The organism is Vibrio sp. THAF190c (assembly GCF_009363355.1).
GTDB classification, from domain to species: Bacteria; Pseudomonadota; Gammaproteobacteria; order Enterobacterales; family Vibrionaceae; genus Vibrio; species Vibrio fortis_A.
On sequence record NZ_CP045338.1, the window covers coordinates 2075102 to 2190444 of the forward strand.

107 protein-coding genes, 1 riboswitch and 1 other annotated feature (2 of these 109 running past the window's edge) are annotated in these 115343 nt (G+C 44.6%); of the genes, 37 read left to right on the forward strand and 70 right to left on the reverse strand.

The window, feature by feature from the left end; translation table 11 throughout:
* Nucleotides 1–376 carry the 3' portion of an HAD-IIB family hydrolase gene (locus FIV04_RS09205; protein WP_152468967.1) on the forward strand. It extends 356 nt beyond the left edge of the window, so only the last 376 of its 732 coding nucleotides appear in the window; the start codon falls outside the window, past its left edge; its stop codon occupies nucleotides 374–376.
* Between the two features lie 35 nt (nucleotides 377–411).
* Here the strand turns inward: FIV04_RS09205 and FIV04_RS09210 are convergent, their stop codons facing one another.
* From FIV04_RS09210 to FIV04_RS09230, 5 genes are all read right to left on the reverse strand, one after another.
* Nucleotides 412–624: a TIGR02450 family Trp-rich protein gene (locus tag FIV04_RS09210; protein WP_152468968.1), complete on the reverse strand. Its 213-nt coding sequence runs from the start codon at nucleotides 622–624 to the stop codon at nucleotides 412–414.
* Nucleotides 625–749: 125 nt separating this feature from the next.
* The gene (locus FIV04_RS09215; RefSeq protein ID WP_152468969.1) at nucleotides 750–2960 is read right to left on the reverse strand and encodes a TonB-dependent siderophore receptor; all 2211 of its coding nucleotides are present in this window, start codon (nucleotides 2958–2960) and stop codon (nucleotides 750–752) included.
* A 313-nt stretch (nucleotides 2961–3273) separates the two neighbouring features.
* Nucleotides 3274–3738 carry a DUF2846 domain-containing protein gene (locus FIV04_RS09220; RefSeq protein WP_150868889.1) on the reverse strand — a complete coding sequence of 155 codons (465 nt, stop codon included), beginning with the start codon at nucleotides 3736–3738 and terminating at the stop codon, nucleotides 3274–3276.
* A gap of 240 nt (nucleotides 3739–3978) precedes the next feature.
* The gene (locus FIV04_RS09225) at nucleotides 3979–6426 is read right to left on the reverse strand and encodes a molybdopterin guanine dinucleotide-containing S/N-oxide reductase (RefSeq protein WP_152468970.1); all 2448 of its coding nucleotides are present in this window, start codon (nucleotides 6424–6426) and stop codon (nucleotides 3979–3981) included.
* 24 nt (nucleotides 6427–6450) lie between these two features.
* Nucleotides 6451–7545, reverse strand: coding sequence for a NapC/NirT family cytochrome c (locus FIV04_RS09230; protein WP_152468971.1), 1095 nt, complete (start codon nucleotides 7543–7545; stop codon nucleotides 6451–6453).
* 317 nt (nucleotides 7546–7862) lie between these two features.
* Here FIV04_RS09230 and FIV04_RS09235 point away from each other — a divergent pair, with 317 nt between their 5' ends.
* The gene (locus FIV04_RS09235; RefSeq protein WP_032552156.1) at nucleotides 7863–8138 is read left to right on the forward strand and encodes a nitrogenase-stabilizing/protective protein NifW; all 276 of its coding nucleotides are present in this window, start codon (nucleotides 7863–7865) and stop codon (nucleotides 8136–8138) included.
* Between the two features lie 73 nt (nucleotides 8139–8211).
* On the forward strand, nucleotides 8212–9336 hold the full coding sequence (locus tag FIV04_RS09240; RefSeq protein WP_152468972.1) for a M14-type cytosolic carboxypeptidase: 1125 nt from the start codon (nucleotides 8212–8214) through the stop codon (nucleotides 9334–9336).
* A 118-nt stretch (nucleotides 9337–9454) separates the two neighbouring features.
* Here the strand turns inward: FIV04_RS09240 and FIV04_RS09245 are convergent, their stop codons facing one another.
* The gene (locus FIV04_RS09245; RefSeq protein WP_032552154.1) at nucleotides 9455–9811 is read right to left on the reverse strand and encodes a hypothetical protein; all 357 of its coding nucleotides are present in this window, start codon (nucleotides 9809–9811) and stop codon (nucleotides 9455–9457) included.
* 276 nt (nucleotides 9812–10087) lie between these two features.
* Between FIV04_RS09245 and FIV04_RS09250 the strand changes: the two genes are divergently transcribed.
* The gene (locus FIV04_RS09250) at nucleotides 10088–11320 is read left to right on the forward strand and encodes a DEAD/DEAH box helicase (RefSeq protein WP_152468973.1); all 1233 of its coding nucleotides are present in this window, start codon (nucleotides 10088–10090) and stop codon (nucleotides 11318–11320) included.
* Nucleotides 11321–11626: 306 nt separating this feature from the next.
* A complete protein-coding gene (locus tag FIV04_RS09255; RefSeq protein WP_032552151.1) occupies nucleotides 11627–11848 on the forward strand; it encodes a hypothetical protein in 222 nt (73 codons plus the stop codon).
* Nucleotides 11849–11954: 106 nt separating this feature from the next.
* Here FIV04_RS09255 and FIV04_RS26915 read toward each other — a convergent pair whose 3' ends face one another.
* Both FIV04_RS26915 and FIV04_RS09260 read right to left on the reverse strand, forming a co-directional pair.
* Entirely contained in the window at nucleotides 11955–12122 is a 168-nt protein-coding gene (locus FIV04_RS26915; protein ID WP_167332348.1) for a hypothetical protein, read from the reverse strand.
* Between the two features lie 95 nt (nucleotides 12123–12217).
* Nucleotides 12218–12481: a DUF1289 domain-containing protein gene (locus tag FIV04_RS09260; protein ID WP_152468974.1), complete on the reverse strand. Its 264-nt coding sequence runs from the start codon at nucleotides 12479–12481 to the stop codon at nucleotides 12218–12220.
* Between the two features lie 177 nt (nucleotides 12482–12658).
* Here FIV04_RS09260 and FIV04_RS09265 point away from each other — a divergent pair, with 177 nt between their 5' ends.
* The 5 genes from FIV04_RS09265 to FIV04_RS09285 all read left to right on the forward strand — a co-directional run bounded on the left by FIV04_RS09265 (nucleotide 12659) and on the right by FIV04_RS09285 (nucleotide 17467).
* Nucleotides 12659–13105: an META domain-containing protein gene (locus FIV04_RS09265; RefSeq protein WP_032552150.1), complete on the forward strand. Its 447-nt coding sequence runs from the start codon at nucleotides 12659–12661 to the stop codon at nucleotides 13103–13105.
* A gap of 269 nt (nucleotides 13106–13374) precedes the next feature.
* A complete protein-coding gene (locus FIV04_RS09270; protein ID WP_152468975.1) occupies nucleotides 13375–14538 on the forward strand; it encodes an ABC transporter substrate-binding protein in 1164 nt (387 codons plus the stop codon).
* Nucleotides 14539–14543: 5 nt separating this feature from the next.
* Nucleotides 14544–16244: an ABC transporter permease gene (locus FIV04_RS09275; protein ID WP_152469558.1), complete on the forward strand. Its 1701-nt coding sequence runs from the start codon at nucleotides 14544–14546 to the stop codon at nucleotides 16242–16244.
* Nucleotides 16210–16860, forward strand: a complete 651-nt coding sequence (locus tag FIV04_RS09280; RefSeq protein WP_152468976.1) for an ATP-binding cassette domain-containing protein — start codon at nucleotides 16210–16212, stop codon at nucleotides 16858–16860. The genes FIV04_RS09275 and FIV04_RS09280 overlap by 35 nt, the downstream gene beginning before the upstream one ends.
* A complete protein-coding gene (locus FIV04_RS09285; RefSeq protein ID WP_152468977.1) occupies nucleotides 16850–17467 on the forward strand; it encodes a CDP-alcohol phosphatidyltransferase family protein in 618 nt (205 codons plus the stop codon). The genes FIV04_RS09280 and FIV04_RS09285 overlap by 11 nt, the downstream gene beginning before the upstream one ends.
* A 95-nt stretch (nucleotides 17468–17562) precedes the next feature.
* Here the strand turns inward: FIV04_RS09285 and FIV04_RS09290 are convergent, their stop codons facing one another.
* The 4 genes from FIV04_RS09290 to FIV04_RS09305 form a co-directional block, all read right to left on the reverse strand.
* A complete protein-coding gene (locus FIV04_RS09290; RefSeq protein ID WP_152468978.1) occupies nucleotides 17563–18510 on the reverse strand; it encodes a class I SAM-dependent methyltransferase in 948 nt (315 codons plus the stop codon).
* Nucleotides 18511–18518: 8 nt separating this feature from the next.
* Nucleotides 18519–19217: a TIGR01621 family pseudouridine synthase gene (locus FIV04_RS09295; RefSeq protein WP_152468979.1), complete on the reverse strand. Its 699-nt coding sequence runs from the start codon at nucleotides 19215–19217 to the stop codon at nucleotides 18519–18521.
* A 131-nt stretch (nucleotides 19218–19348) separates the two neighbouring features.
* Nucleotides 19349–20965: a methyl-accepting chemotaxis protein gene (locus FIV04_RS09300; RefSeq protein ID WP_152468980.1), complete on the reverse strand. Its 1617-nt coding sequence runs from the start codon at nucleotides 20963–20965 to the stop codon at nucleotides 19349–19351.
* A gap of 196 nt (nucleotides 20966–21161) precedes the next feature.
* Nucleotides 21162–22595, reverse strand: a complete 1434-nt coding sequence (locus FIV04_RS09305) for a sodium-dependent transporter (protein ID WP_032552142.1) — start codon at nucleotides 22593–22595, stop codon at nucleotides 21162–21164.
* 366 nt (nucleotides 22596–22961) lie between these two features.
* Between FIV04_RS09305 and cls the strand changes: the two genes are divergently transcribed.
* Together cls and FIV04_RS09315 are read left to right on the forward strand one after the other, a co-directional pair.
* Nucleotides 22962–24416: a cardiolipin synthase gene (gene cls / locus FIV04_RS09310; RefSeq protein WP_152468981.1), complete on the forward strand. Its 1455-nt coding sequence runs from the start codon at nucleotides 22962–22964 to the stop codon at nucleotides 24414–24416.
* Between the two features lie 148 nt (nucleotides 24417–24564).
* The gene (locus tag FIV04_RS09315) at nucleotides 24565–25749 is read left to right on the forward strand and encodes a cystathionine beta-lyase (RefSeq protein WP_152468982.1); all 1185 of its coding nucleotides are present in this window, start codon (nucleotides 24565–24567) and stop codon (nucleotides 25747–25749) included.
* A gap of 87 nt (nucleotides 25750–25836) precedes the next feature.
* Here FIV04_RS09315 and FIV04_RS09320 read toward each other — a convergent pair whose 3' ends face one another.
* From FIV04_RS09320 to pspA, 9 genes are all read right to left on the reverse strand, one after another.
* A complete protein-coding gene (locus FIV04_RS09320) occupies nucleotides 25837–26307 on the reverse strand; it encodes a hypothetical protein (protein WP_050487443.1) in 471 nt (156 codons plus the stop codon).
* Nucleotides 26298–27182, reverse strand: a complete 885-nt coding sequence (locus FIV04_RS09325; protein ID WP_152468983.1) for a winged helix-turn-helix domain-containing protein — start codon at nucleotides 27180–27182, stop codon at nucleotides 26298–26300. Before FIV04_RS09325 ends, FIV04_RS09320 begins: the two co-directional genes overlap by 10 nt.
* Nucleotides 27183–27283: 101 nt before the next feature.
* Nucleotides 27284–27850, reverse strand: coding sequence for a DNA-3-methyladenine glycosylase I (locus tag FIV04_RS09330; RefSeq protein WP_150894159.1), 567 nt, complete (start codon nucleotides 27848–27850; stop codon nucleotides 27284–27286).
* Nucleotides 27851–27937: 87 nt separating this feature from the next.
* Nucleotides 27938–31033, reverse strand: coding sequence for an efflux RND transporter permease subunit (locus FIV04_RS09335; RefSeq protein WP_152468984.1), 3096 nt, complete (start codon nucleotides 31031–31033; stop codon nucleotides 27938–27940).
* Complete coding sequence (locus tag FIV04_RS09340; RefSeq protein WP_152468985.1) at nucleotides 31026–32111, reverse strand: efflux RND transporter periplasmic adaptor subunit; 1086 nt, start codon at nucleotides 32109–32111, stop codon at nucleotides 31026–31028. Before FIV04_RS09340 ends, FIV04_RS09335 begins: the two co-directional genes overlap by 8 nt.
* A gap of 1 nt (nucleotide 32112) precedes the next feature.
* Nucleotides 32113–33147: an efflux RND transporter periplasmic adaptor subunit gene (locus FIV04_RS09345; protein ID WP_152468986.1), complete on the reverse strand. Its 1035-nt coding sequence runs from the start codon at nucleotides 33145–33147 to the stop codon at nucleotides 32113–32115.
* Between the two features lie 158 nt (nucleotides 33148–33305).
* Entirely contained in the window at nucleotides 33306–33692 is a 387-nt protein-coding gene (pspC, locus tag FIV04_RS09350; protein WP_152468987.1) for an envelope stress response membrane protein PspC, read from the reverse strand.
* Nucleotides 33685–33918 carry an envelope stress response membrane protein PspB gene (gene pspB / locus FIV04_RS09355; protein WP_032552132.1) on the reverse strand — a complete coding sequence of 78 codons (234 nt, stop codon included), beginning with the start codon at nucleotides 33916–33918 and terminating at the stop codon, nucleotides 33685–33687. Before pspB ends, pspC begins: the two co-directional genes overlap by 8 nt.
* Nucleotides 33919–33932: 14 nt before the next feature.
* The gene (gene pspA, locus FIV04_RS09360; RefSeq protein WP_032552131.1) at nucleotides 33933–34604 is read right to left on the reverse strand and encodes a phage shock protein PspA; all 672 of its coding nucleotides are present in this window, start codon (nucleotides 34602–34604) and stop codon (nucleotides 33933–33935) included.
* Between the two features lie 241 nt (nucleotides 34605–34845).
* Between pspA and pspF the strand changes: the two genes are divergently transcribed.
* From pspF to FIV04_RS09395, 7 genes are all read left to right on the forward strand, one after another.
* Complete coding sequence (gene pspF / locus FIV04_RS09365) at nucleotides 34846–35859, forward strand: phage shock protein operon transcriptional activator (protein WP_152468988.1); 1014 nt, start codon at nucleotides 34846–34848, stop codon at nucleotides 35857–35859.
* Between the two features lie 102 nt (nucleotides 35860–35961).
* Nucleotides 35962–37587, forward strand: coding sequence for an ABC transporter substrate-binding protein SapA (gene sapA, locus FIV04_RS09370; protein WP_152468989.1), 1626 nt, complete (start codon nucleotides 35962–35964; stop codon nucleotides 37585–37587).
* The gene (locus FIV04_RS09375; protein ID WP_150894146.1) at nucleotides 37587–38549 is read left to right on the forward strand and encodes an ABC transporter permease subunit; all 963 of its coding nucleotides are present in this window, start codon (nucleotides 37587–37589) and stop codon (nucleotides 38547–38549) included. The genes sapA and FIV04_RS09375 overlap by 1 nt, the downstream gene beginning before the upstream one ends.
* Nucleotides 38536–39423, forward strand: a complete 888-nt coding sequence (sapC, locus tag FIV04_RS09380) for a putrescine export ABC transporter permease SapC (protein ID WP_032552127.1) — start codon at nucleotides 38536–38538, stop codon at nucleotides 39421–39423. The genes FIV04_RS09375 and sapC overlap by 14 nt, the downstream gene beginning before the upstream one ends.
* Nucleotides 39423–40424 (forward strand): oligopeptide/dipeptide ABC transporter ATP-binding protein, encoded by a 1002-nt coding sequence (locus FIV04_RS09385; RefSeq protein WP_032552126.1) that lies wholly within the window; start codon nucleotides 39423–39425, stop codon nucleotides 40422–40424. The genes sapC and FIV04_RS09385 overlap by 1 nt, the downstream gene beginning before the upstream one ends.
* Nucleotides 40421–41203 (forward strand): ATP-binding cassette domain-containing protein, encoded by a 783-nt coding sequence (locus tag FIV04_RS09390; protein WP_032552125.1) that lies wholly within the window; start codon nucleotides 40421–40423, stop codon nucleotides 41201–41203. The genes FIV04_RS09385 and FIV04_RS09390 overlap by 4 nt, the downstream gene beginning before the upstream one ends.
* Before the next feature lie 48 nt (nucleotides 41204–41251).
* Complete coding sequence (locus FIV04_RS09395; RefSeq protein ID WP_152468990.1) at nucleotides 41252–42031, forward strand: DUF2927 domain-containing protein; 780 nt, start codon at nucleotides 41252–41254, stop codon at nucleotides 42029–42031.
* 7 nt (nucleotides 42032–42038) lie between these two features.
* Here the strand turns inward: FIV04_RS09395 and FIV04_RS09400 are convergent, their stop codons facing one another.
* Nucleotides 42039–42428: a DUF2750 domain-containing protein gene (locus FIV04_RS09400; protein WP_152468991.1), complete on the reverse strand. Its 390-nt coding sequence runs from the start codon at nucleotides 42426–42428 to the stop codon at nucleotides 42039–42041.
* 163 nt (nucleotides 42429–42591) lie between these two features.
* On the reverse strand, nucleotides 42592–43497 hold the full coding sequence (locus tag FIV04_RS09405) for a manganese-dependent inorganic pyrophosphatase (protein ID WP_150894142.1): 906 nt from the start codon (nucleotides 43495–43497) through the stop codon (nucleotides 42592–42594).
* Between the two features lie 216 nt (nucleotides 43498–43713).
* Between FIV04_RS09405 and FIV04_RS09410 the strand changes: the two genes are divergently transcribed.
* The gene (locus FIV04_RS09410; RefSeq protein WP_172974237.1) at nucleotides 43714–44244 is read left to right on the forward strand and encodes a putative manganese transporter; all 531 of its coding nucleotides are present in this window, start codon (nucleotides 43714–43716) and stop codon (nucleotides 44242–44244) included.
* Nucleotides 44245–44490: 246 nt separating this feature from the next.
* Here the strand turns inward: FIV04_RS09410 and torA are convergent, their stop codons facing one another.
* The 3 genes from torA to torE are packed head-to-tail and all read right to left on the reverse strand — an operon-like array spanning nucleotide 44491 to nucleotide 48391.
* Complete coding sequence (gene torA, locus FIV04_RS09415) at nucleotides 44491–46953, reverse strand: trimethylamine-N-oxide reductase TorA (RefSeq protein ID WP_152468993.1); 2463 nt, start codon at nucleotides 46951–46953, stop codon at nucleotides 44491–44493.
* A 24-nt stretch (nucleotides 46954–46977) separates the two neighbouring features.
* Nucleotides 46978–48159, reverse strand: coding sequence for a pentaheme c-type cytochrome TorC (gene torC / locus FIV04_RS09420; protein ID WP_032552120.1), 1182 nt, complete (start codon nucleotides 48157–48159; stop codon nucleotides 46978–46980).
* Nucleotides 48160–48208: 49 nt separating this feature from the next.
* Nucleotides 48209–48391, reverse strand: a complete 183-nt coding sequence (gene torE, locus FIV04_RS09425; protein WP_032552119.1) for a trimethylamine N-oxide reductase system protein TorE — start codon at nucleotides 48389–48391, stop codon at nucleotides 48209–48211.
* A gap of 437 nt (nucleotides 48392–48828) precedes the next feature.
* On the opposite strand from torE, the gene FIV04_RS09430 reads away from it, so the two are divergent.
* The gene (locus tag FIV04_RS09430; protein WP_152468994.1) at nucleotides 48829–49623 is read left to right on the forward strand and encodes an ABC transporter permease; all 795 of its coding nucleotides are present in this window, start codon (nucleotides 48829–48831) and stop codon (nucleotides 49621–49623) included.
* Between the two features lie 283 nt (nucleotides 49624–49906).
* On the opposite strand, the gene focA is transcribed toward FIV04_RS09430, so the two are convergent.
* Nucleotides 49907–50749, reverse strand: coding sequence for a formate transporter FocA (gene focA, locus FIV04_RS09435; RefSeq protein ID WP_032552117.1), 843 nt, complete (start codon nucleotides 50747–50749; stop codon nucleotides 49907–49909).
* A gap of 362 nt (nucleotides 50750–51111) precedes the next feature.
* Nucleotides 51112–52419, reverse strand: a complete 1308-nt coding sequence (locus FIV04_RS09440; RefSeq protein ID WP_152468995.1) for an ATPase — start codon at nucleotides 52417–52419, stop codon at nucleotides 51112–51114.
* A gap of 263 nt (nucleotides 52420–52682) precedes the next feature.
* Here FIV04_RS09440 and FIV04_RS09445 point away from each other — a divergent pair, with 263 nt between their 5' ends.
* From FIV04_RS09445 to FIV04_RS09455, 3 genes are all read left to right on the forward strand, one after another.
* Nucleotides 52683–52913 (forward strand): TIGR02647 family protein, encoded by a 231-nt coding sequence (locus FIV04_RS09445; protein ID WP_032552115.1) that lies wholly within the window; start codon nucleotides 52683–52685, stop codon nucleotides 52911–52913.
* Nucleotides 52914–53089: 176 nt separating this feature from the next.
* The gene (locus FIV04_RS09450) at nucleotides 53090–53932 is read left to right on the forward strand and encodes an NAD-dependent epimerase/dehydratase family protein (protein WP_152468996.1); all 843 of its coding nucleotides are present in this window, start codon (nucleotides 53090–53092) and stop codon (nucleotides 53930–53932) included.
* Nucleotides 53925–54560 carry a YdcF family protein gene (locus tag FIV04_RS09455; protein ID WP_301339523.1) on the forward strand — a complete coding sequence of 212 codons (636 nt, stop codon included), beginning with the start codon at nucleotides 53925–53927 and terminating at the stop codon, nucleotides 54558–54560. Before FIV04_RS09450 ends, FIV04_RS09455 begins: the two co-directional genes overlap by 8 nt.
* A 113-nt stretch (nucleotides 54561–54673) precedes the next feature.
* Here the strand turns inward: FIV04_RS09455 and FIV04_RS09460 are convergent, their stop codons facing one another.
* Together FIV04_RS09460 and cysS are read right to left on the reverse strand one after the other, a co-directional pair.
* A complete protein-coding gene (locus FIV04_RS09460; RefSeq protein ID WP_032552112.1) occupies nucleotides 54674–55252 on the reverse strand; it encodes a thymidine kinase in 579 nt (192 codons plus the stop codon).
* A gap of 98 nt (nucleotides 55253–55350) precedes the next feature.
* Entirely contained in the window at nucleotides 55351–56733 is a 1383-nt protein-coding gene (gene cysS / locus FIV04_RS09465; RefSeq protein ID WP_152468998.1) for a cysteine--tRNA ligase, read from the reverse strand.
* A 191-nt stretch (nucleotides 56734–56924) separates the two neighbouring features.
* Between cysS and FIV04_RS09470 the strand changes: the two genes are divergently transcribed.
* The 4 genes from FIV04_RS09470 to FIV04_RS09485 all read left to right on the forward strand — a co-directional run bounded on the left by FIV04_RS09470 (nucleotide 56925) and on the right by FIV04_RS09485 (nucleotide 60187).
* Complete coding sequence (locus FIV04_RS09470) at nucleotides 56925–57419, forward strand: peptidylprolyl isomerase (protein ID WP_032552110.1); 495 nt, start codon at nucleotides 56925–56927, stop codon at nucleotides 57417–57419.
* Nucleotides 57420–57499: 80 nt separating this feature from the next.
* Nucleotides 57500–58243: a UDP-2,3-diacylglucosamine diphosphatase gene (lpxH, locus tag FIV04_RS09475; protein WP_152468999.1), complete on the forward strand. Its 744-nt coding sequence runs from the start codon at nucleotides 57500–57502 to the stop codon at nucleotides 58241–58243.
* A 116-nt stretch (nucleotides 58244–58359) separates the two neighbouring features.
* Nucleotides 58360–59577, forward strand: coding sequence for an EAL and HDOD domain-containing protein (locus FIV04_RS09480; protein ID WP_152469000.1), 1218 nt, complete (start codon nucleotides 58360–58362; stop codon nucleotides 59575–59577).
* A 100-nt stretch (nucleotides 59578–59677) separates the two neighbouring features.
* Entirely contained in the window at nucleotides 59678–60187 is a 510-nt protein-coding gene (locus FIV04_RS09485) for a YchJ family protein (RefSeq protein WP_152469001.1), read from the forward strand.
* A gap of 182 nt (nucleotides 60188–60369) precedes the next feature.
* Here FIV04_RS09485 and hisIE read toward each other — a convergent pair whose 3' ends face one another.
* The 9 genes from hisIE to FIV04_RS09530 form a co-directional block, all read right to left on the reverse strand.
* Nucleotides 60370–61005, reverse strand: a complete 636-nt coding sequence (gene hisIE / locus FIV04_RS09490) for a bifunctional phosphoribosyl-AMP cyclohydrolase/phosphoribosyl-ATP diphosphatase HisIE (protein ID WP_032552106.1) — start codon at nucleotides 61003–61005, stop codon at nucleotides 60370–60372.
* Nucleotides 61002–61775 (reverse strand): imidazole glycerol phosphate synthase subunit HisF, encoded by a 774-nt coding sequence (hisF, locus tag FIV04_RS09495; RefSeq protein ID WP_032552105.1) that lies wholly within the window; start codon nucleotides 61773–61775, stop codon nucleotides 61002–61004. The genes hisIE and hisF overlap by 4 nt, the downstream gene beginning before the upstream one ends.
* Nucleotides 61757–62494 (reverse strand): 1-(5-phosphoribosyl)-5-[(5-phosphoribosylamino)methylideneamino]imidazole-4-carboxamide isomerase, encoded by a 738-nt coding sequence (gene hisA / locus FIV04_RS09500; RefSeq protein WP_150894116.1) that lies wholly within the window; start codon nucleotides 62492–62494, stop codon nucleotides 61757–61759. Before hisA ends, hisF begins: the two co-directional genes overlap by 19 nt.
* A gap of 44 nt (nucleotides 62495–62538) precedes the next feature.
* Complete coding sequence (gene hisH, locus FIV04_RS09505; protein WP_152469002.1) at nucleotides 62539–63153, reverse strand: imidazole glycerol phosphate synthase subunit HisH; 615 nt, start codon at nucleotides 63151–63153, stop codon at nucleotides 62539–62541.
* A 9-nt stretch (nucleotides 63154–63162) separates the two neighbouring features.
* The gene (hisB, locus tag FIV04_RS09510) at nucleotides 63163–64251 is read right to left on the reverse strand and encodes a bifunctional histidinol-phosphatase/imidazoleglycerol-phosphate dehydratase HisB (protein ID WP_032552102.1); all 1089 of its coding nucleotides are present in this window, start codon (nucleotides 64249–64251) and stop codon (nucleotides 63163–63165) included.
* 91 nt (nucleotides 64252–64342) lie between these two features.
* Nucleotides 64343–65383 carry a histidinol-phosphate transaminase gene (hisC, locus tag FIV04_RS09515; RefSeq protein ID WP_150868930.1) on the reverse strand — a complete coding sequence of 347 codons (1041 nt, stop codon included), beginning with the start codon at nucleotides 65381–65383 and terminating at the stop codon, nucleotides 64343–64345.
* Between the two features lie 22 nt (nucleotides 65384–65405).
* Nucleotides 65406–66710 (reverse strand): histidinol dehydrogenase, encoded by a 1305-nt coding sequence (gene hisD, locus FIV04_RS09520; protein WP_150894109.1) that lies wholly within the window; start codon nucleotides 66708–66710, stop codon nucleotides 65406–65408.
* On the reverse strand, nucleotides 66710–67606 hold the full coding sequence (gene hisG, locus FIV04_RS09525) for an ATP phosphoribosyltransferase (RefSeq protein WP_032552099.1): 897 nt from the start codon (nucleotides 67604–67606) through the stop codon (nucleotides 66710–66712). Before hisG ends, hisD begins: the two co-directional genes overlap by 1 nt.
* 53 nt (nucleotides 67607–67659) lie before the next feature.
* Nucleotides 67660–67796: a sequence feature (His leader region), on the reverse strand.
* A gap of 187 nt (nucleotides 67797–67983) precedes the next feature.
* On the reverse strand, nucleotides 67984–69576 hold the full coding sequence (locus FIV04_RS09530) for a Na+/H+ antiporter NhaC family protein (RefSeq protein WP_032552098.1): 1593 nt from the start codon (nucleotides 69574–69576) through the stop codon (nucleotides 67984–67986).
* 115 nt (nucleotides 69577–69691) lie between these two features.
* A riboswitch (Lysine riboswitch) is annotated at nucleotides 69692–69869 on the reverse strand.
* Nucleotides 69870–70233: 364 nt separating this feature from the next.
* Between FIV04_RS09530 and FIV04_RS09535 the strand changes: the two genes are divergently transcribed.
* Entirely contained in the window at nucleotides 70234–70644 is a 411-nt protein-coding gene (locus FIV04_RS09535) for an H-NS family nucleoid-associated regulatory protein (RefSeq protein ID WP_032552097.1), read from the forward strand.
* 675 nt (nucleotides 70645–71319) lie between these two features.
* On the opposite strand, the gene FIV04_RS09540 is transcribed toward FIV04_RS09535, so the two are convergent.
* Both FIV04_RS09540 and FIV04_RS09545 read right to left on the reverse strand, forming a co-directional pair.
* On the reverse strand, nucleotides 71320–72624 hold the full coding sequence (locus tag FIV04_RS09540) for an inosine/guanosine kinase (RefSeq protein WP_032552096.1): 1305 nt from the start codon (nucleotides 72622–72624) through the stop codon (nucleotides 71320–71322).
* Between the two features lie 102 nt (nucleotides 72625–72726).
* Nucleotides 72727–72996, reverse strand: coding sequence for a hypothetical protein (locus FIV04_RS09545; protein ID WP_032552095.1), 270 nt, complete (start codon nucleotides 72994–72996; stop codon nucleotides 72727–72729).
* Nucleotides 72997–73200: 204 nt separating this feature from the next.
* On the opposite strand from FIV04_RS09545, the gene mnmA reads away from it, so the two are divergent.
* From mnmA to purB, 3 genes are all read left to right on the forward strand, one after another.
* A complete protein-coding gene (gene mnmA / locus FIV04_RS09550) occupies nucleotides 73201–74337 on the forward strand; it encodes a tRNA 2-thiouridine(34) synthase MnmA (RefSeq protein WP_152469003.1) in 1137 nt (378 codons plus the stop codon).
* Between the two features lie 43 nt (nucleotides 74338–74380).
* A complete protein-coding gene (gene hflD, locus FIV04_RS09555; RefSeq protein ID WP_032552093.1) occupies nucleotides 74381–74998 on the forward strand; it encodes a high frequency lysogenization protein HflD in 618 nt (205 codons plus the stop codon).
* 142 nt (nucleotides 74999–75140) lie between these two features.
* A complete protein-coding gene (gene purB / locus FIV04_RS09560; protein ID WP_150894097.1) occupies nucleotides 75141–76511 on the forward strand; it encodes an adenylosuccinate lyase in 1371 nt (456 codons plus the stop codon).
* 246 nt (nucleotides 76512–76757) lie between these two features.
* Here the strand turns inward: purB and htpX are convergent, their stop codons facing one another.
* The gene (gene htpX, locus FIV04_RS09565; protein ID WP_032552091.1) at nucleotides 76758–77621 is read right to left on the reverse strand and encodes a protease HtpX; all 864 of its coding nucleotides are present in this window, start codon (nucleotides 77619–77621) and stop codon (nucleotides 76758–76760) included.
* A 276-nt stretch (nucleotides 77622–77897) separates the two neighbouring features.
* Here htpX and FIV04_RS26920 point away from each other — a divergent pair, with 276 nt between their 5' ends.
* Nucleotides 77898–78065, forward strand: coding sequence for a hypothetical protein (locus FIV04_RS26920; RefSeq protein WP_167332347.1), 168 nt, complete (start codon nucleotides 77898–77900; stop codon nucleotides 78063–78065).
* 96 nt (nucleotides 78066–78161) lie between these two features.
* Here the strand turns inward: FIV04_RS26920 and bioD are convergent, their stop codons facing one another.
* Genes bioD through bioB form a run of 4 tightly spaced genes read right to left on the reverse strand, consistent with a single transcriptional unit; the run spans nucleotide 78162 to nucleotide 81848 of the window.
* Nucleotides 78162–78845 (reverse strand): dethiobiotin synthase, encoded by a 684-nt coding sequence (gene bioD, locus FIV04_RS09570; RefSeq protein ID WP_032552090.1) that lies wholly within the window; start codon nucleotides 78843–78845, stop codon nucleotides 78162–78164.
* Nucleotides 78842–79645: a malonyl-ACP O-methyltransferase BioC gene (bioC, locus tag FIV04_RS09575; RefSeq protein ID WP_150894092.1), complete on the reverse strand. Its 804-nt coding sequence runs from the start codon at nucleotides 79643–79645 to the stop codon at nucleotides 78842–78844. The genes bioD and bioC overlap by 4 nt, the downstream gene beginning before the upstream one ends.
* A complete protein-coding gene (bioF, locus tag FIV04_RS09580) occupies nucleotides 79646–80809 on the reverse strand; it encodes an 8-amino-7-oxononanoate synthase (RefSeq protein WP_152469559.1) in 1164 nt (387 codons plus the stop codon).
* A complete protein-coding gene (gene bioB / locus FIV04_RS09585; protein WP_152469004.1) occupies nucleotides 80796–81848 on the reverse strand; it encodes a biotin synthase BioB in 1053 nt (350 codons plus the stop codon). Before bioB ends, bioF begins: the two co-directional genes overlap by 14 nt.
* A 161-nt stretch (nucleotides 81849–82009) precedes the next feature.
* Here bioB and bioA point away from each other — a divergent pair, with 161 nt between their 5' ends.
* Nucleotides 82010–83287: an adenosylmethionine--8-amino-7-oxononanoate transaminase gene (bioA, locus tag FIV04_RS09590; protein WP_152469005.1), complete on the forward strand. Its 1278-nt coding sequence runs from the start codon at nucleotides 82010–82012 to the stop codon at nucleotides 83285–83287.
* A 107-nt stretch (nucleotides 83288–83394) separates the two neighbouring features.
* Here the strand turns inward: bioA and FIV04_RS09595 are convergent, their stop codons facing one another.
* The 6 genes from FIV04_RS09595 to lrp all read right to left on the reverse strand — a co-directional run bounded on the left by FIV04_RS09595 (nucleotide 83395) and on the right by lrp (nucleotide 91088).
* Nucleotides 83395–83661, reverse strand: a complete 267-nt coding sequence (locus FIV04_RS09595; RefSeq protein ID WP_152469006.1) for a DksA/TraR family C4-type zinc finger protein — start codon at nucleotides 83659–83661, stop codon at nucleotides 83395–83397.
* 188 nt (nucleotides 83662–83849) lie between these two features.
* Nucleotides 83850–85157, reverse strand: a complete 1308-nt coding sequence (gene serS, locus FIV04_RS09600) for a serine--tRNA ligase (RefSeq protein WP_032552084.1) — start codon at nucleotides 85155–85157, stop codon at nucleotides 83850–83852.
* 143 nt (nucleotides 85158–85300) lie between these two features.
* Nucleotides 85301–86650, reverse strand: coding sequence for a replication-associated recombination protein A (locus tag FIV04_RS09605; protein WP_152469007.1), 1350 nt, complete (start codon nucleotides 86648–86650; stop codon nucleotides 85301–85303).
* Between the two features lie 44 nt (nucleotides 86651–86694).
* Nucleotides 86695–87291 (reverse strand): outer membrane lipoprotein chaperone LolA, encoded by a 597-nt coding sequence (lolA, locus tag FIV04_RS09610; RefSeq protein ID WP_152469008.1) that lies wholly within the window; start codon nucleotides 87289–87291, stop codon nucleotides 86695–86697.
* 83 nt (nucleotides 87292–87374) lie between these two features.
* On the reverse strand, nucleotides 87375–90464 hold the full coding sequence (locus tag FIV04_RS09615) for a DNA translocase FtsK 4TM domain-containing protein (protein ID WP_152469009.1): 3090 nt from the start codon (nucleotides 90462–90464) through the stop codon (nucleotides 87375–87377).
* A gap of 129 nt (nucleotides 90465–90593) precedes the next feature.
* On the reverse strand, nucleotides 90594–91088 hold the full coding sequence (gene lrp, locus FIV04_RS09620; protein WP_004734558.1) for a leucine-responsive transcriptional regulator Lrp: 495 nt from the start codon (nucleotides 91086–91088) through the stop codon (nucleotides 90594–90596).
* Nucleotides 91089–91262: 174 nt separating this feature from the next.
* Here lrp and ald point away from each other — a divergent pair, with 174 nt between their 5' ends.
* On the forward strand, nucleotides 91263–92387 hold the full coding sequence (ald, locus tag FIV04_RS09625) for an alanine dehydrogenase (protein ID WP_032552080.1): 1125 nt from the start codon (nucleotides 91263–91265) through the stop codon (nucleotides 92385–92387).
* Nucleotides 92388–92495: 108 nt separating this feature from the next.
* Here ald and FIV04_RS09630 read toward each other — a convergent pair whose 3' ends face one another.
* Complete coding sequence (locus FIV04_RS09630) at nucleotides 92496–93698, reverse strand: methyltransferase (protein ID WP_152469010.1); 1203 nt, start codon at nucleotides 93696–93698, stop codon at nucleotides 92496–92498.
* A gap of 112 nt (nucleotides 93699–93810) precedes the next feature.
* A complete protein-coding gene (gene cysB / locus FIV04_RS09635) occupies nucleotides 93811–94785 on the reverse strand; it encodes an HTH-type transcriptional regulator CysB (RefSeq protein WP_032552078.1) in 975 nt (324 codons plus the stop codon).
* A gap of 342 nt (nucleotides 94786–95127) precedes the next feature.
* Between cysB and FIV04_RS09640 the strand changes: the two genes are divergently transcribed.
* Complete coding sequence (locus tag FIV04_RS09640; RefSeq protein WP_150868945.1) at nucleotides 95128–95892, forward strand: DNA repair protein; 765 nt, start codon at nucleotides 95128–95130, stop codon at nucleotides 95890–95892.
* Nucleotides 95893–96022: 130 nt separating this feature from the next.
* Complete coding sequence (locus tag FIV04_RS09645; RefSeq protein WP_152469011.1) at nucleotides 96023–96787, forward strand: tRNA-(ms[2]io[6]A)-hydroxylase; 765 nt, start codon at nucleotides 96023–96025, stop codon at nucleotides 96785–96787.
* A 60-nt stretch (nucleotides 96788–96847) separates the two neighbouring features.
* On the opposite strand, the gene FIV04_RS09650 is transcribed toward FIV04_RS09645, so the two are convergent.
* The 16 genes from FIV04_RS09650 to lpxK form a co-directional block, all read right to left on the reverse strand.
* Nucleotides 96848–100996: a M66 family metalloprotease gene (locus FIV04_RS09650; RefSeq protein WP_152469012.1), complete on the reverse strand. Its 4149-nt coding sequence runs from the start codon at nucleotides 100994–100996 to the stop codon at nucleotides 96848–96850.
* Nucleotides 100997–101024: 28 nt separating this feature from the next.
* Nucleotides 101025–101897, reverse strand: a complete 873-nt coding sequence (locus FIV04_RS09655; protein WP_152469013.1) for a hypothetical protein — start codon at nucleotides 101895–101897, stop codon at nucleotides 101025–101027.
* A 197-nt stretch (nucleotides 101898–102094) separates the two neighbouring features.
* Nucleotides 102095–102910: an ABC transporter ATP-binding protein gene (locus FIV04_RS09660; RefSeq protein WP_152469014.1), complete on the reverse strand. Its 816-nt coding sequence runs from the start codon at nucleotides 102908–102910 to the stop codon at nucleotides 102095–102097.
* Nucleotides 102911–102914: 4 nt separating this feature from the next.
* Nucleotides 102915–103799 carry an ABC transporter ATP-binding protein gene (locus FIV04_RS09665; protein WP_152469560.1) on the reverse strand — a complete coding sequence of 295 codons (885 nt, stop codon included), beginning with the start codon at nucleotides 103797–103799 and terminating at the stop codon, nucleotides 102915–102917.
* A 17-nt stretch (nucleotides 103800–103816) separates the two neighbouring features.
* A complete protein-coding gene (locus tag FIV04_RS09670; protein WP_152469015.1) occupies nucleotides 103817–105661 on the reverse strand; it encodes an extracellular solute-binding protein in 1845 nt (614 codons plus the stop codon).
* Between the two features lie 48 nt (nucleotides 105662–105709).
* The gene (locus FIV04_RS09675) at nucleotides 105710–106753 is read right to left on the reverse strand and encodes an ABC transporter permease (protein ID WP_152469016.1); all 1044 of its coding nucleotides are present in this window, start codon (nucleotides 106751–106753) and stop codon (nucleotides 105710–105712) included.
* The gene (locus FIV04_RS09680; protein WP_150868951.1) at nucleotides 106750–107772 is read right to left on the reverse strand and encodes an ABC transporter permease subunit; all 1023 of its coding nucleotides are present in this window, start codon (nucleotides 107770–107772) and stop codon (nucleotides 106750–106752) included. The genes FIV04_RS09675 and FIV04_RS09680 overlap by 4 nt, the downstream gene beginning before the upstream one ends.
* Before the next feature lie 398 nt (nucleotides 107773–108170).
* Nucleotides 108171–108881 (reverse strand): orotidine-5'-phosphate decarboxylase, encoded by a 711-nt coding sequence (gene pyrF, locus FIV04_RS09685; RefSeq protein ID WP_152469017.1) that lies wholly within the window; start codon nucleotides 108879–108881, stop codon nucleotides 108171–108173.
* Between the two features lie 96 nt (nucleotides 108882–108977).
* Nucleotides 108978–110153 (reverse strand): lipopolysaccharide assembly protein LapB, encoded by a 1176-nt coding sequence (lapB, locus tag FIV04_RS09690; protein ID WP_150894012.1) that lies wholly within the window; start codon nucleotides 110151–110153, stop codon nucleotides 108978–108980.
* Between the two features lie 23 nt (nucleotides 110154–110176).
* Nucleotides 110177–110449: a LapA family protein gene (locus FIV04_RS09695; RefSeq protein WP_032552068.1), complete on the reverse strand. Its 273-nt coding sequence runs from the start codon at nucleotides 110447–110449 to the stop codon at nucleotides 110177–110179.
* 128 nt (nucleotides 110450–110577) lie between these two features.
* Nucleotides 110578–110862 carry an integration host factor subunit beta gene (ihfB, locus tag FIV04_RS09700; protein ID WP_032552067.1) on the reverse strand — a complete coding sequence of 95 codons (285 nt, stop codon included), beginning with the start codon at nucleotides 110860–110862 and terminating at the stop codon, nucleotides 110578–110580.
* A gap of 100 nt (nucleotides 110863–110962) precedes the next feature.
* On the reverse strand, nucleotides 110963–112633 hold the full coding sequence (gene rpsA, locus FIV04_RS09705) for a 30S ribosomal protein S1 (RefSeq protein ID WP_032552066.1): 1671 nt from the start codon (nucleotides 112631–112633) through the stop codon (nucleotides 110963–110965).
* 107 nt (nucleotides 112634–112740) lie between these two features.
* Nucleotides 112741–113421 carry a (d)CMP kinase gene (cmk, locus tag FIV04_RS09710; protein WP_032552065.1) on the reverse strand — a complete coding sequence of 227 codons (681 nt, stop codon included), beginning with the start codon at nucleotides 113419–113421 and terminating at the stop codon, nucleotides 112741–112743.
* A 253-nt stretch (nucleotides 113422–113674) separates the two neighbouring features.
* On the reverse strand, nucleotides 113675–114421 hold the full coding sequence (gene kdsB / locus FIV04_RS09715; RefSeq protein ID WP_152469018.1) for a 3-deoxy-manno-octulosonate cytidylyltransferase: 747 nt from the start codon (nucleotides 114419–114421) through the stop codon (nucleotides 113675–113677).
* Nucleotides 114421–114600, reverse strand: a complete 180-nt coding sequence (locus FIV04_RS09720) for a Trm112 family protein (protein ID WP_032552063.1) — start codon at nucleotides 114598–114600, stop codon at nucleotides 114421–114423. The genes kdsB and FIV04_RS09720 overlap by 1 nt, the downstream gene beginning before the upstream one ends.
* Nucleotides 114581–115343, reverse strand: the 3' portion of a protein-coding gene (lpxK, locus tag FIV04_RS09725) for a tetraacyldisaccharide 4'-kinase (protein ID WP_152469561.1). It continues 245 nt past the right edge of the window; 763 of the gene's 1008 nt are visible here — the last part of the coding sequence; the start codon falls outside the window, past its right edge — the gene reads right to left on this strand; the stop codon is at nucleotides 114581–114583. Before lpxK ends, FIV04_RS09720 begins: the two co-directional genes overlap by 20 nt.

A 115343-nucleotide genomic window follows, 5' to 3' on the forward strand; every position in this document is an offset into this window, starting at 1 on the left:
CACATTTGAGGGATCATTAACTGACCACCAAAGACAGCTTATTTCGAGTGCGCTCATAGCTCATGATGCACAGGTAGATCTAACCTACTCTCACGATTGGTACTTGGACGTCACCCCGAAGAACGTCAACAAAGCCTCTGCTATTCACCACCTATTGAAACAGCACGACCTAACTATCGATGAAGTGTGTGTGGCGGGTGATTCCGCGAACGATACCTCAATGCTGACCATCGATGGCGTTAACTCAATTCTGGTGGCCAACCACTACCCAGAAGTCGCTCACCTCTCGCAAAGGGACAATGTTTATACCAGCAAAGCGACTCATGCAGCAGGGGTGTTGGAAGGGCTTCAATACTGGCAAAACCAACCTAGATAACGCTCAGATGCACTGAATCAAACGGAGCAAAAAGGTTACTTCCAGCCCATTTTCCACAAACTATTGTCTGTGAGGTCATGCCAGTCGATATCACGAGAACGCTTTGTCATCACCGCTTCAAGAATGCACCTTACAACCACATCTTCTTCAAATTCCATCTCAGTGATCATGAAGTGCTTTTCACGATTGACGGGGGTTACGGCTGTCCACTTACTGTGCAGTAGCTTCTTAGGGTTGATTCTGTTCATACAACTCTCCTTTCTTCTAGTTTTATCTATAAGCTTCAAAGAGTTATTCGGATCACTTAGAAATAAAAAAAGCATGGTGACCAATCATCACCATGCTTTATTACCTGCTAGATTTTAAGCCCAAATTACCAATCGTAAGTTAAGCTCGCGATAACGTTGCGACGGTCGCCGTAGTAACAGTAATAGTTACAGGTAGCGACGTACTCTTTATCAAACAGGTTTTTCGCCGCGACTTGCAGTTTGTAATCCGCGAATCGGTAGCTTACCGTTGCGTCGTAGAGGGTATAAGACGGAACCTTATTTTGCTCGAGGTTATCGCCATAAGTTTCGCCAATGTATCGAACACCACCACCGATACTCAACCCATCTAACGTACCATCAAAGAACTGATACTTCGCCCAAGCAGAACCAATCATGTCTGCCACTTGTGCTGGTGTTTTCCCGACTTGATTCTGATCTTGATCTTTGGTGATCTCAGAATCTAAGAACGCTAAGTTACCAATTAGAGTAAGTGACTCGGTTACATTAGCCACAGCACCCAATTCCACACCTCGGTTACGAATTTCACCAATCTGGTTGACTTGGTTACTACCAGTGATTACATCCACCACATCCTTCTTCGTCGCTTCATACACCGCAACATTGAACTGACCCTCAAAACTCTTAGGCAGGTATTTCACACCCGCTTCGTAGCTTTCACCACGTTCTGGCTTCGCCGCTTGATTAGCAACAGAGGTTTTAATGATAGGCTCAAAAGATTGTGCATAACTAAAGTAAGGTGTGAACCCTGCCGACGTCGCATACGCAACACCTAAATTGGTTGTCCATTCCTCGTAATCCGCTTTGTGATTACTACCTGTTGTATTATTGGACTGTTCATTAGAGGTATCGTCGTAGCGAAGCCCTGCTTGGACAATCAAATCATTGAATCGAATTTGGTCTTGAACATACAGTCCTAACTGACGGTTCTTAGTTGTATTGTTCTGCAAGTCAGCATCAGTCATTGGCTGGAATGTTGTAGGATTTAACAATACAACGTTGTTCGTATAAGTTGGGTTATAGATATCAAACAGAGGATTGTTAATACCCGGTGGTATGGTCGTGTTGCCATCTGCCACTAGTGGATCGAAGGCATAGTCTTGGCTATCAATATCAATCGCTTGATAGTCAACACCAGTGAGTAATGTATGTTCAACAGACCCAGTTCTGAATTCAAAGACCAACCTATTGTCGACATTAAACGCATCTGATTGCCCATCCTCTGTCGAGGCCTGACGCAAGATCGTTTTTCGCTCTCCAAGAGGATCAAGTCCAGCGTTTATATCTTGAGCATAACCTAAAGAATAAATCTGCTTTAAGTTGATATCCATACGGCTATAACGTACCGACTGGCCGAAGCTCAGTGCTGAATTAAACTCATGATTAAATTCATACCCTAACGAGAGTTGCTCACGTTCAAAGGTTTCCCAATCTGGATTACCTACCGCAGTACTATCTGAGATTTTGCCATTTGGGTTGTCTGTTAGCGTGCCTTCCATCGGTAAGAACTGCAAATAGGGGTCGGAATCATCTTCCTGGTAACTTGCTAAGAACGTGATGTCGGTTTTATCGCTCATCTTCCACATCAACGATGGCGCAACCATAAAGCGCTCAGCCTCAACGTCATCGACCTTGGTGCCATTCTTTCGACCAAGCGCCACTAAGCGGAAAGCCACATCATCACTCATCTCGGTGTTCACATCGAGTGTCACTTGGGTGCGGTCAAATGAACCAACGTCTATGCCTACTTGGCCTGAACCACCATCAAATTGTGGGCGCTTGCTAACAACATTAATCAGACCACCCGGTGGGTTTTGCCCATATAACACAGACGCAGGGCCACGGAGTACTTCTACACGCTCCAAACCAAATGGGTCAATTTGCCAACTGTAAAAGCCCGCGGAGTACAGTCGCGTACCATCTTGATACAAGCCTGTCCCTGCTTGTTGGAAGCCACGTACGACAAACCAGTCTTGTTTATTATCTTCACCGTAATAGTTAGTCTGAATACCCGGTGTATACTGAAGTGCATCAGAGATACTGATAGAGGCACGGTCATCCATCTGCTCACGTGTCACCACAGAAACTGCTCTAGGGGTTTCATGCAGGGCAAGCGGCGTTTTGGTTGCGGTTTGACTTTTCTCGCCAACATAACTGAAGTCCGGCCCTACGGCATTGTCATCGACCTGCAGACCTATCACGACAACCGTTTCATCCTCTTCTGCATGAACAGCTCCTCCACCAAGTAATGCAGTCACTGCAATTGAAAGTGGGGTGAGCTTAAACTGCCACTTCATCATTCTCTCCTTAACTAAATCCACACAAACAATAAGTAAATACAAATTATTATCATTAATATTTACATCGCGAATTGTAACAGGAGAAAAGTTAATGTGAATTTATAAATCAAGATGATATGAAACAAGTGATCAGCAGCACGTATAATGAGTTAACTATGCTGTTAAAAGTTACGCCTGGGGAGCAGAGGTAGTTGAGAAAGATCGATAAGGGTTAGAGGAGCAAGATATATACGACGAATTGAGCCATGATGACTCAATCCGTCCCAAAGTAACTGTAATTAAATAGAAATACCGTCACATCAAATGCCGGTTACATAGAAGTACACGTACCTTGGATAGCAAGATCGGTCTTAGTAACTTCAACTTTACCAGTTTGCTCTTCTACTTGCTCTAAAGCTGCACCGCCAACGAACACACCCATTTTGATGTATTGCTGAACGAAATAGTTACGACCTTCTTCTGTATACAAAGTTAGGTCGTTGGCTGAGAACTCGGATTCAGTACTGATCGTATGTTCTTGGTTGCCTGAAACTTGCTGGTAAAAGAATACACCAGGTGCAGTCTCACCAACGCAATCGCCATTAATGTAGACATCTTTTTTCAACGCAGCGCCGACTGTCGAGTTATCACGATATACATATACGCCCGCCATGCCCTCTGCAGGCTCAGCAAATTGCTTCAATTTAGTTGACTCAGCCTTATCTGCGGTCGGAACCGTTGCACAACCTGATAACACTGAAAGTGCTACTGCACTAAAAATTAGCTTAGTTTTCATTTGTTTACCTTTTGCCAAATAACAATTATTTATAATTCGACAAAATGATATATATACAAACTTATGAATCATTTTCATTTTATAAAAATCGCGACATGTCTAACACAATGCGACAATCTCTCGTTTGTAATTTATAAATCCGTCACATTGTTACGATTTAATACATACTTAACCTGCTGTTTTTAAAATAAAAAAGCCAGCATTAAACTGGCTTAGATTCAACAGATTGAGTTATTTCAACTAACCGTTTTTAGGTGGAACAAATGCTGTCAGCTCAAGAGCCGGACCTGTGTACTTCTCAATCTTCACGAGTGCAGAGTTCGCTGCACAGCCGTTTGCTAGACGCGAAGTTGGAATATCAAGCGTTAGTACGTTCGCACCGCCGTTCTTACACAAACCAGTCTCTTTATCTAAGTCTGGCCAACCACCTTCGTGGATACACACAGCACCTTGCTTAATACCATCAGTTACGAGGGCGCCAACAAGGACTTGGCCACGGTCGTTAAATGCACGAACTAGGTCACCCGTTTTAATACCACGCGCTTTTGCATCTTCAGTATTAATTGAGATTGGCTCACGGTTAGCAATTGCGTACTCGTCACGGATCTTCGCATAGTTGAACTGGCTGTGTAGACGATGTGCCGCGTGCGCAGTCATTAACTGCAACTCGTCACTCTTAGCTTTACCAAAGAACTCTGTCGGTTCCATCCACGTTGGGTGCGCCGGACAATCTTCTAGCTTGTAGCCCTCAATCGTTTTCGAATAGATCTCGATCTTACCTGATGGTGTACCCAGTGGGTTCATCACAGGATCTTTACGGAAATCTGCATGGCGTACGAACTGAGCCGCTTTCTTGTTGAACTTCATTTCGATCAGTTGGTTATCGTCCCAGAACTTGCCGAACTTCGGCATACGAACACGCGCTTTCTTACCCGCTTTCTGAGCGTCGTCGTAGAAGCCTTTCAGCCAAGCCATCTCATCTTTACCCTCGGTAAACACATCACGACCACCCGCTTTAATCATTTCTGCCATATCAGCAAATACATCAAAGTCATTACGCGCTTCACCTTGAGGCTCAACAACTTTCTTCATCGGCACTAGGTGCTGGTTAGAATAGTCACCAGTCATGGTCATGTCGTTACGCTCGAACGAAGTCGTGATCGGTAGAACAATATCACCGTGCTTCGCCGCAGCCGTCCAGTAAATCTCGGAGATAACCACCAGCTCAGGTTTTTGCCATGCATCAATCAAACGGTTGGTGTCTTGGTGGTGAGTAAAGTTACCGCCGCCTGCCCACCAAATCATCTTGATGTCTGGGAATGTTAGCTCGTGACCATTGTGCATAAATTTAGCACCAGGGTTTTCCAACGCTTCCACAATACGTGCAACAGGGAAAGCATTCACCGCCCCCGATACCGCCCAGTCGTTGCCCGCTGAAGAGCCACCACCAATAGATGCAGAGATTGCAGGAAGTACACCAGCGTCGCGCGTTGGGTTACCGCCGTTAGAGTAGTGGTAAGAAAGACCGAAACCACCACCTGGCAGACCAATCTGACCCAGCATTGCTGCAAGCGTTACGATCATCCAGTGGCGTTGCTCACCGAATTGTTGACGCTGGATACCCCAACCCGCCATTAGCATGGTGCGGTTTTGGCTGAAGATGTCGGCGAGCACTTCCATCTGTTTCGCTGGAACGCCCGTAATCTCTTCTGCCCATTGTGGTGTCTTTTCTACGCCGTCTTCTTTACCCATTAGGTAGGCTTCGAACTTATCGTAGCCAGTGGTGTAAGTGTTCAAGAACTCAACGTCGTGTTTGCCTTTCTTAACCAATGAGTGTGCAATACCCATCATCATCGCCACGTCGGTCATTGGACGTGGGGCAATCCACTGTACCGCATCGCCAAAGAATTCGATTGTCTCTGATTTCATTGGGTCGATAGCAATGATCGTCTTGCCAGATTTCTTCAGTTGGTTAAAGAATTCAAGGCCAGAGCAGTCCGTTGAACTCCATGCAATCTTCAATGTGTTCAATGGGTTCATACCCCAAAGAACCACAACATCAGAGTTCTCTAGCACAACTGGGTGTGTCGTTTGTTGTTCGTATACTTCGATAGAACCCATAACGTGTGGCATGATCACTTGTGCAGCACCCGTTGAGTAGTCACCTAAGTGGCCTGAATAACCACCTGCCATGCTCATATAACGTTGAAGCAGTGTTTGCGCTTTGTGTAGGACACCACTTGAACGCCAGCCGTAAGAACCAGCAAATATAGATTCTGCACCGCTCTCTTTACGAATACGCATGTGTTGCTCATGAATGAGCTTGTAAGCCTCATCCCAAGAAACGCGTACGAACTCATCATCACCACGCTTGCCTGTTGGAGCTGAAGGGTTTTCTAAGAATCCTTTACGAACCATTGGATACTTGATTCGAGCCTTAGTATGTACTTGATCTGGGCCTGTGGTCTGTAAGCTGTTTGGCACCGTTTGAGCGAGCGCGTTGGTCGTTGAAACCAGCTTGCCTTCTTTCACTTCACAGATCATCGGACCCATGCGACCAGCAGTAAGAACCCCTTTACCACGCTTATTAGCCGCTGCCGCTGTCATCGGTGTTAGCGACGTAAAAGCGAGAGCTCCGGCTGCCATACCTGTTCCTTTAAGGAATCCGCGACGAGTAATATCAGTCATTGTTGTTATCCTTTCGTTTCTTATTTAGTGGCCAGCCACATCTTTTGCGTGGTTCTGGAAGAATTTAGTAAGAAGTTCTAAGTCTTCAGATGAAATATCGGTACGATCGCCCATGCCTTTCGCTACAGGTCCCCAAGCATTGACAGTAAAGTGACCCGCTGGAATCTTCGCGTGACAAGTTGAGCAGTAGACGTTGTCGAGCTCTTCTGCGTAATCCCAGATAGGTTCAAGTGAATCCAATACATCTGCATCAATCTGCGCGGTGATCACAGCGGTACGCCACTCATTGCCGTACTCATCGGCATGAAACTCACCTGCATCAACCGCGTTTTGTCCCGCTTCGGTTAGCATTGCGACGATAGCGCGTTGACCTTCGCCGTAGTAAAGCACTTGCTCTGCACCTTTCATTTGGTAAGCATGAAGCTCAACTGTTCGCTCATTGCCTTCAACTGATACAACGTCTAGTTTTGCAGTTGGATTGATAGTACCTAGGTCACCCATCTCAATGGTTTCTACTGGGTAAACCACCTTCGCTGAAGGGTCGGTTTTCTCAGTGAACGCCATTAGGTTATCGAATGCTTCACTGTCCATTTCTGGTTCCGGTGCGAAGTGAGCAACACCTTTGTGGCAGTCGATACAGGTTTGATTGTTTTCTTGAGCGTATGCGTGCATTTTTGCTGCATCTTCCGATTGCTCATAACTATCCATCGCATCAAACGTGTGACAAGAGCGGCACGTTGCTGAATCATTTTCACGCAGTTGCGCCCATACCGTTTCGGCCATCGCCATACGGTGCTCTTCGTACTTTTCTTCCGTATCGATCTTTCCAGTGACAAATTCGTGATAAATGTCCTTAGACGCTCGAATTTTTGTGATTACGTAGTCAATAGGGTCCGACGGAATGTGGCAATCTGAGCATTCAGCACGGATACCTTTGGCGTTACTGAAGTGAATTGAACCTTCATACTCTTCATATGGGATCTGCATGGTGTGACAAGAAACGCAGAATTCTGTGCTCGATGTGTAGTGCATGACCGCAGCCGTGCCACCTAACGTCAACCACCCAATTCCTATGCCTATCGCGGCGATAACAGCGATATAACGTTTTTTAATAGACATATTTAGTAATCATCTTTAACAATTGGTTGCAATTGCGATCAGACTAATACTTTAGGGGTAACTCTTATTGATTTGCGTCATAAATTATCATTATTGATAATAAAGATGGCGTACAGTGAGAGCTAAGTTCAATATTCCCACCGTCATGAATTCGCACCCAACACATTTATCAATAGAAACCCTCATATCCTATAAAATTTCAAAATGACATTAGATTCATACCTCATAAAAAAGCGACGTACTCACGTAGTGATATCAAGTTAAAAAGCCGTTAAATGAGCTAGAGTTCACGGTCAGTAAAATAGTATGAGAAGACAATGAGCCACCCTGAACTTTTGCAGAAAATTGCTAGTTTTGACTGTATTGAGCAAGCGCTGGAGTATTTTGAGATCGGATTTGACAGTCGATTCATTGCTGAGAACCGAACAGAGTTAGTGAAACGCTTTAACGGCTATCTAATTTTGACCAAGCCGGATGATTGGTTTTCAGGACGAAGAGCACTCAAAAATGCGTATTGTAAGGTTCAACGCAGTAAACTAGACAAACATACACGCTCCGCTTGTCGCGGTTGTACATCTTGCCAGCGTCGCTGAACCTTTCTGAGTAGTTTGCTTGAAATGAAGTGTGCTAATCTTAGTGCAACTCAACCACGAGATAATAACTACAATGAAAATTTTCAGTAATTTCGAAAGCGGCAATATCAATGTCGTTAACGCAGATACTCCACAAAACATCCAACTGACTATCACAGCGGATAAGCACACTGACATTGCACAGTGGTTTCATTTCCGTTTAGAGAGTGAAGCGCAAGTTTCCCACCATTTTGAAATCCAAGGCTTAGCAAAGTCTGCTTACCCTGAGGGTTGGAAAGACTACGACGTTGTTGCTTCTTACGATCGCGAAGAATGGTTCCGTATTCCAGCAACGTTTGATGGCGATACACTTAAATTCGACATCATCCCAGAGCATGAATCCATGTTCTTTGCTTACTTTGCACCTTACTCTTATGACCGCCACCAAGATTTGCTGCACAGTGCTCAAACGCATCCTGCTTGTAAGCTTGAAACGCTAGGTGTGACTAATGACAACAACGACATTAGCCTACTGACTATTGGCGAACCAAGCCCAGAGAAGAAGAATATCTGGATCATTGGTCGTCAACACCCAGGTGAGACGATGGCAGAATGGTTCATTGAAGGCTTCTTGCAGCGCCTGCTTGATGAGACAGACACGGTTGGCCGTGCCCTACTCGACAAGGTTGTGATTCGCGCAGTGCCAAACATGAATCCAGACGGCAGTATCCGTGGTCACTTACGCACCAATGGCTTGGGCGTAAACCTAAACCGCGAATGGCAAACACCATCAATGGAACGCAGCCCAGAGGTTTACCTCGTTCGTGAACGCATGTTAGAAACGGGCGTTGATATGTTCTTGGATATTCACGGCGACGAAGCCATCCCTTACAATTTTGTCGCGGGTAGTGAAGGTATTCCTTCTTATGATGCTCGTTTACAAGGTTTGGAAGAGCACTTCAAACAAGCACTGTTCACTATCACACCAGAATTCCAAGACGAAGTTGGTTACGATAAAGATGAACCGGGTAAAGCAAACCTAACTGTGGGCTCAAATTGGGTTGGTGAGCAATTTAAGTGCCTTTCTTACACGGTTGAAATGCCTTTCAAAGATCATATTAGCCACGCAGATGAGCTGTACGGCTGGTCACCAGACCGCAGTGTGGCATTTGGTCACGATATGCTTGCTGCAGTATGGGCAACAGTGCCAAAACTGTAATCCGTTTAGTCTATTCGCGGATAACTCTATAAAGTTATTGCAGTTATAAAGACAAAAAGCCCGAGAGTTATTTCACTCTCGGGCTTTTTAATGTTCTCAACTACTTTAATCTACTCAACTATGCCGCTCTTAAACTTGCGAAAAATGCGGGATAGCGTTGGCGGATGTGTCTCTGCTCCGAGACCATGTCTTTAAAGCTCGGGCCACGAGACAACTGAATGATCACTTCATTACCATCAAAGCGTAAAACCGCACCCGATACATCAACGCGCTTTTCATCATGTAGATCGAGTGTGCCCGCCATAGAAAGCCCACGATAAAAGTGACTGACATTTCGTGTCATAACGCGCACGCCTTTCTCAGATACCTCACTCACTTGAAAGAGCTCATCTTTGATACGCATTATCGGCCTCGCCCCTTTTGGGTACTTCAAGCGATAGTACTGGCGCTTTTGGGTAAACGACCCGTCACTCATTTATCTGTCTCCCTACACGTGGTGCCAATCAAGCACTCAAATCAATATCCACTTAATAAATGAACATAGCACAAATCATCATTAGAATTAATTATCGGCAGCGCTCGTCAGACCTTTAGTTAAAACATCGACAAGTGTTGAGACAGAGTTCGCATTCCGTTCATCAACATCTATTTGCACGCAAAAGCAAACCCAAGTTGCTTTGATTCGCTAAAATGATTCACTCAGACAACGTCCACTGTTAGACTCCCCATCCACTTTTAACTGGTTCCCACTATGACGTTTAAATCATTAAACCTGTGCTCTGAGCTTATTGATGCTCTGCCTAAAACTCTTCAACAGCCAACAGAAATTCAGTCAAAAACGATCCCTGCGATCATACAGAAAAGAGATTTACTGGCGTTGGCTCAGACTGGCAGCGGCAAAACACTTGCATTTGGCTTAGGTGGGCTACACAACCTAGACAGTAACGTCGAAGCAGTTCAAAGCCTCATTGTGGTACCAACGCGTGAACTCGCCAGCCAAGTTACTTCTTCATTAGAGTCATTTGCGCGAGCAGTCTCCATTCGTATCTCAACTTTAATTGGTGGCATGAGTGAAGAGAGTATGAATGATACTCTAAATAGCAGACCACAGTTGATCGTGGCGACGCCTGGCCGTTTAGTGTCTCTGATTGAACAGGGTTCACTATCACTGTCGCAGTGCCAAACATTTGTGTTGGATGAAGCGGACCGCCTGTTAGACATGGGATTTTGGCCTGACGTTCAAACGATCAAGAAATCTTTGCCAGCAAAACATCAGACTCTACTTTTCTCGGCAACACTACCGACAGAACTTGAGCAACAAGCTAATACCCTGCTGTTCAAGCCATTGAAAGTGAGCGTGCACCAAAAAAACAGTGTCGCTGAGAACATCCAAGAGACACTGTACTTAGTCAACAAAGGCAGTAAGCCACAAGCGCTTATCAGCCTATTGCAACAGCACACAAACACCCAGGCTTTAGTTTTCATTGGAGCCAAGGACAACGCCGATGCTCTAACGAAGAAGCTCAAAAAAGCCAAACTCAACGTTGAAGCGCTGCACGGCAACAGGACTCAAGAAGAGCGTAGCCAGATCCTTGACGATTTCAAACACGGGAAAATTGAAACGCTTGTTGCGACCGATGTAATGGCGCGCGGCATTCATATTGACTCTCTGCCTCTAGTCATCAACTTTGAGCTACCGATGCATTCAGCAAGTTATGTCCATCGTGTTGGCCGTACCGCTCGTGCTGGAGCCAATGGCCATGCTATTTCGTTAGTAAGCCACAGCGAAACGGATGCTTTGAATGCAATTCGTCAGTTGACTGAGCGAACCTTACCAGTTCAATCATTAGAAGGCTTCCCAGTAACAGACAAGCCTGCAGCTGAAGGGACACAACGTAAACGCCCACCGAAAGACAAACAAGCCAACCGTCGCACTGCCAAGAAAAAGAGCATTAAGCAATTTAAAAGTAAGAACTCACGTTAAACAGATCAATCGTTACTGCCAGATTCGGTAAATCGTACTTTTAACAAAAACAGAACTTTCACCCAAAGCCTGGTTTCGAACTGGGCTTTTTTACATCTGAACCTCTAGAAATAGTCACCTCCACTCATATAAAACATCTTATTTTGACGCTTAACGAAGAGCTGTTTTAAATTACATTTTTATGAATAATGCACTCAACTGATTGATTCCTCGTTGGTCAAAAAAAATACTTAAAAATCGCGTTGACGGTCACAAAACCACCAACTAGATTTTTCTATTAGTGTCTATAACCAGGAGGTCATTGAAATGAAACGTGCTAGCTCTGCATACCGATTACAACTGATTAAAGAAGTAGCAACCCGACGCGATCGTCAACGTTCTAATGACCCGATGGCTAACTACATTCAAACGCTATTAGACAATAAAGATGAGAGTGATAGTTCTGTTGAACGTAATCACCGATTCAGTGGTAATCACTTTGATGAGCATATTGGTGGATGGGTCAGCGATCACTGGGGATCTAAGTAGATTTAACCCGAAAAGCGATAATCTCGAGCCTAAATGCATAAAAGCCACCGCTGGGTGGCTTTTTAGTACTTAATCATAATCTTTGCCTTTGGCTATCATATAAGGACTACTGGAAAGGCATATCCGATAGGTGAGATAACACTTCCATTTGCTCTTCTTCGGTCATACTGTGCCAATCACGCGCGACTCTTTCTGGGTCGTCTTTATCTTCTAGGCGTTCTTTGTCGAGCGATTTTATTGGCTTGCTCTTAATTTTGCTCTCTTTCTTACTCATACCAACATCATCCCTTCTGGCATCGTAGTCTCTTTAATATTACACCTGTCGGCCGATGTAAAGAGTTTGTTAAAAACAGACTGTATGAGTCGCAATTATCCAAAAAGATCTTGTTGCGGACTCACAGACTCTTCTGGTGATTGTTCTGGTTTAGATCCATTATTCAACTGTGCAAGGCGTTTTCTTCTATATCTCTGTCGACATAGTTTGATCACGTGTAACTGCTGAGCTGGTGTCATAGACATCCAATTAAACCGCTCTTCCCGCTTTCGCATACAGCCATTGCAATAGCCTTTTTCATCCGTTGAACATACTCCCACACAGGGGCTTGGAACTTGAAAAAACTCTAACTGCTCCACGACTCCTCCTGAGTACTCTATGTGCCTGATACTATGATTATTAAATCATCGAACCCAACGAAAACATACTAAACTATGACCGTATACTGACACATATAGCGTTTTGTTAACTATACTTTTCACCAATCAAGTTACGCATCTTTGGTAACTTCGTTTATTCCTTTGGAGCCATATTATATGAAGTTTAGTTCAAAAAAATTACTAGCAGTAACCGCTTTACCTATCATGCTTGCTGCATGTACAACAACGGGTGATGACGCAATGCAAGTAACAGCTACCGATCTACAGCACCATAATTGGGAACTGGCACAAATCGACGGCAAAGACATTGAGAAAAGCGAACATCAAGCAGCACCTCGCCTAGAGATTGGTGAGAAACTAACAGCTAACGGTATTGCTGGCTGTAATAATTTCTTTGGTCAGGGTGAACTGAAAGACGGTCAATTCCGCATCAAGCAGATGGGCATGACAATGAAGATGTGTCACGGTGCAGCAATGGACATTGAGCAGTCTGTATCTGCAACACTTGCTGAGTGGAGTGACGTAACTCTGACTAAAGATACGTTAGTACTGAAGAACGACGTACATACCCTAACTTACACATTAAGTGATTGGAAAAACTAATCCTAACAATGTGATGAACAAGTTTTCTAAAGGAGCCATTTGGCTCCTTTTTTCGTATCTGAGAGGTATTTCTAAATCATTTGAAAAATTCACGATTTATTCTGTAATTATTTACCCAAAAACACGGTCATAGATAAGGTCACATAATTCGATGAGTAATCCTTTGAATTTACTATTGAATTAGAAATTATTTCAGAAACAGATAGAATAACCTTAAGGAAGTAACAAATGCACTGCCCTCAGCCGTTCACAAAGATATGGAAAAGTTTATGAACAAATTAGTTAGTACGATTGGATTACTGGCCACAACAGCCTACAGCGCAACACTTTATGCAGACAACACAAACTCGCAAGAGTGGAGCCAAATTGAACGTGAAGCCGAAGGACAAACTGTCTATTTTCACGCTTGGGGTGGTAGCCAAGAGATCAATCGTTATATCCAATGGGCAGGCAAACAACTGCAACAAAACCATGGTGTGACACTCAAGCACGTTAAGGTAACCGACATCGCAGAGACGACCACCCGCCTAATCGCAGAAAAAGCCGCGGGTAAAAACAGCGGTGGTAGCGTCGATATGGTCTGGATCAACGGTGAAAACTTCCGTTCAATGAAAGACAACGCTCTATTGTTTGGCCCGTTCACTGAAACGCTGCCGAATTGGCAATATGTCGATAAATCTCTACCAATCGATGTTGATTTCTCAGAACCTACTGAGGGTTTAGAAGCACCTTGGGGGGTTGGACAACTGGTCTTTATTCACGACCAAGAAACACTCAACAACCCACCGCACTCTTTCTCTGAAATGTTGAGCTACGCACAAGCGTATCCAAACCGCTTAAGCTACCCTCGTCCACCAGAGTTTCATGGCACCAGCTTCGTGAAGTCGCTTCTTATTGAACTGACTAAAAACGACCCAGCACTGTCTAAACCTGTTGATGATAAAACCTTCCAGGTTATCACTCAGCCACTATGGGCGTACCTTGATGAATTCCATAAAGTCGCGTGGCGAGGTGGTAAACAGTTCCCTGCGGGTACTTCTGAGAGCATCCAGCTTCTTGATGATGGTCAGATTGACTTAGCGATCACCTTTAACCCGAATGCGGTTTTCTCGGCTCAAGCTAATGGAACACTGGCGGAAACCACCAAAGCATTTGCTTTTGAAAGTGGTGCGCTATCTAACATTCACTTCTTGGCCATCCCATGGAATGCCAATGCATCAGCGGGTGCTCAAGTCGCAATCAACTACCTACTGAGCCCAGAAGCACAATCACGCAAAGGCGACCTTAACATCTGGGGCGACCCATCTGTGTTAAGCAGCAAATACCTAACTGGAAGCGCGCGTAATACTCAGCAGTTCAAGTCGGTAGATGAGCCACACCCAAGCTGGCAAACCGCACTCGAGTCTGAGTGGTTAAAACGCTACGGTAACTAAGTTTGATTCTTCACGCTCTATATTTTGTTGTTATAGCGGTGTGCATCATCCCAACTATCCCTGGGGTAGTTGGGGTTATTGCTTCATCTCTCAGTTATATCCCTCCATTGGGTTTAGAACAGTTTTCAATCGTGGGTTTCCAGCAAGTTTTCTCGTGGGAAGGCGTTTACCACTCTATCGGGCTCACACTGAGCTCAGCAGTAATCAGTAGCTACCTTGCCTGCTTTCTTACCTTCTGTATTCTCCAAGCAACGTGGGACAAACCGTTCTGGCGTAAAATCGAACTCACATTGTCACCTATGCTAGCGATTCCTCATGTCGCTTTTGCTATCGGGTTCGCCTTTCTGTTTAGCCCAAGCGGCCTTGGCATACGCGCCCTGCAAGGCTTATTAGGAGAGCCATCAACGAATACTGAACTGGCATTACTGGTGAAAGACCCGTATGCACTTGGATTGATCGTGATGTTGGCGTTGAAGGAGATTCCATTCTTATTGTTAATGAGTATCTCTATTCTGCAGCAATTAGATATTCCTAAAATCACCAAAGTGAGTGCTTCGCTAGGCTACAGTCGTTCACAGATTTGGTGGAAATGTGTTTTCCCACAATGGTTCAACAAATTGCGCTTCCCTATGCTGGCAGTGCTTGCTTACAGCTTGTCAGTGGTTGATATCGCGCTCATTATCGGTCCAACAAACCCACCAACTTTTGCGGTATTAGTGTGGCAATGGTTTAACGACCCAGACCTCAACTTGCTACCAAGAGCGGCGGCTGGGGCGATTGTTCTCTTTGGTTTAGCAAGCCTACTTATTGCGTTTGCTCGATTAGTTGAATGGGCCGTTCTTAAGTATTTCCGAAGCTGGCAGGTATCAGGTCGTCGTGGTGTCGCTCTACCTGGACGTAGCCTGTTCTCTTTCTTGGCAGTGCTAACAGCCGTCATGTTCCCATTGATGTTGCTATGGAGTGTCGCTCAACGTTGGCGCTTTCCTGACCTTCTGCCAAGCCGCTACAGTATCCGCTTTTGGGAATACGAGTGGGATGCGATCACTGGAACCATTAGCACCAGCCTCTGGATTGCAGTTATTTCTGCAACTATCGCCTTAGTACTTGCCCTCATTGCTCATGAATATCGTATTAAGCATCGCTGGCAGGTTCCGGGATACATTATCGCGATTCCAATGCTTATCCCTCAGCTATCTGTATTGTTTGGATTACAGGTAACCACGCTCTACCTCAATAGCACCGCTTATGAGTTTTGGGTGATTTGGTCACATGTGTTTTTTGCTTTTCCATTCGTCTATCTGTCATTGGACGGTCCTTGGCGCAGTTTCGAACCTGGCTTGATCAAGGCGGCGCTTAGCCTTGGAAAATCGCCACTTCAGAGCTGGCTCACGGTTAAATTACCTATTCTGCTACCAGCGATGGTTTTTGCATGGGCTGTTGGCATTAGTGTTAGCCTTGCTCAGTATTTACCAACCTTGATGTTAGGTGCAGGTAGAATCAGTACCATCACCACAGAAGCGGTTGCACTAACCAGCGGATTTGACCGCAGGGTCACTGCGATTTACGCCATTTGGCAAGCCTTGTTGCCTCTATTCTTTTTCTCTTTTGCGATTCTTATCAGCCGCTTACAGGTCAAGTATCGCCGTCTTTCATTCAAAGGTTTATTACCTAATGAGTCTATCTCTCAACGACCTCGCCATCCATAAGCTCGATGGAAGCGAGTTATTCTCATCGCTCAGCCTTCATTTAGAATCTGGCGAAGTGCTGGCATTAATGGGGCCAAGTGGCTGTGGCAAGTCGACTCTACTCGACGTGATCGCAGGTCACCTTAGCAATGAGTTTGAATACACAGGACAAGTTCACGTCAACGACATGCGAATTGATCAAATCGCTCCGCACCAACGTGAGGTGGGAATCCTGTTTCAAGACGATCTGCTCTTCCCTCACCTAAAGGTTTGGGAAAATCTGGCCTTTGCACTACCAAACAGTATCAAAGGAAAAGAGCGCCAACAGAGAGCGCTAGATGCTCTAAAAGACATCGAACTCACACGACTTGCCGACTCTTTCCCAGACCAAATTTCTGGGGGACAGAGAGCCCGAGTAAGTCTGACGAGAATGTTACTCGCCAAACCGAAAGTTGCATTGTTGGACGAGCCCTTCAGTAAACTCGATCCTGAGCTACGTGTTCAATTTCGTGATTGGGTATTTGAGCAACTCAGCAAAGCGAACATTCCGACATTAATGGTGACCCATGATGAAGCGGATATTCCACCAGCAGCGCGAGTCCTGAATTGGCCATGGAGCACCGAGAATGCTAGATAAATATTCCATCAAGGTCATTCGCTGGCCGTTAACTCAATCGGCTAAAGTTCTAAACAGCGCAGGCGTCACTGCGAATCAAACTACGTTTTTCGGCTTTTTGATTGGCTGTTTAGCCTTTCCGTCGCTTGCTTTTCAACAGTATGATTTGGCACTGCTATTTGTGGTGTTAAATCGTATCTGCGATGGGCTTGATGGCGCACTTGCTCGTATCCAGGGTATTACCGATGCCGGTGGGTTTCTCGACATTAGCCTCGATTTCTTGTTCTACTCCTTAATACCGTTTGGCTTTGTGATTGCTAACCCAGACGCCAATGCCGTCGCAGGCGCCTTTCTCATTTTCTCTTTCATCGGTACAGGCAGCAGTTTCCTAGCCTTCGCAGTTATGGCGGGCAAGCAAGGGATCGAGAACCCTGTCTATAAGCATAAGTCTTTGTACTACATGTCTGGATTGACTGAGGGAACAGAAACCATCGCTTGTTTCATTGCGTTCTGTATTTGGCCACAACACTTTGCCGCCATTGCTTATGCGTTTGGCGCGGCGTGTTGGCTCACCACATTTATGCGAATCTACTTCGGCTTTCAAACTCTCAATAACGTCAAAGCCTAAGATACTTCGACTCGACTAATATTGAACCCACAAAAAAGCGCCGCGTTACTATGAAGTAATGCGGCGCTTTCATTTTCGTTGTTCGTTTTTGGAAACTACTCTGCAGATTCTAACTTGAAGCGAAGTACTTTCAGGCTTGAATCAGCGTCAACATCGACAAACTCTGGTGGGTTCGGTAAACGTTCTAGATACTTAACATTTGGCGCTTCTTCCGCCATGGTATCAATCAGGAAGTTCGGTGAAACCATTGGAGAGTTCACACAAGCAATCACTTCTCCGCCCTCTTTAAGAAGCTCAGGCAAACGACGCAGAATTCTCTTATAGTCTTTTGTTAGTGCAAAGCTGCCCTTTTGGAAAGATGGTGGATCAATAATCACTAATTCGTACGGGCCACCTTTCTTGATTTTTCCCCAGCATTTGAAGATGTCGTAACCAAGGAAGTTCACTGAGCGCATGTCATGTTCGTTAAGACGGTGGTTGTCACGACCTTTGCTCAACGAACCGCGTGACATATCTACGTTAAGGCATTGACGCGCACCACCCGCTAGAGCGGCTACAGAGAAGCCACAGGTGTAAGCAAACAGGTTTAATACGTTCTTGCCTTTCGAGTTCTCTTGAACCCACTGACGGCCGTTACGCATGTCTAAGAACAGACCGAAGTTCTGGTTGCGACCGATGTTCAGCTGATACTTAAGACCGTGCTCAACAACCACTGGCGATGAGTCTAGCTCTCCCCAAATCACTTCTGATGGGCTGCCTTCAGCATAGCGATGTTGAAGTACAACACTCGTGCCCTGCTTCTGTTGCCAAATTGACTGCTCCGTCAATTTAAGGAGCCCCTCTTTCAAGTTTGATAAGAACTCTTCATCAACCTGTTTGAAAATGTTCACTAAAAGCTGACCATCAACCCAATCACACGTTAATTGCTCTAGGCCTGGCCAAAATTTACCACGGCCATGAAAAATACGACGTAGCTCGTTAGGTACTTCGTTTAGCTGTTGTTCGATATGTTCAAAAAATACCGGTAAAGCAGATGCTTCCATTATATCTCTCACTTAATGTTTAGCTTTGGCCACGCCAGTGACCAAGGTTCAAGCCAAGTATCCAAACCTGTCGATACCGTCTCTTGTGACCATTTTTGACCAAGAGACTGCTGTGATCTCGGGTCACACACGTATTGATATACTTGAGATTGATAGGTAAATCGAATCGCAAACGCGTGCAGGTAGCCGCGATCAGATTGACTTGAAGAATTGTAAATTGGGTCGCCAACGATCGCCGAACCTATCGACTTCATCGCTACACGAATTTGATGAGTGCGCCCTGTATATGGCTTACAAAGCAGGAGTCTTTCACCCGGCTCAGCAGCTGCCGATAAAAACTGTGTCACTGCTGGGTTTTCTTTACTGTTAACCAGCTTCCAGCTTGAACGTCGAGAACGCTCCATATCACCCACAATCAGGCCTTGCTTCTTTTTGGGCTTTTTTGAACCAATTGCAAGGTAGTACTTTTCAACCTCTCGGTTAGCAAACAACTGAGACAACTCACTCGCCGCAGCCGCGTTTTTTGCTAACAACAGTATTCCAGAGGTCATTTTATCTAAGCGGTGCACCAGATAAAGCTTTTCAATGCCTAGCGATGTTGCGACTTCTTGAAGAAGCATGGTATCACCATCATCTTTATGGACGCTGACGCCTGGGTGTTTATTGATAAGTAAAAAATCTGAGTGGTTTACAAGAATGTCGAACATGAAAAGGCTTACTCCGTAATCGAGCTAGAAGTATACCTTGTCCATCACCAGATACCAGTAATGAAAAAGCCCACGACTGAATGTTCAGCAGTCGTGGGCTCAATAATGCCTTACCGCATCTTTACCATGGTTTAAGCGAGCTTAAACTGTCCAAGTAAGGTTTCCAGCTCTTTGACCTTAGCATTTAGGCTCATCGTACTCTCAGAGCTGCGTGTCGCAAGCTGTAGAGAAGACTCAGAGATATCGCTGATCGCTGTAATATCCGCTGCAATTTCTTTGGTCACTGCTGTTTGCTCTTCCGCCGCTGTCGCAATTGAGTTAACCATGCTTTGTACATTGGCTGCACCGTTCACAATCGCTTCCAGTGCTTGAACCGCACCAGAGCTTTGCTCAACGCCAATATCAACTAAACGACAGTTGTCTTGGGTGTATGTAACCGCTTCTTGTGTGCCTGATTGAATCGCTTGAATGATACCTGACACTTCTTGTGTCGCTTTAGTAGTACGTTCAGCAAGCGCTCGTACCTCGTCCGCAACGACCGCAAAGCCACGACCAAATTCGCCAGCACGCGCTGCTTCGATCGCTGCGTTCAATGCCAATAAATTAGTCTGTTCTGCGATGTCTTCAATCACTTTGATGACACTGCCAATCTGTTCACCATGAGAGCCAAGCGTGTTCATTTGTTCAGACATTTCGCCCATTTGAGCAGACACTTGTTGAATGCTTGCCACCATTTCCACAATCACAGAGCGACCGTCTTCTGCCGATGTCTCAGAGCGACGCGCTTCTTCATAAGTAGATGTACCCTGCTGGGCAACTTCTGAAATCGTCAGACTCAGCTCTTCCGCCGCGGTGGCAATCAAAGTCGCTTTGTCTGCTTGTGCTGACGCACCTGAAACAATGTCTTGGCTAATCGACGAAAGCTCACCACTTGCCGATTGCACTTGATTCGTTACAGACGAAATTGAGCCAATCAAGCCAACAAGTGACTTCTGCATCTGGTTAATAGACTGTCCAAGGTGTGCCAATTCGTCATCCGAATCGTCAACAATGTCTTCTGCTGTTAAATCGCCACTCGCAACTTTACGTGCCACCTGTTCCACTTTGGTTAGGCGGCTGGTAATCGAGTTCGACAATAGGTATGCAATCACTGCACCCGCTGCAATGGAAATAGCAGTTAGGATTAAAATCATACGTTCCATTGCTGTAAATGAGTCTGTCAAAGCAAGCAGCGCTTTGTCAGTTTGCACTTCTTCGGCCATCGAAGCTTCATCAAGCAGAGCTTCAATCGGCACTAAATATTGTTCATAGAGCGCACGCAAGTCACGAATATTATCCAAGAACGCAGCTTCCTGATTCACCTTAGGTGCAATTTGATTTTCAAACGCAGTATTGAACTCTTTCATCAGGTTCTCAACGCGTTCAATTCGACGGTAGTCAGGTGTACCTACGCTCTCTAGTGCCTTAACCTTACCAACCGCTTCGAAGAACTGCCCTTTGTTTGCGCGGTAGTCATTAAGCGCGTCATTAACATGCGTCACAGCACCCATTGCATCTCGGTAAACGTCTGCGGTCTCATCGACCAATACAAGATAGTTCACTAGCTCAGGCACGTCATCCATGCGGATCTCGTCAGCCACTCGATGGGAGCCCGTTACCTCGATCCAAACAAACGCTACCAATACAATCATTAGCGCCAATATAGAGCTAAAGCCTGCATACAATTTTTTTCTTACAGACAGTTTCACGTTTCACCTTCCTAAGTGAGTCAATATTCACTTCGCATATTGTTATGCTTGAATATATATCGACTGACATACGAATAACTTTAGAAAAAACCGTACGAAAAACCCTATAAATAAGAAAAAGTTAGAAATAATGCAAAAAAAAAGCGAGAGTCCTAAGACTCTCGCTTTCTATTGGTTTTGACTTTGAAGGTCGCGATTACAATTTCTTAGAAATTAACGCTGAGCCTGCAATGATACCGATACCTAGTAGCATGATTGCACCCTTACCGCTGTCGAAGCCAGAAGAGATACCCATGAATGCAACGATTGCGATTGCTACTGGGATTACAAACTTAACTAGTGTGTACCATAGACCGAATAGTGGGAAAGATACTTCACCGTCGTTAGTGATTTCTTTCTCTAGGTCTGCACGGTTTAGTCTCCAACCAGCGAAGATACATACCAACATACCGCCAACAGCTAGGAAGATCTTATCTGTTAGTAGGTCGAAGATATCAAATGCACCTGTATCGAACAGTGTTGGACCAACGCCACCTAGAGATAGAGAAGCGAAGATACATAGTGCAGCCATTACAACACTTGCAGAGATAACCGCTGTTACACGCTTCATGCCTTTCTCATCGATTAGGTAAGAAACCACAACCTCAAGTAGAGAAACAGAAGATGTTAGAGCCGCAACACTTAGACCGATAAAGAACATAAGTGCAAATAGAAGACCAATCACGCCGCCCATCTCAGCAAATAGCTGAGGAACAACTACGAATACTAGACCAGGACCTGCTGCTGGTTCCATGCCGAATGCAAACATTGCTGGGAACATTGCAACACCAGCTAGGATAGCAACACCTGTATCCATTGCTGTAACCATAGCAGTAGTTTGAACTAGGTTTTCTTTCTTCTTAAGGTAAGAACCGTAAGTCAACATACAACCCATACCTAGAGATAGTGAGAAGAATGCTTGACCAAGTGCAGCTAGGATTACGTTGCTGTCTACCTTAGAAAAATCAGGGCTGAATAGGAACTCAAGACCAGCCATAGAACCTGGAAGAGTCAGACCTTTGATCGATACCACGATAAGGATCAGGAATAGCAGAGGCATTAGAACCTTACCCGCTTTCTCGATACCGCCCGAGATACCTTTCATAACGATAACAACGTTAAGAAGAAGGTATAGACCCATCCACATTAGTGGTTGAACAGGGTTAGAGATGAAACCACCGAAGCTGTCACCGATTGCTTCAGGTGCGTCTAGAAGACCACCAGCAATCTTACCGATGTAAGCAATAGACCAGCCGCCTACTACAGGGTAGAAACCCATGATAAGTAGACCACTCACTACGCCGATAACACCAGCGAACGTCCAACGACGGTCTGTTGATTTAAATGCACCTACTGCTGATTTTTGCGTATGACGGCCAATAGCAAATTCAGTCAGCATCACACTGAAACCGATGAAAATTACGAAGAATAGGTAGATTGCAACGAAGGCACCGCCGCCGCTCTCACCTGCTGTGTATGGGAACTTCCAAATATTACCTAGACCAACAGCAGAACCTGCTGCAGCCATTACGAATCCTAATTTCGAACCCCAGGTATCACGAGGTGTTGTGGTTGTATTACTAGTAGCCACTTTAACTCCAAAATTTGTATGTTGTGTAATGTTGTGTTTGCTTTGGGTGGCGTCTTATAAAAAGAAGGTGTAAATCTTCGTTTACATCCTAAAAAATTTGATTGACGCTCGTTGTATAGCAAGTAAACCAGTTTAAGATTAAAATTGGAAGCCCGAACCGTACATATTTCGTTACCAATGTAAAATATTATGGTTAAATGCCGACTTTTCATACAAAACAATCGTTTTCGTCTTAAGTTAACTAAAACTTAACAACTTTACTCTATTTACAGCCTTTACTCTATTTTGTAAATAGTTGTTCTGTAAAATTCCCAAATTGTCAAAATAGCATTACTATCTAAGTGTCTCTTTTTTCGAGTATTAGATGTGGAAAAGCTCTATCATTTCTTAACTTTGGCCGCCGTTGTGCTCTACTGGGTGCTGGTTGCGGGTGTAACGCTTCGAGTGGTGCTGAAAAGGCGCTCGGTGAGCGTATCTTTGTCATGGCTACTCGTTATCTATATTGTCCCAATTGTGGGTGTTGCCTGCTATTTCCTTTTCGGCGAGTTGAATCTGGGAAGAAAAAGAGCAGAACGTGCCCAGCGTATGTTTACCCCTTTCGGTGATTGGTTCCGCCAATTGGACCACTGCCAAGTGCACCTGCCTGGCAAAGTGGGTTCGCCAATCCATAAAATCGATGAACTGTGCAACAACCGTATGGGTATTCCTGCATTAAGTGGCAATACGCTCTCTTTGCAATCGTCTCCCAACGATATCTTGCATTCAATCATTGAAGACATCGAAAACGCTCAAACCAGTATCAAAATGGTCTTCTATATCTGGCATCCGGGCGGCCTAACCGATTCCGTCGCTTCAGCGTTAATCCGCGCGGCAAAGCGCGGCGTCGATGTGAAGGTTCTACTCGATTCCGCAGGTTCTCCGCGATTCTTCAAAAGCCACTGGCTTTCTATGATGCGTGATGCTGGCGTGCAAGTCGTGCAAGCGCTTGAGGTAAGCCCTTGGCGTATGTTCCTACGACGTCTAGACCTTAGACAACATCGTAAAATCATCGTGATTGATGAAACTGTGGCCTACACCGGCTCAATGAACATGGTCGATCCTGCTCACTTCAAACAAGGTGCGGGTGTTGGACAGTGGATTGACGTCATGGTACGAGTTACAGGTCCAACAGTGAATGTGTTATCTGCTATCCACGGTTGGGATTGGGAGGTAGAGACAGGTGAACGCATTTTGCCTGCCTTACCTGAATGTAAGGTTGATGAATCTGAAGTCAGACATCCGGTTCAAGTTGTGCCGTCTGGTCCCGGTATGCCAGAGTATCTTATTCTGCAAGTGTTGAGCATTGCGATTAACCAAGCAAATCGCTCAGTTCGTATAACAACGCCTTACTTTGTACCAAGTGCAGATTTACTAGAAACCCTCAAAATGACGGCGCAACGAGGAGTCAATGTTGAGCTCGTGATACCGCATAGCAACGACTCACTCATGGTTAAATGGGCATCTCGCGCATTTTATACCGAACTGCTTGAAGCGGGCGTGAAGATCTACGAATTCTACGGTGGCTTGCTCCATACTAAATCCGTAGTGATTGATGAGGAGTTCTGCTTAATCGGTACCGTGAACATCGATATGCGCAGTTTCTGGCTTAACTTCGAAGTAACGCTTGCCGTCGATGATGTGAGCTTTACGCGTCAACTTGCCGACCTTCAAGAGTCATACATTGAGACTTCTCATCCAGTCAGCCTTGATAAATGGCAGGAACGAAGCCTTCAATCGCGCTTCTTTGAGCGTCTATTTTACCTCTTCAATCCATTACTCTAGATTTTGAATTCCACCCTCTTATCCATTTCCTAGACCCTTTTTCAACAAAGGGTCTAGTTAATTCCTAAAAACTCTTTAACTTCCCTTGCTTTCGTACCCAATGGCATGTTTTAAATAAAGGATAATAGATTGATAAGGAATTCAGAGTATGTCCGAAAGCAAAACAACAAAACTGATCACAGCGGGCCGCGATAAAAAGTGGACCAACGGTGTGGTTAACCCACCCGTTCAACGTGCATCAACTGTTGTATTTGATACGGTTGCAGAAAAACACAAAGCAACCGTAAACCGTGCCAACAAAACTCTATTCTATGGCCGTAGAGGCACTAATACCCACTTTGCTTTCCAAGACGCGATGGTCGAGCTTGAAGGCGGCGCTGGCTGTGCGCTTTATCCTTGTGGTACTGCGGCAATTTCTAATGCCATCCTCTCATTCGTAGAAACGGGCGACCATATTCTGATGGTCGATACTTGTTACGAGCCAACGCGTGACTTTTGTGACACCATCATGAAAAAGATGGGTGTAGAGACCACTTACTATGAACCAACCATCGGTGAAGGTATTAAAGATCTTATTCAACCCAACACTAAGATCCTATTTACCGAGTCTCCGGGTTCCATCACCATGGAAGTTCAAGATATTCCAACTCTGGCTCGTATTGCTCATCAACACGATATCATTGTTATGCTCGACAACACTTGGGCTGCAGGAGTTAACTTCTCGCCATTTGAGTACGGTGTCGACATCTCAATTCAAGCTGCGACCAAATACATTGTCGGTCACTCAGATGTGATGCTAGGCACTGCTGTCGCCAATGAAAAACATTGGGACCAACTGCGTGAGCAGAGCTATCTGATGGGACAATGCGTATCTCCGGATGATGCTTACCTAGGTTTGCGTGGTATCCGAACATTGGATGTGCGCCTGCGTCAGCACGCCGAGAACAGCTTAAAAGTCGCTCAGTGGCTACAAAGTCGTCCAGAAGTGGACCATGTACGTCACCCTGCACTAGAAAGTTGCCCAGGCCATGAGTTCTTCAAGCGTGATTTCACCGGTGGTAATGGCTTGTTTTCGTTTGTACTTAAAACAAGCTACCCACGCGCTACAACTGCGTTGTTAGATGGTATGAAACACTTCAGCATGGGTTACTCATGGGGTGGTTTTGAAAGCTTGATTCTAGCGAACGAGCCAAAGAGCTTTGATAGCCTGCGTACCGTTGCGAACCCGAAATTTGAAGGAACACTGGTTCGTCTGCACATTGGCCTCGAAGACGTCGATGACTTGATTGCAGACCTTGAAGCTGGCTTTGAGCGCTACAACGCGCTTCTTTAGACTACTGATACAAACTCAGCATTAACTAAAAGGCAGCCACCAGGCTGCCTTTTTCGTTTTCTATCTAATTACTTTTCAATCACTTGACTAATTCACTTGGTAGCAAATCGAATTGAAGATCTCTGAGCGGTTATCATTAAACAGATAAAGGTAATCATCCACCACTTGATAGTTGTAATCGATAGTGATGCCTTGATACTCACTGTATTCGGCGTTGATTACCGGATCAGGGTGCTTCGTCGCAGTGCGAACATCAGCAATGGTCATTGATAAGCGGTCGCCCTGTTGCTTGTAATATCCGTTATACAGATTCTCTACCACATGGCTTGAATCATCTTTTCCCGTTATGGTGACGAACTCTTTGATACTGAATGTCTCATCCGACTGGAACGTGAAGATCATCCGTTCATAGAGTGACTGATAAGGCTCAAAGGCTCTAGAAAGAAAATCGGTTTTCATGGTCTTACAGTGCCAGCGGCTGCCAGAAAGCGACTCTTTCTCTAACGTAAAGCTCATACCCGCGGCAAATATCAGTACTGCTAAAATTATTATCCGCATAGGTAATCTCTCGTTGCTACATACTTTTTGAACGAGTCAAACGATGTTTTAAGATCGAATACCGACACGATGTAATTGAATGATGGTCCGTTTCCTTTCTGTACGAACATACTCAAAGCATCATTTTCTGGCTCGTCTACCGAAGGGTAAATTCGGACAAAAACACTCAGTTGGCAGTGCTTAGGTAACATTGTTGTGAGAGCGAGCTCAAGTTCATCAATCGAGTAACGCTCCTTTCTCACGACATGAAGATAGTGTTGGTTGCTGTTATCAACATAACTGGACGAATACTCTGCTTGGTCGGCAAAGTAAGGTAGTGAAGAATCAAATACTCGATATATATTAAACGCGATAACAACAGCACAAAGCGCGGTAATGAAATAGAAGCCGACGTTGAAGGCTTGGCCACCTTGAATCAATGAAGGCTTGGCGTTAGAACTCAATTTGTCTTGCTGCGCTTTGAGCACTTGTTGAGCGTCTTCATCAGAAGACATCTCTGTCCCCTGCTCAGAATTACTTTCAACAATCATCTCAGATGCGTGTTGAGTTTCGATAGCAGTCAGTGAAGAGACGTCGAGTGAATAACCTGTTTTACTCACCGTTCGAATAGAGGCACAGTCACATGTCACTTTTGCGAGTGTTTTTCGCAGCTTTGATACTACGTTTGTCAGCGCTTGTTCAGAAACAATGACATCGCCCCAGCACTCTTTGAAGATCACACTGCGCTCAACGCAATCACCTACGTTTTGCAATAAGAAAACAAACACTTTGCCTTCAAGTGGAGAGAGCGTTTCGATGTCACCATCATTGAAGTGAAACTGCCTACGTAGTGGATCATAGGTTGCCTCACATATTTGATAATTCTGTCTTTTCACATTCTTTTATAAATCTATGTCACTGGCCGCATATAATATTGAAAAGTATAGAAAAGACTAGTCTATTTTCCACTAACGACTAAATTACCATCGCTTTATCGCTACTTTTTTGGGCAATCAACCAGGTGGTCGTTCACCATGCCGACCGCTTGCATAAATGCGTAGCAGATCGTCTCTCCAACAAACTTAAATCCACGCTTTTTAAGGAATTTACTCATGGCTTTTGATTGCTCAGTTGACGCAGGAACCTGAGACATTTCTTGCCAGTTGTTCATGACGACTTGGTGGTCAACGAACTGCCAAAGCGCATTAGAGATTGAACCAAATTCTTTCTGTAACTCTATTGCGGCACGCGCATTATTAAATACTGAAGCAATCTTGCCTTTGTGTTTGACCACATCATAAGTTTCAATGATCTCAGCGACATGTGATTCATCCATTGCTGCTAAAGCCTCTAAGTCATACTCTTTAAATGCCGCTCGATAGCCTTCTCGCTTCTTCAAAATTGTGATCCAACTTAAGCCAGCTTGCGCACCTTCAAGCGTAATAAACTCAAACAGAACCTGATCATCATGAACCGGGATACCCCATTCCTTATCGTGATACTCCCTTTCCAACTCGTGCTTCAATGCCCATGCACAGGTTTGTTCGACTTGTTGTGTCGTCATTTGTGATTCTCCCTAACGGTCAATACAGCGACCAAAAAATAGTGCCCCTTGATGGGGCACTATAGTCTTTAAATAATAATGAAAATGTTAGACAACTTTGATTTTGTGGAACATGCGGTACAACACCGGAACCACAATCAAGGTTAATACTGTCGCAAAGCCTAGACCGAACATGATAGTTACCGCCATCGGCTTAAAGAAGATGTCCGGTAGCAGCGGAATCATACCCAGAATGGTCGTAATCGCTGCCATACAAACAGGTCTAACACGACTCAGCGCAGCATCTACTACCGCGATGTATGGCTCCTTACCCGACTTCATCTCAATGTCGATTTGGTCGAGCAGTACAATACCGTTCTTGAGCAGCATTCCCGACAGACTCAAGAAGCCAAGCAGTGCCATGAAGCCAAACGGTGTGTTGAGCGCGAGCAACCCTGTGGTTACACCAATCAATGCCAGTGGCACGGTCAACCAAACAATCAGCGGCTCTTTCACTGAGTTAAACAAGAACACGGTGATCAAGAACATAAACAGGTAACCGAGAGGCATCGTGGTAAACAGCGACGCTTGCGCATCTGCTGAAGACTCATATTCACCACCCCACTCGAGTGAATAACCCGGTGGAAGCTCAATCGCTTCAATCTGTGGTTGTAGACGCTTTTGAAGCGTTGCAGCGGTCTCTTCACCCAGTAAGTCAGGGTCAGCAAACACCGTCAGCATACGCTTGCGGTTCTTACGAATGATGAGTGGGTCTTCCCATTGCATCTTGTAGCCTAAGGTCACTTGTTGCAACGGAATGAACTCACTCAATGCTGGACTCCAGATCTTCATCCCTTCGATGTTTCGGATGTCGATACGCTCATCTTCTGGCAGGCGTGCCACGATAGGCATCAGTGTCGTACCATCACGATATACACCGATCGCTTTACCAGAAAACGACATTGCCAAGAAATCATCCACATCAGACTTAGTGATACCGTAACGACGAGCCTGACTTTCGTTAAATTGAGGTTCAAGAACCTTAGTACGGTCGCGCCAGTCGTGACGAACGTTAAATGCACCTGGATCAGCATGCATAATATCAATCACTTGAGCAGCAATTGAACGCAGCACTGTTGGATCAGAACCTACGATACGCGCTTCAATTTTCGCACCACCGCCTGGACCCAATTCAATCTGCTTCAACTTGTAGTCAATTTCAGGGAAGCTAGCATCAACATAGTCTCTAAAGCGCTTCATAAGTGGAGCAAGGACTTCATAACTCTTCACTCGAGTTGTGATTTCGCCATAAGCACTGTAGCTCTTCTCTGGCGCATACGTCAGCATGAAACGTTGTAAACCCTTACCTGCGGTCGTCGTAATATGCTCAACTTCCTCTTGCTCAGATAACCAGCTTTCCAGCACTTTCAGCTTGGTATTTGTCGCACGGATGTCTGTTCCTTCTGGCATCCACACATCAACTTGGAACATTGGTGTCGTTGATGATGGGAAGAAGGCTTGTTTCACGAAACCGAAGCCGTAAACACTCGCACCTAAACCAATCACCAGAACGATCATGGTTAGCCATGCGCGCTTCATACAGAACTCAAGGAACTTTTTGTAGATGACAAAAACCATCCCGTTGTATGGATCTTTACCTTCGTTATCTGGATCCACCTTCTGACCTTTGAAGAACAAGTCAGCAAAGAACGGCGTGATTGAGATTGCAGTGAACCAACTCAACATCAACGAGATAAGCAGTACCGTAAACAAGGTGCCACAATATTCGCCCGTCGAGTCTTCTGAAAGCCCAATAGGCGCAAAGGCTGTTACCGCAATCACAGTCGCACCTAACAGAGGCCACTTGGTTTGAGTAACAATGTCGGTAGCGGCCTGCATACGCGTTCGGCCTTTTTGCGTGCCTATGAGTATGCCCTCGACCACCACAATGGCATTATCCACCAGCATCCCCAGCGCAATAACTAGAGCCCCCAGTGAGATACGTTGCAAATCGATCTTGAAGTACTGCATGAAGATGAAGGTGCCCAATACCGTCAGCAACAAAATCAAACCAATCAATAGACCTGATCGCAGCCCCATGAAGAACAGCAGCACCACGATAACGATAGCAACGGCTTGTCCTAAACTGACCACAAAGCCACTAACCGACTTGTCTACCTCTTTCGGTTGGTTATATACCTCAGAGATATCAATGCCTACAGGTTGTTGGTATTTCAGCTCGGCTAAGCGTCGGTCAAATGCTTCACCAACCGCCACTACGTTCACCCCTTGAGCAAATGAGATACCGAGGTTAAGTGCTAACTTACCGTTGTAGCCGATGATATTGGTCGGTACTTCAATGTAACCACGCTTAACGTCTGCCACATCTTTCAAGTAGATGAGGCCTTGCGCGCCACCTTCGGTAAGAATCAAGTCTCCGAGCTGTTCAACATTCTGGAATTCCCCCGTCGGGTGTATACGAATATATTCGTTACCGATTCGCACCGCACCAGCGTCTGAGACCACGTTTTGTGTCGAAAGGAGATTAAAGACTGTGTTTGGAGAAAGGCCTAAAGAGCTGATTTTCTTCATCGATATTTCAATGAACACTTGCTCTTGCTGCGCCCCCGAGACCGAGACTTTACTCACTCCATCCACCAGTTCTAATTCACGGCGGAGGTAGTCAATATAATCAAGTAGCTCTTTGTAGGAATAACCTTCACCAGTGACCGCAAGCAAAATCCCGTATACATCACCAAAGTCATCGATCACCTGCGGATCATTCACACCCGGAGGTAGCTGCCCTTTGAGATCGTTCACTTTACGACGCAATTCATCCCAAATCTGTGGAAGGTCATCAGGGCCGTAGTTATTCTTCATGGTCACAGTGACCTGAGACAGTCCTCGGCTCGAGATAGAATTGACTTCATCAACATAAGTAAGCTGTTGGATCGCTTTCTCAAGCGGGTATGTCACCTCTTCCTCAACTTGCTGAGGTGTCGCTCCCGGATAAGAAGTGACAACCATTGCGTCTTTAATAGTGAACGCGGGGTCTTCTAGTCGACCTAGTCCAAAGAACGCTGAGACACCACCAATCAAGAAGATAAGTGATAGCATCCAACTAATCACCTTATTACGAATGAAATATGCCGCAACTCCTGTTACTTCATCATCGCTTTGAGGCTTGTTATTCACTTCACTCATTATTCGTCTCCTGAGACAATACTTCCACTGTCATCCCATCTCTTAACTTCGACACACCCGCTGTCACAATGGTTTGGCCAATTTCTAACCCTTTAATCACTTGCAGGGTTGTTTGGTTGGCTTTGCCTAAAACGATCTGTTGTTTGGTCACGGTCTTATCATCATTCACAACCCAGACATAAGAGTCTTTGTTATCTAGAGGGTCACCGTCAGCATTGAATACCGACTCGATTGGGATCAGCACCCCCGCTTTGAGCTCTAAGCCGATATCGCGACCATATGAAGTCACCTCAACCGCCATACCATCAAGGATCAGGTCATCCTTTGGCATTGGTAGCGCAAGTGTCACAGTAAACGTGCCAGTACTCGGGTCTGGCTCTGTCGTAAATTCCTTGATTCGAGACTCATATTCATTGCCGCTTGGGACACGAACTAACGCACGAATGTCGGAGACCAGTGTCTCAGTAGGTTGATTCACATAAATACGATCTGGTAGTTGAATAACTACCTCAACGTCTTCAACGCTGTGAATATTGACGATCTGTTGGCCAACCTGAATGTTCTCGAATTGGTCCACGCTCACGCGAGAAATGATGCCATCTACAGGGGCACGCAATTTAGTAAATGAAAGACGCAGTTTCGCCAACTCCAACTCGGCATAAGCGATTTGACGCTGCGCTGCAATTTCATCAAATTGGGACTTGGCCAACAGGCCTTTTTTAACCAATGGACTCGAACGTTTGTACTGGCTGTTTACCACCGTATATCGAGCCTGAGCGTTATCGACTTCTAGTTGATAGTCGGTTGGATCGAGTTCAGCAATCACGTCACCTTCTTTGACACGCTCACCCTCTTTTACCGTCAGTCGGTTAATTTCTCCTGCAACTCGAAAGCTAAGGTGCGCTTTTTCTGCCGCATTAGCGACTGCTGGAAAGTAGAGCTTGTCATGAAAATCAAGAACCTGTACTTCCATAGCTCGAACCAAAGGCACATTGACTTCAGACGTCACCTCTGGTCGTTCACAACCAGCAAGTAACGCTAGACAGGAGAGCCCAATAGCTCTTTTAATATTCTTCATATTAGAGCCCTCTCTCTTTAATCCACTCGCGGACTTTTTCACCTGACTTCAACTCATTAACGCCAGATGTCACGATGCGGTCACCATCATTCAACCCAGATACGATATGACGCTTTTCATCCGTCACTATCGCGACTTTCTCAACAATGCCGTCGTTGTTCACACGCCATACATAGGTATCGTCGTTTTCTGTAATCATTGCTGCGGTTGGAATCTTGGTTGCAGCACCGCGATTTGAAGAGAGGAATACGTTACCAGACATTCCCGGTAAAATACCGATGTCCGTTGGACGCTCCATTACCATAGTCACTTTATAAGAGCCGGTTTTAGGGTCCGCTTCGGTATCGACCTCTTGGAATGTCAGCGGGTAGGAATAATCCGGGAAGGCATCAAACACCATATTCGCTTCTGTTTCAAAACCTGCTGAGTAGCGCGTGATTAACTGATCCGGAAGCAAGAACACAACCTTCATAATCTGGTTGGTCTGAATGTTCATAATCCCTTCTTTAGCTGCCACATATTCATGATTCTCAGCGGGAATAATCGAGATGGTCCCATCGTATGGAGCGACAAGGTTAGTGTATCGAAGGTTAGCTTTGGCTTGGTCTAATACCGCTCTTGCCGAGTTATGGTTTGCTTTGGCTTGATCGTAATCTTGCTCTGAAACCACACGGTCTTTGCGTAGCTTTTTAGCTCGCTCGAACTGGACATCCGCCAGCAGATAATTGGCTCGAGCTTGTTTTTCTAATAGTTGATACTCGTCGGGATTGAGAATGGCGAGTGTGTCGCCTTTTGTAACCACCTGCCCGGCAGTGACCTCAATACTTTGAAGGAGTCCAGGTACACGGAATGCTAGGACTGCTTTATCACCGGCTTCTGTTGTGGCTGGAAAGTCGCGTTTAAAAGTGTTGTTGCCGACAGAAACAGTGAAGAGTTTGGCAGGTCGTGATTCAGGTTCGGGGACAGGAGGCAGCTCCTTACCACACCCAGATAGCCCTACTAGTGCTGTCATAAGGACAAGGGAGGCTTTATACATTTGAGATCATCCATATCTATAAATATTTTATTAACATAGATTAATCACATCTAACTTACCAGTTAATGTCCGGAATTATTTTGAGAAAATATCCAAAAAAAATAACGGCTTGGACGATAATCATCCAAGCCGTTATAGGAAGTTAACAAGTTAACGTGCTACATATTTTTAAACTCACGATTCACTTTGAAAGTATCAGAAGTGACATAAGCTTCAATGTTGCGCACATCGCGCTCTATTTTCTCGAAATCACGCTCTAAAGTGTTGAGTAGGAATTCTGGTGTTTGACCTTGCTCCCATGGCTTTTGCTTTAAAGTGTGCTCCTGTTTTGACTTCAGTTCGTCGACATAGCGTCTTGGCTGCTTTTCAATCATGAACGTCATCGCCAGATAAGCGAGAATCACTAAGAAGCTACCACCCAGAAGCGCGGCAGAGATAACCATAATGCGTACTAACCATACTTCTAAGCCAAAGTAATTCGCTAGGCCGGCACAAACACCAGATAACTTGCCGTTAATAGGGTCGCGATACAGTTCTCTACTCATAGTTTCGTCTCCAATTAGGGGACTCCGCATCTAAGATCTTTTCTAAGGTTTTAACACGATCTTGCATCGACTCCGCTTGTTGCGAAAGGTGATGCAACCTTTGAAGATCCGTCTCAGACAAACCGTTGCTCGACTTCTTTTTACTGCGGTAGTGCAAAAATAACCATAGCGGAGCAACAAAAATCAGAAAGACAATCAGTGGACCAGCTATTAGAAATGATGACATAGATAACTCCTAGGTTATTTATCGCGGTTTTCGACTTGCTGCTTCAGTTTCGCCAGCTCTTTCTCAATTTCGTCTTGAGCTTGCAGTTCAGCAAATTCTTGATCAAGGGATTTAGCGTTACCTGTTTTAGCATACAGATCCGCTTCCGCCTCAAGTTCATCTACTTTACGTGACATTTGCTGAAATTTCGCCATCGCTTCATCTGTTTTACTTGAATGAAGATGTTTTTGAACATCACGACGGTTGCTTGCTGCGTTGTTACGAATCGCTAGCGCTTGTTGCTTTGCGCGCGTCTCAGCGATCTTAGTTTCAAGCTTACCGATTTCGCTGGTTAGCTTTTCAATTGTCTCTTCAACTAGAGTTTGTTCAGTGTGAAGACTCTTGATGATGTCTTCTAGCTTTTGCTTCTCAATCAGAGCAGCTCTCGCTAGATCTTCACGTTGCTTAGTCAGTGCAAGTGTCGCTTTTTGTTGCCAATCTGCAATTTGGTCTTCGATAGACTCAACCTTACGAGCCAGTTCTTTTTTGTCAGCGATAGCTTTCGCTGAATTGGTGCGAACTTCTACCAGTGTGTCTTCCATCTCTTGAATGATAAGACGAATCATTTTTTCAGGATCTTCAGCCTTATCGAGTAATGCGCTGATGTTTGAATTTACGATGTCTGCAAAGCGAGAAAAAATACCCATAAGGAACTCCTTAAATAATCAACTTAGCCAATGGTTAAACCATGGATACTGTGCGAATGGTGTTATCACTCGCGGATAAACTTATTCTTAGTAATCCAAATTGCATGCCAATTTTTTACTCATTAAAAATCAACAACTTAATATTAGGTGGTGATTATAACAACAGATGCTATGATGAAATTAACCAAGTGTTGGTATTTTTCACCACCAGCGTCACACAATCGCACCGATAAGGCCACCTATGCAGCAAAATTTAATTGGCGAATCCCCAAGTTTTCTCTCTGTTCTAGATAAAGTCTCTCAATTGGCACCTATTGAAAGACCAGTCCTCATCATTGGTGAACGCGGTACTGGTAAAGAGTTGATTGCGCAGCGTCTCCACTACTTATCAAGACGTTGGGATCAGCCACTCATCTCTCTTAACTGCTCAACGTTAAGCGAAGGCCTGATTGATTCAGAACTTTTTGGACATGAGTCCGGCTCCTTTACGGGTTCAAAGGGCCGTCATCAGGGTCGATTTGAGCGTGCAGAAGGCGGCACCTTGTTTCTCGATGAACTGGCAACTACTCCCCTTGCAGTTCAAGAAAAGCTACTTCGCGTAATCGAATATGGACAATACGAGCGTGTTGGAGGCCAAAAAGCCCTTAGTGCTAATGTAAGGCTGGTTTGTGCAACCAATGCCGACCTTCCCGATATGGCGAGCAAAGGTGAATTTAGAGCGGACCTACTCGACCGCTTGGCGTTTGACGTGATTACACTGCCACCTCTTCGAGAACGAAAAGAAGACATTACACTGCTTGCCGAATATTACGCGATTAAGATGTGCCGCGAACTTGAACTAGAGCTGTTTGTCGGCTTCTCACCTGAAGCAAAACAGTCATTGATCGATTACCCGTGGCCGGGCAACGTTCGTGAACTGAAAAACGTGATTGAACGAGCTATCTACCAACATGGCCGTAATCCAGAGCCGATTGAATCTCTTGTATTTAATCCGTTCGAGCCCGCATGGAGTGAAGCTCAGGCCGAAACTGACAATCCTGAACCAAGCGACCATACTTCTAATGAGCGCAGCTTTTCGCTTCCTCTCGATTACAAGGCGTGGCAAGAGGAGCAAGACATCGCACTCCTCAATCAGGCACTGAAAACAAGCAAATACAATCAAAAACAGGCGGCTGAACTGCTTGGTCTTACCTACAACCAATTAAGAGGCATGGTGAGGAAATATTCGATAGTTGGTCAAAACAGCGATAAATAGCTGCTAGCACAGGATTATTATTTGGAGCGCAATAAATAAAATGTTAAATTATCCGGATCTTGAGGCTCCTCTTCCGCCTCGTTTCGAAAAGTATTTCTTTTTATGAAAGCACTATTAAGACTGTCACTAGGTATCTTCACGCTAGGCTTTTTAGCTGGCTGTGGAGAGAGCGTCGATCACGACCAGATCCGAGAAAAAGGCTTTATTTATTGCGGCCAAGGAAACCCGAGTACCTTTAATCCACAATTGGTGGACAGCGGTATTACTGCGGAGTCGCTAAGCCCTCAGATCTTCGATACTCTACTCCAGCTCGACCCTGAGACATATCGCCCACAGCCTAACATCGCATCCGAATGGACGGTGAACAAGGCGGGTACCGAATATACCTTCAAATTGCGCCCAAATGTGCAGTTCCAAACGACCGATTGGTTCAAGCCAACACGTGCTCTAAACGCACAAGATATTGTTTTTAGCTTCGAGCGTATCACCAACAGCACTCACCCATTTCACTATGTGGGTGGCGGTCTTTACCCTTGGTTTGCGGGTATCGATTTCCCGAATCTAATTGACAGCATTGAAGCGATTGATGACCTAACGGTTAAGTTTACGCTCACTCGTCCAGACAACTCATTTTTGACCAACATTGCCACCAGTTATGCAGTGATCCACTCAAAAGAGTACGCAAATCAACTGATTCAGTTAGATGAGAAAAACCGCTTAGACTCACACCCAGTCGGTACAGGCCCATTCTACCTTGATGATTTTCAAATCAACGATTTGGTTCGATTGAAAAAGCACAAAAATTACTGGAAGAGCAAGGTGAAAATGAACCAAGTGGTGTTTGATACATCACAACGTGGTACTGGCACACTCGCAAAACTACTTCGTAACGAATGTGACGTGCTGAATTCGCCTATCTCGAGCCAGATTCCAATCATTCAGGCTCAAGAAGAGCTTGAGATTACCGCGACACCTGCCGTAAACGTGTCGTTCATTGCTCTAAATACAGAGCATCCCGCACTGCGTGACGCACGCGTACGTAAGGCGCTAAACCTAGCGATCAACCGCCAGAATATCTTGGATTCAGTGTATTACGGGACAGGCAGCAAAGCGTATACCCTATTACCACCAACCTCTTGGGCCTATCAAAAGGACCAAGTTCAGGTTCGCTACGACCGAAACTATGCTGTTGCACTTCTTAAAGATGCCGGCGTCGAACCCGGGTTGGAACTCTCTATGTGGGTACCACTTGAACCGAGGGCCTACAACCCAAGTCCGCGTAAGACGGCGGAGCTTATCCAAGCAAACCTTGCTGATATCGGTATAAACTTAAAGCTCTACACGGACGACCGATTCGATCGTACTCAACTCTCTTCCATCGCTTCGACGGATCTATTGCTTACAGGCTGGATTGGCCACACTGGAGACCCAGACAATTTCTTGCGTCCACTGCTCTCTTGTCAGTCAGAACGCGCAGGATTGAACGTATCGATGTGGTGTAATTCAGATTTCGATTTTCTTCTCGATCTCGCGCTAGAGATCAATCAACAGAGGCACCGAGTGAACTTGTATCACCAAGCCCAGAATATTCTTAACGAAGAGTTCCCTGTGATCCCACTGGCTCATGGCGTGCAATTCCGTGTACACGACCGCTCATTAACAGGCTTTAAGCAAAGCCCATTTAACGCGCAGCCTTTCGACCAAGTGACGAGAGAGGTGCAGCCGTAATGTTTTGGTATACGTTAAGACGCGTTAATTTATTTGTCATCACGCTCGCGATACTGACTATTGTTGGTTTCTCATTGCTGCGATTAGACCAAACATCACCGTGGGCTATCCAAGAGTTTTGGCCGGGCTGGTTGAGCTACATTGGCGAATTATCAACACTGAACTTCGGTATCAGTAAACATGGTGCGCCTATCTATGATGAATTGGCCGTTGTCTTCCCAGCGACGCTAGAGTTGTGTTTCTTCGCCTTCCTACTTGCTCTCCTTATCGGTATCCCGCTGGGTACTATTGCGGGTATGCGTCAGGGCAAGTTCATCGACACCACAATCTCGTTTACATCAATGTCAGGTTACTCTGCCCCTATCTTCTGGGTCGCCCTGCTGATGATCATGGTCTTCTCTTTGCATTTTGAGATGTTCCCGGTTGGTGGTCGCTACGATTTACTGTACGAGATTGAACATGTCACTGGCTTTGCAATCATTGATGCATTTTTTGCTGAAGGTCGCTACAAAGCACATGCTTTACAGAGTGTGATTGAGCATATGGCTCTACCTTGTTTGGTACTGGCTTTAGCGCCAACTACACAAGTTATCCGTCTTATGCGAGCATCAGTGGCTGAAGTGATGACGCAGAACTACATCCGTGCGGCACGTATTAAAGGTCTTTCAACTCACGAGATCGTCACTCAACACGTGCTACGTAATGCGATTCCACCTATCGTTCCTAAGGTCGGTGTACAGCTTTCAAGTATGTTGACGCTTGCCATCATTACCGAATCTATTTTTAACTGGCCAGGTATCGGTCGCTGGCTGCTTGATGCGCTATCGAACCAAGATTACGTATCAATCCAAGCTGGTGTGATCGTGGTGGCAACGCTAGTTCTGACAGCAAATATCCTATCGGATCTGATCGGCGCGATGATCAATCCTCTAGTAAGGAAAGAGTGGTATGCTAACAAGTAACGTTTATCAAGAAGAGCGCATCCCGACTCAATTTGAGCGTTTTTGGCGCAGTTTCCGCAATAACAACCTAGCGATGTTTGGTCTGTGGTGCTTAGTATTAATCATCTTCGTCACTATCACCGCACCTTGGCTAGCACCTCATGATGCTCAAGAGCAAACTGGCCACTTGTTGACGCCTCCATCGTGGGATCCAGCTGGTACAGTTGAATACTTTCTAGGAACCGACGATTTAGGTCGAGATATCCTTTCGCGCCTGATTATTGGCTCTCAGCTCACCTTTGGTGCAGCGGTGGTGATTACCTTCATTGCGGCTGTCATTGGTTGTTTGATTGGCGTATTAGCAGGTATGACTCGTGGCCTGCTATCGAGTACCCTAAACCACCTGCTTGATACGGTCATGTCTATCCCATCATTGCTGCTAGCAATTATCTTTGTTGCTTTCCTAGGCTTTGGGGAATTCAACATCTTGCTGGCGATCTGTCTTGCCTTGATTCCGCGCTTTATTCGTTCTGTCTATATCGCGGTTCACGCGGAGGTAGAGAAAGATTACATCATGGCATCACGTTTGGATGGTGCGAACGATTTTTACCTACTTTGGAACTCTATCGTTCCTAATATTCTTACGGTTATTGCCCTAGAGGTAACGCTAGCGCTGTCTGTTGCGATTCTCGACATTACCGCACTAGGCTTCTTAGGCTTGGGCGCTCAAGCACCAAGTACGGAGTGGGGATCCATTCTGGGTGACTCTGTAGAGCTGATCTACTTAGCGCCTTGGACAGTGACCCTACCTGGTCTCGCAATCATGTTTACTGTTATCGTCATCAACTTAGTCGGTGAAGGCGTACGCCAAGCACTTAACGCAGGAATCGAATAATGCCGTTACTTGATATTCGACATCTGACCATTGAAATCGAAACACCCCAAGGCTTGGTTAAAGCAGTAGACCGCATGAGTATTACCCTTAATGAAGGGGAAATTCGCGGCTTAGTGGGTGAATCAGGTTCAGGAAAAAGCTTGGTAGCCAAAGCGATCGTTGGTGTATGTAAGGAAAACTGGAAGGTTTCTGCAGACCGAATGCGTCTGGGTAACATCGATCTACTTCAACTGACACCTAAAGAGCGCCGTAGAGTCATCGCCCGCGATATCGCGATGATCTTTCAAGAGCCTTCGACCTGTCTCGACCCTTCGGAAAAAGTGGGACACCAACTGATCGAAGCCATTCCATCTCATGCCTTTGAAGGTAAATGGTGGCAGCGTTTTAAATGGAGAAAGAAACAAGCTATTGCCCTGCTTCATAAAGTCGGTATTAAAGACCACTCACGCCTTATGGACAGCTACTCTTATGAGCTGACTGATGGTGAGTGTCAAAAGGTAATGATTGCGATGGCGATCGCTGCCAAGCCAAAAGTACTGATTGCCGATGAGCCAACCAATGACTTGGACCCAATCACTCAGTCGCAGATTCTGCGTCTGTTGAGCCGCATGAATCAGCTGCATAACACCACCATTATTTTGATTGGGCATGACTTAACAACCATTACCCAATGGGCAACGCGAATTACGGTTATGTATTGCGGTCAGTCAGTTGAATCTGCAGACACACCTAAACTCTTGGATGCGCCTAAGCACCCTTATACCGTGGCGCTACTTAAAGCGATGCCAGACTTTAATGATTGGATACCACATAAAGAGAAATTGCAGTCGCTACCAGGCTCAATTCCTCCTCTGCAGCATTTGCCAATTGGTTGTCGTTTGGGTCCAAGATGCCCTTACGCACAAAGGCAATGTGTTGAGATACCTCATACCAGTCGCGTAAAGAATCATAAGTTTAACTGTCACTTCCCACTGAACATGGAGAAGAAAAAGAAATCATGAGTGCACTATTAGAAGTCAGTGATCTTTCCAAAGATTTTACGACACGCTCTGGGCTTTTTCGTAAGAAGATTCACCAGGCGGTGAAACCGGTGAGCTTCACTCTAGAAGCGGGACAAACCATTGGATTTATTGGACAAAATGGCTCTGGTAAATCAACACTTGCTCGCATGTTAGCTGGCATGGTTGAACCTACGTCTGGTGAGATTCGAGTTAATGGTGAAAGGCTTGAACACAAAGACTACTCGACGCGTTGTAAACTAATTCGCATGATCTTCCAAGATCCAAATACGTCGTTAAACCCTCGTATTCAGATCGGTCGCATTCTTGAAGGACCACTCAAACGAAACACCAACATGCCGCCTGAAGCGCGTATGAAGCGAGTGAAAGACACGCTACTTCGAGTAGGCTTGCTTCCTGAACACGCCTACTTCTACCCTCAAATGCTCGCAGCTGGACAAAAGCAGAGGGTTTGTCTGGCTCGTGCCTTGATACTTCAGCCATCCATCATTGTAGCCGACGAAGCGCTCAATGGTTTGGACATGGCGATGCGGTCTCAGATCATCAACCTGTTCTTGGAGCTTCAGGAAGAGATGGGCGTATCGTTTGTGTACGTTTCACAACACATTGGCATCGTTAAACACATCACCGATAAAATCATCGTAATGCATGAAGGCGATGTGGTCGAAGCAGGTGAAACGCATGAGGTGCTCTCTAACCCTTCTCACCAAATTACTCAGCGTTTAGTTGAAAGTCACTTCTTTAAAGCACCAAACTATTAGTCACTTAAACCATTAAAACTGCGTTAATGTCAGAAGATGAGGGAATAAATGAAACTGTATCTGTTCTACATTTATTCCCTTTTTATTGCTCTAGTTTCAGGCCCCACTCACGCTACTGGACTTACTTGGCTTGACCCTAGCTTCGTTGAGCGCGCTTTCTACAGCGTTGCTCTGGAGCATGAATACACAAGTGGCAATCACCCGCTGGCGAAATGGAACCAACCAATAAGAATTTGGTTAGATCACCGCGTCGGCGATGAAGAACTCCATCAAGAGCTTGCCGAATTACACGTTCAGCACTTGGCTCAAATCACCGGCCTATCTATCGAGTTTGTTAGTAAACAATCACAAGCCAACGTGCATTGGATTTATACACGTGAATCAAAGTGGACTAAAGAAGCCAAGTCAGCACTTAACCTAAGGTCAACTCAACATTTGAATACGGCAATATGCACCGCTGGTTATAAGACCAATGCCACTGGTCATATTGTCTCTGCTGCTATCGTAATACCTGTAGACTTAGCAAGGAGTCGAGGCAAGTTATTAGCATGTGTCGTAGAAGAAATCACACAAGCGTTAGGGCTGCCCAATGATTCGGAGCATGCGTACCCTTCTATCTTTAATGATCACACTCCAGAGGAGCTTCTAGCGCCTTTAGACGTGGTTTTGTTAAAGCTACTCTATGAGCCAGAGTTGAAAGCAGGGATGACGCTCTCAGAAGTTAAACCTGTTGTAAAACGGTTAGTAAAGGAATATCAAAGAGAAGGGATACTGAAAGGTGCTACTAAGGAAGCCAGACAGGCTCCCTTATATGAACTGTTTCGTTAGAGAAGAGTTAGCGCTTAGCCGCTTGCTTCTTCAATTCGAAATCGAATTCGTCAGGGAAGAGTACTACGCCCTCTTCCTGCTCATTTGGGAAGACAACAACAGCGAGTTCATCGTCTTCTAGACCCATGGTCCAACGACTGTGCCACTTATTCAATGAGATAGCTTCAGCTTTACATTCTGACCACTCGCCTGTTGCCCAAGACTCTGCGAACTCTTTATTTGGCCAAACAGGTACACAATCTTCATCTTCAGTATTTAGCATCACACAACCGTGCTCGTCGGTTAGGATCCATACTTCACGATTAGCCACGATCTCTTTTACACAGTATTTAAAGCGTTGTTCACCTGTGTATTTGTTAACTTCTGCGATTTTTTGCTCGTCTAGCGGTGTAGTCATTGTCTTTTCCTACTTTTGTCAGTGCGTTCGCTCTCATACAGTGTATGCCGAGCTTTTTGAACTGCAAATACTTCTATTCAAAGAAATAGTCTAATAAGGTGTAATTTAATGCCAAAGAAAAACGCCTGCTAAAAAGCAGGCGTTTAATTCGTCAGCAGCTTAATTAAGCAAGCTCACCTTGAAGCCAAGGCCAACCTTGCTTCTTACGGCTTAGTGTATTTTCCATCATCAATACACCGTCTTGCTCGTGCTTAACTAGCTTCTCAGCCCACTCACCTTTGTAAAGAAGGCGAGTTTGAGCTGTTGTGATATCAGTTAACATTACTGCAGCGAATGCTAGACCGTCTTTCTCGCAACGAGTTTCTAGGTCAGCTTCAAGAGCTTCAATCATGCCATCAACTTGCTCAAGGGTTGCTAGCTCAACTTGGCCAACTACTACGTCGCGACCGTTGAACGGGTAACCTTTAAGGTCTTTTTCTACTAGCTCAGCAGCAGATAGGCCTTCGATGTTTGTTTTCGCGATTAGTAGTGCTTTGATGAACGCGTCTACGTCAGTTACACCAGCGATTTCTGCTAGTTCAGCAACTGCGTCTTTGTCTTTTTGAGTACAAGTCGGAGAAGCAAAACCTACCGTGTCTGACAGGATAGCAGACATCATTAGCTTAGCGATTTGTGGAGTGATTTCGTGACCTTCAATCTTGAACATGTTGAATAGTACAGTGTTTGTACAACCAACAGGCCAGATCCACGCTTCCATTGGGTTTACTGTCATCACATCACCAAGACGGTGGTGGTCAACGATACCTAGGATTTCTGCGTCAGCAACGTCATCAGGTGCTTGAGCTAAATCTGAGTAGTCTACTAGCCAAATTTTTTCGCCAGCAACAGAAGTACGAAGCTCTGGCATATCTGCGCCAGCAACTTCTAGAATGTGTTGAGTTTCGCGGTTGATCTCGCCTTGGCGAATTGGTGTCGCTTCTTCGCCACGAGCTTTAAGAAGCTCAGTTGCAACTAGCGCGCTACAAATACTGTCACTATCAGGGTTTTTGTGACCAACAACTAAAATCATGTTTCTTCCTATTACACTAAAATTACAGCTCTACCTATAGAGCATCTCTTTATTTCGCTTACTTTACCCTATTTTTTGACAATGATCATCGCTTCGTTGCTGCCTGTTAGACTATTTGCCTATGGTAAGTTGCAAGAAAAACCACAAAATAAAATTGATAATCATTCTTATTCGTATATAGTTATACCTAAGCCTTTATATACTGGGTATATCGCTATGAATCGAAGAATCCAATTCGCATCAGAACATCACACTTCAGAATCAATACCGTCATCCCTATTTCGTAAGCGAATATTTCTTACTGTCGCGCTTGCCACTCTGATTGTGACTGTATCGCTATTGGATCTTACGGTCACGACTTTGACAGACTTCGCTTTTGCTTCTGCACTCTACACGTTATTGAGCTTAGTGGGCTACCAATGGCTAACGCTTGACGCCGATAATGAACACTTACTCGCACATCAATGTCGCTCCAATCAAATCGTCTGTGTTTCTGTAATGGCCGCAATCCCTGGCTGCGGGGGTATGGTATCGGTTATGTCTCAGTTTATTTCTGGGAGGCTAGGCATTGGCGCACTTATCGCAGCCCTAATCAGCACACTTGGCAACGCGGCTTTTTTGTTCATTGCCAGCGACGTAAGCACCGGCATCGCCGCGATCGCATTGAGTGTTATTGTGGGCAGCGCTTTGGGAAAAATTATTAATCTGTCCCATGTTGATGACTTACTGCGCCCAACAAAGCTTTAAATTCAATTAATCTCTCTTATCAATCATCCATTTCCGAGTTTCCGTTCGTTCCGAGGTCACCTGTCAGGATTACTGGTGGCCTTGGAGCGTTCTCCATAGAGCCTGTTTTTTCTCATAGGATGCCCACAAAGGCTCGTAGACGATTTCAAATAATGTAGTCTAAACAGACTTCAAAATGTAAAAAAGCCCCTGTAAGCATCGCTTACAGGGGCTTTTAACTATCTTTCGGTGTTTATATCGAGTGCATTAAGCAACTTCGATTGGACCACCGAATGAAGTAACTGGAGGTAGCTTACCAGTGAACTTCTCAAAGTCGACCAGACATGTGTTTGCTGAGGTCGCTTGAGCTAGCTCAGAAGAGCCAATATCTTGAGTCAGTGTGTTTGGATCGCCGTATGTATCTAGCGCACCCACTTTCTCGTTCATTGGACCGTACCAAGCACCTTCTTCGATACGCACAACACCTGGAGCGTAGCTATCCATAAGAACAGCACCAGCCAGAAGCTGACCACGGTCGTTGAATACGCGTACCACATCACCATCTTTGATGCCTTTCTTCTTAGCATCTGTTGGGTTGATGTAGATTGGCTCACGACCTTGTACCGCGTAAGTCGCACGGAACTCTTCAGAATCACACATCTGAGAGTGCAGGCGCTTGTCTGGGTGACAAGATTGTAGCCAGTACGGGTGTTTATCAGAGCCCGGACCACCGTGTGAACGTTCAGATTTCTCGAACCACATTGGGTGTTCTTGACAGTGCTCGTAGCCCATGTTGCCTACAGTACGGCTTGTGATTTCGATGAAACCAGAAGGTGTACCTAGTGCATTGATCTCTGGGTCTTCACGGAATGAAGCGTGACGAGTCCATGGCTTACCTTTACCGAAGTCTAGGAAACCTTTCTCCCAGAACTCAGCAAACTCTGGCATTTCAAAGCTGCCTTCGTTTGAAGCACGACACTCATCGTACAGAGACTTAATCCACTGCATTTCATCCATACCGCGCGTGTAGTCGTCGTAACGACCCCAACGCTTAGTCAGACTAGACATGATCTCGAAGTCAGTCTTAGATTGGAACAGAGGATCCACCAGTTTGTGCATCGCGATCAGACCACGACCAGAGTATGCGCCGTAACCATCAATATCGTTACGTTCCCACTGAGTACATGCTGGAAGCACGATATCTGAGTGACGACACGTCGCTGTCCAAGTAAAGTCTACTGCTACAACAGTTTGTAGGCTCTTGAACGCTTTACGCATCTTGTTGCGATCTTGGTGGTGGTGCCACGGGTTGTTACCACTAAATACCATCATCTTGATATCTGGAAGTGTTACCGTTGCGCCATTTGCTTTGATCTTCTTACCTGGCTCTAGCAGGCTATCAACCCAACGAGCAACTGGGATTACGCGGCTGTAACCGTTGTAATCTGTGTTCGTGTGTTTCGGCTTCTGACCTTGGTCGATGTTCAGTGGGAATGAACCCGGAGCTGAGAAACCAGTTGAAGATACACCGATACCAGAGTAGTGGTGACCGTAAGAAATACCGCCGCCAGGTAGACCAATTTGACCAACCATTGCTGCGATAACTGCACACATCCAGTAAGGCTGTTCACCGTGTTGTTGACGCTGAATACTCCAACCAACAAGAATCTGTGTACGACCGTTAACAAGCATCTTAGCAAAGTCACGGATTGAGTCCGCGCTTGCGCCACAGATAGCAGCAGCCCACTCAGGTGTCTTCTCAACTTTGTCTTTCGTCTCACCTTGAACGTACTTAATGAAGTCTTCAAAACCTAGACAGTAAGTCTCGATGAACTTCTTGTCGTATAGGCCCTCATTGTAAAGCACGTGAGCAACACCAAGCATGAACGCCACGTCAGTTTGTGGGTTGATGTAGAACTGCTCGTTTTCTAGATAACGACCTGTTTTGTTTTTCACAGGGTCAACAGAAACAACGTTGATCTCTTTATTAGCTACTTTTTCTTTCAGTTGTTCTAGATATGCGAACGACTCGTGAGTCTCACATGTCCAACCTACTTGAAGGTTCTTAACTGGATCGTTACCCCAAAGGATAATGTTGTCACTGTTTTCTAGGATAAGTTCCCAAGATGTACCTTGTGCATATACTTCTGTAGAACCTAGCACGTAAGGCATGATTGTTTGACCAGCACCTGTTGAGTAGTCACCAATCTTCTTCACAGAGTAGCCATGAAGTGCCATTGCACGTTGCATGTGGTTAGTACAGCTGTGGAACTGACCTGTTTGTCTCCAACCAGTTTGACCTGTGTGAAGCGCCCATGGGCCGTAATCTTTCTGTACGCGCTCAAGCTCGCGGTAAACAAGATCTAGAGCTTCGTCCCAAGTCACACGGATAAAGCGGTTGTTACCACGTGTATCTGCGCTGTACTTGTGTTTTTTCAGCCAGTCTAGGCGAACCATAGGGTAACGCACACGTGATGGGCTGTAGATGATGCCTTTGATACCCTTCAACATCTCTGTTGGGTGTTTATCAATTTCTAGTGGCTTGATCTCTTGAACCTTACCAGCGTATACACGTGCACGGAATGCACCCCAGTGAGAACCTGAGACTTTCCACGTGCCGTCTGTTTCTGCTGCAGATGCAGAAGCCGACACTAATAGGCTTGGGCCCATAACTGATGCCGCACCTGTTGTCGCGACACCTTTCAGAAAACTTCTTCTTGTAATTGCCATTGTGTTACTCCAATTGACGTCTTATTAGTGATGGCCTTCAGAAAAATCTGATGAGTGCTTCTGTAGATACTTAAGAACAAGTGCTTCTGTATCAGTGTCGAAGTTAACGAATGCGATCATACCATCTAACATGCCTACCCAACCGTTAGCACTGAAGTGCGCTTCGTCTGGCTGAGAGTGACACGTTGAACAGTTAGACTGGTAAGCCTGACCTGCTGCATTCCAGATTGGATCGAAGTTATCAACCATAGATTCTTTCTTCATCCATAGTGCTAGGTTAACTTCTTCCCATGGAAGACCCGTTAGCTCATCTTCTTTCTTCTCACCAACAGTGATAACGTCGCTTTGAGACACTTCTTTGGTCAAGATTGCAGTAGAGATGTTCATACCGAAATCTTCTTGGATTACACGACCGAAGCCTTTCGCTTTACGCCAGCCGTCGATCTGAACCTTGATCATGTCACCTTTTTCGTCGATCACTGCAACTTTACTTGCAGGGCTTAGTAGACCCGCTTCAACAGTTGCTGTTTCGTCTGTGTACATTGGTAGGTGACGGATTGAGATCACGTCAGAACCGTTCGCATAAGAAGTGCTACCTGCAACTTGCTCAAGCTCACCAACGATACCGCTCGCTGATTCCATATCAAGTGGAAGGTTGTGCGCGATGCCTTTGTGACAGTCAACACAGCTTTGGTCACGCTCTGCTGCATTCTTCATTTGAATTCGAGCAGTTGGACGCATGTTTTCGAAATCCATTGAGTCGTAGTTGTGGCAGTTTTTACACTCTAGAGATTTGTTTGCAGAGAAACGATCCCATTCGTGTTTTGCCAACTCGATACGACGTGCTTCGAATTTTTCAGGTGTATCTAGGTCACCGAAAACTTGTGCGAATACCTCTTTAGATGCTTGCATCTTACGCGCGATTTTAGCTGTCCATTCGTGAGGAACGTGACAGTCTGGACAAGTTGCACGAACACCAGATGTGTTTTTCCAGTGAACCGTGTCTTGCAGTTCTACGTATACGTTGTCACGCATGGTGTGACAGCTGATACAAAATTCTTCTGTGTTAGTTGCTTCTAAAGCAGTATTGAAACCACCCCAGAAGATAACACCCGCGATAAAACCACCCATGGTTAGTACACCAAGGCTGATGTGTACTGCAGGGCGTGTCATAGTGCGCCACAGTTTAACTAAAAATGACTTCATGATTAGCTCTCTTAAATATCTGTTCTAAAAAATGTTGTTGTGTGAGGCATTACATGCCGCCGTGAGCACCTGGAGGTCCGAATACGAACACTTGAAGCGCCCAAACTAGGAAGCCGTAACCACCTACAAAAGCAACACTCAACACAGGAAAGAGAACCACTGCAATGAAGAGGAATGACTTCCACTCCAACGAGCGCTTTTCGCCAGTTTCAATTTTATTAACATCACTCATACATTTTGCCTATTTTGTATTTAGTAATTTCGATAAGCCCATTCTAAGGGGCTAAAGTTCATCAGTATCTAGCAACAAATTTTAGACCATACTCAAAGTAGGGTTCAATCAAATCACCGCTCTTAACCCTTGCTAATCAATACTTTTTTGAGCTCATCCAGAGTTGTTTTCAGTTAAAGAAACATATTAAAAAGTATTAACAAATGTGAAGAGTTAAGTAGATTAATCAGTTGTTAAATTGACACAGAAACCCAACAAATCAGTAACCAATTGTAACTTTTTACCTACTAAGTAGTAGCCAAATTAGACGCAAACAGCGAGATTTATGTGCAAGTTTTGTTAAATATTTGCTGCAAAAACGCGCTGTAATTTCATCAGGAGAAAATGAATTTGAGCGTCGTTTCAGATAGTATGGGAGGACAAAATAAGGAAGCTTTATGCAAGACGTTATTGATATTTCGTGGTGGCAGTTATTACTTTTTAGTTCACTACTGATTCTTCCCATCGGCATTAATCACCACTTCAAACTCGGTCTCGCGAGAGAAGCTAGTATCAGCATTGTTCGAATGGCTGTTCAGCTATTCCTCGTAGGTTTGTACCTCGAGTACCTCTTTGAGCTCGACAGTGTATGGATTAACCTTCTTTGGCTAAGCATCATGATCGTCGTGGGTGCAAGTTCGATTATTGAAAAAGCAAAGCTGCCAAGAAAATTGCTCTTGTTACCCATCGCAACCGGATTGTCCATTACCTGCATTCCTATCGTGCTTTTCATCTGCTTCTATATCATCAAACCAACGCCCTTATTTGGAGCACAGTATTTGATACCTATCGCTGGCATGCTGCTTGGTAATAGTTTGAGTAGTAATATTGTGGCGCTACAAAACTTATTTGGTTCCTTTGAAACTCAAAAGTCGGAGTATGAAGCGGCAATAGCACTAGGAGCGTCTCCAACCTACGCGTCAGCGCCGTTTGTTCGAAATGCAATGCAGAAAGCGATGTCTCCTATAATGGCCTCTATGGCGACGACAGGCCTTGTGACACTTCCCGGTATGATGACAGGCCAAATTTTAGGGGGCGCCTCCCCTATGATTGCCATTAAATATCAGTTAATGATCATGCTCGCCATCTTCATCATGATGAGCACATCGCTTGCGGTAGCTTTGAACCTTTCACTTAAAGCCGCTCTGACCAAAGAGGGGCGAGTAAAAGCAAAGATCAAAAATAATACTTGATCACCATTTTGATCCTTATAAATAGGGTTACTCACGGAATTTAAGACAGGTTATCCACAGAAACTGTGGATAACCAAATGCAACACCTGTGGCTCTGCCCTATTCAAGTTATCAACACCCCAAATTAGTGCATCTCTCCCCTTTTCAAGGATATATAGAGATTCGTTACCGAATAGATGCTTTTTTAAGCGACTTCGGCGTTCCATTAGCGAGGTTGTTTGTCCACAATTAAAAACGGCCCACCGAAGTGAGCCGCTAGGAACTGTGATTAAGTGTGTCAAAATCAGTCACGCAGATAGATCAACCAGTACCACATGCCGACAAAGATACCGCCGCCAATGATGTTGCCTAGTGTTACAGGCAGTAGGTTATTGATCAAAAAGTCCATCATATTTAGGTCAACGTAATCTGCTGGATTGGCTCCAGTCATACTCCAGAACTCAGCTGGAGCAAACGTCTTAATACCGATAGCCAATGGTACTTGGAACATGTTGGCAATGCAGTGCTCAAAACCCGCCGACACAAACATCGCAACAGGTAGAATCATAACCGCAATTTTATCTGTGAGAGTGCGGCCACTGAATGTCATCCATACTGCAATACACACAAGCACATTACACATGATGCCCAATGCAACGGCTTGAATAAAGTCATGGTGAAGCTTGTGTTGAGAAATAGCCATGGCATTCAAACCCACTTGGCCATGATCAAACATGTATTGTTTGGTCAAAAGCATACAAGCCACCAGTAACAGAGCACCAATCAGGTTACCAATGTAAACTGTCGCCCAGTTTTTGACTAAGGTTTTCCATGAAATCTTACCACTTGCTCTCGCTACCAACGTCAGTACCGAGCTGGTAAACAGTTCACCACCGGTCACAACCACTAGAATAAGACCAAGACTGAAGGCAAGACCACCAATTAAACGAGTAATGCCCCAAGGCAAGTCACCAGCCCCTGTCGTCACTATGGTATAGAAAACAAAAGCGATACCAATATGAATACCAGCAGAGATAGCCAATAAGAAAGATTTAATGGGATCTTTAGTTGCTTTACCTACGCCGATATCTGCAGCGCGCTCAGCCATTTGAGGCGGTAATAATGAGTCAAATTGATTTAGGTTCATGGTTGTTTACATTTTGAAACATGTCATCGGGAGCGCGATAATCCTCTCTTTTATTTTTTATTTCAAGTGCTAATTTTCACGCTATTTATCGTGATCCAGATCTCATTCAAAAAATGCATAGAATTTGGCTAAAAACATACGACTTTAGGATTAGCCGGAAGTCATCACTCAACTTTCCGAAAAACCTCAACAATATAACAAATTACTTAAATTCAGATACTTAAGTAAATTTAAATGAAAGTACTATGCGCTAGTTCGCTAGCTAGCCTACCCCAAAAGGAAAATTTTGACGCAGATCAACAGAAAGTAAAAAAGCGCCCGAGGGCGCTTTTAGGATTGGATATAACTGTATTTGTTGGTCGCTACGAGTTTTCAACTTCTGCGACAGTTTCAACCTTTGATGCAGCTTCGTCGGCTGCCGGCGCAGTTACAGCTTCAACCGCTGGTTGTGCCACTGGCTCAGCTGCAGCTCCACTCGCCTGCACCTTCAAGCTCGATACCAAATCTTCAAGGCTCTTGATGTGAGCATCACTTTTTGAAATCTGTTCGGTCAGCAACTCAGTCTGCTTATTAGTATCCACAAGCTGTTGTGCCTGCTGTTGGTTTTCCGTTTCTAGTTTAGCTAACTTCGCCGTTAAAGCTTCAATTTCTTGAGTAAGCTCTGAAGTTAAATCTGAACTCTTTAGCTTTTTAATGCTAGCAACAATCTTTTCTGACTGAAGACGTAGTCCAACATCGCGGTAATCTTGCTCATTAACCGCTTTAGAGATGTTAAGTAACTGATTTTCTGCGTTCAATACCGCTTGCTCAAACTTGTCATCTTTAATGCTTGCGAGTAGTTTTACTTCGTGAGCAACACTACGCACGTGGTTTAGCTCAAACTCTGCTGCTGCAATCGCATCTTGGATGATCGACTTTTCACGTGGAGTTGCCTTAACCTTGCTTTCAGCGAGTTCAATTTGTGAAGTCGCTTTAGCAAAAGTCAGTGGCACCACCTCATGGAAGTCTTCATCTTCAAGCAGCTCTAACTTCTCTTTTAGTGGAACAATGTATTTCTTATGCGCCACTTTCACTTCAAGCACGCGAGCATTATTCAAAAACTCAACTTGCGCTTCTTGAGCATCTTCCAACTCATCCACTAGCACATAGTTAAATAGCTCTTTGTACTCTGAGTACAGACGTTTGTAGTTTGACTTAAACATCGTATCTGCACCCAATAGCTTCAAGTAATCCATTTGTGCAATAGAGTCAGCTAGTACTTGGTCTGCTTTATCTTTTAGCACCAGAATCGCTTCGTAGTTTGATTTCACCGTTTCTATTTTCTCATCAAACGCCTGAGCGTATGTTTGGCTTGAGAAGATAGAGTAGCTATCTGTAATCAATGTCTGGTCTTTTGCAATATCCGCGTAAATCTCTTGCGCGTCTGACCAAGCACCCAACAACTCTTTGTAGTTTTCAGGTGCGTACAGTGCGTATTGTGAGTGCGCTTCTAGCTTAGTTTCCCATTCTGTGTAGGTTGTTTGAATTGAATCAAACGAACGTACTTCACTGGACGCTTGAACATCCTTATTCGTTGCTTGGCTCGTACCACTTTGATCTGATGGCGTACTTTGACACCCAGCAACACCCAATAGCATACCCACCACTAAAGCTATCTTCTTGGCTCTCACTGACCTTTTTCCTTTTTATATAATTCGCACCATCTCGGTGTCATTAGATTTTTGTCAGTCCAATATATTACAAGCGTCTCAAAATGAACATCACCCATTGCCCAAATGAATATAATTCAGCCAATTTAATTAGAGACACCAAGCTATTCGTTGATTAAACACCCAATTTGGTATCAGTTATCAATTCTCTTGATTTCCTATTGCCTGCATTATCATTGCGCACTATTGTGAAAACAGAAGACATTAAAATTAATAGGTCAATTATGAAGTACACCACTGAACACATTGCAGATTTAAACCTTCTTCTTCAGTTTGATGTAAGCAGTGCCGCGACCGGCATTAAGGTGCATCAAGAAGCTTCTTCTGAAATGAAAGAAGCGGTACAACGTTTGTTCGACAAGGGCCTTTGTACTCAGCCAGACGGCGGTTACCTCACTGACGAAGGTATTGAAACCGCAGAGCGTGCCGACAAACTATTACGCATTTTAAAATAAGTTCACGTTTCCAGATTCAGACTCCATTCGCTTCGGCAATGGAGTTTTTTCATTTATGGACTTTTCATTTTTTTACAAAGGTTTGTTAGGCTTAAAGGAAAGATTTTGTCTTCCTGTAAGGTCAAATCACCAATCAATATTGCGAAGACCAATTACAGTAAGTAAGTGAGGAAATTATGGCATCTATATTAGTCCTAGGAGCTGGTTGGGTTGGCGCACCTTTAGCGGACCATTTAGCCCGCCACGGACACAGCGTTGTCGCAACGAAAACAAGCTCGCAAGGCGTGGAAAAACTTAAACAGCAACAAATACATGGATTGGAATTTTGTTTTAGTGAAAATGCAGATACCGTTTCTCAACTCTATTCACTGTTACTTGAGAACAACATTGAGATCGTGATTGGCAGCTTCCCACCTGGATTTAGAAAGGGCTTAGGGAAAGCGTATGCACAGCAATGGCAGCAGTTAGTAGAAGCGAGCCAAAAAGCGAATATCAAAAAACTGATTATGCTGAGCTCTACTACTGTGTATCCAGAAAAGCCCGGAACCATTGATGAAAGTGACGCATCGCTAGCGATCACAAATACATCGTCAGCTTATCCGTTTTCTGACAACGCCAAGATCATGCTTACAGCTGAGCAATCTGTTATCGACTCTGGCATTGATTACACTGTGCTGCGTTTTAGTGGACTGATTGGTCCTAATCGCCACCCTTCTCGTTTTGCAAGCAAGCTAAAACAAGTGAGCTCTCAAGCGCCGGCCAATATGCTGCACCTAGATGACGCGATTCGCAGTGTTGATTTCGCCATCACACAACTCCACAACCAAGTTGTCAATGTCACAACGCCTAACACGGTGAGCAAAGCCGAATTCTATGCCGCTGCGTTAAAGAGCGCGAACAGCAAAGAACCTCTTCCCCCAATTGTCGATACGCCAGACAAAAGAGTCTCTTCAGAAAAGATCATTAGCTTAGGTTTCTCATTCAAATATAACTCTACCTTGGATGCCCTCGATGACTAAATTACACCGAGCTATTGATACTCTGTGGGATTATATGAGGGTCGGTGATACACCAGCACCCTCCGATTGTATCTTTGTTTTATGTAGCAACGACACTCGTGTGGCTGAATACGCTGCACAACTGTACAAGCAAGGGATCGCTCCCTACATCGTGTTTTCTGGTGGCGTTGGGCGATTTACAGAAGGTCAATTCAGTCGCAGCGAAGCCGAGACATTTGCCGCGATAGCCCGAGACTGTGGTGTTCCCGATTCAGCAATTGTTCTAGAGACGCAAGCAAGTAATACCGGTGAAAATGTACGTTTTACCTATGACTTGCTGAAAAGTAGAGGTGATACCCCTCAGCGACTGACCCTAGTTCAAAAGCCATTTATGGAGAAGCGAACCTACGCCACCTTTAAACAACAGTGGCCGGATAAAGACGCACAGATTACGGTTACTTCTCAATGGCAACACTGGGTTGATTACTACAATGAAGAGTTGCCCTTGGAGCTGGTGTTAAGTGCATTAATAGCGGATTTCGAGCGTATCAAAGAGTACCCGAGATTAGGGTTCCAGGTCGCCCTTCATGTCCCAGAAGATGTGGAATCAGCCTATCAACAGCTTAAGAGTATTGGATTTGAAGCTTAAAACGTTGGGTTCAAGGTCTAAGTAGACATTCTAATTACGTTATAGGATTAATTCCTTCGGATATAAAAAACGGTGGCTTTCGATAGCCACCGTTTTTATTTGTTCAACCGGGATTATTTGCCCAATGCTTCTTTGTAGTGCAGTCGGCATACAGAGACATATTTATCGTTGCCACCAATCGCAACCTGATCCCCTTCTGCAATCGCCACACCATGTTCGTCGGTACGAATCACCATGTTCGCTTTGCGGCCACAGTGACAAATGGTTTTAAGCTCAACCAATTTATCTGCCCACGACAACAGGTATTTGCTACCTTCAAATAGCTCACCAAGGAAGTCGGTTCTTAAACCATAACACAGCACAGGAATGTTCAGCTTATCGACTACTTCAGTTAGTTGATAAACCTGCTCTTTCGATAGGAACTGGCACTCGTCAATCAGAACACAGTGGCGCTTTTCCTCTTCGTTCAATGCCGCAATAGCTTGAAATAAGTTCGTATCCGCTTTGAACAACTGTGCTTCCGATTGAAGACCGATACGTGAACTTACTTTACCAACGCCGTAGCGATCATCTAGCGCCGCAGTGAAGATTACGGGAGTCATCCCACGCTCTTGGTAATTAAAAGAAGACTGTAAGAGCGTTGTTGATTTACCCGCGTTCATCGCAGAGTAATAAAAATACATCTGAGCCACAGAAATATTCCTGTTAAATATAAATTGAGTATAAAAATAAGGGTGAAACTAGAATTTATGCTAGAAAAAAGGGCTGAAAATCAGCCCTTTTTATAAGATTACTTACGACGCCAAATTGTGCCTTCAGGGCCGTCTTCTAAGATAATACCTAGCTCATTCAGCTTATCACGAGCAAGGTCGGCATTAGCCCAATCTTTAGAAGCGCGAGAATCGTTACGCAGTTTGATCAGCGCTTCGATTTCAGCGACTTCATCGTCATCGCCCGCACCACCTTGAAGGAAAGCTTCAGGCTCTTGGTGAAGAATACCAATAACATCAGCCAGTTCACGCATCAGAGCACCAAGCTCGCTTGCTTTCTCAAGGCTCTCTGTCTTCAAGCGGTTCACTTCACGCGCCATATCAAACAGCACAGAGTAAGCTTCTGGTGTGTTGAAGTCGTCGTTCATCGCTGCGGTAAAGCGTGAAACGTACTCTTCACCACCAGCTGGTGCAACAGTTAGGTCAAGACCACGTAGAGACGTGTATAGACGCTCAAGTGCAGAACGTGCTTGGTTCAAGTTGTCTTCACTGTAGTTTAGCTGGCTACGGTAGTGACCAGACATTAGGAAGTAACGAACCGTTTCTGCATCGTAGTGACCCAGTACATCACGAATCGTAAAGAAGTTACCTAGAGATTTAGACATCTTCTCTTTGTCGACCATTACCATGCCGCTGTGCATCCATGTGTTTACATAGTCTGTACCATGTGCACAACAAGATTGCGCAATTTCGTTCTCATGGTGTGGGAACTGAAGGTCAGAACCGCCACCGTGAATGTCAAAGTGGTTGCCTAGGATTGAAGAGTTCATTGCAGAACACTCAATATGCCAACCAGGACGGCCTGGACCCCATGGAGATTCCCATGTTGGTTCGCCCGGCTTAGACATTTTCCAAAGAACAAAGTCTAGTGGGCTACGTTTCGCTGACTCAACATCAACACGAGCACCCGCTTGCAGCTGATCAAGGTCTTGCTTAGAAAGCTTGCCGTATTCGTCAAACTTCTTAACCTCAAACATTACGTCGCCGTTGCTTGCTACGTACGCGAAACCACGAGCAATCAAGGTTTCAACCAGCTCGATGATTTCAGTGATGAATTCTGTCGCGCGAGGCTCAACATCTGGACGCTTCATGTTTAGCGCATCAAAGTCTGCGTGCATTTCGCCGATTAGACGTTCTGTTAGCGAGTCACAAGATTCGCCATTTTCGTTTGCACGCTTGATGATTTTGTCATCGATGTCTGTGATGTTACGAACAAATGTTAGGTCATAGCCAAGGTAACGTAAGTAACGAGACACAACGTCAAAAGAGACGAAGGTGCGGCCATGACCGATGTGACAGAGATCGTAAATGGTTACCCCACAGACATACATGCCGACTTTGCCAGCTGTAATTGGTTTGAATTCCTCTTTCTGTCTTGTGAGTGTGTTATATATCTTCAACATGATCTCTATCTATATTGTGGATGAATCGAAATAAGACTCGCAGTATAACAAGTCATTAGTTATTAGGTAATACCTTTCGCCGCCAAATCGGCTAAACTCCTTGTTATCTATTGACGATTTCGTATTTTGAAACTCAATCAAACTAGGCTAGAATCGCCTTTCATATTAAAAAAGACAGTAAGGTAACAATCATGATCATCCTTCACACAAATTTTGGTGACATCAAAGTTCAACTAAACGAAGAAAAAGCACCAGAAACAAGCGCAAACTTCCTACAGTATTGCCGTGACGGTTTCTACGACAACACACTATTCCACCGTGTTATCGATGGTTTCATGATTCAAGGCGGTGGCATGACTTCTGGCCTTAAAGAAAAAGCAACTCGCGCGACTATCAAAAACGAAGCAAACAACGGCCTAAGCAACAAAGTAGGCACGCTAGCAATGGCTCGTACAATGGAACCGCACTCTGCAAGCTCTCAGTTCTTCATCAACGTTAACGACAACAAATTCCTAGATTTCCGTAGCGAAAGCCTAGACGGTTGGGGTTACTGTGTATTCGCTGAAGTAGTTGAAGGCATGGACGTAGTAAACCAAATTAAAGGTGTTAGCACTGGCTCTATGGGTATGCACCAAGACGTACCACTAGAAGAAGTGATCATCACTGGTACAACAATCGAAGCTTAATCTAGCCTTCGATTCGTATTCACCATTGATACATCAATAATTAGGACAAGGGAGCACTCGCTCCCTTTTTTTAAAACTGTATGAAAACATATTTTATCTCAGACCTGCACCTCACCCCTTCTCGACCAGACATTACCGAGTGCTTTTATACATTCATGAAGAATGAAGCCGTCGAAGCCGATGCACTCTATGTATTAGGTGACCTTTTTGAGTTTTGGATTGGAGATGATGACACTAGTGACTTTGCAAAATCAATTCGCCAGACATTTATCGACTTAGTTGCTCAAGGTGTTCCTTGCTACTTTACCCAAGGTAATCGCGATTTCTTGGTTGGCAAGCGATTCGCCAAGCAAACGGGTGTAAAGCTTCTCGACGAAGTGGAAGTGATCGACGTCTATGGGCAGAAGGCGGTGGTTCTCCATGGAGATACACTTTGCACTGAGGATGTTAAGTACCTTGCATTCAGGGAAAAAGTCCACCAGCCATGGCTACAATGGGTATTCAATCGAATTCCTTTCTTCATTAAGAAGAAGATTGTTTCCAAAGTGCAATCTGATATTAAAGACGATAAACAGACAAAGTCGCTCGACATCATGGATGTCTCCCAATCTGAAGTCGAGAAAGTGATGAAAGATAATCAGGTCGACCTGATGATTCACGGCCACACTCATCGACCAAATGTTCATCGTTTTACCAATGCCGAAAATCAAGAACAAACCCGAGTAGTGCTTGGTGATTGGTATACTCAAGGTTCTGTTTTGGTCGTGACACCAGACGGATTTGAGCTGCAATCGAGAAAGTTTAGCAACCGATTTCATAACTAAATCCGCCGTTTCATACGGATTATTATGATGCGTCAGACTTTCAATGATTGTATATGGTAATTTCCTCAGAATTAGCTATCATCAGTCTATTAAAACTAAACCGAACGCAATACTAAGTGAAATATTCATACGTAGCACGCCAGCCAATACTTGATATTGATAAAAAAACCTTAGGTTACGAGTTACTTTTTAGAGACGGTCCTAAGAATACGTTTCCAGAAGTCGAACCTGAGCTTGCTACCAGTCGCTTACTGTCAGACCATTTCTTGTCTACTCACTATAATACGTTAGGAGACAAGCTCGGTTTTGTTAATTTCCCATATGCCAGCTTAATTAACCTTGTACCAACGCTTTTCCCGAAAGAGAGCTTGGTCGTTGAGATACTTGAAGACTGTGAACCGACTGATGAGCTGCTAGAGGCTATCAAGACCATCTACGACGCGGGCTACACCATCGCCCTGGATGACTTTGTACCAAGTAAAGCTTGGAAACGCTTCCTCCCTTACGTCTCGATCATTAAATTTGATATCCGACTTGTGCCGATCGCGAAGGCTTCAATGTTCATGAGCACGATGCGTGATCTCGACATTAAATTCCTTGCTGAAAAAGTCGAAACACACGAAGAGTATGAGCAAGCAAAATCGGCTGGTTTCAGTTATTTCCAAGGTTATTTCTTTAGCAAGCCTGAAATGATTCAAACGCGCGCGTTGAACCCTGCATTTTTGACCACGATTCAATTATGCAAAGAGATCGCCAACGAGCCGATCGACTTCAATGAGGTCGAGCGACTGATCACCTTGGATGTGACCTTATCTTATAAGTTATTGACCTACGTAAACTCTGCTGGCGGTGCGACCACGACCATTCGCTCCTTCCGACAAGCACTAGTGTATTTGGGTGAACAAAAACTGCGTAAGTTCGTCTCATTAGTCGCGATTGCATCAGCTAAAGAAGATAAGCCTGATTCCCTATACGGTCTAGCCGTAATTCGAGCTCGACAATGCGAGCTGCTGATCGAAAAGATGCGCGTTAAAGAAGAACCTGGACAAGCCTTCCTAACAGGCATGTTCTCGCTTCTAGACTCCCTACTCGATCAGCCGCTGCAAGAAGTACTGAACGCAGTGCCAATCGACGAAGAGATCAAGCAGGCCTTAGTAAACCGCAAAGGCGTACTTGGCGCGGTACTCGCTATGGTTGTTGCTTATGAGCAAGCTCGCTGGGACGAAGCGACACGTATCCGAAACCTATTGAAGCTAACAGAAGCTCAATTAGGTCAAACCTATGACGAAGCAACTAACTGGGCACAAGAGCTACTCTCACCAGTAACGACATAAGTGTGTATCACCACCTTGAGTTTTGTTAGACTTGCGACAATGTTCATTCAGACAACATTAATGGCCTCCTAATTGAGGCCATTTTTATAGGATAAGATAAATGTCTCAATGCCCTTGCGGTAGCAAACAGAGCTACGCTATGTGCTGTGAAGTTGCGCATAAAGACCATCATAACGTTACAACTCCAGAACAGCTGATGCGTTCGCGATACAGCGCTCATGTACTCGGCCTGGTGGATTATGTAGTTAATACCTATCACCCTAGCTGCAATGCTGAGGCGCAGCGTGAAGGTATTGCCGAATCTATTGACAGCGATTGGGCAGGACTTGAAGTAGTCAATGCGCAACCTGGAACTAATATCGATGAAGGTTTCGTTGAGTTCAAAGCCTATTTCAATGAAGAAGGCGCGCAGTATTGCATGCAAGAACGCTCGCGCTTCGTACGAGAAAATGGCCTTTGGTTCTATATCGATGGGGAGTTTCCAGAACAGAGCCAACCTGAGCCGGCGGTCGACCCTCGCCTCAACCAAACCGTAGAAAGCTTTAAGATCGGTCGTAATGATCCGTGTATCTGTGGAAGTGGGAAGAAATACAAGAAGTGCTGTGGCTAACTCGTACGTAAAGGAAGTCAGATTAGAAGAAGAGATTCCTGATGTCGCTTAGGCTCCTCGGAATGACGAGGCCTAAAGGTGAGAGAGATACACAGGATAGAACGCTAAAAAAGCCCCGTAAACATAGTTGCTTACGGGGCTTTTTACTATCTTTTATTGGGTTAAATAAATCTAATAAGAGCTTACTTGTGGCGCTCTTTTAGCTTATTCACCACATCGTTCATCGATAGGCCTTGGTCTTGAAGCAGAACCATTAGGTGGTAAATCAAATCCGCAGATTCACAAACTAACTCCGCCTTATCGCCCGACGTCGCCGCAAGCGCGACTTCAACGCCTTCTTCGCCCACTTTTTGCGAAATACGCTTGGTGCCACGGGCATATAGGCTGGCAGTGTAAGAAGAGTCAGGGTCTGCGTCCTTGCGGGCAGCCAGTAGCTGCTCAAGTTGATGAAGCCACACCATCTGTGTCTCTTCTTGCGGATCCACATCCCAGCAGGTGGTGTTCCCAAGGTGACAAGTTGGACCGATTGGGTTCACTTTTACCAGCAGGGTATCGTTGTCACAATCCAATGACATGTTCACCAGTTGCAGAACATTGCCTGACGTCTCGCCTTTAGTCCACAGACGCTCTTTAGTGCGTGAGAAGAAGGTAACTTGACCCGTTTCACCCGTTTTAGCCAGGGCGTCTTGGTTCATGTAGCCCATCATTAGTACTTGGCTTGACTGAAAATCTTGCACGATTGCAGGAACGAGACCGTCCACCTTATCCCAATTGATACGTTCAGCCAGCGTATTTACTTCTGTCGCTGCGAAACTCATAGACGCACCTCTACACCTTGTTGTTTTAGATATTGCTTCAGTTCACCAATATTGATGACTTGTTTATGGAATACAGAAGCTGCAAGAGCTCCGTCCACGTTTGTTTTGTTGTACGCTTCTGCAAAGTGCTCCATGGCACCTGCGCCACCAGACGCAATCAGCGGTACCTTACACACTTCACGAACCATATTCAGCTGCTCTAGGTCGTAACCGTTGCGCACACCATCTTGGTTCATCATGTTTAGTACGATTTCACCTGCGCCACGCTTCTGCACTTCCTGAACCCAATCTTTGGTTTCCCATTGAGTCGCCTTAGTACGTGCTTCGTCGCCGGTAAATTGATAAACCTGGTACTTCCCCGTCTCTTTATCGTAGTAAGAGTCGATACCTACAACGATACATTGAACACCAAACTTATCCGCTAAATCAGTGATGAGTTGTGGGTTAGCCAGTGCAGGTGAGTTAATCGATACTTTGTCTGCACCAAACTCAAGAATGCGTGCTGCATCTTCAGCCGATTTAATACCACCAGCAACACAGAAAGGAATATCAATCACTTCTGCAACACGCTTTACCCAACTTTTATCGACGACACGGCCATCACTCGATGCGGTGATATCGTAAAAAACCAGTTCATCTGCGCCTTCTTCCGCATAACGCTGTGCTAGAGGGACAATGTCACCAATGATCTCGTGGTTGCGGAACTGAACGCCTTTTACTACTTGTCCATCACGAACGTCTAAACAAGGAATTATTCGCTTTGCCAGCATGCAAACGCCTCCTCTGCGGTGAACTTGCCATCAAGAAGTGCGCGGCCAACAATGACGCCGGCTACTCCACTGCCTTTAAGAGCTTCGATATCAGCTAGACTGCCAATACCACCTGATGATTGGAACTGAACCTGTGGATACTGCTTACAAAGATCAACGTAAAGCTCAACGTTTGATCCTTCTAACGTACCGTCACGTGAGATGTCAGTACACAGAACGTGTTTTAGGCCGACCGTCAGGTAGTCTTCAATCAGTGCTTCAATCGTCACACCTGAATCTTCTTGCCAACCTGAAATCGCTACTTTACGAGTGCCGTTTTCATCAATGTTGATATCCAAAGCAAGTACGATTTTTTCGGCACCATACTTTTCCATCCAGCCTTTAACAAGTTCAGGCTGTTTTACTGCCGTTGAACCAACAACAACGCGTTGAGCACCAGCTTCCAGTAGGTCGATAACGTCTTGCTCATTGCGAACACCACCGCCAATCTGGATGTTGGCCGGTGTGCTAGCCAGCAACTTAGCAATCAGGTCAAGTTGGCGCGCTGTTGTGTCTTTAGCGCCGGTAAGATCAACAAGGTGGAGCCAGTTAGCACCCGCTTGGTGATACAGATTGAACTGTTCTGCTGGATCAACTTTGTATTCTGTTACTTGGCCGTAGTCGCCTTGGAATAAGCGAACAACTTGGCCTTCAATTAAATCTAATGCGGGAATAATCATTTACATTCCTTTTATGGCAGCGTTAGCCACTGCCTAATCCTTTATTACAATTCCAAGAAATTCTGAATCAGTTTAGAGCCTGCTTTGGAAGAACGCTCCGGGTGGAACTGAACACCGTAGTAGTTACCGCTTTGAACCGCTGCGGTAAATGGTTTTCCATATTCACACTGTGCGATGGTGTAGTCACCAACCGGCATCGCGAAACTGTGTACGAAGTAGAAGTACTCCCCCTCTTCGATGTCTTTAAACAGTGGATGTTCCGGCGTTGATTTTACGGTATTCCAACCCATGTGAGGAAGCGGCAAATCACCAGTGTCCATTAGGCGAACTTCACCGTCACATAGACCCAAACATTCGACTAACTCATCGGCTTTCTGGCCTTTCTCTTGTGAAAGTTTACCTAGCAGTTGCATACCCAAACAGATACCTAGCAGTGGTTTCTCAACCTGTTTAACCAGTGAAATTAGATCACGCTCAGCAAGGTTTTTCATCGCTTCACTTGCGGTGCCCACGCCCGGCAAAAACAGTTTGTCTGCAGCCAGAACGACAGCAGGATCTTTCGAGATCTCAACAGCATAACCAAGGCGTTCAATGGCAAACTTTACCGACGAAACATTGGCACAGCCCGTATCGATGATGACGACTTTCTGCTCTTTCATGTTCATTCCTTACAGTACGCCTTTGCTACTTGGTAACTCGTTACCTTCAACTTTAATAGCTTGGCGTAGAGTGCGACCGAATGCTTTAAACAAACTCTCAATGATGTGGTGATCGTTATCACCTGCTGAAGATAGGTGCAGCGTACACGCTAACGTGTCGGTTAGTGAGCGGAAAAAGTGAACCACCATCTCAGTAGAAAGATCGCCAACTTGCTCACGGCTGAACTTCGCATCGAACTTTAAGTACGGACGACCAGATAGGTCTAACGCACACTGTGCCAGACACTCATCCATTGGCAGACTAAAGCCAAATCGACCGATGCCACGCTTGTCGCCCAGCGCATCTTTTAGTGCTTGGCCAAGAGCAAGTGCTGTGTCTTCTACCGTGTGGTGATCATCGATGTGCAGGTCGCCTTTCACCGACAGGTTCATTTGGAAGCCGCCGTGTGTCGCGATTTGATCCAGCATGTGGTCGAAGAAACCCATCCCTGTATCAATCTTATTACCGCCTGTTTCATCAAGATTTACAGCAACCTTGATGTCAGTCTCTTTGGTAGTACGAACCACTTCTGCAACGCGGGCTTTTACAGTTAAATCTTTTAGGATTTGCGGCCAGTTCATCATGCCTTCTGCATTTGGATCTGGGTTGTACTGAATGCCACGAATAGCCATGTTCTCGGCCAACTGCAGGTCAGTAACACGGTCGCCAATCACAACAGAATTCTGGAAATCGACTTTACCCGCTTGCAGGTACTCTTTCACCAAACCCAGTTTTGGTTTGCGGCAAGAGCAGTTGTCTTCGTCAAAGTGAGGACAAATCAATACATCGTCAAACTTCACACCTTGAGATTCAAAAAACTCCATCATCATGTTGTGTGGCGCATCGAAGTCTTCTTGAGGGTAGCTATCCGTGCCAAGCCCATCTTGGTTAGTAACCATCACTAGACGATAACCAGCATCTTGCAGCGCAAGCAAACTAGGAATCACTAACGGCTCAAACTTAAGCTTGTCTAGGCGGTCAACTTGAAAATCGACAGGCGGCTCAACGATCAGAGTGCCGTCACGGTCAATAAATAGAATTTTCTGTTGTTTACTCACTGGAACTTCCTTTTAACTTTAAATCTTGTGGCTCAGACAATAGCATCTAAGCCAAATCAATCTGTTTACGTCGCGTAATCAATCGCCGCTTCTATTGGTAAAAATTTCGAATAAAACCAAGTGTCTTTTCGCACTCTTCTCGATTACCAACGCTGATACGAACACAATCTTCAATCGGCGAATTACGTAAAATGATGCCGTTGTCCCACGCCGCTTTAAACAGAGCATCACCATCAGGGAATTTAACGAGCAAGTAGTTACCCCAACCATCGAACACCGTCAGTTGTGGCATCCCCATTAAACCTGCCTGTAGGTAAGCACGGTTTGCGTTAAGGTCAAGCACTTGGAACTTCGCACGAGCTAGCCCTTCTTGAGACAGCGCTTGAGTGGCGATCTCCGCTACTGGAACTGGTACTGGGTAAGGTGCGATAACTTTAAGAAGCACATCAATCAACTCTTTGTTCGCCAACGTGAAGCCGCAGCGCAAACCAGCCAAAGCAAACGCCTTAGAAAGTGTTCTTAAGATCGCAAGGTTTGGATACTGATCCAAAAGATCCACCGTCGAGGCTTCTGGACAGAAGTCGATGTACGCTTCATCCATCACTACAATCGCTTTGTCTTGCGTCATTTCCAACAACTTAATGATGTCTTTACGCTCAACAAGGTTACCCGTCGGGTTGTTTGGGCTACATACAAATACGACTTTAACGTTATCAAGCTGCGCTTCGATCGCATCGAGATCGAGCTGCCAGTCAGAAGTCAGCGGAACAACCTTACGCTCGACACCGATAGTTTCCGCGCTAATCGCGTACATTCCATAGGTCGGTGGACAGTAAAGGATTGCATCTTCACCCGGCTCACAGAAAGCGCGAATCAGTAGCTCAATACCTTCGTCCGCACCACGAGTTGTGATGGTCTGTTCAGCTTTAACACCCGCGTATTGAGCGTACGCCTCAATCATCTCTTTCGGTTGACACTCACTATAACGATTTAGACGCGCAAGATTCAGCGTGTATTCATTATCAAATGGAGATTCATTGGCATTAAGCCATACGTCACCTGAACCACCGATTCGTCTTGCCGACAAATAAGGAGTTAAGGCTTGAACTTGTTTTCTTGCTAGCTTTTCCATGAACAACTTACTCTCTTTAATTCTATGCTTCGGCGCGATTGAGTTTTTCAACTCGGATGGTTACAGCACGTTTGTGTGCATCAAGACCTTCTGCTTCTGCCATGGTAACAACCGTTGGCGCAAGACCTTTCAAGCCATCTGCTGATAGCTCTTGAACTGTCATTCTCTTAGAGAAATCCGCCAAACCTAAGCTAGAGTAGGTTTTGGTATAACCATAAGTTGGAAGAACGTGGTTGGTACCCGATGCGTAATCACCTGCTGACTCGGGTGACCAGTCACCTAAGAAGATTGAACCTGCATTATCAAGTAGAGGTAGAAGTTCGCGTGGGCTCTTAGTTTGTACGATCAAGTGCTCAGGGCCATAGAAGTTAGAGATAGCGACCGCTTGCGTAATCGATTCTGCAATGATGATTAAGCTCGATGCCAACGCTTGTTGCGCGATATCTGCACGAGACAATTCTTTGAGTTGCTTCTGAACCGCTTCCGTTACTTGGTCTGCAATCACTGGTGATGGCGTTACTAATACCACTTGAGAGTCAGGGCCGTGTTCAGCTTGGCTCAACAAGTCCGCAGCAATGAAGTCGGCATCTGCTGTTTCGTCTGCGATAACAAGTACTTCAGAAGGACCCGCAGGCATATCAATCGCCGCGCCACGGAAGTCGTTGCTCACTTGACGCTTTGCCTCGGTAACATAAGCGTTTCCAGGGCCAAAGATCTTATCTACCTTTGATACCGTCTCAGTGCCGTAAGCCATAGCAGCAACAGCCTGACCGCCACCTACATTGTATACTTCATCAATTTTACAAAGCTTAGCGACGTATAGAATCTCATCTGCAATCGGTGGTGGTGAACAAAGCACCACTTTACGACAACCGGCAATCTGAGCCGGAACACCAAGCATTAGAACCGTTGAAGGAAGCGGAGCACTACCACCCGGAATGTAAAGACCAACCGTATTGATAGCGCGAGTCACCTGCTCACATACGACCCCAGGTTGAGTCTCGACCTTAATAGGTTGCGGTTTTTGCGCTTCGTGAAACTTAGCAATGTTGCTGTAAGCTTGCTCTAGTGCTTGCTTCATTTCTGCTGTTAGACGAGCACTTGCTTCTTCAATCTCGTCCGCCGAAACGCGGATAGACTTTGGCGTTACTCGGTCAAACTTTTCGGTCAGTTCAGTCAGTGCAGCGTCGCCTTCACTTCGCACTTTGGCGATAACCTCAGAAACAGCCGCGGTGATGTTTGCGCCCTCACTAATCGCGGGACGCTCTAGTACAGAATCTTGCTGAGATTCACTTAAAGATTGCCAAACAACGGTTCTCATGCGGATTACCCCATCATTTTTTCGATTGGTAATACTAGGATTGAACTCGCACCTAGCTCTTTCAGTTGTTCCATCGTTTCCCAGAACAAGTTCTCTGTACTTACTAGGTGAACTGCAACTTTGTCTTTGTCCGTTGAAAGAGGAAGAACCGTTGGATCTTCAGCACCAGGTAGCAATGCTTTGATCTGTTCAAGCTGAGCAGTTGGAGCGTGTAGCATGATGTACTTAGATTCTTTCGCCTGTTGTACGCCTTGCATACGTGTTAGTAGCTTTTCAATCAATGCTGTCTTATCTGCGTCAAATTCGCCAGTACGTTGAATCAGTGTCGCTTTAGATTGGAAGATGATTTCAGCTTCTTTTAGACCGTTTGCTTCCAGTGTTGCGCCTGTAGAAACTAAATCAGCAATCGCATCTGCAAGTCCAGCACGAGGAGCCACTTCTACAGAGCCAGTTAGCATACAAGTGCTGAAATCAACACCTTGCTCGTCCATGTAAGCTTTTAGAAGTTGAGGGTAAGTGGTTGCGATACGCTTGCCCGCTAGGTCTTGCGGTCCGTTGTACTCTTCGTCTTTATTGATTGCGATAGATAAACGGCAACCACCGAAATCTAGACGACGTAGTGTTTGGAACTCTGCAGGCTCTTTAAGAGCAAGGCGATCTAGGCGAACTTCTTCCAGTTCATTTTCACCAATGAAACCAAGGTCAACGACACCGTCCATGATCAAACCTGGGATGTCATCATCACGAACCAGTAATAGGTCGATTGGCATATTTAGTGAATGTACAACTAGGCGCTCACCCATGATGTTGAATTTAACACCACATTTTTTTAGTAGGTCTTGGCACTCTTTACTTAGGCGACCTTTCTTTTGAATTGCGATTCTTAGGCGTTGTGTCTGCATTGCTGTATCCCTGTGCAAATATTTGAATTTATTAATTAATTTAAAGCGCTAAAACTAAAAAACCCTCGGAAGACTCTGTCATCCCGAGGGTTTAAATCTAAATTCTTTTGACTTAACCTCCGGGAGTAATCTTGCTCCCGGGTACGCGTATATCTCCCCGAAAGACTAGATAGGGTGATGATGGTGATGAATGTTCATTACTAATTTACGCATACTTATCAGCTCTTATGTTGTTTGCTGTCTTATCTCCACACTAACTAAGGTGGTGGTCTTTTTCAACCATTTATTCGAACTTTTTTCACGATTTTTAAAATTAATTTAACGCCAATAAAAAAGGGAAGCCGTAGCCTCCCTCTTAAATGTGGTTATTTCACTGATTAGCTCTTGCAAGTTGCCATTTTGCAACGCGAGAAGTAACCCAGTGCAAAACACACACCAACAAATGTTAGCGCTGCTGCTGAGAACGAAAGCGCTACAGAAGCTGTCATACCCAGAACGATGAAGCCTACACATGATACTAGAGCCACAGACAGCGCGTAAGGAAGCTGCGTAGCTACGTGGTCGATGTGGTTACAACGTGCACCGGTTGAAGACAGAATGGTTGTATCTGAGATTGGAGAACAGTGGTCACCAAATACAGAGCCTGCTAGTACCGCACTCAACATCGGCAGCATAAGTGCAAGGTCTGTCGCGCCAGCCATGTCACCCGCGATTGGTAGCATGATGCCGAAGGTACCCCATGATGTACCAGTAGAGAATGCCATCAGACCAGCAAGTAGGAATAGAATCACTGGTAGCCAGTGGTAATCAATGTTGCCCGTTGCTAGCGAAGATAGGTAAGTACCTGTTTTCATGTCGCCAATAACTGAACCGATTGTCCATGCGAATACAAGGATCAGGATTGCGCCAAACATTGAGCGAGCACCGATCCACATAGTACGAACGATTTCCGCCATAGGCAGTTTTTGCTTAAACACGGTTGCTAGAGCAACAAGTAGACCTAAGATACCACCGTAAACAAGAGACTTACCTACATCTGTGTTTTCAAACGCACCAAGTAAGTTGAACGCTTGGCCGTCAGCAGCCAGTGCCGCGCCACCGGTGTATAGCATCGCTGCTACTGTCGCCACGATAAGCGATACGATAGGCATAATTAGATCAGACACTGAACCGTTTTGGCTCTCTTCAATGTCTAGCTCTTCATTTAGGTCGTGAGCTTGTTGGCTGTCATTGTCGCCTTCAAAACCACGGCCTTGAGATGCTTCAATTTCGTGGTCACGCATTTTGCCTACATCAAGACCAAACCACGCCACTGCAAATACCATGAGTAGTGCAAACACTGCGTAGAAGTTCATTGGGATAAGACGGATGTATGCGCCTAGTGCCGAGTACTCAGTCATACCATGAGTCACAAGAATGCCACCGATGATAGTCATGATGTACGCACCCCAGCTTGATGCTGGCATGATCACACACATTGGAGCAGCAGTTGAATCTAAGATATAAGCAAGCTTAGCGCGAGATACATAGAAACGGTCTGTTACAGGACGAGAGATCGCACCAACGGCTAGGCTGTTGAAGTAATCATCAACAAAGATGAATACACCCAAGAATGCAGCTAATAGTTTAGAACCACGTTTGCTCTTAACACGAGACTGTGCCCATTCAGCAAACGCACGAGTACCACCAGATAGCGTTAGCAACGCCGTCATCATACCCAAAAGAAGAAGGAACCCGACAATACTCATGTTCCAAGTGTTAATACCGCCGTCTTCAATGAAAACACCCGATACCTTAGTAGCAACATAGCTCGCGGCATTACCAACTGAATAATCAGCCAGTAGAATAGCGCCCATTACAATACCGACACCAAGAGAAACTAAAACACGACGAGTCACAATAGCAAGGCTCAATGCCACCAGTGGCGGGAGCAATGATAAAGGCGATGTTGCAAAATCTATTAAATTCATGATCTTCAAAAACCAGTTTATTTTTATTTGGCTAGAGATCTACTGCAGACAAACTCGGTACAGACGACCAAGTTCATGTTGAACTAAGCGAAAGGGAAGTGAACACTTCACCCAACCCTACAGTAGCGCTCCATAGTTTAAAATTAAGACTATGGCAGTGTTGTACCTATTTAGCACAACCCCAGCAAATTGCTTAGATATACAATTTACTTCGGCAATTACACCTTTTGCTCCCATTCATTGGCATCACCCCAATGAGAGTTACTCTTTGCAATTGCACCTCTACGTGCGATAACACTTTTAACTATTGTTAGTTCATTTTAACAACAATTTAACCAGCGCACCGCATCAGGTAGCCGCAATTGTACTCAACAAAAGCAACAATGCAACATATCATTCCGAGAAAACTAACTTTTTTGTTAGTAAAGTAATCAAGGTGCTCACAACATCGCCACACCTACTCCATCAGTCACATATCACATTTATAGAGTAGTATTAGAATTATTATATCTTAAACTTGGGACTCCATCGGTTTTTCTGAAAGTTCCCCTCTTTTTCAATATTTAATTAAGTTTTAATAAAAAATACTGTTTGTTTTCTTTAATACCTCTGTTTATTATTAGGAGGATTAATTAATTTATCTTGATGGGAAATATCATGTCTGAATTAACAAAAACTCTATTAAATATCCGTAGCCTTCGTGCATTCTCACGTGAATTAACTCTTGAGCAACTAGAAGAAGCACTAGATAAACTGACTATTGTTGTACAAGAGCGTCAAGAAGCTGAAGCTGAAGAACGTGCTGCTCGTGCAGAACAAGAAGCAAAACTAGCTGCAATCGCAGATCAAATCGCTAAAGACGGCATTGACGTTGCTGATCTAATTGCTGCTCTTTCTGGTGAGTCAAAAGCAAAAGGCACTAAATCTAAGCGTGCACCACGTCCTGCTAAATACAAATACGTTGATGCAAACGGCGAAGAGAAGACTTGGACTGGTCAAGGTCGTACACCTTCAGCAATCCAACAACAGCTTGATGCTGGTAAATCTCTAGAAGATTTCGCTATCTAATAGTTAGCAATCAAATTCATATAATAAAGGCCTATTTCGATAGGCCTTTATTTTTATCTGAGCAAAACTGCTTGTCTCTTACCAATCTTAAAATGAGCATCTACACTTCTGCCCTTACTTCATGCTACTAGTCCTTAATAGATAACATCCACCTATTGTGGTCATCAGGTACCTCAGTCGAATCAACTCCCTAAACGCTTTACAATATTGTAATGCCACGCCGTTCAATAGAAAGATAACCACGACATTTTGTGGTAGTGCTAAGCTGAAAATCCGCAGACTCACGATAACCCGATTAATTATCTCAAACTCTAAAACTTGTCGATCGTTATACTAAAGTATATATACCTGTGACGGCTGTTCCATTTGGGAACATATTGAATAATAAGCGCGTCAATAACCCACGCTATTGCGTAATTGTCTCATTATTATTATGTATATACACGCACATGATAATCATCGAGACATTATACATGCCATATAATGAGACACTCTTATCAAGTGCCTTTTGGCAAGGTGTTACGTAAATAAATTACGATGAAACTCCCTTACTATTACTTACTTGACTACCGACTATTCGAAAACTGAATGTACCTATCAAATATTAATAGAAATAAAAAAACCTCAAACTAGGTTTGAGGTTTTTAGACAATTCAGCTTTTCAATAGTGAGCGATTAACGTTCCCAGTATGCTTCTTCTAAGCTGTCTTCGCGTTCAGGAAGACCGCGAGATAAACGTGGTGAGTGCTGAACTAATACTTCGTAGCTTGCACGGTTTGAATATTTACATACTTGTGAGAACGAAGAGTAAGTTAAAAATGAGTGCTGATGCTTACTTGAATTCGGCACATTCTCTTTATGGTACTTATTTGCAGCCATATCATGTAGCAACGCAGATAACGCAGCATCACCCGCGCCGTTAGTGTTCTTAATTTTCTCAGGGCCGCCCATGTAAGGGGCAATATGCGAGTAAACTTTGATAGGAGATTCACACAACGCTTTATGCGCTGGGCGGCTAAATTCAAAACGGTTGAACTCGGCAATAGAACCCGGTAGCAACGGCAGTGTTGTTTCGCGCTTCGCAGCCTCTTCAGTGTAACCCGCCATAAATAGACCAACAGGACCTGCTGTACATAAAACCAAATCTACCCAATCCAGAGTCTTATCTGATGCAGCTAGAGGATCGCTTTCACCAGTTAGTGCTTCTGCTTCATCTTCATTCATCGCGACGACAGTGACGTGCTGCTTTAAGAAGTCTTTCCAGAATTCAGGATCGTCTTGAATAACGAACTTAGTACCTAGAGTCAGTACCACTGGCACATCGTATTTCTTTGCGTACTCAATCGCTTTCATTGTCGCTTCAGGCATCGGATCGCCTGGCTTACAACGAACAAGGTATGCAGTTAGAACTAATGCAGATGCACTCTTGAAGATTTTCTCTGGAATGCTGTCTGGATTTAGCTGGTTCATTTGACCTTCGCTGATTGCAAAGGTGCGTTCACCATCTTCAGTGATCAAAGCAAAGCAACGACCGATTGCGCCATCTACCCCTTGTAAATGGTTCAGATCCATTCTGCTTGATGTGTTACATAGGTAACGGTAACCGTAGCTGCCGATTTTGATATCTTGGCTCATTACACCTAATAGTGTTGAACGGTCATCCGCTAACACTGAGTAGTTATGTAGCGTGTTACCAATGGTGCCACCAGCGTATTCATTAGTAATCAGACACTGCTCTTTTAGCTCTTGGTATAGAGACTCTGCAGCTTCGTCATTGATAACTAGAGAATGACCTTTACTTAAACCGTACTTTTCAATTAATTCTGAACTCACTTTCGCTTCGATATCCACCAAAGTTTGGTCAATACCAATAATATGAGTGCGAGACATCTTCTTGCTGTTCTGAGATTGGCTCACTAATGGGTCACGAGCATGAACCGGAAAATAGTGCTTTGATTTACGTTGTCCAGGAAATTTCATAAGGCTAGTCTAAGTCAAGGGGAAATAGGGGGCGGATTCTACCGCGCTATATTTAGCGCGGCAATCACTCAAACTATAGCAAACGTTTGCATGGGTATTTTTTTATTCGCCTTCCATAAAGCTTAGATCTGGCAGCATATCCAGATGTTCTGCGTAACGCTTTTGGTTGAATTCAGCGTTGTTCTTCATGACATCAAATACTTCGATTGCAAGTGCACATGCCATCGCTGCAATTGCATCTTCACGAGAGTGCCCGGTCATCATCAAACGCATTAAAGTCTCTTTGACCTTAATCGGTTGTCCGTCTTCTAGCTGATTCTCAATAATCTCAATCAACTGCTCTTCTTGCATAAATTCATCTTGTTCAGACATTTTTTCATCTCAGGTCTTGGATTTTCAGCGACTATGCCACATATAGGTCTGACATCCTAGCGACTCGCTTCGCTTTCATCAGATTCCTAATGAAATACAGCGCACTTCTTGTGCAAAAGAAACTGTGATTCCGGTCTCGGATCTGTCACGTTGTTTCTCTTTCTGTTAGAATCTGCGACCAAGTAATAGTAACGGTGTTTAGACATGTCAGATATCAGCTCTGGAAACAGCCAAAAGAAAGTAATTGTCGGTATGTCCGGCGGTGTAGATTCGTCAGTTTCGGCGTATCTTCTCCAGCAACAAGGCTATCAGGTAGAAGGCCTTTTCATGAAAAACTGGGAAGAAGACGATAACGAAGAGTACTGTACGGCAGCTGAAGATCTTGCGGATGCGCAAGCGGTTTGTGACAAGCTAGGTATCCACCTTCACACCATTAACTTTGCAGCAGAGTACTGGGACAACGTATTCGAATACTTCCTTGCAGAATACAAAGCAGGTCGTACGCCAAACCCAGACATTCTTTGTAACAAAGAAATCAAATTCAAAGCCTTCCTTGAATTTGCGGATGAAGTACTAGACGCAGACTACATTGCAATGGGTCACTATGTTCGTCGTACTTTCCCAACTCAAGAAGAGCTAGATGCAGGTAAAAAGCCAGAAATGCTTCGTGGTCTAGATAGCAATAAAGACCAAAGCTACTTCCTATACACGCTTAGCTCAGACCAAGTTGCGCGCAGCCTATTCCCAGTAGGTGAGTTAGAGAAGCCAGAAGTACGTAAGATCGCTGAAGAGCAAGATCTGATCACTGCAAAGAAGAAAGATTCAACAGGTATCTGTTTCATCGGTGAACGTAAATTTACAGAATTCTTAGGCAAGTACCTACCAGCACAACCAGGTGATATTGAAACACCAGAAGGCAAAGTGATTGGTAAGCACAACGGTCTGATGTACCACACACTAGGTCAGCGTAAAGGCCTGCATATCGGTGGCACTAAAGGCGGCGGTGGCAACGAAGCACCATGGTTCGTTGGCGAAAAAGATCTTAAGCGTAACGTATTGATTGCGGTACAAGGTAAAGACCACCCTCTTCTAAAATCTGAAGGTTTAATTGCGTCGCAACTGCACTGGGTAGACCGCGCACCAATTACTGATGTTTTGAAGTGCACAGTAAAAACTCGTTACCGCCAAACAGATATTCCTTGTACAATCATTCCAATTGACGATGAGAACATCAAGGTTATCTTCGACGAGCCTCAAATTGCAGTGACTCCAGGTCAGTCAGCAGTATTCTATCAAGGCGAAGTTTGTCTTGGTGGCGGCATCATCGAAAAACGCATCTAACTGATCGAACGACAAACGATAGAAGACAACTAGGAGTTACTACGTGGCCAACACACTTTATGACCGTACAATCGCTTTCGCTGGAATCTGCCAAGCAGTCGCTTTGGTTCAACAGGTAGCAAAAGACGGCTATTGTGATAAAGATGCCTTTGAAGCTTCACTCAGTGCGATTTTAAATACCAACCCAGCGAATACTGTGGGCGTATTTGGTCGCGAGTCCAACTTAAAGCTTGGTCTAGAGTGCCTAGTAAAAGGTATCGATAGTACTCCTGCAGGCAGCGACATCACGCGTTACATCATTAGTTTGATGGCACTTGAGCGTAAGCTGTCAGGTCGTAATGATGCAATGTCTCAGCTAGGCGATCGCATCCAAACCGCAGAGCGCCAAGCTGAGCACTTTGATCTTTTTGATGAGCAGATGGTAAGCAACCTAGCGAGTATCTACCTTGACGTGGTAAGCCCGATTGGCCCGCGTATTCAGGTCTCAGGTACACCTTCAGTTCTTCAACAGACATCAAACCAACACAAAGTACGTGCCCTGCTTCTTTCAGGGATCCGCAGTGCCGTTCTTTGGCGTCAAGTAGGAGGCAAACGTCGCCACCTAATCTTCGGACGCAAGAAGATGGTTGAGCAAGCTCAAATCCTCTTAGCAAGAATGTAATACACCAGCTCGCGCACTGTCGCGAGCTTATTCTTTGTACCAAAACAACCCTCACGCAAACGTTTGCGCAATGTGCGTGACAAACTGCAAAGTTACTGGTATAAAGCTCACAAAATTTAGAAACTCAATTCAGGAGAACACCATGGAACTGTCAGCATTGACTGCTGTTTCACCAGTAGACGGCCGTTACGGAAGCAAGACAACTGCACTTCGCAGCATCTTTAGTGAGTTTGGTCTACTAAAGTACCGCTCTATCGTTGAAATTCGTTGGCTACAAAAGCTTGCGGCAACAGACGCAATCGCAGAAGTACCGGCATTCAGTGCAGAAGCAAACAAGTTTCTAGATGAACTAGCAGCAAACTTCTCTGAAGAAGATGCAGCACGCATCAAAGAGATCGAGCGTACGACTAACCACGACGTTAAAGCGGTTGAGTACTTCCTAAAAGAGAAAGTAGCTGGTGTTCCTGAGCTTCACGCTGTAAACGAGTTCATCCACTTTGCATGTACTTCAGAAGACATCAACAACACGTCTCACGCGCTAATGCTGAAAGAAGCTCGTGACGAAGTGATTCTTCCTGAAATCCAAAACATCATCGATGCTATCAAAGCACTTGCTGTTGAGTACCGCGACATCCCTCTTCTATCTCGTACACACGGTCAGCCTGCTTCTCCATCAACAATGGGTAAAGAGATGGCAAACGTGGCGTACCGTATGGAGCGTCAGTACAAGCAAATCGCGAACGTTGAAATCCTTGGTAAGATCAACGGTGCTGTAGGTAACTACAACGCTCACCTTTCTGCTTACCCAGAAGTTGATTGGCACCAGTTCTCTGAAGAGTTCATCACTGAGTCTCTAGGCGTAACGTGGAACCCATACACAACTCAAATCGAACCACACGATTACATCGCTGAACTATTCGATGCAGTTGCACGTTTCAACACAATCCTAATCGACTTCGATCGTGACGTTTGGGGCTACATCGCTCTAGGTCACTTCAAGCAGAAGACTATTGCTGGTGAGATCGGTTCTTCAACTATGCCGCACAAAGTTAACCCAATCGACTTTGAGAACTCTGAAGGTAACCTAGGTCTAGCTAATGCTGTATTCGGCCACCTAGCACAAAAACTGCCTATCTCTCGCTGGCAGCGTGACCTAACTGACTCTACGGTTCTTCGTAACCTAGGTGTTGGTGTTGGCTACGCGATCATCGCATACACTTCTACTCTGAAAGGTATCAGCAAGCTAGAAGTTAACCGCGAAGCACTACTTGCAGAGCTAGACCAAAACTGGGAAGTTCTTGCAGAACCAGTACAAACAGTAATGCGCCGCTACGGTATCGAAAAACCATACGAGAAGCTAAAAGAGCTAACTCGCGGTAAGCGTGTAGACGGCGAAGCAATGCGTAACTTCATCGACGGTCTTGAGCTTCCAGAGCACGAGAAAGCACGTCTGAAAGAGATGACGCCAGCTAACTACATCGGTCAAGCAATCGAGCTGACTGACAAGCTGTAATTCGAGATTCAAATACAATGGTATAAGAAGGCTTCCCTTGTGGAAGCCTTTTTTGTATCTGTTGGTAGTTGCTAACCATGTTCAGTGGCAAACCAAAACTGAATTAATCTATTGATACAGACGTAACCCAAAGCAACCACAAATCAAACAGGTCAAAGTCGTACCGTCACCAATAATCAGAACCATTGATTCGGAAATAAAAAAGGCCTCCCGAAGGAAGCCTTTCAATTACAAATCTCTTTAAGATTACATGTTACGTAGAGATGCAATACGCTTGTCTAGTGGTGGGTGGCTCATTAACAGCTCACTCAGAGACTTCTTACCATTGATACCAAATGCCATCATCGAACCTTCAAGCTGTGGCTCGTGACTTACCTTTAGACGCTCTAGAGCAGCAATCATCTTCTCTTTACCCACTAGGCGCGCTGCACCTGCATCGGCGTGGAACTCACGATGACGGCTGTACCACATTGTGATGAAGCTCGCTAAGAAGCCAAAGATTAGCTCAAGAACCATAGACACGCCGAAGTACACCATCATGTTGCTGCCACCCTCTTCTTCGTTGTCATTAGAAGCAACGATGTTCGCGATGAAGCGAGACAGGAAGATAACGAACGTGTTCACAACGCCTTGCATCAAAGTCATTGTTACCATATCACCGTTTGCGATGTGGCTAACTTCATGAGCAAGTACCGCTTCAGCTTCGTCACGAGTCATGCTGTGCAGCAGACCCGTTGATACCGCAACCAGTGAATCATCGCGTTTAGCGCCGGTAGCAAATGCGTTGATGTCTGGTGAATCATAGATAGCGACGGTTGGCATGCCGATACCTACTTGTTGAGCTTGGCGGCTTACTGTTTCCATCAGCCAATGTTCTGTTTCATTGCGAGGGCTCTCAATCACCATACCGCCAACAGAACGTAGAGCCATTCCTTTTGACATCATCAAAGAAATGAAAGAACCACCGAAACCGAATACGGCAGCCATCACGAGCAATCCTGAAAGGCTGCCAGGCTGCATCCCCGTTACAGCGTATACAATATTAAGAACAACACTTAGTACCAATACAACCGCTAAGTTGGTTGCAAGGAACAACATTACTCGCTTCATTACTTATCTCCGCATGAAAGCTGTTTTATAAAAACTTATCATTATAGACAAAGCCAACAGGATGAATGTCGCGCTTTGAACACTTCTATTTACTTATACATATAGTCTAAGAATTAGAAAACAAGGTTAAGCATTAAATTGCAACATTTAATTACTAGACCGTATTCGATTTAGACTTGGGTATTAGACCTAAGTCGTATAGAGAACATCGACTGATCCGTTTACAGTGTGCCTAGATGATTTATTGGCTAGTCCGAGTAACAAAAGGAAAGGATCATGGTTGAAGGTACTAACACTCAAATGGCTATTGATTTACTGTGTTGTCACTTAGGTATCACTGAAGAAGAAGCAAAGAAACAGATTGGTATCGTGACGCCAGAGGCTGCACAAAATAATATTACAGAGACACAACAGGCGTTGATGGGTCTAACTAAAGACCACTAATACCGCTCAGCGATCTTCTGGCTTAAGAGATCGACAGATAAACGAAAGGGCTGCAATTGTGCAGCCCTTTTCAATTTTTGGTCTTCAGCGAATGACTTATAAAGCCATTAGAGGCTGAACATCAATGTACTTACCAATGTTCTTCGATTTCGCTTTTGGTACATATGGGATCTCACCCAATTTCGGAGCACCTAACTTATCTTCTAACATGGCGATGATGTCAGCGTAATGCTCTGTACCTGGATTAATTCTGTTTGCAACCCAACCGACCAGGTTAAGGCCATCTGCACGAATAGCTTCTGCTGTTAATAGAGCATGGCTTAAACAACCTAGTTTAATACCCACAGTCAATACAACTGGAAGCTGCTCTTTCTTAACCCAATTAGACAAGCAAACGTCATCAGATACCGGTACGCGCCAGCCACCAGCGCCTTCAACTAGCACAAAGTCAGAGTTCTGTTTGTGTTGCTCTAGTTTTTGAGAAAGCACCGCTTCATCAATTACAACACCGTCACGCTTAGCTGCGATGTGAGGAGAAGCCGGAAGCATCAATGCGTATGGGTTAACATCATCGTAATCGATGTCTTGAGTTGCCGCTTCTTGAAGATGAAGAGCGTCGCTATTACGCGCGCCTTCTGGGTACTGCTCACAACCCGCTGCGACAGGCTTGTAGCCAATCGTTGAAAGTTCTTTCGCGGCAAAAGCTTGTAAGATAGCTTTTGAAACCACGGTTTTGCCCACTTCGGTATCCGTACCTGCAATAAATAATGCATCAATCATAATTGAATAACCCCTAAACAAACTTGATATGTTGCTGGTAAGAAACCTTGATGGTTTTGAAATGTTCGATACTCTTGCTCGACAAGCTGCAGCATTCTTCTACTGGTCAGACCTTGTGAGCGCCCACTTACGTGGTTGGCACCAATCCCCTTAAGGTCGCGCATTAATTCAAACGCTGAATCGTACCATACTGTGATGGAGGGCAAGTCTAGTAGATGGTGGACACAGCTAGATTGCGCTAACGCAATTTTTACCTGATTGGCGGTAATAAAGTGGTTGACGTGTTGATGTGAGTCAATTTTACTCCATGCCTTTTTCAACTCAATCAGAGAACCATCTAACAAGGTAGAAAAAGCAATAGAGCCACCTTGGCGTGTCACTCTCTTCATTTCTCGCAATGGCATGGAGAGATCATCACACCACTGTAGCGCCAAGCTAGAGAACACCAAATCAAAACGGTCATCCTCAAACGGTAAGGCTTCAGCATCCGCTTGCTGATAAACAGCTACGCCATCTCCACATCTCTGTTTGGCTTGTTCTAACATACCTAATGACAAATCGGCGCAGACAACCGTAGCTCCTCGCTCAATAAGTCGTTTGGAGAAATAACCTGTCCCACACCCTAGGTCTAATACCTGATAGCCAGTTAGATCGTTAGGTAACTTATCGAGAAGGCGCTGACCTACGTCACGCTGGAATTCAGCATGTTTATCGTAATTTTTAGCAGCTTTTCCGAAGGCATCTGCGATCGCCTTTTTATCTTGGACAGTGTAATTATCTACGACGGCTTGCTGTGACATTTACTCTACCTCACGTTGCGTTTCTAACGCACTTTTTAACGAATGAGTCAGCTGGGACACTTGCTCTGGGCTATGATTGGCCGTCAATGTAATTCTGAGACGAGCAGTCCCTACTGGCACTGTCGGCGGACGAATTGCGGTCATCCAAATGCCACTCTCTTTCATTCGGTTTGCAATACTAATAGCATGCTCTGACTGGCCGACCATAAATGGCTTTATCGGCGTATTGGTTTCGATGTGACCCTTCAGCCCCTTTGTACCTTCATGATAAATCGCCTGTAGCTCATTCAATTTATCTCTGCGCCATTGCTGAGTCTGTATCATTCGACATGCAGTGCTTAACGCAAAAGCTTGAGCCGGTGGAATCGCCGTTGAGTAGACGTGATGCCTTGCGAACTGGGTTAAGTAATCCCCAACCTCTTTACTACAAAGAATCGCTGCGCCAGACAAACCAAAAGCCTTACCAAATGTCACCACCAGTAACTCAGGTTTTACTCCTGCAGCCGCACAGCTACCTGCACCGTATTCGCCCAATATACCAATACCATGAGCATCATCGACGGCTAACCAAGCATCGCTCTGCTCAGTCACTCTAGCGACTTCATTCAATGGCGCTTGGTCACCATCCATACTAAAGACACCTTCAGTGACCACTAATGCATTTTCTGAAACAGCAAGCTGCGAAGCCAAATGAGCAACATCATTGTGCTTGAAGCGCTTCATTTTCGCAGGAGACAACGCCCCCGCTTCCATAAGCGAAGCGTGATTTAAGCGGTCTTGAATGAGAGTGTCGTTTTTGTCGAGAAGGGAAAACAACAACGCTTGATTTGCGCTGAAGCCTGAGCTGAACAGAATTGCACGCTCATAGCCTAACCATTCGCACAGCTGGGACTCTAGGTTTTGGTGCGCAGCGCTAAAGCCTGTCACCAATGGTGAAGCACCACTACCAGCCCCGTATTGACTCAACCCATCCTGCCAAGCAGAAACCAGCTCTGGATCATTCGCCAAGCCTAAATAATCGTTACTAGAGAAGTTACTATATACCTTCGAGTCCAACTCAACTTCTGAGCGGCTCACCGGATTAAGCACATTAAGCTGACGGTTAAGCCCTTGCTGAAGACGATCAGTAAGGGCTTTTTGAATACGAGAGTTAAACGCTGGCATCGTAGAACATGTCATCTTTCGTTGGACGAGCCGCAACGCGCTCAACCACTTGATCTAACAGTTCGTTTTCTTGGATTTCATCTGGCTTTTGTGTCACTTCTTGGCTGTTGATACCCAGCTTCTTGAAAAGCTGCATATCGGTGTCTTCATCTGGGTTTGGTGTAGTCAGTAGCTTACAACCGTAGAAGATAGAGTTCGCTCCCGCCATAAAGCACATCGCTTGCATCTGTTCATTCATGTTTTCACGACCTGCAGACAGGCGAACTGCCGATTTCGGCATCATGATACGAGCAATTGCGATAAGCTTGATGAAGTCGAAAGATTCAACGTCATCGACGTTTTCCATCGGCGTGCCTTTCACTTTTACTAGCATGTTGATTGGCACACTCTCAGGGTGAACAGGGAGGTTAGCAAGCTCAACAAGTAAGCCAGCACGGTCATTGGTGCTCTCACCCATACCGATGATACCGCCAGAACAGATCTTCATACCTGCATCACGAACGTGAGATAAGGTATCTAGACGGTCTTGGTAAGTACGAGTCGTAATGATGCTACCGTAGAACTCAGGAGAGGTATCCAGGTTGTGGTTGTAGTAATCCAAACCTGCATCAGCCAATTCACCCGCCTGCTCCGGTGTTAACATGCCCAGCGTCATACAAGTCTCTAGCCCCATGCCTTTCACGCCTTTGATCATCTCTGTTAGATGAGGCATATCACGCTCTTTCGGGTTCTTCCATGCAGCACCCATACAGAAACGCGTAGAGCCTGCGTTTTTCGCTTTTTGAGCGGCATCGAGCACGCGTTCAACTTCCATCAAACGCTCTTTATCAACATCAGTGCGGTAGTGAGCACTTTGTGGACAGTATTTACAGTCTTCTGGACAAGCACCGGTTTTAATAGAAAGAAGTGTACTCACCTGCACGTGGTTGTGCAGTTGGTACTGTCTATGAACGAGTTGAGCTTCAAACATCAAATCCATAAACGGTTTTTCAAGCAGAGCCTTTACTTCAGCTACTGTCCAGTTATGACGAACTTCCACGTGTCGATCCTTTTCTTTTATCTTATTTTGCGCAAATCCACTTTGAGGTTTTGCATTTATGCTTGGCTAGTCTACCGACAAGCTTTAGACTGTCAACACATTGATAAAAACAAAAGTTTACAATCGGTTAATTTTCAACCAAATCAAACATGGAAATCGCTATGGATCTCGCCTTTGATCGCCAGCACATCTGGCATCCCTACACTTCGACCCTCACACCTCTGACCTGCTATCCGGTTGTTGGAGCCGAAGGGGTTTTACTAGAAATGGAAGATGGTAAGCGAGTAATTGATGGTATGTCTTCTTGGTGGTCCACCATCCATGGATACAACCACCCGGTGCTAAATGAAGCTGCGCACAGTCAAATTGATAAGGTTTCACATGTTATGTTCGGTGGTATTACTCATCAGCCAGCAATCGACCTATGTAAAAAGCTGCTGAAGCTCGCGCCCAATAATTTGGAACATGTATTTTTGGCAGACTCGGGCTCAGTCGCTGTTGAGGTGAGCTTAAAGATGGCCTTGCAGTACTGGCATGCAAAAGGGCAACCGCGCTCCAAGTTTTTAACGCTAAGAGATGGCTATCATGGCGATACTTTCGCTGCGATGTCAGTGACAGACCCAGAGAACTCAATGCATAGTCTGTACAAAGGATTCCTGCCGGAACATATCTTTGCGGCTTCTCCAAAAACTGGTTTCTGGGATAAATGGAACCCGGACGACATCAGCAGTTTCAGAGAAGAACTCAGCACCCATCATCAAGAAATTGCCGCGGTGATCTTAGAGCCTATCGTACAGGGTGCCGGCGGGATGCGTATTTATCATCCAGAGTTTCTAAAACAGGTGAGAGAACTGTGTGATGAATTTAATGTACTGTTAATTCTTGACGAAATTGCCACAGGCTTTGGTCGCACGGGCAAGCTGTTTGCCTGTGAGCATGCAGATATTCAACCGGACATTCTATGTGTTGGTAAAGCACTGACTGGGGGGTATATGACCCTTTCAGCGACGCTTGCAAGCAAAGACGTAGCTGATACGGTGTGTGGCGGTGAAGCCGGATGCTTTATGCACGGTCCTACCTTCATGGGCAACCCACTCGCGTGTGCCGTTGGTGCAGCAAGTCTTGGGTTAATCGAACAAGGTGATTGGCAATTACAGACGAAACAAATCGAATCACTTTTTTCAGAGCTGCTTCCAAAACTCAAACAACATGAGTTGGTCAAAGACGTTCGTTGGTTGGGCGCGATTGGTGTAGTGGAAACTCACACGCCCGTTGATATGGAAGAAATACAAGCTCACTTTGTTAACCATGGGGTATGGATCCGACCTTTCGGAAAACTGATTTATATGATGCCTCCATTTATCAGTGAATCGCATCATATCGAGAAACTAGTCTCCGCCATAGATAGTGCGCTTCAACGACCAGAATGTTTTCAATAAGCGAGCAATGCACTCATGCATTAAAGTATGAACGGTTGTCCGTCAAAACAACCGTTCATATTAACTGCTAACTCGTTTCTGTTAGCTCATTGTTTTTTTGGAACAATTCATCGCAACTGGCTATCTTTACTCGCTCGGCGATTAAACAAGGCGTGTTGGTGAGAGGTATGCTCCAACATTGACTGGCACTCAATACACAAGCGTATCCCTTGCATCGCCAATCGTCTTTTCTCTGGGATCTCGTCACCACACTCATCGCAATAATGAGCACTTTCTCCAGTCTTGATGTTACCTCTCACGCGAGAGATCTCATCGGAAATGGTATCTTGAATTTGCTGGCTAACACTGTCGTCGCCAGCCCACCCTACAGCCATATGCCCTCCTCAATATCGTTATGAGAAAATCAATTCCTACCGCGGTAGGCGACCATTATACGAGCAATATCTATTGGATATAATCTAGTGCGCAAGCAAATAACTATTACTTATTTGTAACAATGACTAGATTCGGGCAATAAAAAACCCAGCGCAGTGGCTGGGTTTCAATATCAAAGGTTAACTCATTAACCGATGTGCGTTACGCCGCCCATGTACTTCTGAAGTACTGTTGGGATTGCGATACGGCCATCTGCTTCTTGGTTGTTCTCTAGAATCGCTACCATGGTGCGACCTACAGCAAGACCAGAACCGTTTAGTGTGTGTACAAGCTCAGGTTTCTTCTCACCTTTACGACGGAAACGCGCTTGCATACGGCGAGCTTGGAAGTCCCACATGTTTGAACAAGATGAGATTTCACGGTAAGTCTCTTGAGCTGGAACCCAAACTTCTAAATCGTAAGTTTTCGCTGCGCCGAAGCCCATGTCACCTGTACATAGAACCACTTTACGGTAAGGAAGCTCTAGAAGTTGTAGAACTTTCTCAGCGTGACCTGTTAGTTCTTCTAGTGCTGCCATTGAGTCTTCTGGCTTAGTAATTTGTACCAGTTCAACTTTGTCGAATTGGTGCATACGGATAAGACCACGAGTATCACGACCGTAAGAACCTGCTTCAGAACGGAAACAAGGCGTGTGAGCTGTCATCTTAAGTGGCAGTTCTGCTTCTTCCGTAATGGTATCGCGAACTAGGTTCGTTACTGGAACTTCCGCAGTTGGGATAAGCGATAGTTTCTTAAGAGGAACATCACTTACCTGCTCTGTTAGCGGGCTTGTGTGGAACAGGTCTTCACCGAACTTAGGTAATTGACCAGTACCGTATAGGCTGTCGTGGTTCACTAGGTACGGTACGTACATCTCTGTGTAACCGTGCTCATCAGTGTGAAGGTCTAGCATGAACTGAGCAATTGCACGGTGTAGACGCGCAAACTTCCCCTTCATTACGATAAAGCGAGAACCAGAAATCTTAACCGCGCTTGCGAAATCAAGACCACCAGAAAGCTCACCAAGATCAACGTGATCTTTTACTTCAAAGTCGTAAGTCTTTGGCTCACCCCAACGAGAGATCTCTACGTTGTCATCTTCGTCTTTACCTGCTGGTACTGACTCGTCTGGCAGGTTAGGGATTGCCATTGTGATCGCTTCAAGCTCACCTTGAAGATCTGCTAGTGCAACTTTAGCTGCGTCTAGTTCAGAACCTAGGTTACCTACTTCTGCAAGGATGCGCTCAGCTTCTTCGTGATCGCCTTTCGCTTTTGCTTGACCAATGGACTTCGAGCGAGAGTTACGTAACGCTTGCAGTTCTTCAGTTTTCATTTGAAGGGACTTACGTTTTTCTTCAAGTTCACGAATTGTCTCTACATCAAGGTCAAAGCCTCGACGTGCTAATTTTGCCGCTGTTTCATCCAGCTCAGCTCGAAGTAATTTAGAATCCAGCATTGCTAATCCTATGCTTTAGTTATTTGAATATTCAGTAGCTTGACCACTGAAACACCACTAAACCGCCAAAATTGATGATTATTTCATCATTTTTTAACGATTTAATCTGAATTTTATGACTAGGTTAAGATATCCAAAAAAGGCTACTTTTCATAGCGTTTTTGTGGGCTTTTTGCGTCCAAATCCGCCAGATAATCTAGCTTCTCGCCAATCTTGGTCTCTAAGCCTCGTTTTGTTGGGAAATAGTACTGACGCTCACCCATTTCTGGTGGTAGATACTTTTCCCCTGCCGCGTAGGCCCCAGGTTCGTCATGAGCATAACGGTATTCTTGCCCATAGCCCATGTCCTTCATCAAACTTGTTGGCGCATTTCTTAAATGATGAGGCACTTCGTACTCAGGTAAGTTATGTGCATCGGTAAGCGCCTGCTTCCAAGCAGTGTAAACAGCGTTACTCTTTGGTGCACAAGCAAGGTAGACAACCGCTTGAGCAATCGCGCGTTCGCCTTCTGCAGGGCCAATACGAGTAAAGCAATCCCAAGCCGAAATCGCAACCTGCATGGCTCTTGGGTCAGCGTTACCGATATCTTCTGAGGCAATCGCCAATAGACGTCTCACGATGTACAAGGGATCACAACCAGCAGCAATCATACGTGCCGACCAATATAATGCAGCATCTGGGTTTGAACCACGAATGGACTTATGTACTGCTGAAATCAAGTCGTACCAAATATCGCCTTTATTATCAAAACGAGCCACCTTCTCACCAGCGACTTCTGCTAGTAATTGAAGCGTAATTGACTTGCAGCCTTGCTCATCATCCTCAGCCATATCGTAAAGTAGCTCAAGATAGTTCAGTGACATGCGCGCATCGCCATTCACCAACTCAGCTAAACGATCTAATACGTTGTCTGCAAAGTGGGCACTTACATCACCTAGACCACGCTCTTTATCTTCAATGGCTTGGCGGATCACGAGATTGATATCATCAGTGTTGAGAGAAGTCAGTTTGTAGACACGCGCTCTCGAGAGCAAAGCGTTATTGAGTTCGAAAGACGGGTTTTCGGTTGTCGCTCCAATAAAGGTAACGGTGCCATCTTCGATATGCGGTAAAAACGCATCTTGTTGGCTTTTGTTGAACCTGTGCACCTCATCCACAAACAAAATAGTTCGACGGCCCGCTTGCTTGTTCTCACGAGCTTTATCAATCGCTACGCGAATGTCTTTCACACCCGAAGTAACCGCTGACACGCGCTCGACTTCAGCATTGGCATAATTCGCCGCCACCTCAGCTAAAGTCGTCTTTCCGGTACCCGGTGGTCCCCACAAGATCATGGAGTGAATATGACCAGCTTCGAGCGCTCGACGCAGAGGTTTACCCGGTCCCAAAATATGCTGTTGACCGATGTACTGCTCAACCGTTTCTGGTCTCATACGAGCAGCAAGGGGACGAAAATCTTCGTCCCCCGAAAAGTCTAAACTGTAGTTACTCAATGGCTATCTCTTGATTCACTATTAAATTGGACAACACTAAAGAATCAGTTTCTTTGGTCGTCAACTTCGACACCCTCTGGGGCGACGAAAGTAAAACGATCACTGCTTGGCTTGCCCAGTTCAACATTACTGAATGTGAACTCACCTTTTTGACCGTCCTGCTCAATGACATTAAAGCCTTGAACGATGCCTTTGTCGTTGATCTGAATTTGGAAATCTCCTTGATTCGAATCAACAGCCGTTGGCTTGAGTGTAAATAGGTTACCCGATTGGGTTACATCGTAGTTATCCCAATCACTCTGTTGGTTGCGAGTAAGCAATACAAATGGAGTTTGCGCCGTTGCTTGTTCTTGCCAGTAGATGCTGACTTGCTCAATAAACGGGCTGTAGTACCAGAGGCTTTGACCATCAGAGACTAATAGGTTTTCATCTGGGAACGTTGTTTCCCAGCGGAATAAGCTTGGACGTGCAATTTCTACTGTACCCTCTCCTTCCATGACAACATCGCCATCAGGGCTTGTAACAACCTGTTTGAAATCAGCACTAAAACCTGCGTTTAGCGCTAGTCGGTTGCTCAGTTCTTCCTTCGGTGAAGCGAAAACGGAAAAACTCATAAATAGAAGTGCGAGTGCTTTTTTCATTAATTATCCTGTTACAAGGTAAATCGGTCATAAAGCTATGACCGATCATTGAGGGTTGAGTTCCTATCTACGCAATTAAGCGATTACTCTTTCGGCGGCGCTGGCGCTAATACCTCACGGTTGCCATTGTGGCCTGGTGGGCTCACGATACCTTGAGCTTCTAACTGCTCAACAATGCGAGCCGCACGGTTATAACCGATCTTAAATCGACGCTGAACACCCGACACCGAGCCACGACGTGACTGAACCACATGCTCAACAACCTGATCAAACAATGGGTCAACGTCTTCATCACCCTCCATTTTCTCTCCCGGAAGCAGAGTTTCAGGAGTCTGTTCACCGTTGGTAATTTCATCGATGTAGTTCGGCTTACCACGTGCTTTCCAGTCGTTAACGACAGCATGTACATCATCATCTGATGCGAATGCACCGTGAACACGAATGGTATGACTTGAGCCCGGTGGTAGATACAGCATGTCACCCATACCCAAAAGCGATTCTGCGCCACCTTGATCCAAGATAGTACGAGAGTCGGTTTTCGTCGATACAGTAAACGCCACACGAGTCGGAATGTTTGCTTTGATCAAACCAGTGATAACATCAACCGATGGGCGCTGCGTAGCAAGAATCAAGTGAATACCTGCTGCACGTGCTTTCTGAGCTAAACGAGCAATGAGTTCTTCAACTTTCTTACCCACCACCATCATTAAGTCGGCAAATTCGTCGACAACTACCACGATGTAAGGCAGTTTTTCAAGCAGTGGAGGCTCAGGGTCCATACTGTCGCCTGCTTGCCACAATGGATCATGAATTGGATGTCCCGCTTCCGCCGCCATTTTCAGCTTATCGTTGTAACCTTTAATGTTACGTACGCCCAACGCTGACATCAGCTTATAACGTCGCTCCATCTCGCCCACACACCAACGCAGCGCGTTTGATGCATCTTTCATATCCGTAACCACTTCTGATAGTAGATGCGGGATACCTTCGTAGATAGAAAGCTCAAGCATTTTCGGGTCAATCATAATGAAGCGCAGATCTTCAGGCGTTGCTTTATACAGCATACTCAGAATCATTACGTTCACACCCACCGATTTACCTGAACCCGTGGTACCTGCCACCAGCACATGAGGCATTTTTGCGATATCAGCAATAACCGCTTCACCCGCGATGTCTTGTCCCATCACGACCGTTGTTGGTGATTTAGCATCAATAAACTGTTGGCTACCCACCACATCAGAGAAGAACACGGTTTGTCGACTCATGTTCGGTAGCTCTAAACCTACGTATGGTTTGCCCGGAATAACCTCCACTACGCGGACTGCCATAGCAGACAGAGAACGCGCCAAGTCCATAGAGAGACTTGAGATTCGACTCACTTTCACACCCGGTGCAAGATCAAGTTCAAATCGAGTAATAACTGGGCCAGGGAAAATATCCACCACCTCAGCTTTAATCTTATAGTCAGCGAGTTTTGACTCAACCAGACGAGCGATATCTTCTAGAGCATCGCGGTCAATAAAGTTGTCACGCTTCTCTGGGTGATAGAGTAACTCTAGGGTCGGCATCGGTGACGTTGGTTTAGGCAGATTAGGCTCTTTTTGAACCAAGAACGGATTTTGCGCTGCCGCCATATTCGCCTGAGCTTCAGAAACAATATTCTGGAACGCCGCAACATCTTGGTCTGGGTGTGCAGGCACTTCTTCCGTTACTTCTTCCCAAGGCAAGTCAATCGCCTGCTCTTCAACTTTATCTACATCAGTATCCGTCTCGTTCCAATTACTTTCATCAATACTAGATTCTCGACGAGGTGTCTCTTCAAAAGAAGTTTCTTGAGCAATCTCATTTTCAACAGCAGGTTGCTCAATGAACATAGGTTCTGGAACAACTTCTGGCTCTGGGTCCGAAGTAAACGAGACTTGTTCTACTGGTTCACTGTTTTGTAACGGCTCCGCGATATATTCGGGTTCTTGTTCAACAATCGGCTCTGGCGCAACTTGAGGCTCCACAGGCTGCTCTTGCATGTACTCTTGATAAGCTGCTTGCGAATGATGCGCTTCTGCTTGCGCCTGCTCGGCTAAGTCATCCTCATCCATCGCAGCATGCTCTAGTTGTTCAATAGTCGCATTCAGCTGCTTAGAGCGCTCTACACCTTCTTCCAATGGCTCTTCCGGTGCATGATAAACTGGCTCAGGTCTTTCAACTGGCTTAGGCGCTTCTATTGGTTGAGGCTCAACGATCTCTTGCGTAAACACAGCTGGTTCTATAGGAGATGTTTTAACTGCAGCTTCAGGCGCTTTTTCAGGCATATGAATATTAAAGTGGCGCTTGGGCTCTTCTGCCACTGGCATTTCAACTTCTGGCTCAGCGGTTGCTGAGAAGTGTAGGCTCGGATCGCTCGTCAGTGGGTCGTTGGTTTCTTCAATCTCTTTAGCAATACCCTCAATTGGCGGATTCGACGCCTCAAGTTGTAACTCGTCGTGCTGCTCTGTTTCTCTCAGTTCTGGCTCCATTACCTCTTGGTCGTGGCCACGTACTTTGTTCACAAGGGCGGTAAATAGACGGATTGCAGAATCACCTAACCATTCAACAATGCTTAACCAAGAGATACCTGTTAATAGAGTGAAGCCCGCTCCCCACAAAAAGAGCAGCACTAATGTAGAGCCTAAGATGTTTAACGTTGGCAACGCTAAGCTTGTTAGAACGTCACCAATGACACCACCTGATGAAAAATACCAGATATCATCAAAGTTGATATCTGCCAAACCACAGCTGGTTAATAGAAGAATCGTGAGGCCAAGTAAGCGAGTACCCCATAACATGAAGTCGATGGTTTCATCTTCGTCGCGCTTGCGGAAAAGAACCCATGCCGCCAGCGTAATAAGAATAGGGAGAGGGTAAGCGAGAGAACCAAAGACAAAAAACAGGGTATCAGCTAACCAAGCACCAACATAGCCGCCTGCGTTTTGAATGTCACCACCCCAAGCCGTTTGAGACCAAGATGGATCTGCCGGATTAAAAGTCAGCAATGCGACAGCAAGAAGAATTGAAAACAGTACACCTAGAATCAGGCTGCACTCTTTTAAGCGTTGGGTACCAGTCAAACGAGAAGACTGAGGCTCTTCACTCGTTTTGATGATTGTTTCGACTTTGTTGCCGCTCTCTTTGAACATAAACCAGCTTTATAAATGTGTTTGATAAAAACTACTGTTGATTTAACCATATCAAACGGAAAAACCCAATTCCAGAAAGCAAGAAAGCGGAAACTAAGTTCCGCTTTCTTGCTGTTCGACCATTGATGATTAACGAGTTTTAATCACCAGTTGGTTGGTTTGTTTCACTTCTTCCATTACCACGTAAGTACGAGTGTCGTTAACACCAGGTAGACGCAATAGCGTATCACCTAGGAGTTTACGGTAAGCACCCATATCCGATACACGCGTTTTTAGAAGATAGTCAAAGTCACCCGACACTAAATGACACTCTTGGATGTCGTCTAGTTTTTGAACGGCAGTGTTAAATTGTTCAAACACATCTGGCGCACCGCGGTTCAATGTGATTTCAACAAACACCAATAGTGATGCATCTAAGTACTGAGGATTAAGCAGCGCTGTATACCCTGTAATGTACCCTTGACGCTCCAAACGACGAACACGTTCAAGACACGGAGTCGGAGAAAGACCCACACGTTTTGAGAGTTCAACGTTCGAAATACGACCGTCTTTTTGCAACTCATTAAGAATGTTGCGGTCGATACGGTCTAGTTCCTTGGACGGCTTCTTATAGTTGTCTGCCATTTTTTATTCCACCTTATTACTTCCTTGCAAAAAAATATACTACAACTTTTTAATATTCAGTATCAAATTTTATCTCAACATATCTATACTAGATATTAATTCGACAGAATTACCCTACACACAGTTAATACAACTACTATAGATTATACAACCAAAATAAAATGAGGATTCAGGATGATTATTGGCGTACCTAAGGAAATCAAAAACCACGAGTACCGTGTTGGTATGATCCCAGCTAGCGTGAGAGAACTAATCTCACATGGTCACCAAGTTTTTGTTGAAACCAATGCCGGCAACGGTATCGGCTTTTCAGACGATGATTACATCGCTGTAGGCGCATCCATTCTTCCTACTGCTGCTGACGTGTTCGCGAAAGCAGATATGATTGTAAAGGTTAAAGAACCTCAAGCTGTCGAGCGAGCTATGCTTCGTGAAGGGCAAATATTATTTACTTATTTACACCTTGCACCAGATTTTCCACAAACTGAAGAGCTTATCAAGAGCAAAGCTGTCTGCGTAGCCTATGAGACTGTAACAGATAATATGGGTCGCTTGCCACTATTAGCGCCAATGTCTGAAGTTGCAGGTCGCATGTCTATTCAAGCAGGTGCACAAACTCTTGAGAAATCTCACGGCGGTCGTGGTCTTCTACTTGGTGGCGTTCCAGGTGTTGAGCCAGCAAAAGTTGTTGTTGTCGGCGGCGGCGTAGTAGGTGCTAACGCAGCTCGTATGGCTGTTGGCCTACGTGCAGACGTAACTATCCTAGACCGTAACGTTGATACACTTCGTCGCCTAGATGAAGAGTTCCAAGGCCGCGCTAAAGTGGTTTACTCTACTGAAGACGCTATCGAGAAGCACGTTCTAGAAGCTGACCTAGTTATCGGCGCTGTACTAATCCCAGGCGCAGCTGCTCCTAAACTAGTGACTAAAGAGCACATCGCTAAGATGAAGCCAGGCGCAGCAGTCGTTGACGTTGCAATCGACCAAGGTGGTTGTTTCGAGACTTCTCACGCAACAACACACGCAGAACCAACTTACATCGTTGACGACGTAGTTCACTACTGTGTTGCTAACATGCCAGGTGCCGTTGCTCGCACTTCAACATTCGCACTAAACAATGCAACACTTCCTTACATTGTTAAACTAGCGAACAAAGGCTACCGTGAAGCACTTCTAGAAGACAAAGGCTTCCTAGAAGGTCTAAACGTTATCCACGGTAAAGTAACTTGCAAAGAAGTTGCAGAGAGCTTTGACCTAGAATACGTAGACCCAGCTGAAGCTATCGCAATGTTCAACTAAGAAGATTGCTAGACAGTTTTGACTGACTAGAAATGTAAAAGCCAGCTTGATTCTTTTCAAGCTGGCTTTTTTATATGTTATAGCTAGCAACACTAGTTGGCTTCTACTTTAGCTATCCGACTTCCAGCCTCGAATCAGAATATTACGCGGCGTGATGTGTCTTTCGCAAAACTGTTCAATCGACGTTTGGTAGCCCTGCTCCTCTAGGTAGAGCGCCCTATCCAAAGCTAGCCACACCTCTAAGGGTCGTCTAAACACTTGCTGTACCAAACTCAGTCGCTCCATATTCCAGAAAAGCTGCTCACCTAGTCTTTCATATAACTCGAAATCTAGCTCGCTAGGTAAAACGATCTCTTTCTGATTCGCTGCCCACCAGCAAAATGCTTCAAACCCCTGAGACAGCTCTGATTTTTTGATACTCGGTACTGGTAAATACTCTAAAACCCCAAGCTCACGCTTAATCAACTGACCAAAGCCCAATCGAAAGCTCATCTCCAATTGACGATGCCTCTTAACACGCTCTCCTCCAGTGACAGTTTCCTGCAACGGAATTCGCAGGTCAGACTTCGAAAGAGAAAGTTGTGCAGACTGAGCCAATTTTGACATGGCTTGATAGCGTTCCGACTGAATCAAGTGGTAGCAACACGGTGAGACCGTAACCGCAGGAAGCGAGTGGTTCACCGCCTTATTGAGCAAGGTGACGTGCAAATCACCACAAGCGTGGAGTGCTACTGCATGTTGATTGTGGTTAAACACCTTATCGGAGTCCTTAGAAAAAGCGTCCCCTTGCACGAATTGCATCGGCAGCTGCTGCGCATCAGCAATCGCCTGGCCACTGTCACACAGCGATTGCTGCCATTCAAAGCTGGTCACTTGTTGCTGTGATTGCTGCGATAAGATTCTTCCAAGAAACCCTTTACCAGAGCACCATTCAAGCCACTCCGTTCCTTTGTGATGGTCCAATACTGCTTCACTCATTGACATGATCTGCTCGAGCTTACGCCCAGGGATTCCTATGTCCGTCCCTTTAGGGAGATCTAACCCTTTTCTCTCCAATGTCGATAGCTCAACAGCCTCAACAACTCGAGATAAATCAGGGAAAAATTCGTTCAACTCTTCTATTAGAGACGCTGGCTGCTCTTTGAAAGCCAAGACCTGGTCGTTACTAAGCGATTGTAGCCAAGTAAACAGAGGTTGATTGTGGCTACGCCAAGGAAGCTCATCTTGCTGGCAGAGATGGAACGGCTCAGAACGCCAATAAACTTGGTGTTGATGAAGAAAGGAATCAAGAATTTGGAATTTGGATTGCATGCGGCCCCCTGTAATGGAGGGATTGTAGGTGGAAGCCATGCAAATAGAAAGTACTGGTGGACATCTGAAGTAATCAGGCCCACTCAAAAAGCAGGCCTGAATATCATAGTATCTATCTTACCGGAAGTTCGATGTCTTTAAACATCTCTTCAATTTCTTCATTTGATTTCAACGAAATCGCTTGTTCAACGACAGGGCGCGTTAAGTGTGGTGCAAAACGTTCCATAAAATCGAACATGTATGAACGTAAGAAGGTACCACGACGGAAGCCGATACTGGTTGTGCTCGCACCAAATAGGTGGCTCGCATCAATCGCAACTAGGTCTGTATCTTGCTCCGCATCAATCGCCATGCTCGCAATAACACCAACACCAATCCCCATACGCACATAAGTCTTAATTACATCGGCATCGGTTGCAGTAAACACAACACGTGGCGTTAATCCGACTTTGTTAAACGCAGTATCGAGTTCTGAACGACCAGTAAAACCGAATACATAGGTCACTAGCGAGTATGCCGCTAAGTCTTCAATGGTTACGTTCTGTTTTTGCGCCAACGGATGGTCTTTCGTCACTACTATTGAACGATTCCAGTGATAACACGGTAACATGATCGCGTCTTGATAGAGATGAAGAGCTTCTGTTGCAATTGCAAAGTTCGCAGTACCCTTCGCCACAGCTTCAGACATCTGGCTTGGCGTGCCTTGGTGCATGTGAAGTGATACTTTTGGATAACGAGCGGTGAAGCCTTTAATCACGTCAGGCAACGCGTAGCGAGCTTGAGTATGGGTAGTTGAAATGTTCAAAGTACCCATTTCTGGGTGAGTATGTTCGCCAGCTACCGCTTTGATACTCTCAACGCGAGCAAGAATTTCCTGCGAGATTCGAACAATGTCTTCACCCGCTTGCGTCACTTGCGTCAAGTGCTTGCCACTACGCTCGAAGATCTGAATGCCTAATTCGTCTTCAAGCAAACGAACTTGCTTACTGATGCCCGGCTGAGACGTATAAAGACTCTCAGCTGTCGCAGAGACATTCAGGTTATGGTTGACTACTTCAACAATGTACTTCAGTTGTTGTAACTTCATCGGTGACCTCGTAATCCTTTACTCATTTCAGTGCTAACTTATTAAGAAAGTAAGCGAGTTAAACTTAGCGAATATAATAAATAGTTATAACGCCTTACTGGCAAAAATGATAGGAAAATTGAGTTTTTATAGAGCCTGATATGAAACCGTCGCCACTCCTTTGTAATCAATCCCTCATTATCAGTAAATAGTTTTCACTTTTTGATTACGTAGCAACATGAACAAGAGATAATGGCAAATCAAAATTTACAAGGCAGATAAGCGATTTACGGGTGTAGATACTCTATGGAATCGTGTATCCTCTGAAGTTAGCGATAGAACACAACAAGCAGACGCAATTATATGAATATTGGTTTAATTATTGCCTTAGTAGCCATTCTTTTGGTGTTGGTATTGGGCTACAACATCATGCTTCAGTACAAAGTTAAGGTGGAAACAGCGAAGAAACAGGAATCTTCTCGTTATTTGACCATTATCGATGGAACGGAAGAGCTGATTGGTAACGCGCATCACATGCCGTTTAGCCAAGACCTGCTGGTGTGCTTAAACACACGTATCCTCGATTCGCTTGAAAACATGTATGAGTTGGATCCCAAAAACAAACAACTCGCCCAACGCATTGAGAGTGTGAAACAACAGATCACTCAGCTAAAAGAGAACTATCAAGGTGGTGAAAGCACTGCTTTCCGCGTCCCTAGTAGTGACAAGCAAGCCATTATGATGTTGAAGTTGGTTAAACGCCTACGTGATACCATTCGAAGTGAACACAATAAGGGGCGTTTCGAAACTCAAGCTTACGTTGCAGAGAATGCTCGCCTAGAGACAATCCAAATTCGAATCAACATCGAGAACGTAATTAAACGTGCTAACGACTCAATTGCTCGCGGCCAACCCGGTACGGCCATTCAGCTGCTTCGCAAGGGTATTGACGCACTAACCACGAAAAATGATCCATATTCGAACCAGGCTCGTGAGAAGTTACAAGAGATGCTGAACGAACTTGATCAAAAACGCCAAGATCGCAACGCACAAGAGCTTCAACAAATGGAGTCCAAAGAACGCGAAGACGATATGGATGCACTATTTGGTCAGAAGAAGAAGTGGTAATTCCACTCATCTAATACAACTCTCCCTAAGGCTGCCTCATTGGCGGCCTTTTTTACACCAAGAAAGCCCCTCCTAACCTTAATGTTCCTGTGGTAATATCTCGTTTTTCCAAAATTACTCAAGCTCTAGCATGTATCAAGAACTATTAGCTCCTATTCATTCCTTTCTAAAAGCCGAAACGCCAGACTCTTGGATCGACGAAGCCAAAAAGCCAGAAAACCTGCATATCATTTTGCGCGATCACATGTTGTGTGAGCTAAAAGCTGCTCAGAGTGCCCTATTTCTGATTCGTAAGTATGCGGTTGATAAAGAAAGTGCAATTCAGCTAAATGAGTGGATTAAGCCATACGAAGAGTTCGCCTACCGTCGTAAGGGAAATTTAGAATCGCTGCGTGGTAAGAGCAATGCGTCAAAACAGATCACAGCCAAAGAAGGTTGTGCTTATGGCGACGATCTCATCGACAAAATGGTACTTCTGATCAAAGAAGAACTGCACCACTTTTACCAAGTGATGGAGCTAATGGAAAAGAAAGGTGTAACGTATCAGCCTATCGAAGCGGGTCGCTACGCAAAAGGCTTGATTAAACATGTGAAAACCTATGAGCCAGACGCTTTAGTGGACAAATTGATTATTGGTGCGTTTATTGAAGCACGCTCTTGTGAGCGCTTCGCAAAGCTCGCACCTTTCCTGGAAGAAGATATGGAGAAGTTCTACGTGTCTCTTCTTCGTTCAGAGGCTCGCCACTATCAAGATTACCTAGAGCTTGCAGAACAAATCGCTGGTAAAGATATTTCCGAGCGTGTCGCTCACTTCGCACGTGTAGAAGCGGATCTCATTACATCAGAAGACAGCGACTTTAAATTCCATAGTGGTGCGCCAGCTATCGCTGCATAGTGTCCCTAACTGGCAGATATAGAAAAGGCTCGCAGATGCGAGCCTTTTGTTAAGGATTCTCTATAGAGTTCCTTTTTTCCTAGCTTTGATATCAGCTACATCCGGTAACCTATCGAGTAATTCATAGTACTTACCCGCAACACTACTAATATCACCATCAACATAAGCTTTAATAAGATCAACATCTTTCAGCCATAGCTCTTTATCAGCATCAGATGCCGCAACATATCCCGCGTGAACGTTGTCTACAGCGAACATCATTGAATCATTAAAGTTACTGATAATCAGTAACATAACGTCAACGTAAGTGCCATATACTTTTGCTACGTCGTGTACAGTTCCACCTTTATACTGAACAGTTCCAGCCTCCGAATCATAAACAAGATCACCTGAACTGATGTTTGTATTAAGGAAGTTATTGAACGATCTCTCGAAAGTATCCACATTTGACGCCAAGTCTACATCAATCGTTACTTTCATAGAGTGAATCAATGGAGCATCCAACAACAGAACTGGGCTATGATAAGAAGCTGGTAGATCCGTTCTAAAACTTCCCCAAGCCGTATCAATGCTATTCGCGATTTTCGCTAATTCAACGCGGTCATAGCCATCAAGATGTACCTTCAACGCATAACCATCTGTTGTTACGAGTTGACTCGCGTATTGATAAGCCAATTTGTTCGACTTCGTCGCCACATAAGTTTCGCCATCAATAACAAATTCAACTTTATCCCCAGCAATCAAACCATAACGATCCTGCTGCTTAGTAAACACATCTAACTGTGCTTTTCCAAGAGACTTCACCGTATAATCATCAGACTGCATTTGGCTAACACCCATATTAAGTATCAAATCACCAATACGCTGTCTGCTTCTGCTTGATATATCAAAGAACTCCTCAATGCCTCGCGGTAATGGGGACAATGACTCCATTTGCTCGGTTACATGTAATTGAACTTCAACACCTTTCAGATTGTTATAAGCATCACCTTTGGCATCGACCAATGCGACGGGTGTGTTTAAGCCTTCGCTAGAAATAATGTTAGAAATGATATTCTCATACTGCTCCTGTACACCAGGAAGGTCTAGTAGTGAAGCAAAACTCACTTCGTCAGTATCTCGAGTTGAGAAACGACGCGCCAAGAAATAACTTGCAAGCGCTTTATCAGGCCAACTCCCAAGTACTGAAACCGCATTAGACCAAGGGTAATCCGGGTTAAAGCTACCAATAGAGTTCAAGAAGCGGCCGTTTTTGGTTTCGGCTACGGCAGAATAACCTTTATTCGAATCTTCTATAAACTCAGCCGTTTTTTCATCAAAACAACTCGCATCAATCAGATCGAAATTGGCAGGCAATAAGTGAGAATTATTGTTAAGTAGCTGACCAAATGAGATAACTTTTTGTGCACCAGCTTTGTTTTCAATAACACATTGATGCTCTGGGGTTGCTAATACATCCAAAAAGTAAGCTGCGGCTTTCATTCCGCCATCGGCATAATCGCAGAACCAATAGTTTCCTTCAGCACCCGGTGTTGTACAGTAGGTATCATTAGAAGCTATTCGCATTAAGAAGTCACCCGGCTTATCCGTAGAAGAAGTTAAACCCAAATTATTGTATAGATCATCAATGCGTTCTAGATCTTCCATCTTGTCACGAATTGATGTCATCTCGCGATAGCGACGGATAATGTAACTTGAATAATCCGACGTGAATAAACCGTTGGTGCTGTATTCTGCAAGGTTACGACGGTCATAGCTATCTAAGTAGCTCTGCCACTCATATGCTACGATCTCATTGAGACTTGTACCTTCATCAAAACGGTTACAATCACTGTTGAGGGACACGTTACCATCGGTACAGAAGCCGTAACTCTTACGCTCGATATTATGAACATTGTCTAAGTAGTAAAGTACGCCATATCGAGTTTTTGCATAATCTTCAGGATCATCACTTAACGCAGCAATATCGAAACGGCTAAAGTCACAGTTGTAAAGAGACTTACCGGCTTGATCACCTGATAACGCCATGATTTCGCTACATACCATCAATGAGTCATTATCCACATTGTTGCCAAAACGGTTGGCAAAGCTTTGCTGATACGCCTGTAGATCCGCAAGGTATTGTTGATAAGCTGCTTTCTCTTCGTCAGTACCCTCATCACCTGGATTTGCAACCGCCGCTGGCATCGCTGATGAAGAGTCTTGAACGGTCTCCACTTTACGGCCATAACCAAACTTAAACGCTGCAATATCATATAGACCCCATGTTGGCGTTTCATCCAACATACTTGGGGCGTAGTCCATGGTTGAGCTATAGGCCGGAATGTTATTTAACCCAAGGGCATGAGCCTGTTCCAAGGTGTAGTAATTTTCCTTGTCGTTAGAACCCTTAAAGTTATGACGTAAACCAACGTTATGACCCAATTCATGAACAAGTGTATTGCTGTAAGTCGCAACAGTTATTGCATCAGCAGCTTCTTGTTGAAGATCTTTTGGTAAGTATTTCCAGCGTCTAAGTTCGCGTGACGTTTCTATGCCATTATCATCTACCTTAATGTTGAAATAACGATCATCATCGAACTTAAGATTATCAAGCATCGCTTTACTGGTTGAAGAGACCCAAGACGCTTCAATTGGGTATACATTATTTTCAGACCAGAACGCCAAACGATTCTCTTCAGCGGCTACGACATCTTCAAAGTCCATATTGTCACTGAAGTTCTTAGTAAGAATGGTCGGCCCTTGTGACGGAGTTCGGTCACCGGTGAGTTCTTCTTTTGTCAAAGCTGGCGCAACATCATCAACTTGAGGTAGCTTCGACATTGCTGCCATAGTCGATAGCTGTTGAATACGGCTTTCTACTTCAGTAACCACAGGCGCTGCACCCTCTTCAGTAGGCAATGCAGGTAAGCCGTTCATCGACAACTGGTTTCTGTTGTAAAAGCGCGCTAGATTATCCCAGTAATAAGGCACACCTGTTCTGGCCACACCTGCATATTGGTTAACATGTGCTTTAATGATTTCACCTGTCATCGGGTTAGCTACCGAAGGTCCATAACCTAGTAGGCCATTCGCTAGAGGTTCGTCAACCAAGTTAATGATGTTATAGCGCAGATCGCCCGGATGTATACCTGCTGGCGCCGCTGAGTTGACAATTTCAATCGCTGGTTTGCCAGCATCATTACCAAACAAAGACAGCGCTTTGTTCATTTTGTCGATAGTTTGAATAGTCGAGTCTAAGAAAAGCTTATTCTTATCTTCGAAGAAGTTGTCTGTCAGGTAGTATTTGATCGTACCGTTGTCTGGGTTAAATCGATTCAGATAAACTACGTCACGATCATACTTGTTGGTGATCGGGTTGAGCTTTTTCGTTTGTGTAGTGAAAAAACCAATATCGTTTTCATCACCGACTGGGTACATCACAGGTTGGTAGTTATCCGAAGCAACTACGCTTTCATGAACCAATGAGTAGTAGAAACGCGCCTTGAAGGCACCATCAACCAATGCTTCTTCTAAGCCAGATTTAGTTGAAAAATTAATGTAGTCAGAAAGGTTATCTAAATCGACTTGGAAAGTGCGCTCTAACTCGAAATTGAGAATACCGTTCTCAGGATCAAAGTCCCAAGAAATCACTTTTGCGGTTCCCTGCTCTGTAATCCCATCCTTCAAACCATACAGATCTTCCCAGTTAAACTCAGATACGATCAGCTCTTCTGGTTTAGGCGTGAAGTGAGTTTTCTTACGGTAGTCTAAGCTTTTATCTTCATTGATCTCTTCAGTATTTGTACAGTCATCATACGCATCTTCCTTACAACGGTAAGCCGCGAAGTCGCCTGGAATTTCTAGTACTTGAGCGAAGTTTACAAGATCATCGCTACCTACAATATCTTGCTCTGCACAATAGTTGTTTTCGTCTTTTGGTAACGAAGAGTCAGGGTAGTTTTTATCAAATGCACGCACCTCTAAACCAGTTTTGGTATAACAGAGTTCTACATAGCGTCCCATACCTTGTAGGAACGGAAATTGGTTTAATGCAAATCGTGGTGCAGCACCTGTCGTTGGAACATAAAACCAACGGCCATCTTTAAGATCTTGTACTGCGACTTCCTTAGAATCGCGCTCTTGAAGCTCGTATGCTTGGTCATCAGCACCACACCCAGCCAAAATAGCCGTAATTGCGGAGCTTAATGCAATCTTTTTAAAGTCCATATTGAATCCTTTTATTATTTTTATTTCCCTAGAATGAGAATGTTATATCTGCTGAGTAAGAGGCTTTGTCTGCATCGAATAGATCGATATTGCCCAATGTGCCTCGTTCTGCATCTGCATATGCGCCTGACGTTGCGGCTGTAAGAGTAAATGACCAGTTGTCGTTAAAGTCATAAGCTCCATAGATAGAACCGCCATAATCAACTGAATCACGTCTGGTTCCTTGATAACTGATAGTGTTTCCACCCAAAGCATCAATTCCCAAAGTTAACTTTTCCCAGCTGTAACTTGCACCAGTAAATAGCGAGTACGTCCATTCAGTCAGAGACTTACCACCATAAGTTTTATATTTATGAAAATTCTTTCTAAGTCGGGGCGATATATTAAAATTCACTCCCCAGTGTTCGAAACTGATCGGAACAGCTAATCTGAATGCGGTTTGTAACTTATCGTTACGAGACGCTTCAGAGGTGGGAATAGTAAATTGCCCACTTGCACCTATTTTTCCACTCTCCCCAAACTCATATAACTTAGAGTGGCTTAGCCCTATAACCGAATCAGTAGCGTATGTCCCTACTTCATCGTCTAGTGCTCGATATCCACCCGAAGATATATATGCCTTCATATTTTCGGAGAGTTTATATTTCAGTGTGCCATCCCATGAGAAGCTTCGATCTGCTCGATAGTCATCTTTGTTGTATATATTTGTCGAATAACCAGCAGTAACGGATCCGCTGATATTACAAGTTATACAAGATGCATCGCTTTCATTTTGTGTTGACTCAACCTTATCGTTAATATTATCAACACTATTACCTTCCTCTGCGTAAACAGATAAAGTAAACATAGTGCCCAACAATATTGCGATCGGCTTCACCTTCCACTTTATTGTGTTATGCATGCTTTTTAACTTCCATGAGTATTAAGTTCAATTATTGAACCTATTTAAATAACCCATCAAATTTTAAGTGAATAAACACCTCAATATTTATCACTAAATATCGATAGATTTTTTAGCAACAGAACCTTGCTGCCAAATTACTTTACAATTAAATTACAAATTTTCTTTGTATTATTTTGTACAGAATTGTATTAACTCTATTTTTCCTTTGTACGCTTCCTGCGATTAGGGTGTGTTATTGGTATTGCTGAAAGTAGTTTCTTTGTATATTCATTTTTAGGATTGTTATATAATTCCATTGCAGAACTATATTCCACAATCTTACCAAAATACATTACAGCGACGTCATCCGAAACCTTTTTAACAACAGAAAGATCGTGGGAAATAAAAATAATTGCTAGATTCATCTCCTTCTGTAAGTTTAAGAGCAAATTAATAATCTGTGCCTGTACCGACACGTCTAGTGCTGAGACGGACTCATCACAAATAAGCAGTTTAGGTTTTAGAGCGATGGCCCGAGCAATTCCGATACGTTGACGTTGTCCACCAGAAAACTCATGAGGGTAACGATCAACCGACTCTCTGGCCAAACCCACCTTGTCCAATAGCTCTAATACCCACTGTTTGCGCTCTTTATTAGTACCGACATTATGGATAATATAAGGCTCTTCCAAAATCATACCGATCGTATGTCGTTGATTGAGAGACTCCATCGGATCTTGAAAGACAATCTGCATCTCTTTACGAAGCGGTCTCATCTCCCGAGCTTTCCAATGGGTGATGTCTTTTCCTTCAAAGAAAATTCGTCCAGATGTTGGTTCAAACAACTTCAATATTGTTCGTCCCAATGTACTCTTTCCGCACCCTGATTCCCCAACTAGCCCCAAGGTTTGCCCTTGGTGCAGAGAAAAAGAGACGCCGTCAACGGCCTTAATCACATACCCTTTTGTGAACAACCTTTTTCCAGAGACAAAATGCTGAGTAACGTTTTCGATTCTTAATACTTCTGACATTAAGCTACCCCTTAAACTCTGGGAACAACGAAGTATCAATAGGTTTTATCTCTATTTGTTGCTTTGGCGGATGATCCAAACTTGGCATTAAACCCAGTAAACGCTTTGTATAAGGGTGTTTCGGGTAATAGAACAGCTCAAATACATCTGCATACTCAACAATACGCCCTCCATACATGACAGCTACGTCATCACACACCTCTGCAACCACACCTAAATCGTGAGTAATAAACAGCATCGCCATGCCGGTCTCTTGTTGTAGATCTCTCATCAGCTCCAAAATAGAGGCTTGAACCGTAACATCTAGAGCCGTGGTTGGTTCGTCACAAATCAACACGTCTGGTTTGCATGCAAGAGCCATAGCTATCATTACGCGCTGTCTCATCCCACCAGATAGGTTATGCGGATATTCGTCGATACGTTTCTCTGGCATTGGAATTTTGACCTTTTCCAACATCTTGATCGCATATTGTCTTCTATCAGCTTTCTTCAACTCAGGTCGATGAAGCGCTAGCACCTCCATTAGCTGCTTACCGATACTATGTACCGGGTTAAGTGCCGTCATTGGATCTTGGAAGATGATAGAGATCGAGTTACCTCGCATTTCATACATAGAATCGGGTGGCAAGGTAACGAGATCCTGATTGTTATAAAGAATCTCCCCACCGACAACCTGACCATAAGGCTTAGGTAGCAGACCCATAATCGACATGGATGTGACGCTTTTACCACAACCAGACTCTCCAACCAGACCTAGAGTTTTGCCTTTTTTAACTTTGAAGCTGACGCCATGCAGTACCTGAACGACTTCCGAGTCAGTATCAAAAGTGACTTCTAGATCTTTTACTTCCAAGACCACATCGCAATTAGGATCTTGTTTATATTCCATAGTCATACAAGCATCCGTCACAACTTAAAACGGTCATCAACAAATGAAACCGGAGTATAGGTTTTCTCTGACTTCATCGATGCTTGCGTCTCTTTCTTCAGTGAAGGATCTATCCAGAAACTACCAATATCCATCGGGTGGAAGATAGACTCTGTCTGCTTAGTCATTGGATTTTCTGGATACTGGACCCAACGCCAATGCGCAGCGCGTGAATACGGCACCATATAGCCTGGAACGATGATATTAGCCTGTGTAACGTAATCTTGAATCTGATACGAGAGTTGATAACGTTTAGCTTGGTCAAACTCAGCATCATACGCTTCTATCAATTTATCCAGTTCAGGACTGCTGTAGTTAGTGTGTGCATTGGTTTGCGGTTTATTGGCATTGTCTGAGTGCAAATACTCCCAGTAAGAAGGGATTTCACCCGAGCCCATATTGAGAAAAGCCAATTGATGCTTCTTCTCTAGAATGTATTTAAACGCCGATGACCCATCGACCAAGTTAAGGGTAAGGTCGAGACCCGCTAACTTGGCTTGCTCTCTGAGAAAGGCAATTCTTGGCGTCCATGCGTTGTAACCGTAGGTGATGGCAAACGAAAGCCTCTGACCCTGTTTATTGATACGGATACCATCAGGTCCAATGGTGTCAAAGCCGGCTTTTGCAAAGTGCTCAGCCGCTACCTGAGGGTCAAATTCTGGCGCTTTATTCGTTGGGTTATCGTATTTTCCATGTCCAAACCCGAGCCCATGTGGCTTACGAGAGTAGTCACCACGCATGATGTTTTTAATCATTCCGTCATAGTCGGTAGCGTGCATAATGCCCCTACGAACATTGATATCATCGAGCAATGGTTGCGCAGTATTCATCCACAAACCACCGGCACCTTGCGGTGTTTGATTGAACCCCCAAAATTTCTGGATGTAACCATCTTTAAAGCCTTGAGAGTCAGATTTCCCATGCCAATATTCAGGGAGTACGAAATCGAAGTAATCCAATTTACCTTTTTCAAAATGCTTTAGAGCGATATCAAAGTCGCGAATAACCGTAATACGCACCTTATCGACATTGTAGCGATTCTGATAATAGCGATTTGAATAGCCCCACCACTTTTCACCGACATGTTTGAAGGTAACACTCTTACCTTTTTTAACTTTCTCTAAGTAATACGGGCCTGCTGTAGGTTCACTCTTGAAGTTATATTTACGGACAAAGTTATCGACCATACCATCATTATTTGCATCTTTTTCATCCGCAAAATAGTGTTTTGGCCTTGGTTGAAAGCCGTTACTTGGCATATTGATCAACACCATTAGAGCGTCTTGGCTCTGCTCTACAGCGGTTTCTACGGCTATGATATATTCATCTACTTTAATCACATCAATAATGGACGTTGAAAAAAAATCGTTATACCAAGGATCGACGATATCTTTAGAGCGATAATAAGTGAGCATAAACACATAGTCATCTGCCGTTATTTTCTCTCCATCAGACCATGTTGCATTAGGATCAAGCTTAAAGTAGACCGTTTTATTGTCTTCAGAGAACGCCCAATCAGTCGCTAACTGTGGAATCCACTTGCCCGTATTAGGATGTCGCTGAGCAAGCTTTGGTGCACCATCCATAAAGTAATGACGTAACCCTGAATTTGCGTCTGGCCCGACGCTACGCAAGGTCTGAGGAAAACTGGCCATGAATGTACGTAAGGTGCCGCCGCGTATCGCGTTTTGTGAAGCAAAAAGTGGTTCATTGTTGTTAGACAACCATTCCACGCCCTGTGGTAAAGTAGTGGTTTGCGAGAAAGCTGATGTGGATAAACCAGTCATCAACGCTGAAATACATATTGAGAGTGTTCTATTCATAATTACATCCTGTAATTGGATACTTCCTGTAAATGCCTGAATGTAGGCTTATACGTAGCGTGTGAACTTTTTGGGATCAAATGCCGAGCGTATCGCTTCACCTATAAATGTCACCATGACTAAAACTGCAACGATGGCTCCGACAACTGAGATCACAATCCAAGGAGCATCTAAATTCGATTTCCCTTGCTGTAGTAGTTCACCCCAACTAGGCGTAGGAGGCATTAGTCCAAGCCCTAGATAATCGAGTGCCGTTAATGCGGTAATGTTAGCGGCAATCGTAAATGGTGCTAAAGTCACTATCATAACCATAGTATTGGGTAAGATATGATGTACTAGAATACGCGTTGTAGAAGCACCCAATGCTCGTGCTGCCATCACATATTCGCGAGCAGACTCTTTATATGTCATGGTTCTCATATACCAAGTGATTCCCATCCAGCCGAACAAAACATTAATTGCGACAAACAAGGTAAACGTTGGCTGGGTTATCGAGACTAAGATCATAATCACGTACAGAAACGGCACCATTGACCAAATCTCTATTAGCCTCTGAACAAACAAATCAAACTTGCCTCCAAAAAAGCCCATACAGCATCCGACCACAGTACCAATCGCATAAGAGATGGCCATGGTCATTAAGGCAAATCCCATCGCTATACGAAAGCCATAAACTAAACGCGCTAAAATATCTCGCCCGATCGCATCGGTGCCTAAATAATGTTTACTCTCAACACTCGGAGCTAGTGGTGGGAAGTCCCCAGAAAAGTCCTGCTCATAAGGGTTCCAAGGCACGATGGGCATGATGACAAAGTTACCTTCGCCTTCATCCTCAAAAATCTGTTTCAAATCTCTATAATCAGCCTCACTCGCATAGCTTAGCCCGAAGTCCGTCCCTGGCCTTACGTCTGAGACAACAGGAAATGACCATTCGCCTTTGTAGCTAACGAGTAGTGCTTTACTGTTAATAAAAAACTCAGCGAAGATTGAAAAAATAAGTAGGAAAATCAGGATCAAAAGTGACCAATATCCACGTTTTATCTCTTTAAAGTGTTTAATCTTTTTCTGTGTTAGTGGGGTTAGTCTTATCATGCGCCAAACCTCACCCTTGGGTCGACAGCAGCAACACATAGATCAGAGACAATATTACCAATCATCAACATCGCAGCGTTAATAGCGACAATTCCCATAACAACCGGATAATCTCGCTCCATTATTGATTCATAACCTAATAAGCCAATACCATCGATATTAAAGATAACTTCAATCAAGAAAGAACCGGACATAAAGAATAATAATGAGTTACCAAAATGACTCGCTATCGGAATTAGGCTATTTTGTAATGCATGCTTTTTAACCGCTTGTTTGAACGGTAACCCCTTCGCTATGGCTGTTCTAATATAATCAGCAGAGAGGTTTTCCATAAGGTTATTTTTCATTGTCATCGTGAGCGTCGCAAAATCGCCAATCAAATAACAAATGAGAGGAAGCACGGCATGCCACATGATGTCCTTAATTTGGTCTACCCAATTTTCATAGTCCTCAAAATCGTCTCCGACGAATCCTCCCATAGGAAACCAATCAAGGTTATAGGCAAACAATGTGATTAGAAAAACGCCAACAACATATCCGGGTAACGCGTAACCAATAAATATTAAAATTGAAGACGTAGAATCAAATACTGAACCATGTTTGATCGCTTTATAATATCCAAGTGGAATTGATATAAAGTAACTAATAAAGAACGTCATTCCTCCATAAAACAACGAGATTGGTAAACGTTCAGCAATCATGTCACTCACTGGCTCGTAATAACGAGTTGATTCACCAAAATCTAATACGACAATCTTAGACAGCCAATTAACATAAGATTCTAATATAGGTTTATCTAATCCATAGAAGGCATTGAGTTCTGCAATCTGATCATCTGATAGTGATGAATTATTACCCACAACGCTTACTGCCGCACTGTCAGTTCCTGAATGCATTTTTGACAGCATTCTTTCTACCGGACCACCCGGGACGAAGCGAGTAATGGCAAAAATCAAGATTGTTATTCCTATAAATGTTGGAATGACAAGCAATAAACGCCTCAATATATAAGCTAACAATTGGAAGTACTCCATACCAATTAATTACATTTAAACCACATCCTGTGGACAATCACCAACCCGCACACTGGTCCGATGAGATTTCAGTTCGTAAACTCTAGTTCATAAGAATATTGAATTAAACAATTACATCCAATTAACATTAAAAATAATCGACTCAAGTCATATTATTATAGTTAATTTGAGAAAATCGTTATGTAAAACCACAATATGTGTCGGTTTATTTAGACCACAATTAGAATAAGTAAATATAAAATCGAAGGAATATGTTGATAAGTATATATTTTAGAAAGGAAAGTTATAGTAAGGGAGTTATATAGTGAATATCACTACAAGGCGCACAGTTTAATCGTTTGCTAATTTTATTAAACGAGATAAACCATGCACCTACAGAATAATTAGTTGTTATTCATATGTAACAATTCATTGTTAATATTCTTTAACACTTCAGCTGGATCAGCAGCCTGAGTGATTGGGCGGCCAATAACTAAGTAGTCAGAACCTGATTCAATCGCTTTAGAAGGCGTCATGATACGCTTCTGGTCACCAACATCGGCACCTACAGGGCGAATGCCCGGAGTCACCAATTTGAACTCTTGGCCCAACTCACCTTTTAGTAATGACGCTTCTTGCGCAGAGCAAACAACACCATCTAAGCCTGCATTTTTAGTTAGGTTAGCGAGACGCATCACCTGCTTCTGTGGCTCAATATCAAGACCAATACCAGCAAGATCTTGTTGCTCCATGCTTGTCAGTACAGTCACACCAATCAGCAATGGACGATCTTTACCGTAAGGTTCAAGAATCTCGCGTGATGCCGTCATCATACGCTCACCACCACCAGCATGAACGTTCACCATCCAAACACCCATTTCCGCTGCTGCACGAACTGCTTTAGAACATGTGTTTGGAATGTCGTGGAATTTCAAATCTAAGAAAACCGAGAAACCACGCTTGTGTAGCTCACGTACAAACTCTGGCCCGAATAAAGTAAACATCTCTTTACCTACTTTTAGGCGACAAGATGCTGGATCGATTCGATCGACAAAGGCCAAAGCATCTGCTTGGTTGTCGTAATCCAGGGCTACAATGATTTTTTGATCGTTCATTTCATCTCCTAACGCAGTTTATTGTCTTAAATTTTACTCATAAAAATGCAGCCCGAAAGCTGCACTATTTAATTTGGTCTAACATTGACCATAAATTTATTCACCATCAAGGCCACGGATCGGCTTGATCGTCCCCCACCCCTTACACGAAGGACAGTGCCAATATAGCGAGTGGGTCGAGAAACCACACTTCCTACAACGGTAGTGAGGCTTCATTTTCAGTTGTTCACCAACCATAGATTGTAACGTGGTTAAGCTGTTCTTAGCTCGCCCCTCTTCAGCTTCTGCAATATGATAATCAATCAATCGATAAAAGCCTTTCATCGTTGGGTTTTTAAGAAGTTGTTTGGTCAAAAGTTCCTGAGCAGAGCCGATATCTTCATGCTGTGCAACTAGCTGGGCCAACATTAACTCAGCAGATACTCCTGCTTTTTTCTGAATACAAACTTTAAGGAATTCGACAAGCTGAGCTTCCTGTCCCAAGTGGTGATAACAATCAGCTAAAGTTGGAAGTACTTCACTAATAAAGTCGATGTCTTGATCAACAACAGATTCAAGGTACTCTATCGCTTTCTTATATTCTTCATTAGCCAGATGAATCTTGGACAATGCAATGCTAGCTCTAACGCACTTAGGATCTTCACTGAGTGCTTTCTTAAAGTGTTGTATCGCTTTGGACTTATTACCTTCGGCTTGCTCCTGCATTGCCATTTCACACCAGAAATGAGCAACCGTAGCACGCATCTTAAGCTTCTTCTTACTGATTTTGATTAGCACATTACCGTATTGAATGGCTTTGTTCCATTCTCGGGTTTGTTGGTAGATAGAAACCAGTTGTTGAAGTGCACTCTCTTTATGGTCTGGCTCATCGACGAGTTGCTCAAAGATTTTCTCTGCTCGGTCTAAAAAGCCCGATGCCATATAGTCTTTTGCGAGTTGCTGTAGTGCGAGGTTTTTTTGGTCAATCGTAAGACCGGAGCGGGAAATAAGATTCTGGTGGATACGAATAGCGCGATCAACCTCTCCTCGAGAACGAAATAGGTTACCTAACGCGAGGTGTGTATCTATCGTTTCGTTATCAACTTGAAGCAGTTCAATAAAGTGGTCAACCGCTTTATCCGACTGATCTGACAAAAGTAGGTTCAGACCTGTCACATACTGACGAGATATCTGATGAGATTGCTTTTGCTTTTCTTGCTGAGCATTACGATTACCCATATACCAGCCGTAAGCAGCAGCAATGGGTAAAAGTAAGAACAGTAACTCTAACATTCAGTATTAGCCTTTCTCAGCTATCAAGCTTTTGATTCTACAGCGACTTGCTTTGATTGCTTGTTTAGCTTTTTCTTTAAACGGTGGATCTGTAGCTGAGATTTCATGTGCATGCTACCAAACACAATCCATGCTAGAACAAAACCCGATACAAACACTACACCAAGTAATGTAGATAGATGGAAGTCACCTTGGGCAAGCAGGTAATTGAAGTTCACGATAGTTTGGTTTTGAGAGCCTAAAGCCAGTGCAATTAGGAAAAGTGCAATAACAGCGACTATTTTTATAATTTTCATATTCATCACTCATTGGTTAATTAGCAGTACGATTATGCAGGAAAATTACTTATCAGACCACCATATTATGGTCATAAAAAAGCGGCATACATTGTAGTATGCCGCTTTTCAAAATTCCGATAAGTAATCTACATTCCTGTATTTACTCGTTCGCGTAGCTCTTTACCTGGTTTAAAGTGAGGAACGTATTTGCCGTCCAACTCTACTTTGTCACCGGTTTTTGGATTACGGCCAACGCGAGGCTCACGGTAGTGCAGCGAGAAGCTACCAAAACCACGGATTTCGATTCGATCACCACTTTCCAATGTTGAAGCCATGTGCTCTAAAATGTCTTTTACAGCGTCTTCAATTTCTTTTGCAGAAAGATGCGTTTGCTCAGCGCATAGTCTTTCAATTAATTCAGACTTAGTCATAGTTACCCTCGTTGGTTTTCTTTTTAGAAATTATAGACCTATCGGAAAAATAAGCAAAAAAAAAGGGACCCAAAGGTCCCTTTCTTAGCGAAAAATTAAATTATTCGCCTTTAGCAGCTTTGAATGCATCTGCCATTGCGTTACCGAACGCGCCTTCGTCAGACTTGTTCAGTGAAGCCATTGCTTCTTGCTCTTCAGCTTCATCTTTAGCTTTGATAGATAGGTTGATTACGCGGTTCTTACGGTCAACACCTGTGAACTTCGCTTCAACGCTGTCACCAACGCTTAGGATTAGAGACGCATCTTCAACGCGGTCACGAGAAACTTCAGAAGCACGGATGTAACCTTCTACGCCTTCAACAAGCTCGATAGTTGCACCTTTCGCGTCTACTGCAGTTACAGTACCGTTTACTAGAACGCCTTTCTTGTTGTCAGCAACGTATGCGTTGAACGGGTCGTTTTCCATTTGCTTAACGCCAAGAGAAATACGCTCACGCTCTGCATCTACTGCAAGAACAACTGCTGAGATTTCGTCGCCTTTCTTGTACTCACGTACAGCTTCTTCACCAGCAACATTCCAAGAAATGTCAGATAGGTGTACTAGACCGTCGATACCGCCTTCAAGACCGATGAAGATACCAAAGTCAGTGATAGACTTGATCTTACCAGTAACTTTGTCGCCCTTAGCTTGCATTTCTGCAAATGACTGCCATGGGTTAGCTTTACACTGTTTCAGACCTAGAGAGATACGACGACGTTCTTCGTCGATATCAAGAACCATAACCTCAACTTCGTCGCCAACATTAACAACTTTAGATGGGTGGATGTTCTTGTTAGTCCAATCCATTTCAGAAACGTGTACTAGACCTTCAACGCCTTCTTCGATTTCAACGAAGCAGCCGTAGTCAGTTAGGTTAGTAACACGACCAGAAAGCTTGTGACCTTCTGGGTAACGCTTAGCGATTGCTACCCATGGATCTTCGCCTAGTTGCTTAAGACCTAGTGATACGCGAGTACGCTCACGGTCGAACTTAAGAACTTTAACTAGGATTTCGTCACCAACGTTAACGATCTCAGATGGGTGCTTAACGCGCTTCCAAGCCATATCTGTGATATGTAGAAGACCGTCAACACCGCCAAGGTCAACGAATGCACCGTAGTCAGTAAGGTTCTTAACGATACCTTTAACTTCAGTACCTTCTTGTAGAGTTTCAAGAAGTTCGTCACGCTCAACGCTGTTCTCAGATTCGATAACAGCACGACGAGAAACAACAACGTTGTTACGCTTCTGGTCTAGCTTGATTACTTTGAACTCTAGCTCTTTGTTTTCTAGGTGAGCAGTGTCACGGATAGGACGTACGTCTACTAGAGAACCTGGAAGGAAAGCACGGATACCGTTTAGTTCAACAGTGAAACCGCCTTTAACTTTACCGTTGATGATACCAACAACAGTTTCAGCTTCTTCGCAAGCTTTCTCAAGAACGATCCAAGCTTCGTGACGCTTAGCTTTCTCACGAGAAAGTTGAGTCTCACCGAAACCGTCTTCAACAGCGTCTAGAGCTACGTCTACTTCAGCGCCAACTTCAACTTCAAGTTCGCCAGCAGCGTTCTTGAACTGTTCAGCAGGGATAGCAGATTCAGACTTAAGACCAGCGTCAACAAGAACGAAACCGTTCTCGATAGCTACTACAGTACCTTTAACGATGCTGCCTTGTTGGAATTCTGTTTCGTTTAGAAACTCTTCAAAGAGTTGAGCAAAAGATTCAGTCATTATTTAATCTTCAATAATTAAACGTCCATGGGTATCCTACCGCATGGGGTTGATAAATTCGCCGGTTATCATCCTTGCAACCAACGTTCTTGCCGACTCGGTAAAAGTTACCCAGCCAGTTTCGATTCAATATAGTGTAGTGCTTTTTCTACCACCTGCTCAATATTCATTGAGGTGGAATCCAGCACAAGCGCATCCTCAGCAGGGCGCAGTGGCGCTACTGGGCGATTACGATCTCGGTCGTCTCGCTCTTGGATCTCGCTCAAAAGGTCGTCAAATTTAACATCTAAGCCCTTGCCTTGCAACTGTTTAAGGCGGCGATTCGCACGCTCTTCAGCACTCGCATCAAGGAAAATTTTCGCTTCAGCATTGGTGAATACTACAGTACCCATGTCACGACCGTCCGCAACAAGCCCCGGCGCTGCGCTGAAGGCACGTTGACGACGCAGCAGTGCTTCTCGTACGCGAGGCAGTGCTGCAACTTTTGAAGCCGCCATACCTGTCTCTTCTTTACGAAGCTCGCCAGAGACATCTTCGCCTTCAAGAATCACTTTTACCAATTCACCCTCAGCAATAAACTGAACGTCTAAATGCGTTGCTAAAGGAACTAAAGCATCTTCAGATTCTGTGTCTACACCATGATGGATTGCGGCTAGTGCAAGCACGCGATAGATAGCACCCGAGTCTAGTAAGTGAAAACCTAACTTTTCAGCTAGTAACATACATAGGGTACCTTTACCTGCACCACTTGGGCCATCAACCGTAATCACTGGGCTTTGAGAAGGCATGTTTTACTCCACGTTTCTTCGTAAGTTTTATTCCGCACTCGCATAATACAACTGCGTTAACAGGCGGCATATTATAGAGAAAAATCAGTGTCGGGGCGAGGTAAATCTCACATTAATCCCTGTGAGCCTGATATAACGAAGTATTTATAAATCCCTCTGTTTAACTCGTATGTTTGTAGCAGCTTTAATGAAAAAGCCTCGCGAATCTGCGAGGCTTTTATAAGGCTTAAAATTGCATTTTAAAGGGGACACATTATCCAATAATTGCTCTGACCGCTTCAAGGTCCTCGGGCGTATCTACACCAGCAGCAGGCGCTTCTGCTGCAATATCAACATGGATTTTTTCTCCATACCAAAGCACACGTAGCTGTTCTAAACACTCTATACGCTCAAGCGTACTTGGTTCCCAATTAATGTAGGTATTTATGAAGCCTGCGCGGTATGCGTAAATTCCGATGTGCCTTAACAATGGAGACTCTGCATTTGTTCCATTATTAGCGTACGCATCGCGATCCCAAGGAATCGTGGCACGGCTAAAGTACAGTGCATAACCATCTTTGTCCGTCACGACTTTTACAGCATTAGGGTTAAACACTTCATCAACATGAGTGATTTCTACCCCTAATGTTGCCATTGGCGCTTCACTACCCGCGAGGTTGTTCGCTACTTGGTTTATGATGCTCGGTGGGATAAGAGGTTCGTCACCCTGCACGTTTACAATGATATGATCATCTGGGATATTCATCACTTCGATCACTTCAGCAAGACGCTCTGTTCCTGACTCATGTTTAGGAGAGGTCATACAAACGTCTGCACCAAACGCTTTCGCTGCCTTTTCAACTCGAGCATCATCGGTCGCGATAATGACTTTATCTGCACCAGCTTTCACGGATTGCTCATAAACCCATTGAATCATTGGCTTGCCGCCAATATCAGCTAACGGCTTTCCAGGTAAGCGGCTCGATTGATAACGAGCTGGGATGACAACCGTAAATGACATTATTTGCCCTCATCCATTGAGATTGTGCGTGCTTCTGGCTCAAGAAGCACAGGAATACCCTCTTTAATTGGGTATGCAAGGCGATCAAGTTTACAAATCAGTTCTTGCTTATCTTTATCAAAAGTTAATTTACCTTTACACACAGGGCAAGCAACGATTTCAAGTAGACGGTGATCCATAGTATTCCATAACCTCTTTAATTTTTTGCATAACTTTATTTTGTGATGCTTGGTCAAATTGCGCAGAAACAGGCAGATACCACCAATTATCTTGCGCATAACCTTCACATTTCACAGCATCTTTTTCTGTCATTATGATGTTCTCACCCTTTTCAGCAAGAGCGAATAACTCATCTTGGTCAAAATCTTTATGATCAGCGAAACCTTGAGTATGAACCACATCAGCACCAAGGTCTTCCAGCGTTTTGAAGAAACGTGGTGGATGGCCAATTCCTGCAAATGCGACTAATTTTGTCAGCGCTTCTAAAGATGTCCTTTCTCCAGTTTTTAGGTTAACCACTTGGCTAGGTACCAAAGACATCGCCATCTCATTAAATTCTGGTTGTCCACCGTTCGTCACTATAAAATCGACTTCACTTAAACGCGATACGGGTTCGCGTAATGGCCCCAACGGAATCGCTTGTTCATTCCCAAAACGGCGAACACCATCAACCACCACAAACTCGATATCTCTTTCTAAAGCGTAGTGCTGAAGACCATCATCAGTGACAATAACGTCGACTTTAGAGTCTAACAAAGCTCTAACCGCATTAGCTCTAACTGGATCTACAGCGACAGGTGCGCCCGTTCTTTTCATAATCAAACGAGGTTCATCACCACAATGAGCTGCAGGTGTATCTTCAGATAAAACCAATGGATAACTCGGCGCTTTTGCACCATAGCCACGTGAAACAACACCCGGC

What these genes read in the sequence shown, in the direction of transcription:
- FIV04_RS09210 (WP_152468968.1), bottom strand. Translation starts at nt 624, where the DNA reads ATGAACAGAATCAACCCTAAGAAGCTACTGCACAGTAAGTGGACAGCC.
- FIV04_RS09215 (WP_152468969.1), bottom strand. Translation starts at nt 2,960, where the DNA reads ATGAAGTGGCAGTTTAAGCTCACCCCACTTTCAATTGCAGTGACTGCA.
- FIV04_RS09220 (WP_150868889.1), bottom strand. Translation starts at nt 3,738, where the DNA reads ATGAAAACTAAGCTAATTTTTAGTGCAGTAGCACTTTCAGTGTTATCA.
- FIV04_RS09225 (WP_152468970.1), bottom strand. Translation starts at nt 6,426, where the DNA reads ATGACTGATATTACTCGTCGCGGATTCCTTAAAGGAACAGGTATGGCA.
- FIV04_RS09230 (WP_152468971.1), bottom strand. Translation starts at nt 7,545, where the DNA reads ATGTCTATTAAAAAACGTTATATCGCTGTTATCGCCGCGATAGGCATA.
- FIV04_RS09235 (WP_032552156.1), top strand. Translation starts at nt 7,863, where the DNA reads ATGAGCCACCCTGAACTTTTGCAGAAAATTGCTAGTTTTGACTGTATT.
- FIV04_RS09240 (WP_152468972.1), top strand. Translation starts at nt 8,212, where the DNA reads ATGAAAATTTTCAGTAATTTCGAAAGCGGCAATATCAATGTCGTTAAC.
- FIV04_RS09245 (WP_032552154.1), bottom strand. Translation starts at nt 9,811, where the DNA reads ATGAGTGACGGGTCGTTTACCCAAAAGCGCCAGTACTATCGCTTGAAG.
- FIV04_RS09250 (WP_152468973.1), top strand. Translation starts at nt 10,088, where the DNA reads ATGACGTTTAAATCATTAAACCTGTGCTCTGAGCTTATTGATGCTCTG.
- FIV04_RS09255 (WP_032552151.1), top strand. Translation starts at nt 11,627, where the DNA reads ATGAAACGTGCTAGCTCTGCATACCGATTACAACTGATTAAAGAAGTA.
- FIV04_RS26915 (WP_167332348.1), bottom strand. Translation starts at nt 12,122, where the DNA reads ATGAGTAAGAAAGAGAGCAAAATTAAGAGCAAGCCAATAAAATCGCTC.
- FIV04_RS09265 (WP_032552150.1), top strand. Translation starts at nt 12,659, where the DNA reads ATGAAGTTTAGTTCAAAAAAATTACTAGCAGTAACCGCTTTACCTATC.
- FIV04_RS09270 (WP_152468975.1), top strand. Translation starts at nt 13,375, where the DNA reads ATGAACAAATTAGTTAGTACGATTGGATTACTGGCCACAACAGCCTAC.
- FIV04_RS09280 (WP_152468976.1), top strand. Translation starts at nt 16,210, where the DNA reads ATGAGTCTATCTCTCAACGACCTCGCCATCCATAAGCTCGATGGAAGC.
- FIV04_RS09285 (WP_152468977.1), top strand. Translation starts at nt 16,850, where the DNA reads ATGCTAGATAAATATTCCATCAAGGTCATTCGCTGGCCGTTAACTCAA.
- FIV04_RS09290 (WP_152468978.1), bottom strand. Translation starts at nt 18,510, where the DNA reads ATGGAAGCATCTGCTTTACCGGTATTTTTTGAACATATCGAACAACAG.
- FIV04_RS09295 (WP_152468979.1), bottom strand. Translation starts at nt 19,217, where the DNA reads ATGTTCGACATTCTTGTAAACCACTCAGATTTTTTACTTATCAATAAA.
- FIV04_RS09315 (WP_152468982.1), top strand. Translation starts at nt 24,565, where the DNA reads ATGTCCGAAAGCAAAACAACAAAACTGATCACAGCGGGCCGCGATAAA.
- FIV04_RS09320 (WP_050487443.1), bottom strand. Translation starts at nt 26,307, where the DNA reads ATGCGGATAATAATTTTAGCAGTACTGATATTTGCCGCGGGTATGAGC.
- FIV04_RS09330 (WP_150894159.1), bottom strand. Translation starts at nt 27,850, where the DNA reads ATGACGACACAACAAGTCGAACAAACCTGTGCATGGGCATTGAAGCAC.
- FIV04_RS09335 (WP_152468984.1), bottom strand. Translation starts at nt 31,033, where the DNA reads ATGAGTGAAGTGAATAACAAGCCTCAAAGCGATGATGAAGTAACAGGA.
- FIV04_RS09340 (WP_152468985.1), bottom strand. Translation starts at nt 32,111, where the DNA reads ATGAAGAATATTAAAAGAGCTATTGGGCTCTCCTGTCTAGCGTTACTT.
- FIV04_RS09345 (WP_152468986.1), bottom strand. Translation starts at nt 33,147, where the DNA reads ATGTATAAAGCCTCCCTTGTCCTTATGACAGCACTAGTAGGGCTATCT.
- pspC (WP_152468987.1), bottom strand. Translation starts at nt 33,692, where the DNA reads ATGAGTAGAGAACTGTATCGCGACCCTATTAACGGCAAGTTATCTGGT.
- pspB (WP_032552132.1), bottom strand. Translation starts at nt 33,918, where the DNA reads ATGTCATCATTTCTAATAGCTGGTCCACTGATTGTCTTTCTGATTTTT.
- pspA (WP_032552131.1), bottom strand. Translation starts at nt 34,604, where the DNA reads ATGGGTATTTTTTCTCGCTTTGCAGACATCGTAAATTCAAACATCAGC.
- pspF (WP_152468988.1), top strand. Translation starts at nt 34,846, where the DNA reads ATGCAGCAAAATTTAATTGGCGAATCCCCAAGTTTTCTCTCTGTTCTA.
- sapA (WP_152468989.1), top strand. Translation starts at nt 35,962, where the DNA reads ATGAAAGCACTATTAAGACTGTCACTAGGTATCTTCACGCTAGGCTTT.
- FIV04_RS09375 (WP_150894146.1), top strand. Translation starts at nt 37,587, where the DNA reads ATGTTTTGGTATACGTTAAGACGCGTTAATTTATTTGTCATCACGCTC.
- sapC (WP_032552127.1), top strand. Translation starts at nt 38,536, where the DNA reads ATGCTAACAAGTAACGTTTATCAAGAAGAGCGCATCCCGACTCAATTT.
- FIV04_RS09385 (WP_032552126.1), top strand. Translation starts at nt 39,423, where the DNA reads ATGCCGTTACTTGATATTCGACATCTGACCATTGAAATCGAAACACCC.
- FIV04_RS09390 (WP_032552125.1), top strand. Translation starts at nt 40,421, where the DNA reads ATGAGTGCACTATTAGAAGTCAGTGATCTTTCCAAAGATTTTACGACA.
- FIV04_RS09395 (WP_152468990.1), top strand. Translation starts at nt 41,252, where the DNA reads ATGAAACTGTATCTGTTCTACATTTATTCCCTTTTTATTGCTCTAGTT.
- FIV04_RS09400 (WP_152468991.1), bottom strand. Translation starts at nt 42,428, where the DNA reads ATGACTACACCGCTAGACGAGCAAAAAATCGCAGAAGTTAACAAATAC.
- FIV04_RS09405 (WP_150894142.1), bottom strand. Translation starts at nt 43,497, where the DNA reads ATGATTTTAGTTGTTGGTCACAAAAACCCTGATAGTGACAGTATTTGT.
- FIV04_RS09410 (WP_172974237.1), top strand. Translation starts at nt 43,714, where the DNA reads ATGAATCGAAGAATCCAATTCGCATCAGAACATCACACTTCAGAATCA.
- torA (WP_152468993.1), bottom strand. Translation starts at nt 46,953, where the DNA reads ATGGCAATTACAAGAAGAAGTTTTCTGAAAGGTGTCGCGACAACAGGT.
- torC (WP_032552120.1), bottom strand. Translation starts at nt 48,159, where the DNA reads ATGAAGTCATTTTTAGTTAAACTGTGGCGCACTATGACACGCCCTGCA.
- torE (WP_032552119.1), bottom strand. Translation starts at nt 48,391, where the DNA reads ATGAGTGATGTTAATAAAATTGAAACTGGCGAAAAGCGCTCGTTGGAG.
- FIV04_RS09430 (WP_152468994.1), top strand. Translation starts at nt 48,829, where the DNA reads ATGCAAGACGTTATTGATATTTCGTGGTGGCAGTTATTACTTTTTAGT.
- focA (WP_032552117.1), bottom strand. Translation starts at nt 50,749, where the DNA reads ATGAACCTAAATCAATTTGACTCATTATTACCGCCTCAAATGGCTGAG.
- FIV04_RS09445 (WP_032552115.1), top strand. Translation starts at nt 52,683, where the DNA reads ATGAAGTACACCACTGAACACATTGCAGATTTAAACCTTCTTCTTCAG.
- FIV04_RS09450 (WP_152468996.1), top strand. Translation starts at nt 53,090, where the DNA reads ATGGCATCTATATTAGTCCTAGGAGCTGGTTGGGTTGGCGCACCTTTA.
- FIV04_RS09455 (WP_301339523.1), top strand. Translation starts at nt 53,925, where the DNA reads ATGACTAAATTACACCGAGCTATTGATACTCTGTGGGATTATATGAGG.
- cysS (WP_152468998.1), bottom strand. Translation starts at nt 56,733, where the DNA reads ATGTTGAAGATATATAACACACTCACAAGACAGAAAGAGGAATTCAAA.
- FIV04_RS09470 (WP_032552110.1), top strand. Translation starts at nt 56,925, where the DNA reads ATGATCATCCTTCACACAAATTTTGGTGACATCAAAGTTCAACTAAAC.
- lpxH (WP_152468999.1), top strand. Translation starts at nt 57,500, where the DNA reads ATGAAAACATATTTTATCTCAGACCTGCACCTCACCCCTTCTCGACCA.
- FIV04_RS09485 (WP_152469001.1), top strand. Translation starts at nt 59,678, where the DNA reads ATGTCTCAATGCCCTTGCGGTAGCAAACAGAGCTACGCTATGTGCTGT.
- hisIE (WP_032552106.1), bottom strand. Translation starts at nt 61,005, where the DNA reads ATGAGTTTCGCAGCGACAGAAGTAAATACGCTGGCTGAACGTATCAAT.
- hisF (WP_032552105.1), bottom strand. Translation starts at nt 61,775, where the DNA reads ATGCTGGCAAAGCGAATAATTCCTTGTTTAGACGTTCGTGATGGACAA.
- hisA (WP_150894116.1), bottom strand. Translation starts at nt 62,494, where the DNA reads ATGATTATTCCCGCATTAGATTTAATTGAAGGCCAAGTTGTTCGCTTA.
- hisH (WP_152469002.1), bottom strand. Translation starts at nt 63,153, where the DNA reads ATGAAAGAGCAGAAAGTCGTCATCATCGATACGGGCTGTGCCAATGTT.
- hisC (WP_150868930.1), bottom strand. Translation starts at nt 65,383, where the DNA reads ATGGAAAAGCTAGCAAGAAAACAAGTTCAAGCCTTAACTCCTTATTTG.
- hisG (WP_032552099.1), bottom strand. Translation starts at nt 67,606, where the DNA reads ATGCAGACACAACGCCTAAGAATCGCAATTCAAAAGAAAGGTCGCCTA.
- FIV04_RS09530 (WP_032552098.1), bottom strand. Translation starts at nt 69,576, where the DNA reads ATGAATTTAATAGATTTTGCAACATCGCCTTTATCATTGCTCCCGCCA.
- FIV04_RS09535 (WP_032552097.1), top strand. Translation starts at nt 70,234, where the DNA reads ATGTCTGAATTAACAAAAACTCTATTAAATATCCGTAGCCTTCGTGCA.
- FIV04_RS09540 (WP_032552096.1), bottom strand. Translation starts at nt 72,624, where the DNA reads ATGAAATTTCCTGGACAACGTAAATCAAAGCACTATTTTCCGGTTCAT.
- FIV04_RS09545 (WP_032552095.1), bottom strand. Translation starts at nt 72,996, where the DNA reads ATGTCTGAACAAGATGAATTTATGCAAGAAGAGCAGTTGATTGAGATT.
- mnmA (WP_152469003.1), top strand. Translation starts at nt 73,201, where the DNA reads ATGTCAGATATCAGCTCTGGAAACAGCCAAAAGAAAGTAATTGTCGGT.
- purB (WP_150894097.1), top strand. Translation starts at nt 75,141, where the DNA reads ATGGAACTGTCAGCATTGACTGCTGTTTCACCAGTAGACGGCCGTTAC.
- htpX (WP_032552091.1), bottom strand. Translation starts at nt 77,621, where the DNA reads ATGAAGCGAGTAATGTTGTTCCTTGCAACCAACTTAGCGGTTGTATTG.
- FIV04_RS26920 (WP_167332347.1), top strand. Translation starts at nt 77,898, where the DNA reads ATGGTTGAAGGTACTAACACTCAAATGGCTATTGATTTACTGTGTTGT.
- bioD (WP_032552090.1), bottom strand. Translation starts at nt 78,845, where the DNA reads ATGATTGATGCATTATTTATTGCAGGTACGGATACCGAAGTGGGCAAA.
- bioC (WP_150894092.1), bottom strand. Translation starts at nt 79,645, where the DNA reads ATGTCACAGCAAGCCGTCGTAGATAATTACACTGTCCAAGATAAAAAG.
- bioF (WP_152469559.1), bottom strand. Translation starts at nt 80,809, where the DNA reads ATGCCAGCGTTTAACTCTCGTATTCAAAAAGCCCTTACTGATCGTCTT.
- bioA (WP_152469005.1), top strand. Translation starts at nt 82,010, where the DNA reads ATGGATCTCGCCTTTGATCGCCAGCACATCTGGCATCCCTACACTTCG.
- FIV04_RS09595 (WP_152469006.1), bottom strand. Translation starts at nt 83,661, where the DNA reads ATGGCTGTAGGGTGGGCTGGCGACGACAGTGTTAGCCAGCAAATTCAA.
- serS (WP_032552084.1), bottom strand. Translation starts at nt 85,157, where the DNA reads ATGCTGGATTCTAAATTACTTCGAGCTGAGCTGGATGAAACAGCGGCA.
- lolA (WP_152469008.1), bottom strand. Translation starts at nt 87,291, where the DNA reads ATGAAAAAAGCACTCGCACTTCTATTTATGAGTTTTTCCGTTTTCGCT.
- FIV04_RS09615 (WP_152469009.1), bottom strand. Translation starts at nt 90,464, where the DNA reads ATGTTCAAAGAGAGCGGCAACAAAGTCGAAACAATCATCAAAACGAGT.
- lrp (WP_004734558.1), bottom strand. Translation starts at nt 91,088, where the DNA reads ATGGCAGACAACTATAAGAAGCCGTCCAAGGAACTAGACCGTATCGAC.
- ald (WP_032552080.1), top strand. Translation starts at nt 91,263, where the DNA reads ATGATTATTGGCGTACCTAAGGAAATCAAAAACCACGAGTACCGTGTT.
- FIV04_RS09630 (WP_152469010.1), bottom strand. Translation starts at nt 93,698, where the DNA reads ATGCAATCCAAATTCCAAATTCTTGATTCCTTTCTTCATCAACACCAA.
- cysB (WP_032552078.1), bottom strand. Translation starts at nt 94,785, where the DNA reads ATGAAGTTACAACAACTGAAGTACATTGTTGAAGTAGTCAACCATAAC.
- FIV04_RS09640 (WP_150868945.1), top strand. Translation starts at nt 95,128, where the DNA reads ATGAATATTGGTTTAATTATTGCCTTAGTAGCCATTCTTTTGGTGTTG.
- FIV04_RS09645 (WP_152469011.1), top strand. Translation starts at nt 96,023, where the DNA reads ATGTATCAAGAACTATTAGCTCCTATTCATTCCTTTCTAAAAGCCGAA.
- FIV04_RS09650 (WP_152469012.1), bottom strand. Translation starts at nt 100,996, where the DNA reads ATGGACTTTAAAAAGATTGCATTAAGCTCCGCAATTACGGCTATTTTG.
- FIV04_RS09655 (WP_152469013.1), bottom strand. Translation starts at nt 101,897, where the DNA reads ATGCATAACACAATAAAGTGGAAGGTGAAGCCGATCGCAATATTGTTG.
- FIV04_RS09660 (WP_152469014.1), bottom strand. Translation starts at nt 102,910, where the DNA reads ATGTCAGAAGTATTAAGAATCGAAAACGTTACTCAGCATTTTGTCTCT.
- FIV04_RS09665 (WP_152469560.1), bottom strand. Translation starts at nt 103,799, where the DNA reads ATGGAATATAAACAAGATCCTAATTGCGATGTGGTCTTGGAAGTAAAA.
- FIV04_RS09670 (WP_152469015.1), bottom strand. Translation starts at nt 105,661, where the DNA reads ATGAATAGAACACTCTCAATATGTATTTCAGCGTTGATGACTGGTTTA.
- FIV04_RS09675 (WP_152469016.1), bottom strand. Translation starts at nt 106,753, where the DNA reads ATGATAAGACTAACCCCACTAACACAGAAAAAGATTAAACACTTTAAA.
- pyrF (WP_152469017.1), bottom strand. Translation starts at nt 108,881, where the DNA reads ATGAACGATCAAAAAATCATTGTAGCCCTGGATTACGACAACCAAGCA.
- lapB (WP_150894012.1), bottom strand. Translation starts at nt 110,153, where the DNA reads ATGTTAGAGTTACTGTTCTTACTTTTACCCATTGCTGCTGCTTACGGC.
- FIV04_RS09695 (WP_032552068.1), bottom strand. Translation starts at nt 110,449, where the DNA reads ATGAAAATTATAAAAATAGTCGCTGTTATTGCACTTTTCCTAATTGCA.
- ihfB (WP_032552067.1), bottom strand. Translation starts at nt 110,862, where the DNA reads ATGACTAAGTCTGAATTAATTGAAAGACTATGCGCTGAGCAAACGCAT.
- rpsA (WP_032552066.1), bottom strand. Translation starts at nt 112,633, where the DNA reads ATGACTGAATCTTTTGCTCAACTCTTTGAAGAGTTTCTAAACGAAACA.
- cmk (WP_032552065.1), bottom strand. Translation starts at nt 113,421, where the DNA reads ATGCCTTCTCAAAGCCCAGTGATTACGGTTGATGGCCCAAGTGGTGCA.
- kdsB (WP_152469018.1), bottom strand. Translation starts at nt 114,421, where the DNA reads ATGTCATTTACGGTTGTCATCCCAGCTCGTTATCAATCGAGCCGCTTA.
- FIV04_RS09720 (WP_032552063.1), bottom strand. Translation starts at nt 114,600, where the DNA reads ATGGATCACCGTCTACTTGAAATCGTTGCTTGCCCTGTGTGTAAAGGT.